We start from the raw sequence: 115,343 nt of genomic DNA, 5'->3' as shown, positions 1-115,343 counted from the left end.
GGATGTTGTTCCATTTGAAAAGAGAAATCGTGTTTTGACAGCACGAACGGGTGGAATGTTTTTTATCAATGTTGCCTTACCCCTTGTAACAGGTGCTCTGCTTGCATATTCTACTGAACTTAGCTACAAGATAAAAGTGCATCAGATATTTTATTGGTTTATATTCGCCATGTTTCTATTGCAGGTGGTAGCTGTTGCCAGGATTAAAGGTGGTGTTACAGAAGGGACAGATTCCCTTAGTCTGACTCACTTGAGAGCTTCAATAAAGGATATCATAAAATATAAACCATTTATAAAATTTCTTGCCGGAGCACTTTTTTTCTATGTTTTCTGGCAAGCGGACTGGACACTTTATTTCTTAGGTCAAGTTAACTATCTTAAGATGAATGAAGCATGGCTAAGCTATGCTGCGATTGGAGCGGCACTTGCCCAGTTTGTAACTATCGGCCTTTGGAGCAGGATAAATGAAAGATTCGGACCAAGATTTGGTGTTATTTTCGGTAATTTAGGACTTGCTTTTTGCCCTATATGTATGATGATTTCTACGAGTCTTCCAGGGAAGGCGGGAATGATAACCTTTCTTGTATTGAATACATTAGCTAATTTAGCCTTTGCTACGATACCATTAAATCTACCGCAATATCTGCTCTCTGTGATACCGGAGAAGAATAAAACCATTAGTATTTCGATTTATACGGTATTTATCACTCTGAGTAATGCAATTATGCCAATGGCAGGAGTTAAAGCCTATCAGCTGCTTGGAAACAACATTCATGCATTCCGAAGGGTTTTCCTGATACTGTTTCTATTTCGTATAGCATCTACCTTTCAATGGTATTTAAGTTATAAAAGCCATAAGAGAGAACTTGAAAATGAAAAACAAATATCCGGAATATAAAACAGTAAACGAAATAACAGCAGATTCTATAGAATTGTACATTCTCAAATAAAACGTTTTCAGTAAAAAATAAGGTGAAGGGGAAAAAATGAATAGTAAAACAAAGAACAGCGTAAGTGAAGAAATACTTGAAAAAATGGCCGATAAGGCTTTTCCTATGGAAAAAATAAAAAGTGCAAAAGAACTCACGGAAGGATACTTTAATACTGCATACCTAATTATCTTTGAAAGCGGATTTGAAGCGATTCTTAAAATTGCACCATTAAAAGAAATTCAAGTTCAAAGTTATGAAACAGACATTATGAAAGCAGAAGTGGAGTGCATGGAACTTGTTCGGCAGAGAACGAAGGTTCCGGTGCCAAAAGTTCTTTTTCATGATTTTACTCACACAATTTATGAAAGTGATTACTTTTTTATGTCCAAATTAGAGGGAGATAGTTTAAACAGCATGAAAGAAACTCTTACGGATGAAGAAAAGGATTCAATTGAACTGAATACCGGTAAGTACAATAAAGAGATAAATTCCATTACCGGTGAGGGCTTTGGATATTATAATAAGGTGGATGGGCATAGACCTTGGTTTGAGGTATTTCGTGGATTTTTAAAAGATTTGTTTGGGGATGCTGAGAGAATTAGCTTGGATATTGGCCTGGACTATACTTCTGTTGAAAGGTTGTTGGAAAAACACAAAGAGTTTTTTAGCGAAGTAACTACTCCAAGACTGGTACACTGGGATCTTTGGGAGGGTAATATTTTTATCAAAGATAAAACGATTACGGGACTCATTGATTTTGAACGTTGTATGTGGGCTGACGTACTTCTGGAAGTAGGATTTCGTTCACATAACCAAAAGCCGGACTTTTTAGAAGGATACGGTAAAAGGACCTTTACAGAAGCTGAAGATGTTAGGATTCTATGGTATGACTTATATTTATTTGTCGCGATGTCAATGGAATGTGATTATAGAGGTTACCCGGATAGAGGTATGTATTACTGGGCAAAGGAGCAAATAGAAAAAACATTTGCAGAATTAAAGTTAAAATAAAATATATTGTGTGCGAGATAAGGAAAAAAATGTTGTTTTTGGAAAAACATAATGGTATAATGCGATAAAATGAATTAATTCTTATAAAGCCTATCGGCATGGAGGGGTTACTATTATGAGGAAGCATCTAATTTTTATTTTCTCCTTTCTTTTTGCCGTCGCACTGAATTTGCTTTGTTTAAGTAAAGGAATCTACATTCTTGCACATAATTTATACTATTTTCCTATCATTGTTGGTGTGTTTTTTTATCATAAAAAAGGTTTGCTGTTAAGCGGGTTGGTCTTGGCGGTTTATTTCGCTACAGCACTTACATATAGAGGCAGTAGTATATATTTTACTATTGTAGTTATACGCGCAGCCTTAATGATTGGATTAGCTCTTCTTATTTATTTCTTATATGATTTCTACATCAAGAATATGGAAGAGAATAGAATAAGGCAAAAAAGGTTTCAGATAATTCTTTCAGCTATCAGAGATGGAATTATAGTGACGGACGGAAAAGGGAATATCGAGTTTATTAATGATAAGGCAAGGACTATCTGTGATCTTACAGATAAAAAGACGAGGAAAAGACCGCTAGGGGATTTGATGAAGGTTTATTCGAAAGATGGAACTCTTATTCACTTAGGTATGCTGAATAATCAGACTGAGACCTGTCTTGAGCCACGCACAGAAAGTGGTTATGTAATACATGAGAATAAAAGCCGCAGAGATGTAGAATTATACATAGCCCCTATCATGAATAGACAAGGGGTGCAAAAAGGTAATACAATAGTTATTCATGATTCGACTGTTCAAAAAGAGGCGGAAGAGAAAATTCAATATCTGACCTACCATGACAAACTTACAGGGATAAGTAATCGAAGACACTTTGAAGAGCAGCTTATTAAGCTTGACGTGCCTGATAATTATCCTATATCAATTATCGTTGCAGATGTCAATGGGTTAAAATTAACCAATGATGCCTTTGGACATATAGTCGGTGACAAGCTTTTGATTGCCGCTGCAAACTCTCTTCAAAAGGTATGCAGACCTGAAGATTTGGTTGCGAGGTGGGGTGGGGATGAATTCATCCTGCTCTTACCGAATACCGATGAACAGTATTCATCTGAAATTATCCAAAAGGTGCTTGATAATAATAAACATGAGATGATAGATAGTATCTTTCTTTCTGTATCTATGGGATATGCGGTTAAATATCATAAAGAGGAAGATCTGGAGAGAATCATAAAGCAAGCAGATGACATGATGTATAAAGAGAAACTTTCTGTCAGCAGAAGTGTTAAGAACAAAACCGTGAACATTATTCTTCAAACACTTTATGTAAAAAACGAAGAAGAAAGAGCTCATGCCATGGGTATAAGCCGTCTTGTCAACCGATTGGAAGGAACTTTGAATTTAACGAAGGCTGAAATTACAGACCTGCGTGTTCTGGGACAAATACATGACATTGGTAAAATAACCATTGATGAATCTGTATTAAATAAAAAAGAAAGTCTTACCGAAGAAGAGTATGAAATGATAAAACGGCATTCGGAGAAAGGGTATCAGATAATAAAAGCATCTCCTGAATTAATGTATCTTGCTGATGAGGTGTTATGCCATCATGAAAGATATGATGGCACCGGTTATCCAAGAGGCTTAAAGAAAAATGATATACCAAAGCTTGCCAGAATACTTACGGTAGCGGATGCTGTTATTGCAATGCTATCAGACAGACCTTATCGGAAAGCACTTTCATTGGAACAAACCATTTCTGAATTAAAGGAGAACTCGGGTACTCAATTTGATCCGGAGATTGCGGAAGTCTTTATACAATTATTACCTACATATAAAATGGATTTTTAATCAAAGTTTCCTGCTTCTTTGCAGGAAACTTTTTTTAAAACCTTGAAATTACCGGTAATTTATCCTATAATATAATAGGCAGAAAGTGTGAATTTATATTTATAATATAGAAATAATTGGAGGCAGAAGATGAATACGGCTAAACAATTGTCAGCAAGGGAACGAATCAATGCTCTTCTTGATGATAACAGTTTTGTGGAAATTGGCGCTTTGGTTACAAAGAGAAATACGGATTTTAATCTGAGTCAGAAGGAAATTTCTTCCGATGGCGTTGTGACCGGTTACGGAATCATAGATGGAAATCCAGTATATGTATATAGCCAGGACAGTTCCGCCGGAAATGGTACAATCGGCGAGATGCATGCGAAAAAAATAATAACACTTTATGATTTAGCACTTAAGGTAGGTGCACCGGTTATTGGATTAATCGATAGCGCCGGGTTAAGATTACAGGAAGCCACCGATGCACTAAACGGCTTGGGAGAAATCTATCTAAAGCAGACAATGGCATCAGGTGTAATACCTCAGATTACCGCAATATTAGGTCCTTGCGGCGGTGGGCTTGCTGTTCTTAGCGCCTTAAGTGATTTTTCTTTTATAGCAGAGGAAAAAGGGAAACTGTTTGTAAACTCACCCAATGCGCTGAATAAAAATTTTACTGCAAAATGTGATACGTCCTCAGCAAAATTTCAAGCAGAAAATGGGAATGTTGATTTTGTTTGCGAAGACGAGAGTGCAGTTATTGAAGCTATCCGTGAGCTTGTGGCATTACTTCCGGCAAGTAATGAAGATGATGCATCATATGATGAATGCTTTGATGACCTGAATCGTTTGATTCCTGCAGAAGTTTTTTCAGATAAGGATACATCAGCTATTTTAAAGGAAGTATCCGATGATAAGTATTTTCTCGAAGCTAAGACAAGCTATGCGAAGGAAATGGTTACCGGGTTCCTTCGCCTGAATGGAATGACAATTGGAGCAATTGCAAACCGAAGAGCAGTTAAGAACGAAGAAGGAGAGATTCTCTTTGAACATAATGGAACCCTTACAACAAAAGGATGCTTAAAAGCTGAAAGATTTGTACGTTTTTGTGATGCATTCCATATACCGGTATTGTCATTGACCGATACGGAAGGGTTTCAGACGGAAGTCATGGAAGAGGCAACGGTAGCGGCTTCTATAGCAAAGCTTACCTATGCATTTTCATCTTCTACTGTTCCTAAGGTAAATTTAATTATCGGAAAGGCTTACGGAAGTGCTTACCTTACAATGAATTCAAAACATTTGGGAGCGGATATGGTATTTGCTCTAGAAAAGGCATCAGTTGGTATGATGGACGAGAATGAGGCAGTAAGCATAATATATGATAATGAACCTGTGGATTTGAAAGAAAAGGCGTTAGAGTACAGAGAGCTCCAGGCAAGCGCTGTATCGGCGGCAAAGCGTGGTTATGTAGATGCTGTCATAGATGAATGCTCTGCAAGAAAGCATTTGATTTATGCCTTTGAAATGCTCTTTACAAAGAGTGTGCCTGCTGGAAATAAAAAAAGAGGTACAGTATAGCCGGCAGATAGAAGCTTTCAGACATGAAATTCGTGCGGTAGCGTATTCTACGTACAGATAGGAGCAAATAAGATATGAGTTTGTTAGGATTTTGTGAGAACACCGGTTTTCTTACTGCGGGTTTCGCATTAAAAATCTCCGATAAAATTCCCGATGAATTTTTGGATATAGTAGTAATTCTTGGACTAGTCTTTCTGGCACTGATTGTAATCATGGGAATCATAAGTATTATTAGATTCTGTATATCACTTACCGGAAACATGTATAGGGTAAATGAAAGCAAGAATCAGACGGCAGAGATAACAGCAGAAAGGCAGATTGGACAAGGCACGGAAAATGCAATAAATGACCCTCAGTTAGTGGCTGTAATAACAGCAGCAATAATGGCATCTATGGAAGATGCGCCGGCAGATGGACTTGTTATACGATCGATTAGAAAAAAATAATTTAAGTTGCCTATTTTAAGGAGGAAATTAAATATGAAGACTTATACAGTTACAGTTAACGGAATAGCCTATGATGTGGCAGTAGAAGAAACTACCGGACGTCCCGTAAGAGAATACAGAACCGTTTCTCCGGCTGCCGCTCCTGTACCAGCACCGGCTGTTTCAGCCGCACCAGCTACTACTCCAGCCGCACCGGCCCCCGCACCAGCTGTCGCAGAAAACACTTCTGCAGTACCGGCTACAGGCGGATCAAAGGGAAGAATTTCTATAGATGCCCCGATGCCAGGTAAGATTTTATCTGTTAAAGCTTCTATCGGACAGAACATCAAAAAGGGTGAAGTGATTCTGATTCTAGAAGCCATGAAGATGGAGAATGAAATTGTATCACCGGAAGATGGTGTTATTGCAAGTATTGATGTAACCTCCGGGGATTCCGTTGAATCCGGTACACCACTTGCTACCTTAAACTAATTGATTGACATAAAGGAGGCATACCGATGAACGAATTGTATAACAATTCGGAACAAATAAAAAGACCGGTTAAAATTACCGAGACAATATTGCGTGATGCTCATCAGTCGCTGATAGCCACCAGAATGACCACTGACCAGATGCTGCCCATAATAGAAAAGATGGATAAGGTAGGATATCATGCGGTAGAGTGCTGGGGAGGCGCTACATTTGATGCGTCTTTAAGATTTTTAAAAGAGGACCCTTGGGTTAGGCTGCGCAAGCTAAGAGATGGTTTTAAGAATACGAAGCTGCAGATGCTGCTGCGAGGACAGAACCTTTTAGGTTACCGTCATTATGCTGATGATGTTGTGGAGTATTTCATTCAGAAATCTATTGCTAACGGTATTGATAATATTCGTATATTTGATGCATTTAATGATATCAGGAACCTGACAACTGCTGTAAAGGCGACAAAGAAGGAAAACGGACATGCTCAGATTGCAATAGCTTACACTTTAGGTGAGGCTTACACTACAAGTTATTTTACAAAACTTGCGAAGGAAATTGAGGCAATGGGAGCGGACTCCTTATGTATAAAGGATATGGCAGGCTTGCTGGTGCCTTATGAAGCCTCTGCTTTAATAAAAGCTCTGAAAGAATCTGTAAATATTCCAATCGATGTTCATACTCATTATACCAGCGGAGTAGCATCAATGACTTATATGAAAGCGATTGAAGCAGGCGCTGATATTATTGATACAGCCATGTCTCCTTTTGCTATGGGCACCAGCCAGCCGGCGACTGAAGTTATGGTTGAAACCTTTAAGGGAACGCCGTATGACACCGGATTGGATCAGCAGTTATTAGCGGAGATTGCTGATTATTTCAGGCCATTAAGAGATTGTGCTATGGAAGAAGGAATCTTAAATCCCAAAGTTATGGGCGTTGAGATTAAAACACTCTTATATCAAGTGCCTGGAGGAATGTTATCAAACCTAATGTCTCAGTTAAAGGAACAAAAAGCTGAGGATAAGTACTATGAAGTTTTGGAAGAAATACCGAGAGTGAGAAAAGACCTTGGTGAGCCGCCTCTGGTAACTCCTTCCAGTCAGATTGTGGGAACCCAGGCAGTGTTAAACGTCATTGCAGGCGAGCGTTATAAGATGGTTACAAAGGAAACGAAAGCAATTCTCTCCGGTGAATATGGCAAAACAGTAAGGCCTTTTGATGAAGAAGTCAGAAATAAAGTAATTGGTGATATTAAACCGATTGAATGCAGACCTGCTGATTTGCTGGAACCGGAACTTCCGGCTATGGAAGAAGCGGTAAAAGACTGGAAAGAGCAGGAGGAAGATGTGCTGTCCTATGCACTGTTCCCTCAGGTTGCCTTGGAATATTTTAAATACCGCCGTACACAGGAAACAGGTGTTGATCCTTTTCTGGCTGATTATGAGAATAAGGCATACCCGGTCTAGATTTAAATTGTTTTATATAAATAATTGAAGACAAGCAGGTCTAATAAAACAGTGAATGTTTTCTTAAGGCCTGCTTGTGTTTTAATAAGATTATAATGGATTTTTAAGATATGAAAGCTTTTATGCCTCTCTCAATTCTGATATAATTCTGGTTAAATGAAAGGTTTCGAAGGGAGTATTTCGATGGGAATAGTATATGAAGCAGACAGAATAGCTATTAGAGAGTTGGAACTAGAAGATACGGAACTTTTTGCAATTTGGTGGAATAACGGAGAGCTGATGAAAGATGTCGGATTTCGAACTGGTATGGGAATTACTGCGGCTTCTTTGGAGGAGGATTTTGCAACAGAAATAGCAGATAAAGACCCATTCAGAAAGCGAAGACGGTATGTAGTTGTTGACAAGAAGAAACATCTTCCCTTGGGAGAACTTGTTTATGGTAATCTGGATATGGAAAAAAGGAGTTGTGGGATTGGACTCAAGATTTGTGAGATTAGTCAGCAGGGAAAAGGTTTGGGTTACGAAACTTTAATTGCCTTTATGAAGTATTTAGACAATAAGTTTACTCTAAAGGTCTATGAAATTGATACTTTAGCAGATAACATAAGAGCATATTCCTTATATAAAAAAGTAGGATTTCATGATGTTAAAACGGTGGAGAAATTTTGGGCGGACCAGGATGGAATTTTTCATGACTTGATATTTATGGAACTTAAAAGAGAAGAGTTCTTTAATGTACATTGAATACAGAAAATTACTAAGAGTATCTTACACTCTTACAAAAATGTCATCAGATAAGGAAAATAAAAGCATGAAATATTCTTAACAAGGTTGACGTTTTTATATACAGGTTATAATATGGTGAAAGAGAATGCATCAAGTACTTTCTATAGGTAATAACAAAAAAGTATCTGATGTAAAAACGAAAGAAATGGAGCAGAATATGGAAGCTGTAAAGCCATATAAAAAAGGAAGTGATTATTCCTATAGTTTGGGAGCCTTTCCAACCTATGAACTAATTGCAGGAAAAAAGGAAAGAGTTAGAGGTGTTTATATTCATTCCGGTTATACGGATAAGGAAAGTATTCAAAAAATCTGCAGGGAGAACAATATTTCGGTACTTTCTGATGATAAACTCTTTTCAAAGGTCAGTGATAAAGAAAACTGCTATGTTTTAGGCGTGTTTGATAAATATACCGATACCTTAAAAGAGGATACCTCCCATATTGTTCTTGTAAATCCAAGTAATATGGGGAATCTGGGTACTATACTTCGTACTGCCCTGGGCCTTGGAATTAAGGATATCGCATTAATAACTCCTTGTGCAGATATATTTAACCCTAAGGTAATCAGAGCCTCTATGGGTGGGCTATTTAAGTTAAGGGTTCAGTTGTTTGATTCTTTTGAAGAGTATCGAGCAAAATATAAGAAGCAGGAAGTATTCACATTTATGCTAAACGGTGAGAATACCTTGGAGATACAAAATTGCCCTCGGAGTGAACTTTTTTCTTTGGTCTTCGGTAATGAGGCAACAGGACTTGATGATTCCTACTTAAAGGCTGGTACCAGTGTCTGCATTCCGCAATCTCCTGAGGTGGATTCTTTGAATATCACTATAGCAGTAGGTATAGGAGCCTTTTTATTTACTCATGCTGGGAAATGAAAACCAAAGAGACAGATAGAATAATAATGGCAGAAGAGAAATCTAAAAAAAACTAAAAGCGATTAAAAGAAAGGATGCCGCTATAGTATTCGTATTATGCGACGGGCAATGGAAATTAATATGGCAAAAACAGAAATCAGATTGGCTACTTTAGAAGATGCGAAAGAAATCTATGCTATTTATGAACCTTATATCTTAAATACAGTAATTTCCTTTGAATACGATAAAGTTCCTCTTGAAATATTCCAGGAAAGAATCAGAAAAATATCTTTTCAATATCCTTGGCTGGTATATACCATTGATGGAGAAATTGCTGGATATGCTTACTGCTCTTTACACAGAGAAAGAGCTGCATACGCTTGGGACTGTGAATGTTCCGTATATATAAAAGATTCCCAGCATAAGAAGGGAATTGGGACAGCACTCTATAAGGCTCTCTTTGAATTAGTTCAGGCGCAGGGAGTTTATAATATTTATTCTCTTATTTGTGTACCGAATGAAGGCAGTGTAGCACTACATAAGAAGTTTGGATTTACGGAAGTTGGTACTTATTATAGAACTGCCTATAAATTTAACGAATGGCGTGATTTACTAGTAATGGAGAAACATCTTAGAGAGACAGAAGGGGCTCCGGGTAAATTAATACCGGTAAATGAATTAGAGAAGGATTTTGTAAAAGAAGTTCTAAAAAAATATGTTTAAGCAATAGGAACAAAAATTCCTTGACAAAGGTATAGTAATTAGGTATACTAGCACCTGTAAAGAAAAAAACTTTACACACAGGAGCTTTTATGGATAATACAGATATCAGCCAAAAGCTGCAGGAAAAAGTTCATCTATCACTCCTATTTGATTTTTATGGAGAATTATTAAAAAATCACAATAAGCAGATATTTGAGGATTACATCCTTAATGACCTCTCTCTGGGTGAAATTGCCGAAGAACAGGGTATCAGCCGGCAAGGGGTATATGATATTGTTAAGAGATGTTCCAAACAGCTTGCGGATTGTGAAGAAAAACTTGGTCTGATTCATAAGTTTAAAGCGACCAGAGAGATGGCAGAGAAGATACGTACTCTTGCTGCAGAACTGAAAGTAGAACACAAGGAAGAAACGATACAAAGCATTCTCACCTTGTCCCAGAATATAATTGATGCATTATAGATAATCTTAAACTTATTAATATACAACGATTGCAGGAGGTTCCCGGATGGCATTTGAAAGCCTTTCTGAAAAATTACAAAATGTATTTAAGAACCTTAGAGGCAAAGGACGCTTAAGTGAAGCAGATGTTGCCACCGCGTTAAAAGAAGTTAAGATGGCATTGTTGGAAGCCGATGTTAATTTTAAGGTGGTTAAGAACTTTATTAAGACCGTTCAGGAGCGTGCCGTTGGACAGGATGTTATGTCAAGTCTTACTCCTGGACAGATGGTAATTAAGATAGTGAATGAAGAGATGGTAAATCTCATGGGTTCTGAAACAACTGAGATTTCCTTTAAACCGGGTAATGAAATAACAGTCATTATGATGTGCGGCCTACAGGGTGCTGGTAAAACCACCACCACAGCAAAACTTGCCGGTAAATTTAAAGCAAAAGGTAAACGGCCGCTTTTAGTTGCCTGTGATATCTATCGTCCGGCAGCTATCGAACAGTTAAAGATTAACGGTGATAAGCAGGGTGTGCCTGTTTTCTCTATGGGGGATAAGCACAAACCCGTTAATATTGCAAAGGCAGCTCTGGAGCATGCGAAAAGCAATAATATGAATGTGGTAATCATAGATACCGCAGGACGTCTTCACATTGATGAAGATATGATGAATGAGCTTATTGAAATCAAAGAGAATATTCAGGTTCACCAGAGTATTCTGGTTGTGGATTCCATGACAGGTCAGGATGCTGTTAACGTAGCGGAACATTTCCAAAATAAGATTGGTATAGACGGTGTCGTTCTTACAAAGCTTGACGGTGATACCAGAGGCGGTGCAGCACTCTCAATCAGAGCAGTAACCGGTCGCCCTATTCTCTATGTGGGTATGGGAGAGAAACTCTCAGATCTGGAACAGTTTTATCCGGATCGTATGGCATCCAGAATCCTTGGAATGGGAGATATCCTGACATTAATTGATAAAGCTCAGGCAGACTTCGATGAGGAAAAGGCTAAACAGCTGGAGAAGAAATTAAAAAAAGCAGAATTCGATTTTAACGATTATCTGGACCAGTTACAGCAGATTAAAAAAATGGGCGGTATTAATGATATTCTAAAGATGATGCCCGGTGTCGGCGGCCCCCTTAAGGATGTTGAGATAGAAGACGATGCTTTTAAGGGAGTGGAATCAATCATCTATTCCATGACAAAGGCTGAAAGAGCTAATCCTGATATACTGAATCCTTCCAGAAAGAAAAGAATTGCAAATGGTGCCGGTGTTGATATCAGCGAAGTTAATAAAATGGTAAAACAGCATGAACAGATGAAAAAGATGATGAAGCAGATGTCCGGTATGATGGGCTCTAAAGGGATGAAGAAAGGTAAGTTTAAGATGCCTTTTGGCTTCTAAGCGGAACTTGTTCTCACTTTTATAAATAGTTTCTTCAAACAGGAGACTGAAACACAGATAGCCTGTGATATGTATGAGATTTGATTGTCAGGTTATATTAAAATATAACTTTTCAATATATTTTAGAAACATTCAATTGTTTCTAGCATCAGATTTATGGCGGTACAATCACCGCCTTTATCAGAAATTTGAAAAGTAATTTCTGATAAGCTATATTATAAACACAAGATTTTAAGGAGGTGAAATCATGGCAGTTAAGATCAGATTAAGAAGAATGGGTCAGAAAAAGGCTCCTTTTTATAGAATCGTAGTTTCAGATTCCAGGTCTCCTAGAGACGGAAGATTTATCGAAGAACTCGGTACTTATGATCCTACAAAAGAACCCAATGCTTTTAAGGTAAACGAGGAAGCAGCAAAGAAGTGGTTACAGAACGGTGCCCAGCCTACTGAAACAGTTGGCAATTTATTTAAAAAAGCAGGAATTACAAAATAATTTTCTGTTTGACATTTTTAAGGAATGATGGCATCTTGCCGTAAATTCCGGTTTATGGTAGATAAGTCATATTCCATTGGAGGTGTAGGGTAATGAAAGAATTAGTTAAAGTAATTGCTACATCACTCGTTGATCACCCAGAAGAAGTTGTTGTAACAGAAAAGGAAACCGACCAGTCCATTATTGTGGAGTTAAAGGTTGCACCTGAGGACATGGGGAAGGTCATCGGCAAGCAAGGCCGAATTGCAAAATCCATTCGTACCGTTGTAAAAGCAGCAGCTGCAAAGGATGATAAAAAGGTAGTTGTTGAAATACTTCAATAATGAAAATGAACCTTTTAAAGGACCCTGTCTGGAATAGGTGAATGGAAAGAAATACTTCCGGAAAATAATTTTCCGGAACATTCTTTCTGTATGCCTAACATGTCATGGGTTCTTATTTTGATTATAACAGGAGTGTGGAAAATACAATTTATAATTCCACTTTTAATTTGAGTACGCAGCAGGTTAAATCAGCCTGCAGGGCAAGTTACGCGGAGGACTTAATGGAAAATTATTTAAGAGTAGGTATCATTACAGCAACCCACGGAATCAAAGGGGAAGTCAAAGTATATCCAACAACAGATGATATGGGACGTTTTAAGAAATTAAAACAAGTGTATTTAGACACTGGAAAAGAATATTTGGAACTTGAGATTTCAGGGGTTAAATTTTTTAAACAATGGGCTATTCTGAAGTTCAAGGGAATTGATAATATAAATGATATTGAAAAATACAAGGGACATGATCTTTTGGTAACAAGAGAAAATGCAGTTGAATTAGAGGAAAATGAATTTTTTATCTGCGATATATTGGATTCTCAGGTCGTTACAGATGAAGGAGAAGAGCTTGGTATCTTAACCGATGTTATGGCTACCGGTGCTAATGATGTCTATGTAGTAACAAGAAAGGATGGAAGTGAAGTTCTGCTACCTTCCATTAAAGAATGTATACTGGAAGTGGATCCTGAAAACAAGAAAATACTCGTGCATTTAATGCCCGGTTTGATTTAGACCGAAAATAAAGTATAAATTGTGTCAAGGTATAACTTGCAAAGGAATGGAACTTAAGGGAGCGGTAACAGCATGAATTTTCACGTAATGACATTATTTCCTGAGATGATAACACAGGGATTATCTGCCAGTATTACCGGCAGGGCTTTGGATAAAGGAATACTAAAACTAAATACTGTAGATATCAGAGATTTTTCTGAAAATAAGCATAATCGTGTGGATGATTACCCTTATGGAGGCGGTGCCGGAATGGTTATGGCTCCGGGACCGGTGGTAAGAGCTTATCGGTCAATAAAAGAACAGGTAACAGAAAATTCAGACAGTAAATCTCTCAGAGTAATTTATCTCACTCCCCAGGGGAAAGTTTTTAACCAATCTATGGCGGAGGAACTGGCAGCAGAGGAAGATTTGATATTCCTATGCGGGCATTACGAAGGTATTGATGAGAGAGCCTTAGATATGATAGTGACAGATAATGTATCCATCGGTGATTATGTATTAACCGGAGGAGAACTTCCTGCCATGGTTATGATGGATGCTATCAGCAGACTGGTGCCAGGAGTTTTAAACAATGAAACCTCCGCTGAATTTGAAACATTTCAGGACAATCTGCTGGAATATCCTCAATATACCAGGCCAGAGGAGTTCGAAGGGAAGAAAGTACCTGAAGTACTTTTATCCGGTCATCATGGGAAAATAGATGAGTGGAGAAGGGAACAATCCCTTATAAGAACTGTTAAAAACAGGCCGGATTTATTAGAAAATGCGATTTTAACAGAGAAGGATAAAAAATATTTGCTTCAAATTACAAAAAATTTGTAGAATGGACATAAACACCTATTGACTATTGCAATAGTTATGGTATGCTTATAGTAGGTGCATCGGTTATATGAGGGGAGTACATGATAAAGTTAAACTGTACTTACTGGTGCACCATTTCTATTGTATAGGTTGGTATTATATCTTCTTAATATAAATTCTTTACTAGTAATAAATTTAAGCTTGCTTTTTATGGTAATGCATGTTATAGTAAGATGTTGTGAGATGGGATGGTCCTCTGATACAACGCCCTTTGACAGATTTGTACAAGCAGATGTTTTATGTGGCAAGGTATTAAGAACGTCTAATTTAAAGGAGGTCACAAAAATGAATAATATTATTAAAGAAATCGAAGCTGCTCAGCTTAAGAGTGAAATTGCTGATTTCAACGTAGGCGATACTGTAAAAGTATACGCTAAAGTAAAAGAAGGTAACCGTGAAAGAACACAGGTTTTCGAAGGAACTGTTTTAAAGAGACAAAACGGTGGCGCCAGAGAAACATTTACCGTAAGAAAATCTTCTAACGGTATTGGTGTTGAAAAGACTTGGCCCCTGCACTCCCCCAGTGTTGAGAAGATTGAAGTTATCAGACACGGTAAGGTTAGAAGAGCTAAGTTAAATTATTTACGTAGTAGAGTAGGTAAGAAGGCTAAAGTTAAAGAAATCGTAAAATAATAGCACATAACCAAAAAAGGGAAGGGACAACTACTTATAGTATTGTCCCTTTTATTGTCTGTTTATGTTTTTTCACATATAATGGAGCAGGCAGCAGGTTACATGCAGCCAGGATAGCGCGTAAACAACCGTTTTCATCTACGGATTCAGAAATATTCAATTATTCCAAGAATATTTACGGAAGGGGTTAAAATGAGGTATGATTTTGAAAAAGAGGATAAAGGTCCAGTTATAAAAAAAGTCGTTATATCCTTAATCATATGGTTTATTGAAATTGCAGTGGTTGTTGGACTAGCTTATTTTGTGGCGAATTATGCTCTGGAGAAAACGGTAGCTACAGGTCAGTCCATGGAAAATACACTGATGGATCATGATAAAATACTTATAAATAAATTTGCTTATGTCTTTCATAAACCCAAACGTTTTGATGTTATTGTATTTAAGCAGTCTGATAAAGAACATAGCTATTTAAATATCAAAAGAGTTATTGGGCTTCCCGGTGAAACCGTCCAGATAAAGAACGGTAAAATTTATATTAACAATGAACTGCTAAAAGAGCAGATAGCAATAGATGATATTGAGAATGCAGGTTTAGCGGAAGATGAAATTAAATTAGACGAGAATGAATACTTCGTGCTGGGGGATAACCGTAATAATAGTGAGGACAGCAGATTTGCCAATATAGGGAATATAGTTTCCGGAGATATCATCGGAAAAGCCTGGATTAGAGAAAATGGTTTTTCCTTTATAAATAAATTAAACATCAGGAAGGAGGAATAAGTATGCATTTTCAATGGTATCCAGGTCATATGTCAAAAGCAAAACGAATGATGCAGGAGGACATGAAACTAATTGACGTAGTCATTGAGTTAGTAGATGCTCGTATTCCACTCAGCAGCAAAAATCCGGATATTAATCAGATGGCCGGGAGCAAATCCAGGGTTATCCTTTTGAATAAAAGTGATTTGGCGGACGATAATCAGAACCTTAAATGGAAAGAATACTTTGAAAAACAGGGTTATATCGCCGTCCTGGTTAATTCTAAAAAGGGAGATGGAGTCCGCAAAGTAAATGATGCGGTAGTGGAAGCCTGTAAAGCTAAGATTGAAAGAGACAGGAAGAAAGGTATTCTAAACCGTCCTTTGCGTGCAATGGTAGTAGGTATACCCAATGTAGGAAAATCGACCTTTATTAACAGCATTTCTGGTAAAGCAGCTGCGAAAACCGGCAATAAACCTGGTGTTACAAAAGGAAAGCAATGGATTAAGCTAAATAAATCTATAGAACTCCTTGATACCCCAGGTATACTGTGGCCAAAATTTGAGGATCAAAAGGTAGGCTTACATCTGGCTCTTATTGGTTCGATAAAGGAAGAAATTTTAAACAGCTATGATTTAGGGATTGCCTTGATAGGTTTCTTGACAAAGAATTATAAAGGGGCATTGGAGCAACGCTATGGTATTATAGAAACAGAGAGCGTTGACGAGAATTTAAGTGCAATCGCCAAGAAACGCGGATGCCTGTTAAAGGGCGGAGAATTGGATCTTGAAAGAGCGGCTAGTTTTCTGGTAGATGATTTACGAAATGCCAAACTTGGTAAAATAACATTGCAGTTTCCGGCAGAATCGACTGCCGATACTAACATACAGGAAGAGAAAATAGATTCTGATGTTATAATGAATCAAGAATAATAAGAAAGTTTTTTAACAGATAGCCAATAACGAAGTAACATAAAAGGTATACGAAAGGAAAACACCGGATGTATACTTTTTATACATATGGAAGTTTAATATGAGGAATATGACATGGAGATGAGCATAAAGGCGATTAAAGGTGAATTTCTTCTGGCGAAAGAGGAAGATGTAGCCGATATAATTATTAAATACCAGGATGACACCAGAGCAGGAGTTAAGAGCCTGATTGAGAAAGCAAAGAAGCAGCAAAGCGCTAAGGATTCTGAGAGGCAAAGAATATATGAAATGACTTCTTATGAAAGAACTTATGGTGAATATTCCTATATCTGCGGTATTGATGAAGTGGGCAGGGGACCATTAGCAGGTCCGGTAATGGCGGCAGCTGTTATTTTACCAAAGAATTGCGATATTTTATACATCAACGATTCCAAACAATTGTCAGAGAAGATGAGAGAAAAGCTCTTTGATGAGATAATGGAAAAAGCTTTAGCAGTGGGAGTAGGCTCCATACCGCCTGCAAGGATAGATGAAATAAATATCTTGCAGGCGACTTATGAAGCGATGCGCCAAGCTATCGGAAATTTAAAGATTACACCGGATATCCTGCTGAATGATGCAGTCACTATTCCACAGGTAAATATAAAGCAGGTTCCTATTATCAAAGGGGATGCTAAAAGTGTATCCATTGCAGCCGCCAGTATTATTGCTAAGGTAACGAGGGACCGGATTATGATGGCTTATGATAAGATATTTCCGGCATATGGTTTTGCTTCGAATAAAGGTTATGGTTCAGAAGAGCATGTAAAAGCTTTAAAGTTATACGGACCGACGCTGCTACATAGAAGAAGTTTTATTAAGAATTTTTTGGACTGATGTTTAGATCTTTACGGTCAGGAGGTGTGATTCGGTGGGAAAAAAAGAAAATGCTGCTGATAAACTTTTAGACAGCCAAAACTTTAAGGCTAAAACAGCTGTTGCCCTCGGTTATAACACAGAGGATGCTGCGCCTAGAATCATAGCTACCGGAAAGGGTTATCTTGCAGACAAGATTGTAAAAGGAGCCAAAGAGAATCAAATACCCGTACACGAAGACAGCAGGTTAGCTGCCAGTTTATCGAAACTCGATCTTGGTGATTATATTCCGCCTGAACTTTACCAGATTGTCTCAGATATCATGATTTTTGTAGATGATATGGACCGAATTAAGGCAAAGTTTGATAAATAGTATAAAGAAGTGTATAGATTCAGTTAAGGAGAATATGTATAATAAAAGAACCATAGGAAATGAAAAGGAACAAAAGGCGGCAGCATATCTTACTTCTATTGGTTATGAGGTGCTGGCTGCCAATTTTTATACCAGGTTTGGAGAAATCGATCTGATTGCAAAAGAGCAGGAGGTACTTGTTTTTATTGAAGTAAAATACCGTAAAGATTTACAAAGCGGTTCTCCTTTCGAATCGGTGGATGGCAGAAAAATTAAAAATATTTGCAGAGCTGCCAGATATTATATGTATAGTAATGGTATACCTGAGGATGTTCCCTGTCGTTTTGATGTGATTGGTATCGTGGATGAGGAAATAATACTGATACGTAACGCCTTTGACACTCAATTTTGAATGATAGAAAAGAATAATTGATACAATATTGTTCTGTATAATTTATAGTACGAACTTGAGGCATTTGGAAAGGAGTTTGGAATTGTTTAAAGACAACGAAAATGTAATACTGCATACGGATAGAAAGACCCCTTTTTTAACTTTTTCAGCCTTATCTGATATCCCTTTTATTAAACATGGCTTTACCACAAGGCTTGGAGGTGTCAGTGAGGGATATTATGAATCTTTAAATCTATCATACTCTGTAGGCGATGAGAAAGAAAAAGTAGATGAAAATTATATAAGAATCTGTGAAAGCCTGGAGATTCCCTATAAAGACGTAGTAGCGACTCATCAGGTACATAAGACCAACGTAAGACTTATAAAAGAACAAGACAAAGGGAAGGGGCTTTACCTGCCAAGAGATTATGAAGAAATTGATGGTTTAATAACCAATGAAAAGTGTATACCTCTTGCGACCTTTTATGCAGATTGCGTTCCCCTTTATTTTATAGATACCAGAAAGAAAGCCATTGGGTTAAGTCATTCCGGGTGGAGAGGTACAGTAGGCAGAATGGGCTTAAAGACAGTAGAAGCAATGCAGAAAGCTTTTGGCTCTGATCCGGATGATATTACCGCTCTGATTGGACCGTCCATTTGTAGAGACTGTTATGAAGTCAGTGAAGAAGTGGCAGAAGAGTTTAGAAAGGAATTTTCGAAGGAACTCAGTGATGATTATAAAGAAATCCTCACTAAAAATCCAGCCGGCAGATACCAGCTGGATTTGTGGGAAGCAAATCGTATTGTTCTTAAATCGGCAGGACTTAAAGAAAGTAACATTCATGTTAGCGGATTATGTACCTGCTGTCATAATGACTTACTATACTCTCATCGTGCATCAAAAGGAAAACGAGGAACATTAGCCGCCTTTTTAATGATAAACTAACCGTTCTTCTTACATTTCGCCCTGTAGTCAGCCAGTTGATCTTTTATCAGCTCGCTGGATTTCATGATACCGTCAACGGAACTGTCGTGGTTGAGGGTATCTATGATAAGGGAGAGATATTTACTGATATCTACGTTCGTATAATAGGGTTTTTCCATCAGCTCCGAGGGTGTATGTATAAGGTTGCTGGTATAAACTCTGTCTATCACGCCATTCTCATAGGCTTCATCAAATTTTGCAAAACCGCTGGTAAAAAGACCGAAGGTTGCAGCAACATATACTTTCTTCGCTTTTCTAGCCTTTAATTCAGCTGCTACTTCCAAAACACTTTCACCGGAGGCAATCATATCATCTACAATATAAACCGCTTTACCTTCTACATTTCCTCCAAGGAACTCATGGTCAATTATAGGGTTTTTACCATCATTAATAACGCTGTAATCTCTTCTTTTATAAAACATTCCCATATCAACGCTTAAAATATTGGAGTAGTAGACTGCTCGTGACATACCTCCTACATCAGGGCTAATAACCATAAAGTCTTCCTTTTCAATGGAAAGGCCATCCTCTGTTTTAAGCAATGCCTGTAAGAATTGATAAGAAGTATAGAAATTATCAAAGCCTTCTAAGGGAATTGCATTCTGAACGCGGGCATCATGGGCATCAAAGGTTATGATATTTTTTACACCCATCTCTGCTAACTCTTGTAAAGCGGTAGCGCAATCAAGAGACTCTAAGATAGTTCTCTTATCCTGACGGCTCTCATATAGAAAGGGAAGTATAACAGTAATCCTTCTTGCTTTTCCATTGCAGGCGTCGATCAGGCGCTTTAAATCCTGAAAATGGTCATCCGGTGACATGCAGTTTGGGGTGTCATAGAGGTTATAGCTTAGAGAATGGTTGCTGATATCTGCTAGAATATATAAGTCACTTCCGTGTATGCTTTCTTTCAGTAAACCCTTAGCCTCCCCGGAGCTAAAACGTGGTACAACTGCATTAACCAGGTAGCTGTCTTTATAATACCCTGTAAAAGAGTGGTGGTTTAAAAAGGATTCTTCCTTTAGTTTTCTGGAAGCAGAAATGTGCTTGTCAACTTTTTCTGCCATGGTACGAAAACCCTCTAAAGATAATATTTTCAATGGAGCTATAGGGGCTTTCACCGTATTTTCAGTCATTACTTGTCCTCCTAATTGTTAAAGTAACAGGATTTCCTTAATCTATTTATTTATAGCATGGGATAAATGGTAAGTCAACCTTCTATTCGCTCTGAAGCCATAGGGTCATGCCGGCTCCATATGTCTCATTGGGTCTTTGAATAAACCCTAATTTCGTGTAAAACTCTTCTTTACCCTTCGCGGCAACCAGTATTACCATAACCTGGTCCCCCTGGGAGAGGGTGTTTTTAATATAATCCAGCATATCCTTCATAATTAGTCTGCCGATTCCTAACCCCTGGTAATTCTCATTTACTACTACATCAGCAAGATAAGCCACATATCCTCCGTCACTGATAAGACGTGCCATGCCGACAGTTTGTCCGTCTAAAACAGCCGCAGTAAGGTAGTAGGTATTTTTGAGTCCTCTTTCAGCTTGTGTTTCAGGAAGTTCTTTCCAGTTAACACTTTTCCTTAATGAATTATATTCCTTCACGGTTAAGCTGTGCTTTAATTCAAGATTCATAATTGATATATTATAGCTTGTAGGTGCATTGCCTATGAAAGCCATTCTCCTATTCTTTTTTGGAAGATGTCCAGAAATATTATGCGCTTTTTATAACAGCAATGTCAAGATACAGGGGCCTTTTCTCAAAAATTATTTGATAATTATTCCTATAGCTGATATACTATCTAAGTAAAAGCAGGAGAGAATATACTTAAGAATCAATTCTGCGTATTGTGAAAGCAGTAATTTGTAAAGTGAAGAGAGGATTTTTATAAAATGAGTAAACCGATTGTTGCAATAGTCGGCAGGCCGAATGTCGGCAAATCGACTTTGTTTAATGCCCTTGCAGGCGAGAGAATAGCTATTGTTCAGGACTTTCCAGGTGTCACCAGAGATAGAATCTATGCAGATGTTACCTGGCTTGATAAGCAGTTCACTATGATTGATACAGGCGGAATTGAGCCGGAGAGCAATGATGTTCTGCTTTCTTATATGAGACAACAAGCAGAAATAGCCATTCAAACGGCTGATGTTATCGTTTTCCTTGTAGATGTTAGACAGGGTTTGGTTGACGATGATTTTAAGGTTGCAGATATGTTAAGACGTTCCACAAAACCAATTGTTCTTGTTGTAAATAAAGTAGATAATTTTGATAAATTGATGCCGGACGTATATGAATTCTATAACCTTGGCATTGGTGATCCCCACCCGGTATCTGCATCTTCAAAACTGGGGCTTGGAGATATGCTTGATGAGGTAATCGGACACTTTAACCCTGCAGACCTGAAAGAAGAAGAGGATGAACGACCCCGTATTGCTATTGTCGGAAAGCCCAATGTAGGGAAATCTTCTATTATTAATAAGTTAATCGGTGAAGAAAGAGTGATTGTATCAAGTATTGCAGGTACCACCAGAGATGCCATAGATACTACTGTCAAATACCATGGCAAGGAATTTATCTTTATAGATACTGCAGGCTTAAGAAGAAAAAGTAAAATAAAAGAAGAGATTGAACGCTTTAGTATTGTTCGTACGGTATCAGCCGTTGAGCGTGCGGATATTGTCGTTCTGGTAATTGACGCTATGGAAGGCGTAACAGAGCAGGATGCTAAAATCGCAGGAATTGCCCATGAAAGAGGAAAGGGTATTATTATTGCGGTAAATAAATGGGATGCAATTGAAAAAGATGATAAAACAATTTATAAGCATACCAAGGAAATAAAAGAAGTGCTTTCTTATATGCCTTATGCAGAAATGATATTTATATCCGCATTAACAGGACAGAGACTTAATAAATTGTTTGATTTGATTGAGCAGGTTATCCAGAATCAGAACTTAAGAATTGCTACCGGAGTCTTAAACGAGATTATGGCAGAAGCAGTAGCCCTTCAGCAGCCGCCCTCCGATAAAGGTAAGCGTTTGAAATTATACTATATTACACAGGTTTCCATTAAGCCACCGACTTTTGTTATTTTTGTTAACGACAAGGAATTGATGCATTTTTCCTACACCAGATACATTGAAAATAAAATCAGGGAAGCCTTTGGATTTTCAGGAACATCACTTAAATTCTTTATAAGGGAGCGAAAGGAAAAAGAATAGTATGCTGCGTAACATTATTATATGTTTAATTTTGGGATATTTGTGCGGCTGTTTTTCAACTGCTTATTTTGTAGGAAGAGCAAATAATATTGATATCAGAAAATATGGAAGCGGAAATGCCGGGACTACGAATGCAATGCGTTTACTTGGAGTAAAGGCAGGAATTTTGACCTTTTTAGGAGATGCTTTAAAAGCACTTATTCCTATTTTGATAATAACTTTTGTAGCTTTAAAAAATGAACCCTATGTTCATCTGGTGGCACTTTATGCTGGTCTTGGCGTTGTTATCGGACACAATTTCCCTTTTTGGTTACATTTTAAGGGAGGAAAAGGCATTGCGGCTACCGGCGGAGTAATTCTTGCTTTTGATTGGAGAATCGGATTAGCAGCATTTGTTGTATTTGTGGTTTCCGTCGCTATAACCAGATATGTTTCCGTCGGTTCATTATTGATATCTCTGTTGTTTCCCATCGGAGTATTAGTTTTCTATCCGGGGGACCTACATATGCTTCTGATAAGTTTCCTATTTACGGTACTGGCTTTTATCAGACATAGGACCAATATCCAGAGGCTTATGAATGGAACTGAGAATAAGATTGGGCAAAAGGCAAAAATAGAAAAATAAGGGAGAAGTGTCAATGGCGAAAATTAGCATATTAGGTGCAGGTGCATGGGGAACAGCAATTGCTATCTTACTTGGAAATAATGGGCATGAGGTAGTATTGTGGTCAGCCCTGCAAGCAGAAGTAGAACAATTGATAAATGACCGGGAATTAAAGGATAAACTTCCTGGAATTAAACTTCCCAGTAGTGTAAGCGTCAGCGGTGATATAAAAGCCTCCTGTGTAAATAAGGATTTAATTGTATTCGCAGTAGCATCACCTTTTGTTCGTGCAACAGCAAAGAATGTGAGCAGTTTTATCGCTAAAAATCAGATTATCGTAAATGTAGGAAAAGGAATCGAGGAAAACACCCTTGAAACATTAACGGATATCATTAAAGATGAGATTCCACAGGCAGATGTAGCGGTACTATCAGGGCCAAGCCATGCGGAAGAAGTTAGCCGCGGGATTCCTACCACCTGCGTTGTAGGAGCGGATTCTAAGGATACGGCACACTTTATTCAGGATGTTTTTATGAGTGAACGTTTCCGTGTATATACAAGTCCTGATGTTATCGGTATCGAACTTGGAGGTTCTATTAAGAATGTAATAGCTTTGGCAGCAGGTATTGCCGATGGACTTGGCTTTGGAGATAATACCAAAGCAGCCCTTATGACAAGAGGAATTGCAGAAATCAGCCGTTTAGGTATTGCTATGGGTGGCAAGATGGAAACCTTTGCTGGTCTTTCCGGTGTAGGAGATTTAATTGTAACCTGTACCAGTAAGCACAGCAGAAATCGTAATGCTGGATTTTTAATTGGACAAGGATATACGATGGAAGAAGCCATGAAGGAAGTGAAACAGATAGTAGAAGGTGTTTATTCTGCAAAAGCTGCACTGGCGTTGGCTAAAAAGTATGAAGTTGAAATGCCGATTGTAGAGCAGGTAAATCAGGTTCTATTTGAAAATAAATCAGCACTGGAAGCGGTATCGGACTTACTTCTTCGTGATAAGAGAAGAGAGTACTCTGAGCTTCAGTGGGAGAAATAAAATTCGGTTTTTATATTCATAAGTATATTATAAAATTAAATATAAATGAAGTACAGACGGTATAACCGGAAAGCTGCAATATAAACTTTCCGGTTATACCGTTTTTTGTTTTTATCTTTTTTTGGAACTACCTTATAGGTACTCTCGTCTAATCATTGTAAAGGCTTAAGAAAGGAGAAACTTACATAATCTCTTTCGGTACCAAAGAGGTTAGTGTCTTAAACCTAAGATAAAAAAATTTGAATCCCATGAATGAAACATATCAAAGATTAATTACTATAAATTTCAGCTTAAGGAAAGGCAGGTATTTTTATGAGAAAAATACAATTAATTAAGACAGTAATGTTAGGGCTATGTTTATCTACTTTATATACCGGAGTGACCTATGCTAATACCATTGACAATAAAGCGGCGGAGGTAACTATTAAGGATATTGCACCAGGAACTGATCTTTCAAAACTGCAAAGTGATATCGATCAATATGTATTTACAGATCATACAGCCGATATTGAAAAACAAGGCTTCCAAGTGACCCAGACAGTGGTAACAAATGGTTATGTTGAAATTGGCATTACCCCTTTTAGTGATGAAAATGCAAATTATCTTTATGATTTATTTGGTAAAGATAATGTCAAAGTAGTAAAAAGTGATGAAGTGAAGGTATTTAAAACGACGGAAGCGGTAGCTCCGGACACTCCTGTCTCTTCTGAAGCTGCGGATAACAGCCTTGTGAAAAGACAGGACGAAGTAAATAAAGTTCTCTTTGAAGATAAATCTTCTGATTTAGAATCCAAAGGAATTTCAATCATGCATACTACGCCTGTTGAGGACTATATTGAAGTTGGAATTCTTCCTTATAATGATGAAAACGTAAAATATATCTATAGCTTAACCGGTGAGGATAAAGTAAAGGTTGTGGAAGGTAAAGAACCGGAATTAATGGCAACTTCCGGTATTGCAACCGATGGCGAAATGACAGCAACCGAAGAAGGTAATGTTAAAACTGTGAGTGCAACAGATACCACAGCAGGAAACAAAGAGAAAGAATCAGAAAATATACTGCCTATAGCAGGCGTTGCAGCAGTTGCCGTATTAATCGGCGGTGCAGTAGTCATCTCCCAGAAAAAGAAAATTGCATAATAAACAATTAAAATAAAGGCTGCCAGAAATAGAAGTTACTAATTTAGCCTAAATTTCTGGCAGCTTTTTTATGAATTATTGTTGAATGAATAGATATCGTGATATCAAGAGAATAGTATTATTTACGGAAGTTCTTAAAATATACTTCTGCAGACCGGTTCATTTCCATACAGAATTCGGACATATATTTTCTTTGGCAAAAGGCCTGAATTGTTTCAGTTATATCTTTCTGTGGATGTCCGGCCTTTTCTTCCCTTCTCTGATACATTGCACGATGTTCTTCCTTTTCCAGATGCTTATAACTGTTTTCAAAAACAATGTAATCTTTATCGAAACGGGCCGGTTTCTTTCTCTCCTTTTGACTTTGACTTGGATAGCCATATACCAGCATGGCAGCCGGAATCGTGTATTCCGGTAAACCAAGTAATTCTCTGACCTCTTCACAATGTTCAATAATATCACCGATATAGCAGGAACCTAAGCCAAGGGACTCTGCGGCTACTACTGTATTTTGTGCGGCTATCAAGGCGTCGGAGGCAGCAAGAAGTATATCACCGGTCCCTGGTGTTCTTGGTTGGCAATTATTATAGGTAAAGGTATCATACCAACGCTGATAATCTGCAAGGAATACCATCACCATCGGAGCTTTTTCTATAAAAGGCTGGTTATCACATAATATGGACAATTCATGTTTCTTATAGGCATCCGTAATATCAATTATGGAATACAGCATCATAGCTCCGGCAGTAGGAGCTTCAAACGCTGCATTAATTATCTCTTCTTTGATTTCTTCTTCTATCATTCTTTCTTCAAAAACACGTACCGATTTTCGGCTCTTAAGTTGATTTATTACTTCATTCATTATAATCCCCCCGATATTTATTACAGTTCTAAGATATCTAAAATATACCATAAGATCAGATGAAATTACCAGTATCTGAATATAAATAAATTGAAAATGCACTGGTTTAAGCTAAAAGAAATAAAAAGCTTAGAAAATCAATTAGTAAAAATTAATCAAAAAAATCATGAATAAGAAACATCCAGCATATGTTTAACTATAACCGAAAGGAGGATGTGTATGTTGGATCAATATTCGTCACTGGATACGTCAAGCCAGATATATGATGTTTATAATGATATTAAGGCTAGGACAGGCGGTGACATATACATAGGTGTGGTGGGACCGGTAAGAACGGGGAAGTCAACTTTCATTAAGCGTTTTATGGATTTGCTGGTAATTCCGAATATTACTGATATCCACAATAAAGAGAGGGCAATTGATGAATTACCGCAGAGTGCTGCCGGTAAGACAATAATGACTACAGAGCCTAAATTCATTCCGAAAGAAGCTGCTCAGATTCAGCTGGGAGAAGATACAAAGGTAAATATCCGTTTGATTGACTGTGTAGGTTTTATGGTTGAAGGTGCAGCGGGACACATTGAAAATGAGCAGGAGCGCCTGGTAAAAACACCTTGGTTTGATTATGAGATTCCATTTACACAGGCAGCAGAACTTGGTACACAAAAAGTTATTAATGACCATTCCACCATTGGAATAGTGGTTACTACGGATGGCAGCTTTGGGGATCTTCAGAGAGACAATTACATCACAGCCGAAGAAAAGACAATTGGAGAGCTTAAGAAACTAAAAAAACCTTTTATCGTATTACTTAATACCAACAGGCCTTATTCAGAAACCAGCCAGAATCTTGCAACTGACATTTCTGAAAAGTATAATGTAAATTGTATACCGGTAAACTGCGAACAACTAAGAAAAGAAGACATCAATCATATCATGTCAAATATCCTCTCGGTATTCCCTGTATCAGAAATCAACTTCTTTATACCCAAATGGGCAGAAATGCTTCCAGATGACCATTGGCTTAAAGTAGATTTAATTGATTCTGTAAAGCAGCTGTTAAAACGTCTTACGTTAATTCGGGATGTCAGAAATGACAATATGGCAACAGACAGCAAATATGTGAACCGTTTCAAGATTGACAAGGTTGAGATGGAAGATGGTTCAGTAAAAGTATTTGTCGAGTTTGATGATTCGTATTATTATAACATACTAAGTGACCTTATCGGAGTCAATATTGCAGACGAATATCAGCTCATCAGTACGATAAGAGAACTGGCAGCAGTAAAGAAGGAGTACGGTAAAGTAGCAGGAGCTTGTGAAGAGGTTCGTCAGAAGGGCTATGGTGTTGTTAATCCTGCCAAAGAGGAGATTCTAATTGAAGAACCTGAAATTATGCGGCATGGAAATAAGTACGGCGTTAAGATTAAAGCAACAGCACCTTCCGTGCATATGATTAAAGCGATGATAGAGACAGAGATCGCCCCTATTGTAGGAAGTGAAGAGCAGGCTAATGACCTGATAAATTATATTCGTAAGAATTCATCGGAGAATCCGGAGGGAATCTGGGAAACAAATATTTATGGAAAGTCCATCCAGCAGCTTGTAGAAGAAGGAATTAATACAAAGATCAGCAAGATGACAGATGAGAGCCAGATAAAACTTCAAGAAACGATGCAAAAGATTATAAATGAAAGCAATGGCGGTATTATTTGTATTATCATATAATAGAAATTGGGCTGTGGTAAAATCCACCAGCCCTTTTTTCGATTTTATTCTACAAAACAAGAATACTTACAAGGAAAATAGTGATTGTACTAGGAATAAAGACCTGCCCAAATGGAAATACTTACAATAATTTAACGGATATTTATCAAAATTAAGGCAAAGTGTTGACAAAACTATTAACGATTGCTATAATAACTTAGAAATATATTTAACATATTTGTAACAACTAAAGAAATGACAACATACATATTAAATTATGATGAGGGATAACTAGCAGGAGGAACCAAATGAACCATAGTACTACCAGATTTTTAAAGATTTCATGCCTTTGTGTAACCGGTACATTATTGTTTGCTTTAAATACCAAGTACACAAGCGCAGAGGCTATCTATGGTGAACAGCCTTTAGCAGGAATATCCGTTACTTTGGACAAGTATTATGATTCAGCCAATGCGGCTGCTTCATCGGAGATTACCATTGCTACTCTGGAATCCAGTGTCGCTGCATATGACTATAATAACCTTGGTATAGCGGATGTAGACAATCACTTAAATATCCGCAAGGCTCCCGGCGAAGATCAGAAGATCATAGGTAAATTACCAAAGAACGCAGGATGTACAATAATAGATGAAGATAAAAACGGATGGGTTAAGATTAAATCCGGTAAAGTTACAGGTTACGTAAAGAAGGAATTCCTTATAACAGGAGATAAAGCAGTATCTCTTGCCAAGAAGGTAGGAAGTCTGGTAGCCACAGTTAATACAGAGACTCTTAATGTAAGAGAAGAAGCAAGCCTTTTAGGAGGCGTAGTTACAAGTGTTCCCAGTGATGAAGACTTGGAAGTTACAGCGGTATCTACTGATTGGGTTAAGGTTAAGATTGATGATGATGAAGGATATGTTGCCAGACAATACGTTGATTTATCCTATCAGTTAGAAAAAGCAGTTACATCAGATGAGCTTTCCTCCGGTACCTCCGGCATCAGAGCACAAATGATTGCTTATGCAAAACAGTTTTTAGGTAATCCTTATGTTTGGGGAGGCACCAGCCTTACAAACGGAACTGACTGTTCAGGATTTACTTTAGGCGTATATGCCAGGTTTGGCTATTCCCTTCCAAGGGTTTCAAGAAGTCAGGCTTGTTCAGGAACCAGTATTAATTCTTCCAGTATCAAACCGGGAGATCTGGTATTTTATGGAAGCGGCAGCTATATCAGCCACGTTGCAATGTACATCGGGAATGGTCAGGTTATTCATGCAAGTAATCCAAGAACCGGTATTAAGATATCAAATATGTTCTATCGTTCACCGATAAAGATTGTAAGAGTTATTAATGATTAATCAGATTCTAATAAGGGCTGCTATAAGCAGCCCTTTTAAAATTATTAAAATTTAGCACAGGAGGATACGTAGGTAATGGAGATTTTATTAGGGATTCTGGTATTATTCCTTATATTTCTGATAAAGGGGATTTATGATAAAAGAGCCTGGTACAAGAACCTAAGACAAAAGATGATCAATGATTGGGGAAAGGTACCGGAAGAAGAGTACACCACTGAGAAGTTCGAATCACTATCGGCTTATTATAATACACAGCTTGACAAGTCAAAAGATGTGGATGATATTACCTGGAACGACATCAATATGGAAGAGATATTTATGCTGATTAATAATACTGGCAGTGCCATCGGAGAAGAGTATCTGTATGCAATGCTTCATAAGCTTGAATTCAGCGGAGAGAAGCTGAAAGAAAGAGAGAAGCTTATGAATTTATTTGCCGACAGGGAGGATCTTCGATTAGAATTACAACTTGCCTTATATAAGATGGGTAAGATTAGTAATGTATCAGTATATGAATATATCAATCGATTAGAAGGTTTGGAAACGAAAAAAATTTGGCCCCATTTACTTATGGGAGCAGGTTTTATTGTATCAGTTATATTGATACCGTTTAATCCGCTTATTGGCGGAATACTAACCGCCTTGATGCTAGGGAATAATGTTTATCAGTATTACAGGGAAAGAGCCAAGATTGAGATCTATTTTACCGTATGCGCATACATTGTAAGATTATTAGAGGGAGTTAATACAATAATAAAACTGAACATACCTGAAATCAATGATTATGCTGTTAAACTTAAAAAATCAAAAGGTGTATTTCAGAAGTTTATCCGAGGCTCCTTTTTGCTGATACCAAAGAATGCCGGAGGGGATTTACTTGGAGTATTTTTAGATTATTTAAATTTGATTTTCCATATTGATTTAATCAAATTCTATTCTATGCTGGATTGTTTTAAAGCAAACCGAGAGGCTTTGAATATGATATATGAAACCGTAGGACTCCTTGACAGTTGTATCGCTGCGGCTTCCTTTCGTAAGATGATTCCTTTCTATTCCATACCTGATCTTAATAATACCGTGAAGCCTTTTTTGGAAGTGGAAGATATCTATAATCCTATGATAGATGAGCCTGTGCTAAACTCCATCCATACCAAAAACTCTGTTTTAATAACCGGCTCTAATGCATCCGGTAAATCAACCTTTATTAAGACTTTAGCAGTAAATGCAATTCTTTCCCAGACAATTTATACTTCCTTAAGCAGCAGCTATAAAGCCAGTTTTTTCAAGGTGCTCTCTTCTATGGCATTAAAGGATAATCTTCTTGGAAAGGAAAGTTATTATATTGTTGAGATAAAATCCTTAAAGCGAATTATAGACCGCACAGAAGAACATATACCTACACTGTGTTTTGTTGATGAGGTTCTACGAGGAACCAATACATTGGAGCGTATTGCTGCATCCAGCCAGATACTTAAGTTTCTGAGCGAAATCAATACAATCTGCTTTGCTGCCACTCATGATATTGAATTGACTCATATTCTGGAGAATTTCTATTCTAATTATCATTTTAAAGAACAGATAGTAGAAAATAACGTTTTATTTGATTATAAGCTGATTGAGGGAAGAGCTGTGTCAAAGAATGCAATTAAACTGTTAGAAGTTATGGGATATCCGAGTATTGTAACAGAATCGGCTTCTGATAATGCAGAATACTTTTTGAAAGAAGGCAAATGGAATATACTTAAATCATAGTATTGAAGGAAAACACCGTCTTAAAATAGCCGGTGTTTTTTGTTAAAAAAGTATTGACAAAAATTGAAAGAAAAGTTATACTTACAAAAATAATACATATAATTCATATATGATAAGTATGAATACATAATCCGAGGGGTGAAATAGTGGGAAGCGAGGAGCTGCAGACAGTTAGAAAAAACACTGTAAATGAGAGTGATATTCAAAGGATAGTGGAATTTATCCAATCTGTACAGTTTGGTTCCGTTGTAGTTGTAATCCAGGATGGGAAGATAGTACAGATTGAGAAGAACGAAAAATTGAGGATGAAATAATTTAAGTTGACCGGACAGCCGGAGACTTAAGATAACGGAAGTTCGCTTATCTTGAGTCTTTTTTTATTTCTGCACCCATGGAAATCTATAATCCGGCTGTAATTTTAGCGGCTTACGAAGAAAAGGAGGTAACATTTATTAATATTGATTACCGAATGAAACGAAAGGAGAAAAGAATGTCCGCATCAGAACAGAAAATAAAAGAATATTTAAGAGCGAACCAAAGAATTATATTAGCAACCACAGACGGGGAGGGTAGTCCCGATGTTCGGATTTTGGGTGGTTATGGTATGGAGGAATATACGGTTTATTTTTCTACTACAAAGAACAGCAGCAAAAATAATCAATTAAATGAAAATAAAAATACAGCAGTTTTATTTCAGCATGACAATCAGTATATATCCAGGTATTTTAATGTAACCCTTTATGGAGTAGCTGTATTATTGGATAAGAACAGTGAATATGAAAAAGGTAAGGATATTATAGTGAATAAAAATCCTAATATAAAGATAACGAAAGAAACACATAATATCTATAAAATTATCCCCCAGAAATTAAAAGTTCTTGATTTTGGAGAGCCCACTGCGGAAGATAGAGTTACCATTCTTTCGTTTACAAATTAGTTTAAGAGGTTGACCGGAAAACCGGAGGCCATGACAGTATATACACTGTTCATGCGCCTTCTTTTTTTATATAAGTTTCATTAAGCCCATTAGAAAGGAAGGAAGAAAGGTGGCAGAATTTATTGAACGTGCTAAATTTACGTGCGCTTTGGGAGGAGCTTTGACTACCATAGCAGGAATTAACAGAGTAATCCCCATTGTCCATGCAGCAGGTGGTTGTGCAGCAGCACTATCCGGCACTTATAACCTGGCTGCCGGTTATCGGGGAACCGGTTACTGCGGTGGAACTATGATTCCAACTACGAATATCTCGGAAAATAATATTGTTTTCGGAGGGGAAGAACGGCTGGAGGAACAGATAGAGAACTCGCTTGAGATTCTGGATGCAGATCTCTACATTGTTATAACAGGATGTCAGGTAGAAATTATAGGAGACGACGCTGTTGGTGTGGCAAGACGGTTTAAGGACAGGAATGTAATCGGAGCCAGTACACCGGGATTTTTAGGCAATACCTTTAAAGGTTATGATGCTGTGATAAAGGCAATCATTAAGGAGGTAGTAACACCGGCAGAAAATAAGAGCTTGAATACAGTAAACATACTGGGAGTCGTTCCGGGCCATGATGTATTTTACCGGGGAAATCTAGATGAAATAAAACGATTACTGGGTTTACTGGGTATAAGAGCTAATACTTTTTTTGGAACCGGAGAATCTATTGCTGACATTCGAAGATATGGGGAAGCTGCCTTGACTATCGTATTCTCTAACCAAGCCGGTATAGAGTCTGCAGAACTGTTTACAGAGCTGCATGATATCCCCTCCATCCGTACAGACCTACCCATTGGACCCGAAGCGACGGAAAGTTTTCTTTACCAGATAGGCGAAGTACTGGGTATTGAAAAAGAATATATAGAAGCTGTGACGGAGAAGGAAAAAAGAAAATATTATTCCTTTCTGGAACGGATTGTAGACATCTATTCCGATATTGATTTCCAGCGTTATGTTATTGTAGCAGCTGACAGTTATTATGCCTATCCCTTGACCAGGTTTCTTGCAAATGATTTAGGCTGGATACCTTTTATAACTGCTATTAATGATATTACAGACGAAGGAGAACAAGAGAATTACAAAAAGAAGTTTGAAGGTATCACCTCAGTAACGAAACCTAGAGTCACATTTAATCAGAATGCAGGAGAACTGATAAAGGAAGTCAGAGGCAGTTGGCCATTTAACCATAATCAGAAATACTATGATACTTTCGGGCCGGCCTTTGTGGTTGGGAGCAGTATTGAAAGAGGTCTGGCGGAAAAGCTGGGAGCAGGATTTTTATCCGTAGCCTTTCCGGTAAGTAACAGGGTGGTTTTAAGCAAGGGTTATGTGGGTTTTCAAGGAGGATTGACCTTATTGGAAGATTTAATTACAGAACTGGTTTCTGCCAGATAGGAAAGGAAGGAGTTTTATGGGAAATTATGCAGATAGTTTAACCTATAATTATTTAGGAGCTGATGCTCCCCCTACCAGAGAGGAACGAATTGGAGCCTGTCATGCCTTTTGCGGCTCTTGCAGTGAACTGGCAGGAGGAATGAAGACCGGCTGTGCCCAGCTTCAGAACAGAAAATTCTCTCAAAGCGGCGGATGTCAGCTGAATCTGGCAGTGGGTATTGTAAGCAGCTTTACCAATGCAGTTATGATTATTCATTCCCCCTTAGGGTGCTGTTCTAATTTCGTTGGGAATACCGGGCTAAGGAAGACTATGAGAGCTTCAAAGGGAAAGCCCAATGAGGAATTCGTCTGGCTGCATACAAATATGGATGAATTAGATGTGGTACAGGGAGGAATCGATAAGCTTAGAAAGGCAGTATTATACGCGGAAAGAGAATATCATCCGGATGCTATTATCATAGCAAATGGCTGTGTGCCGGGAATAATAGGTGATAATATAGACTCTTTGGTAGGTGAATTAAAGGATCAGATAACTGCTAAGATTGTTCCGGTACACTGTGAAGGCTTTAAGAGTAAGTATGTGGCTTCCGGTTATGACTCTGCTTATCATGGCGTCCTGAAACATCTGATAGATCCGCTAAAGAAAGAAATTAGTGCGATTCCCGGAGCGGATGAGGAGAAAGACATAAAAGACAGATATCGTATCAGCAGGACGGTTAATATCTTTAACGTGGGTTCCAATTCCAACGGTGATGAGGTGGAGCTTTCCAGATTACTGTCTGCTATTGGCCTTATTCCAAAAGTTCTTCCCCTCCATGCTTCGGTTGATGATCTGAAACATATTGGTGAAGCTGCCTTGAATGTGAGTATCTGTGCAACCCATGATGATTATCTTCTGGGACATTTAAAGGAAAGGTTCGGAACGGATTATCTCATTGACACTCTGCCTATCGGTATCCGAAACACCAACCAATGGATCAGAAAAATTGCTGCTTATTTTCATTTGGAAGCAGAAGCTGAAAAGTTGATTGCATTTGAAAATGCAGAATTAAATAAGGCATTGGATTTATATAAACCAGTACTTGCAGGTAAGAAAGTCTTTGTGGGAGGCGGAGAAACCCGTATACTTACAACTGCGGAATTTTTCTATTCTCTTGGTATGGAGCTGGTCGGAGTGAAGGCTCACAATGTAGATCGTTTCGTAGATGATATGATAGACGATATGCAGGCGCCGGAGCTCTTAATTGAGGTAGGCGCAGGTCAGCCTGCGGAAGAGCTGAATTTACTTCGTAAATTGAAACCGGATTTGTACATAGGACATTTAAATGCCAATGGATGGGTAAGTAAGCTAGGTATTCCTAACTTCCCGTTATTCGGACAGAGTTTAAATTACATGGGGTATTCCGGCGCTTTTGAATTAGCAAGAAAAGCAGTAAAAATATTAAAAAATACTAATTTTGTGAGAAATGTATCTGCTAATATTTCCCTGCCGCTCTCAAAAGAGTGGTACAACAGAGATCCCAAGGAAAATATTAAGGAAGCGGTTAACTTTTAACTTAAAACATTGTAACCATTATGTGAAAGTGAATAGTAACATGATATTAAAATAGGTATTCACTTCCAACGATTAGATGCGCGTGCATTAACAAAAATAAAGGGATTAATGCACGCAGAGGGAGCCAATATGGGAAGAATTGTAGAAAACTTAACAGATTTAATAGGAGACACCCCGATCCTAAAACCGCTGGCATTCTCCAAGTTAGCTAGAATTCAGGCTGACAGTCTGTTACTTAAACTGGAGTATTTTAATCCCCTTGGAAGCGTAAAAGACAGGATTGCCTACTCCATGATAAATGACGCAGAGGAGCAGGGAATATTGAGTTCTGACTCGGTACTAATAGAACCTTCCAGTGGAAATACCGGTGTTGGGCTTGCTTTTGTAGCTGCGGCGAAAGGTTATAAACTTATTATTACTATACCTGATTCCATGAGTATTGAACGGCGAACCCTTTTGACTGCGCTAGGAGCTGATCTGGTATTAACGCCGGGAAGTCAAGGGATGAAAGGAGCTATTAGAAAGGCAGAAGAACTTCATATCCAAACGCCGAATAGTGTAATCTTACAGCAGTTTGACAATGCAGCCAATCCCAAAATACATAGAATCACTACCGGACCGGAAATTTGGGAAGCAACTAAGGGTAAGATAGACATTCTGGTAGCCGGGGTGGGAACCGGAGGAACGATAACCGGAGCAGGAGCCTACCTAAAGGAAAAGAATCCTGGTATTAAAGTTGTTGCGGTGGAACCGGATGCCTCACCGGTACTTTCCGGGGGAAACCCAGCACCTCACAAGATTCAAGGTATTGGAGCAGGGTTTGTTCCCAGGGTGTTGGATACAGACATTATAGATGAAATCTACCGGGTTCGGAACGAGGAAGCAATCGATACAGCAAGAGCCTTGGCAAGAGAAGAGGGATTGTTAGTCGGAATCTCTTCCGGAGCAGCAGCCTTTGCAGCTGCTTTTATAGCAAAAAGGCCAGAAAATAAAGGTAAAACAGTACTGGCTATTCTGCCGGATACAGGTGAACGTTATCTTTCAACAGAACTATTTCAAAATATTCCCAATGAAAAGAGCCGTATCTGGTATTGATTTTATATTCGGAATAAACCATATAGTTAAATGGATAGGTTAACAGTAAGCCTATCCGGATTGGAGAGTTTATGATTTATCGCATTGCAATTGGAACCAGTGATAGGGTGAATATTACGGAACATTTTGGTAAATGCAATCGTTTTCATATTCTTGATATCAGTCAGGAGAATGACAGCATTACTTTTGTAGAAGAGCGTACCACCAGTCATAACGAAACCTGCACAAGCCATGAGGAAGCAGTAATTCTGGATAAAATCAATGCCTTAAAAGATTGCCAGCTAGTCTTGGTAAAGCAGATTGGAGGATGGTCAGAGAAGCAGTTGGTTCATAATGGAATTGTTCCTTTGCAGCAGCAAGGTTCTATTAATCAGGCTTTGATAAAAATTAAACATTTCTATAAAAAACATCAATTTAGGGAGGCTATATAAAGTACGGAATCTTAATAAAGGGAGGGATTTCAACATATGTCTGATAAACTAAAGGGAGAAATATCAAGGAAATTGTACTTTGACTATCGTACACTAGTACCGAGCATAGGTTTATTGATTGCATTACTTACAGAGATTTTGATTCCAAATCACAAAGATATAAAATACAGAGATCTTACAAATCTAAGAAGCGTACTTCTTGCAGCTTTAAGCATATCCCTTCTATTATGCCTCCTTTCATTGATTATTAAAAGGGTAAGGAATCGGTATGCTTACCAGGGATGGTTTATAGGAGGAACAGGAATATTTATTACTTTTATCAATATTCTCACAGCGAAGGCTCATATCCTGCCGCAGTTGTATTTTCCAACATTAAGCAGAATATTTAACGTCTATATTGAAGACAGAAGTTTTTTACTGACTTGTATAGTGAGCTCTTTTACCCTTCTGATAGAAGGCCTCCTAGTCGGGACTATTTTAGGTGTAATAACAGGAATATTGGTTGGCTGGAGCAAAAGCTGGAGTTACTGGATATATCCTGTAATCAGGATTTTAGGACCAATCCCCTCTTCAACCTGGATACCCCTTGCACTAATTATTTTTTCAGCACCGAAGGGAGCGGCTATCTTTTTAATTGCTTTTGGGGTTTGGTTCCAGATAACGATACTAACTAGTTCAGGGATACAGGCAACAAAGAAATCTTATTTTGAAGTATCCTCCACACTGGGAGCAAGTAATCTGCAAAACCTTTTCTTTATAGCAATACCGGATGCTCTGCCATCTATCTTTCTAGGCTTTTTTAACGCTACCTGCAGCTCCTTTGTAGCGCTGATGGCGGCAGAAATGATGGGAGTGAAGTCGGGGCTTGGCTGGTATATTAACTGGCAGAAGGAAATGATAGCTTACCCCAATGTATATGCAGGATTAATAATTATAGCCGGTTTTTGTTACCTTTTTATCACGCTTCAATTTAAAGTAAGGGATAAATTTTTAAAATGGCAGAAGGGAGTAATTAAATGGTAGCGGAGCCAGTGAAAGAATTAACAACCGGGAATATCAAAGCACTGGGGGTATCAAAAGAGTTTATAAACACAGACGGCACAAAAACGATGGCTTTGAAAGAGCTTGATACAGAGATTAAGCCGGGAGAGTTTGTCTGCCTGATTGGTCCTTCCGGGTGCGGGAAATCGACCTTTTTGAGATTGGTCGCCGGTTTGTCCGACCCTTCCAGAGGTGAAATTCTGTTGGATGATACACCCATTGCTGGACCTGGGTATGAACGAGGACTCGTATTTCAAGATCCGACTCTTTTTCCTTGGCTTACAATATATGAAAATGTTGCCTATGGTCTTAAAATCCGGCATATTTACAAAGAACATAAAAATGAAGTAGAGGAATTTATTCGCCTTGTAGGCTTGGAGGGTTTTGAAAAATCTTATCCCCATCAACTGTCAGGAGGGATGGCACAGCGAGTTAGTCTTGCCAGAGCTCTGGTCAATCATCCCAAGGTGCTTCTTCTTGATGAACCTCTAGGAGCATTGGATGCTTTCACCAGAATGAATATGCAGGATGAGATACTTCGTATCTGGAAGGAGAGAGGAACCACCATGATTATGGTAACCCATGATGTGGATGAGGCAATTTATCTGAGCGACCGGGTATTTATTATGACACCAAGACCGGCCAAGGTGGAGGAAATTATTACTGTGGAAATCGGCAGGAATGAAAATTATGGAAGGCAGAGAAACAGTGTAGACTTCTTGAATTACCGATCAAGAATATTGCAGATATTGGATTTTACCGGAAAAGCACAGACACCGGAATTCTATTTGTAAACAGATTGTTAAGGGTAATAGACCCATGAGAGAGAGGTAAAAATGAAAAAGTATAAGAAACATACCATATTACTAAGTATGATATTGGTAGCAGCATTATTTATAAATGGCTGCTCCAATAAGGGGGGAAGTAAAGAGACAGATATAAAAACAGAAGCGATAACAACAGAAGCCGCGAAAGATGAGCCGATAAAAATTCTTTATGGGGCAGGTTTGTGTGGTATTCCCATACATATTGCCAAGCAGCTTCAATTTTTCGAAGAAGAAGGTTTGAAAGAAAATGTAGATTATACATATGTAACCAGCAGTACTTCCGGAGTTGAGATGCTTTCTACCAAGCAGGCTGATGTATCCTTTGGCTTAGTGGCAGCAATGTTAGCACCTTTGGATAACGGACTGGAAGCCAAGACTGTTCTTGGTATTCATACCGGTTGTATTCAGGTGCTGGCAGGAGCAAAGTCCGGCATCACAGATGTAAAGGGGTTAAAAGGCAAAAAAATTGGAATAGAAGCATTGGCTTCCTCTCCGCATATTGTGACCCAGCGAGCTCTGGCTAATGTGGGTATAGGTTCAACGGGGGAAAACATGCAAGTAGAATTTGTAGTATTTCCCAAGGCGGATCTTCCGATTGCATTAAAAGAAGGGAAGGTAGATGCAATTGCTATAGGTGATCCTCAGGCCTCCATTCTGGTAAAGGACGGCGATGGTATTTCATTATTTAATTCTGCAACCTCCGACCTTCTAAAGGATGAATACTGCTGCGCTCTTTGGGCCAGAAATGAGATTATAGACAAGGAGCCTGATAAACTTGCTAAAATTGTTACAGCAATCCAGAAGGCATCCGTCTGGATTGATCAGAACAAGGATCTGGCAGCTGAAATTCAGTTGGATAATAAATGGGTGGTTGGAGAATTGGATGTCGATCAGCATACGCTAAAGGATTATAAATATCTTCCATCTGTCAGCGGGGTTCAGGCAGCGCTGACCAGAAATATAAAGGACATGAAGGCATTAGGCCTGATTCGTAAGGATACAGATGCGGATACTCTCGCCAAAAACAGTTTTGCCAGACTTGACGGAGTAGAGGATGAAATAACCGGAAAAGTAACACCGCCTATCGATCCCAATTCTCAATTAAAGTAGTAGAAGGGAGAATCGTTTATGAAGAACCGGATTGTTACCGCCGCTATTAATTTAATGTCCGGCCTGTTATTTCTTATTGGACCGTATACTATCTTTAAGGTATGCCCTACAGAAGAGATGGTTATGACCTGCCACTGGTCTGTACGGGCAGAGGCAGGCATAGGAATACTCCTGATAATATCTGCTATTCTATATGTCCTTTCCGAAGTAAAAACAACGAGGCTTCTTTTAAGCATTCAAACAGCAGGTATTTATATTGTTGGTATTCTCATCCCTTCGATATTGATCGGTGGGTGTAAAAATAAAGATATGCCTTGCAAAAGCTTAACTTTTCCTTCTTTTTACTTTATTTCAGTTCTAGGATTGGTTTATCTGATAGGAAACATCCTTTATCTGTTTCCTAAGAAGGGTGTTTAATTTGAAAGGTAAGAATAGAATGAGCAGAAAAAATACCGGTAATCTTCACTTTTTACATATTATTCTTCAGAACCTGAAACATAAAGCCGGAAGAACATTGTTATTATCTGTTTTTTTGATGCTTTTAACTTTTACGATTTTCAGCTTTTCCAGTGTGCTTTATAGCATGAAGCAAGGACTTGACAATACAGTCGAAAGAGCTGGAGCGGATATTCTTCTGGTGCCGAAGGAATATATCAGTTCTGTTAAAGATGCACTTTTTTTAGGAATACCCAGTACAGTATACTTTGACAGCTCATTGGTCGAAAAGGCTGCCAGTGAAAAAGGAGTTGCACAAGTCAGTGCCCAACTGTTCCTTGCAACCATTTATAACAGTCCCTGCTGTGATGAAGCTGTCCAGATAATTGCTTATCATCCGGAGAGTGATTTTCTGGTACAGCCATGGATTGAAAAAGAACTAAAAGAAGATATCCCAGACGGGGAAATTGTAGTGGGCAGTAAGCTGTCCTACAAAAAAGGGGATACGGCTACCTTCTTTGGTAAAAAATTTCATGTGGCTGGTAAATTGGAGGAAACGGGAATGGGGTATGACAGTACTGTGTTTTTGAATTTTCATACTGCAAATCAGCTTTTAGCTGAACCGGTGGTAAAGAATTATCTTTCCTTAGGAAATAAAAAGAATGTAGTATCCCTTATAACCATCAGAATAGATAAAAATGAGAATGTTGATAAAGTAGCTAGGGCATTACAGAATAAATTGGAGAAAGAAAATGTAAGTGTTGAAACCTCCGGTAAGCTGATGGAAGATACCAAAAATACGGTTAAGCAATATTCGGCTTACTTTTTTATAATTGGAGGTATGCTTTTGGGTTTCACCTTTTTATCACTGATAAGTATCTTTACCATAACTCTTAATGAAAGAAAAAAAGAGTATGGAATAGTAAGAAGTCTTGGCGGAAGTTCTTTGCAGATACTTTTTCTTACCATAGGAGAGGCGGCAGCAATTGGTTTTATAGGCAGTGCCTCAGGGAGTTTCCTGGCAGTATTAATACTAACACTTTTTCGCAATCTGATTATTCTGCATCTTAAGCTTCCCTATTTTCGCCAAAGTATCTTGGGAATGCTTTTACTCTCGGGATTTTGCTTAATATTGTCCGTTTTTACCGGAGTAGCTGCCTCATTAGTTGGTACTGCTTTAATCCGAAAGAAAGAGGCTTATACCCTGATAAAGGAGAATGAATAATGCTGGAAGTAAGAAAAATATCAAAATATTACAAGTATTCTGTTAATGCTTACCCTGCGCTGAATCAGGTGGAACTTACTATTAATGAACAGGATTTTGCCGCAGTAACCGGACCTTCCGGTAGCGGCAAGAGTACACTGTTTCATACGATAGCCGGGTTGTTAAAACCATCAGAAGGATCTGTGGTATTGAATGGAATTGAAATTGTATCCGGTGCAAAGTCCCCTATCAGAACAAAAGAAATAAGTTTTATTATGCAGGGGCAGAATCTGCTATCGAACTTTACAATAGAAGACAATCTTTATTTTCCTCTATATTTGGCAGGATTAAGAGGAAATTATTATCAGAGGGCAGTTGAGGTGCTTACAATGGTCGGATTGGAAAATGTCCTGTTTTCTTACCCTTCCAGACTCTCAGGAGGCGAACTGCGAAGGATTGCCATAGCCAGAGCGTTAATGTTAAAGCCGAAATTATTGCTGGCGGATGAACCTACCAGTAATCTGGATACTGAAAATGCTTTCAAAGTAATGGAATTGTTTCAGAATATCAATGAAGAAGGAACTGCTGTATTAATAAGCACCCATGATGAAAAAGTTCTGCCCTTTTGCAAAAGTATCTACCATATGGAAAAAGGAAAATTAGTTTTAATGTAAAACTATAAAACAAAGAATGGATTAGGGCTATAAGAAAACAAGCCGGACTGCAGGTCAGGCTTGTTTTTAATTGTACAAAAGCAATTAAAATAAGAAAAATAAAAATGATTACGATTTTAGAATTATTTTATAAATACTATATTGCAATATAGAATAGATAGTGATAATATATATTCAACAATACAAGAAGATTGTGATACCAATTTATTATTTAAATTCTAATGATTAATAAACGTATCGAACAAGCGGAAAGGAGTTGACATATGAATGCACAATTTAAAAAAGGCGTGCTGGAATTATGCGTGCTTTCAAAATTATCAGAAGCAGATCAATATGGTTATGAATTAACGGAAGCGATATCAAAACAGATGATTATTTCTACAGGAACTTTATATCTAATCTTAAAGCGTTTAAAAGATGATGCTCTTGTTGAAACCTACTTAGTGGAGTCCGGAGAGGGCCCTGCCAGAAAATATTATCATCTGACAGAAAAAGGCAGATTACAGCAGACAGCTCAGAAAAAAGAATGGCTTGATTTTACAAAAATAGTACAGGATATTATAGGATAGGAGGCTGGATATGAATAAAAGTGAATATTTGAGTAATTTAAAAGAAGCATTAAAAGATACCGACGAAAGTACGATGGAAGAAATCGTATCCGATTATGAAGAACATTTTCAGGTCGGAATGGAATATGGGAAAAGTGAAGAACAGATTTGTGAAGAGCTGGGTTCCATTGAAGACCTGGTAGAAGAAATCAAAGAAGTATATCATACAAGTGATACGGAAGAGAAAAAGTCTGAGAGTGATAAGACAAGTAAGAATAATAAAGGTAAAGAATGGTATTCCGCTATTTATAATCTGGACGGAGAAAAGATTGGAGAAGCTATTAACAGTGCTCTGGATACCGCTGGTGATGCAATCAGTAAAATCGATGTCAATGAGATAAGCCGGACAGTTAAGAACACCTTGGATCAGGCAACGACTTCTATCAATAACTTTGCAAGTAACCATTTTAAAAATCAATGGAAAGATACATTTGACAGCCGGAAGAAGGACGATGGGTTTAATGAGAATGTATCGAGAAGTTTCGATGACTCAGTAGATTTTACAGAAACACCTGTGAATAATGTTAGTTTCGAAACTGATACGGATGGAGAAACGATAACTGAGGTTTCCAATGAAACGGAAAAGACAGATAATAGTTCTGATGAGACAGAAGCAGCAGAAAACATTGAAACCACAGAACAGACAGAAACAGTAAATGAGAGTAAGGATTCAGATTCCCACGATGCTGTCACTGGGTTAAATCTTATTATAGATGGAATACATGCCGATATAGAGGTACGAAAATCCCCCAACAGTAAAATTAATATAAAATACGAAAATAATGGAGACGACAGACAAAGGCAGATGTTTGAATTCTATAGCTATAAAGAAGGAAATACTGTATATGCTGGGATTCGCAGGGTGGGAAAAGCTGTATTTCTATTCAACTTTAAGCTCTATTCCACAACCATATATGTAGAGGTACCAGATAATATGAACAACCTCAGTATCAAAACAGCCAGCGGAAATATTGAGCTATCCGATGTTTTGGCAGATCATATTCTGGCTACAACAGCAAGCGGCGACATTGAGGCTGACAATATTGAAGCTAAGTTTCTTTCACTAAAAAGTGCCAGCGGCGATATCGACACCAGAAATATTACAGCTGAGGTTATTGATAATGGTTCTTCCAGCGGAGATTTGGATGCTGTCAATACAAAAGCAGGAGAATGCAAAATAAGCACTACCAGCGGTGATATTGATGTGAACAATACAACCTTAAATAATTTAGATATCAGCAGTGTCAGCGGTGATATAAAAATATCCAGATTATCCGGTAAGGGATTAAGAGCCAGCAGCACCAGCGGTGATATTTCTCTGGATGTAAATGTTAGAAAATGTTATCTGATGTCAAAGAGTGGTGATATCTCAGCGAATTGCATTGGAGATGTTATTTTGGAATCCAATAGTACGAGTGGTGATACGAAGGTTAAACTTGGAAATAATAACAATGGCTATTCGTTAAAAGCTAGAACCGTTTCCGGAGATTTATATATTGATTATGACAAGTCTCATCAGAGAGACTTAAAATCCGGAACCTATACCCATGGGAACCAGGGAAGTGAACTTACATTAAGTTCAATAAGCGGAGATATACATTTATATGACTAATCTAGAATTGTAAATTAATAACTATAAGAAAAGCAGCTTTTTGACTTATAAGTCAGAAAGCTTTTTTTCTTTTTTGAAATAAATATTATGATATGGGATAGGCTAAAATTTTCAAGAAATATTAAGATGAAATTATGGTCAGAAAATGTTATAATATTTTTTATTGGACAAGAAATAAAAAAACATATAGTAAATTTTAGAAAAACGAAGTTGTCAGATTAATTCCTGAGATAATTTCTATCCTGAGAAATAAGTATATCAGATGAAAAATACGGAATTATACTTTTTTCATAACAGGATAGAATGAGTGAAAATTGTAAATAGTCCGAAGAAAAAGTAAGTGTATTAGAGGAGAGTAGGTCATTATGCTAAAAATCGAGCGCATCAGCGTTATGAATCTTGAAAATGCCATGAGAGGTGCCAGAAATCCCATGAACAGCTGGGAAAAAAGTGACAGTTATTATAATGATAAAGGTGAGTACATATTAGGTGAGAATGACCTGGGTCTCGCAGTCAGACTATGCAAGTCCGGCACAGATCATAGAAAGTTTATGCGCCAAATATTTGTATCGATGGACATAACAGCTCCGATTTACTGGTGGAAGGAATTTGACACTTATAAAGTTGGTACAACCGCTAACTCAACCAGTACCATGCATAAGATTCACAGCAAAAGTTTTGCAATGGAGGATTTTTCAACGGATCAGTTAACGGAGGATACAAGAGCTTTCTTTGAAACTTTACTTAGCCACTTGGAAAAACTAAGACTGTTATTTCTGGAGACAGGGGACAAGGAATACTGGTACAGTATTATACAGTTGCTTCCTTCCGGATATAATCAGATGAGAACCTGTACTTTTAATTATGAGAATCTCATTAATATTTATAATGCCAGAAAAAACCACAAATTAAAGGAATGGCATGATTTCTGTGACTATGTAAAAGAGCTTCCTTACAGTGAGGAATTACTGACATGGGAAAAGAGGGCACAATGAAAGTAACAATATATACAGATGGTTCTGCCAGAGGAAATCCGGACGGACCGGGAGGATATGGAACTATAATCAGCTATGTGGACCCTTCAGGGACAGAACATATCCGTGAATATTCAAAAGGGTATAAAAAGACTACCAACAATCGAATGGAACTGATGGCGGCAGTTGCCGGGCTGGAGGCATTGACACGTCCCTGTGAAGTTACCCTGTATTCGGATTCTCAATACCTTGTAAAGGCTTTTAATGAACATTGGCTGGAGGGCTGGATCAAGAAGGGCTGGAAGAGAGGCAAGAATGAACCGGTTAAAAATGTTGACCTCTGGCAGAGACTTTTAAAAGCCATGGAACAGCATAAGGTTACATTTGTATGGGTAAAAGGGCATGATGGACATCCGCAGAATGAACGCTGTGATAAACTGGCGACCAGTGCTGCAGATGGTACGGACCTGGCAGAAGACGTTTTTTAGAGGACCTTATTGGTGTAATGAGGCCTTTTAAGTCTTTTATTGCTTTGAGGTTTTATTGTATTATAAGATGAATGTGAAATGAAATATATATTTATGTATTAACAGGAAGGAACATAAGATATGGCTGAATTAACTCCCTTGATGCAGCAATATGTTGAGATAAAAGAACAGTATAAAGATTGCATCCTTTTTTATCGCCTCGGTGATTTTTATGAGATGTTTTTTGAGGATGCGGTAACTTGTGCAAAGGAACTAGAAATTACTCTAACCGGTAAGAATCTGGGACAGGATGAGCGTGCTCCTATGTGTGGTGTGCCTTATCATGCGGTAGAGAATTATTTAAGCAGATTGATTGCGAAGGGTTATCGTGTAGCTATCTGCGAACAGGTAGAAGACCCAAAGGCTGCAAAAGGAATTGTTAAAAGAGAGGTAATCCGAATTGTAACTCCGGGTACAAATTTAAATACACAGACCCTGGAAGAAGGAAAAAACAACTTCCTAATGGGTATTGTACATACGGTTAATGCATATGGAATTGCAACGGTGGATATTACTACCGGCGATTTCTTTGTAACGGAAGTTGATACTGAAAGAAAACTCTTGGATGAGGTTAACAAGTATTCACCTTCGGAAATTATCTGTAACAGCACGTTTTTAGTAAGCGGCATAGATATTTCCGATCTAAGGAACAGGTTAAATATCTCTATTTCTGATTTAGAACCCTGGTATTTTGAAGAAGAAGCTTGCAGGAAAGCTCTAATGGACCATTTTCAGGTAGCCTCCTTAAATGGTCTTGGGCTGAAGGATTATTCCATCGGTGTGGTTGCATCCGGTGCTGTTATGCTCTATCTCTATGAAACTCAAAAGAATTCCCTATCCCATTTAACCCGAATTCTGCCTTATTCAACCAGCAGATATATGATTCTTGACAGTTCCACCAGAAGAAATCTAGAGCTTGTGGAGACTTTAAGAGAAAAGCAAAAGAGAGGTTCACTGCTCTGGGTATTAGATAAGACTAAGACTGCAATGGGGGCAAGACTTCTAAGAAGTTATATTGAGCAGCCTCTGATTGAGAAAGCCGATATTACAGATAGACTGGATGCCATAGAAGAGCTGAATAATTCGGCTATTACCAGAGAAGAAATCAGAGAATATCTAAATGCTGTTTATGATCTGGAGAGGCTTATCAGCCGTATCAGCTATAAGAGTGCCGGCCCAAGGGATTTGATTGCGTTTAAGAATTCCCTTGCTATGATTCCTAATATTAAACTGCTGCTTGAGAACTCTAATTGTACTCTTTTACAAGAAATCGAAGGGGACCTCGATCCCTTAAGGGATCTATATAATCTGATTGAAGCCGGAATAGAAGAAGAACCTCCTATTACAGTAAGAGAGGGCGGCATCATAAAGGATGGCTATCATGAAGAAGTAGACAGGCTCCGGAAGGCTAAAACAGAAGGTAAGAACTGGCTGGCGGATCTTGAAACCAAGGAAAGGGATAGTACCGGAATAAAGAATCTGAAGATAAAGTTCAACAGAGTATTCGGCTATTATTTGGAGGTAACAAATTCCTACCAGAACTTGGTACCGGATAACTGGATCAGAAAACAAACCCTTGCCAATGCAGAGAGATATACTACCTCAGAGCTGAAGGAATTAGAAGATGTTATATTAGGAGCCGAAGATAAACTTTTTTCCTTGGAATATGAGCTGTTTTGCAATATCAGAGACACTATCTCCATAGAGGTACAGCGTATACAAAAGACTGCCAGAGCAATTGCTAAAATCGATGTATTTGCTTCTCTTGCTTATGTTTCGGAAAGAAACCGCTTTATGCGACCGGTAATCAATGAGGAAGGGACGATTGATATCAAAGACGGCAGACATCCTGTAGTGGAGCAAATGATTTCAGGGGATATGTTTGTTGCCAATGATACCTATTTAAACAATAAAGAAAAAAGAATTTCCATTATTACCGGACCTAATATGGCAGGTAAATCCACATATATGAGGCAGACAGCTTTAATAGTTCTCATGGCACAGATAGGCTGCTATATACCGGCGGCCTCCGGTAACATCGGTATCGTGGACAGGATTTTTACCAGAGTTGGAGCTTCCGATGATTTAGCTTCCGGGCAGAGTACGTTTATGGTGGAAATGACAGAAGTAGCTAATATACTTCGTAATGCAACCAAGAACAGTCTGCTAATCTTAGATGAAATTGGTAGAGGAACCAGTACCTTTGATGGGCTTGGTATTGCCTGGGCAGTGGTAGAGCATATTGCCAATCCAAAACTTCTTGGAGCTAAGACTTTATTTGCCACTCATTATCATGAATTAACAGAATTGGAAGGCAAGATTGATAGCGTTAATAATTACTGCATTGCTGTAAAAGAGCAGGGTGAAGACATTATCTTTCTTCGGAAAATTATTCCCGGCGGAGCTGACAAGAGCTATGGAATACAGGTTGCCAAACTGGCGGGTGTCCCAGATGGGGTACTAAAACGTGCTAGAGATATTGTAGAAGAATTAAGCTTAAACGATATAGCCGATAAGGCGAAATCCATGAAGGCTGTTACGGTACCTGATGAGGCAGCAGAGGCAGCTTATATCATGGAAACATCAGTTGCTGCGACCAGGGAGAGAGGGGTAAGAAAGACAAAAGAAATTGAAAATCAGCTTTCTCTTTTTGATTACCAGTTTTCTATGCCTTCGTATATGGAGGAAGTTCGTGAATTGAATTTAAATGCCATGACACCCATGGATGCTATGAATTATTTATACCAGTTACAGCAAAAGGTTAGAAAAGAAGGTTAAATCCGACCAAAATCTAAGAATTACAGTGTTTGGGATCTTATTTCTTAGATAGAAAGGATGGTGAATAATATGCCGAGTATAACATTATTGGATGATGCAACTATAAATAAAATTGCAGCAGGAGAGGTTATTGAACGCCCCTCAGCTGTTGTAAAAGAGCTTACGGAGAACTCTATTGATGCGGGAGCCACTGTGATTACAGTGGAAATTAAAGAAGGCGGAATTAGCTTTATCCGAATCACAGACAATGGTTCCGGCATTGACGAAAGTGATATGCCTTATGTATTTTTGCGCCATTCAACCAGCAAAATAAAGAATGCCGATGATTTACTGAGGATTAAAAGTCTTGGTTTTCGCGGTGAAGCACTTTCCAGTATTGCAGCTGTTTCGCAGATTGAGCTTGTAACGAAAAATACAGAGAGCTTTACCGGAGTCCGTTATCTGATTGAGGGTGGTGTAGAAAAGGGAATGGAACATATCGGCTGCCCTTCCGGTACGACCTTTATTGTAAAGAATCTCTTTTTTAATACACCAGCCAGAAGAAAATTCTTAAAATCCCCTCAAACAGAGGCAGGCTATATACAGGATTTTATGGAAAGAATCGCAATATCCCATCCTGAAATTTCTTTTAAATTTATTATTAACGGACAGATTAAGCTCCATACTTCAGGAAACAATAACCAGAAAGATGTTATTTATCATATATACGGAAGGGATATCACCTCACATCTTGTATCGGTAAAAGCGGAAGATGAGAGCTTTTCTCTGTCCGGTTTTATTGCAAAACCGGCTATTTCCAGAGGAAACAGGAACTATGAGAATTATTTCATTAATGGCAGGTTTGTAAAAAATCCTATAATGTATAAAGCCATAGAAGAAGCCTTCAAGCCATATATTATGCTTCACCGATATCCCTTTACTGCCTTGATGTTAACCATTGATACCGAATTAATTGATGTAAATGTTCATCCAGCCAAGCTGGAGGTACGTTTTAAGAACGGGGAAGAACTCTACAGCTTTTTATACAAAAGTTTGAAGGATACTCTGGAAGGCAGAGACTTGATTACAGAAGTCTATCTCACCAAGGAAGAAGACAAGCAAAAGATTCATCAGAAACTTCCGGAGCCATTTGAAGTCAGGAGAGGTCAGGGAGAGGGATTATCTGCTTTTAAGCAGCAAGTGACATCACAGGATAAAAAGATGTTCTTCGATGAGAAAGAGGCAGAAGCTGTCAAAACAACAGAAATCGGCCGTCTTAAGAATTATGTGGATGCTGCTCCTTCTTTTGTTAAGGAAGCTGTTGACCGAGTTAAGTCGTCCGGAATAGGAGAGAGTGAGGTACTCCTAGAGGATACAGTACCTCCGAAGTATGTTTACGAAGCTGCAAGAAATGCAGTAGAGGCAGTCTCCTTGTCTAACCAAGATAGTATGGCAGTTAACAGAGACTTTGATAAAGAAACCGGGAAATCAGGCGATGAGGAAAGGGCTGTCAGGAAATCTGACACTGAGATTGAATACCAGGAAGAAAAGGATGCAATAGATAATGAAACTGGTGAAATCTATGAGCAGCTGGCTTTCCTCTCCAGAGAAGCTGTAACAGAACATAAAATCATAGGACAACTATTTAATACCTATTGGATTATTGAATACGGCGATAAGATGTTTATAATAGACCAGCATGCAGCTCATGAAAAAGTTCTCTATGAGCGCATTATAAAACGCTTTAAAGAAAAGGAACATTTTTCACAACAGTTAATGCCGCCTATTATCCTCTCTTTAAACATCAGGGAAAGAGAAGCACTGGTTCGGAATCTGGATTTCTTAACTGAAGCAGGCTTTGAATTTGAAGAGTTTGGGGGTAAGGAATACGCAGTTCGAGCTGTTCCGGGAGATTTGTATAATCTGGTGCATTATGATGTATTAATTGAAATTATAGACGGTCTTACAGAGGAAGGCACAAATAATACCCCGGAAATTATACTGGATAAAATAGCTTCAATGTCTTGCAAAGCCGCAGTTAAGGGGAGCCATAAGCTATCTGTAGAAGAAGCCCGTGCTTTAATCGAACAATTGCTGACTCTTGAAAATCCATACAATTGCCCCCATGGCAGACCGGTTATTATCTCAATGAGTAAATATGAGGTAGAGAGGAAATTTAAGCGCATCGTCTGAAAAATAGGAAGTATATAAGTGAGTGAAATTATTGAAAATGAAAGGCTGCCGGTAGAAGATATGAAAAAACCTTTGATAATATTGACCGGACCAACTGCCGTGGGAAAAACTGCACTTTCGGTAAAGCTTGCCAAAGCAATCGGCGGCGAAATAATCAGTGCAGATTCTATGCAGGTGTACCGTCATATGGATATTGGGACTGCTAAGATCAAACAGGAAGAAATGCAAGGGGTAAAGCATTATCTCATAGATGAATTGGAGCCGGAGGAGGATTTTAATGTAGTCCGGTTTCAGGAGTTAACGCATAAGTATATGGATGAAATCTATGCGAAAGGTAAGATTCCTATTCTGGTTGGAGGAACGGGGTTCTATATACAGGCAGTTCTTTACGGAATTGATTTTAAAGAAGCAGAAGAAAATTCCGATATTCGAGAGCAGCTTTTGGCTCTGGGGTTGGAAAAGGGGGCTGATTACCTCCATGACCGGTTAAAAGAAGTTGACCCCAAAGCAGCAGAGACAATACACCCCAATAATATGAAACGGGTTATCCGAGCGCTGGAATACCATACACAGACAGGAGAGCGGATATCTGACCATAATGATGAACAAAGACAGAAAGAGTCTCCCTATAATTTTTGCTATTTTGTATTAAATACAGACAGAAAGATTCTTTATGAACGGATTAATCAGAGAGTGGAAGTCATGATAAAAGAAGGCCTGACGGAGGAAGTTAAGTTACTTTTAGAGAGAGGCTTAAGAGCTGATATGGTATCCATGCAAGGCCTTGGCTATAAAGAAATCATAGGTTACCTTAACGGGGAATATTCCCTGGAGCAGGCAGTTTATGATATAAAACAGGAAACCAGACATTTTGCTAAGCGGCAGATAACTTGGTTTAAAAGGGAAAAGGAAGTTACATGGATTTTAAAAGAAGATTATATATCAGATGAAGAAATCCTTGAAGCATTGCTTGGGTACATGAAAGAGAAGGACATTGTATAATTCAATATACAATAGTTCATGCCTTTGAAATCTTGGGTACAATCTCTAAGTACATTAAGAAAGAAATAAAAGTACGGTGTATTAATTTAGAAAGGTAATGGAAAAAATAATGAAACAGCAGTTGGAACAAATGTATAAGGCTCTATCCATTCATCCGGAAATACTGGAACTGGGAAGAGAAGTTGAGAGTAAATTAAAGGAACGATTCGAAGAAATTGATAAAGTTGCAGAATATAACCAGCTAAAGGTCATTAAAGCATTTCAGGATAATCGTGTCAGTGATATTCATTTTGCTGCGACTACCGGTTATGGCTATAACGACCTTGGCAGGGATACGATAGAACAGGTATATGCATCTGTATTTCATGCAGAGGCAGCTCTTGTAAGGCCTCAGCTCATCAGCGGAACACATGCGCTTAGTACCGCTTTATCCGGTAATTTAAGACCTGGTGATGAGATACTTTCACCCGTTGGAAAGCCCTATGATACATTAGAAGGAGTTATCGGAATCGGTGAAAGCGGTGAGAAAAAGGAACGGTTAACAGGCTCTTTGCGTGAGTATGGAATTACTTATGCCCAGGTGGATTTGTTAGAAAACGGAGATTTTGATTTTGAAGGTATAAGAAATGCGATTAATGAGAAGACAAGGTTAGTAACCATTCAACGCTCCAAAGGCTATGCTACAAGACCGACACTGTCCGTTGGCAGAATTGGCGAATTAATTACCTTCGTGAAATCCATTAAACCCGATGTAATCTGCATGGTAGATAACTGTTACGGTGAATTTGTAGAAACCATTGAACCCACAGACGTAGGAGCTGACCTGGTAGTGGGCTCCCTGATTAAGAATCCCGGTGGTGGGCTTGCACCAATCGGAGGCTACATAGCCGGTAAAGAAGAGTATGTTGACAATGCAGCCTTCAGGCTTACCGCTCCCGGTCTTGGAAAAGAAGTCGGCGCAACCTTGGGGGTAAACAGTCAGCTCTTCCAGGGATTATTCCTCTCACCCCAGGTAGTATCAGGAGCCCTAAAGGGAGCAATTTTTGCTGCCAACATCTATGAAAAACTTGGCTTTACAGTAGTACCAAACGGTACAGAATCAAGACATGATATCATACAGGCAGTAACCCTTGGAACCAAGGAAGGGGTAATTGCCTTCTGCCGCGGCATCCAGGCTGCCGCACCGGTGGACAGTTACGTAATCCCGGAACCCTGGGCAATGCCGGGCTATAGCTGTGATGTAATCATGGCAGCAGGAGCCTTCATCCAGGGAGCCAGCATAGAACTCAGCGCAGACGCCCCCATAAAACCTCCCTACAACGTATACTTCCAAGGCGGCCTGACCTGGTATCACGCCAAGTTCGGTATATTAATGTCCGCCCAGAAGCTTTATGAGGAAGGTCTGATTTCACTGTAAATTTAACCGATATATGAAGTGTTGCTCTGATTTATGTTGAATTAAGATAAATCTATCAAATCAGTACTTTTTGCCTGTATTTCAATTGTCTGGATTTCAAATAGCAGCATTTTTAATTTTGTTATTGTTATATCACAAAGTACGGTGGAATATAAACATATTCGTTTATATTCTCCTCTGCTTTTTTGAGTTCTAATATCTGGTAGTGAATAGAAAGCAAACCCTATACAAGGCAATACAAGACAATTGTAGAGAGAAACAGATGACCGGGGGTTGGTTTTGGAGTTTTGTCTCGAGAGGTCTCTAATGATACTTAAGCGGCAGAAAAGGCAACTAGGAAAAACAGTGCCATGCCTGAGCTCTGTAAACTTACGCATCCATACTGTTACAGCGAGTTTGGCGCTGTTTTGACTGCCAGTTGCCTTTTCTGCCGCTTTAGTAGAATAGAGAACCTCGAGCAACAAAACGGAAAAACCAACCCCCGGTCATCGTCCGTCCCCACAACGCCCCTTCTTTTCCTACATAAAGTACTTTCGGCAAGCTGCCCCCTGTTTTTATTCTATTGGTGTATACAAAACCAGGAATATATGTTAGAATATAGGGGAATTTTTAGTGGGGGGTACAAGTTCAATGTCCAGAATAAATGCGAAAAACACAGGTGTCTTATTAATAGTTCTGCTGGCTGGAGTAGTCCTGGGAGGATTCTTGGGATATCTTGCAAAAGATGTTCCTTATCTGACGTGGCTGAATTATGGACAGCGTTTTGGCATTGGCAGTACTGGAGAGAATGGGGTTGTACAACTTAATTTGGGTGTTATGGTAATAAGCTTTGGCTTATCCATTAAAATAACCATTGGTGGTATTATTGGTATTATTTTGGCAATACTTATATACCGAAAGCTTTAATATCCTGCTTTTCCCGGAGAGAGAAGTCAGGAGGACAAATGAATGAAAAGTGTTACACATTAAAGGAAATGCCTTTAACAGAAAGGCCTTATGAAAAATGCGAAAAATCAGGCCCGGGGGTACTCTCTGATGCCGAACTTCTTGCTGTTATTATGCGAACCGGAACGGCAGGAGAACGGGCGGTAGATGTTGCAATCCGGGTACTTTCCTTTTCTAAGGCATATCCGGGACTTATCGGATTAAACCACATGAACTTAAAGGATTTGCAATCTATTAAGGGAATTGGCAGAGTAAAAGCAATACAGTTATTATGTGTTACAGAACTGACAAAACGGATGGCTAAGGCCACAAAAGACGGGATGAAAGCCTTTACGACTCCCGAAACGGTTGCAGACTACTATATGCAGGAAATGAGACATCTGCAAAGGGAAATGGTCTATCTGGTCATGATGGATGCCAAGAGCAGAATACTAAAAGATATGATTATATCCACCGGTACGGTTAGCAGCTCCCTGCTTTCACCTCGGGAGATTTTCTTAAATGCTCTTAAGTATGAAGCTGTTAATATCATACTTCTGCACAATCATCCCAGCGGAGATCCGAATCCCAGCAGAGAAGATATCAAAACAACACAAAGAATGAAAGAAGCTGGAAATTTAGTAGGAATCCGGCTTATGGATCATATTATTATTGGTGATAATAAGTATATAAGCCTTGCAGAGCAGGGATACATTTAGAAAGGGAAACATTGCGAAAGCTCTTGCAATGAGATAAAAAAAATGGCAGGAAAGACTTACGGAATTGATTTGGGAACTAGTACCATTAAAATATATCATAAGAATGAAGGTGTTGTGGTAGACGAAAAGAATATCATAGCAGTGGAAGGAAAGAAAAGAGTAATAGCCGCCGGCAATGAAGCATTTGATATGCACGGAAAAGCACCGGCAAACATATCGGTCACTTATCCGGTGAAAAACGGTGTTATCGCTGATATCAATAACATGCTGGAACTGGTTAACTATATGTTTAACAGGCTTTATAAAAGAGGGGGCATGAAAGCTTCAGCCATCTTAATAGCTACCCCGACAGATATTACAGAGGTAGAACGCCGTGCTTTTTATGACCTGATAGCAAGTTCCAAGGCAAAAGCCAAAAGTATTAAAATAGTAGAAAAGCCGATTGCAGATGCAGTTGGCATCGGTCTTGATGTGAATAATGCCAAGGGTGTAATGGTGGTGGATATTGGAGCGGACACGACTGAAGTTTCAATCATGTCGCTGGGAGGGATTGTTATCAGCAAGCTGATTCCCATTGGGGGCAACCGATTGGATGAATCCATTAAATCCACTATGAAAAAAAGTTATAATCTGGTAATCGGTGATAAAACGGCAGAGAATATTAAAAAGGAACTTGCCACAGCTTCTCCGATGGAGGAACGCAGTATAAAAGCATGTGGAAGAAATGTGGTAACAGGTCTTCCGACGGAAGTAGATATCAGCTCCTCTTTTGTATATGATGCCATTATTGAATATATTTATGCTATTATTGATGCTATAAGAATTATTCTTGAGAGGACGCCGCCTGAAATTTCTTCTGATATTATTGATTCCGGTATTTATATTACCGGAGGATCTTCTGCTATCAAAGGACTTGACAGTCTGTTAGCTAAAGAAACAGGCCTTAAGATAAATATCTGCAGTGATCCTGCCAATACCGTTGTAAATGGACTTGGTAAAATTATAGAAGACCACCATCTAAAAGACCTGGCAAGTCCCCTTAAAGAAAACACCATTAAGGTGTGAGGGCTGCCATATTAATTAAAGGAAAGGGAAGGAAACCCGTATGAGAAGGAGAACAGGTTTTTCGATTAATCCAAAGCATCTCTTTATCGGTGGTATTATTTTATGTCTCATTCTGATGTTTGTATCCTTTCGTTACAGTGGGGTTCTTTCACCTGTAAAAGGTGCTGTCGGAGATGTTGTAATGCCAATGCAGAAAGGAATTAATTCTGTAGGTAAGATGGTGGCTGCACAGGGAGACAAATTTGTAAAACTTAACACCTTGTTAAATGAAAATGAAGATTTAAAAAAACAACTATCCGAAGTTTCTTATGAAAACAAGATACTGCTTCAGGATAAATATGAGTTGGATCGGTTTCGTGATTTATACAAACTGGATCAAAAATATGCGGATTATCCCAAAGTTGGAGCCAGAGTTATCAGTACGGATCCCAACGGCTGGTATAATACATTTACAATCGACAAAGGCATCAATGATGGAATTGCGGTAGATATGAATGTAATTGCCGGAAACGGTCTGGTAGGAATTGTTGTGGAGGTACATCAGAATTATTCCATTGTTCGTTCAATAATAGATGATTCCAGTAATGTCTACGGGATGTTTATTAAAACCTCTGACACTTGTGTTGTAAACGGCAGCATGGAGTCCTATAACAAAGGCGTTCTGGATGTTTCTTTAATTGCGAAAGATGCTAAAATATCAGATGGTTATGAAGTGGTAACCTCTTCCATCAGCACAAAATATCTGCAGGGAATTTTAATTGGCTATGTCTCTGATATTGCAGTGGAACCTAATAATTTAACAAAAACAGCTCATCTGATTCCTGCGGTGGATTTTAGCAGGTTGGATGAAGTACTTATTATAACTGAATTAAAAGAACAGTTAAAGAAATAGTACAGTTATGAAAACAGTACAGGAAAGGCAAGGTGAACCATACTTTCAGTGAAAAGATTTATTATTGTTATTGCAGAAATATTAATTTGCTTTTTATTGCAGACTACTATATTCCAATGGTTTTCCTTAGCAAGAGTCGTTCCTAATCTACTCTTAATCCTAACTGCCACAGCAGGGTTCTCTAAGGGAAGGAAAGAAGGTTTATTGACAGGTTTTTTATGCGGCCTGCTGATAGAATTGTGTTATAGTTCCATTATTGGACTTTACGCTTTTATCTACATGACTATTGGATATTTAAACGGTTATTGCCACAGGATCTTCGTAAAAGAAAATCTGACGATTCCGCTGATATTGGTCGGACTTAGCGATTTGGTATACTTTTTTCTCTATTACGTTTTCGAATATTTACTTAGAGGCAAATTAAATATTGGATTTTATTTCATCCATAAAGGGCTTCCTGAATTGATTTATACAGTCATAGTATCTGTTTTTCTGTATAAATTGCTGAACATAATCAATGACAAAACGGAGAAAAAGGAAGAAGAGGAGGGGTTCTAGTTGTTCGATATCATATTAGAAAAATTAAAGCAAGTATTCACCTCCAGGTTATTTCCGGTCACTCTGATCTTTTTAACATTAATAGGGGTATTAATAAGTCGGATATATACACTCCAGATTATACAAGGTGATGAATTTGCAAAGATTTCTCAGGTCAGAGAGACAAAGGAAAGAGAGATAAAGAGTACTAGGGGAAATATATACGATGTCAATGGAAAACTTCTTGCCTACAATGAAATCAGTTACTCCGTGGTGCTGGAGAATATCTCAAAGATAGCCACAAATGATGAATTAAATAAAATGCTTTTTAATTTGATTACAATTCTTGAGAAATATGGGAATACCATTGAGAATCAATTTGGTATTACTTTAGATAAACAAGGTGTTCCGCAATTTACAATAAGCGGTAACGCTGAAAAACGATTTAAAATGAATGCTTACGGAAAATCCTCCGTCGACAAGCTGACAGACGAACAGTTAAATGCTACTGCACAGGAGGTATTTGATTTCTTAAGGCATGGTGATAAGAGTGTGGCTATGTTTAATATTTCAGATAGCTACAGCATGAAAGATGCTCTTAAAATTATGACTTTGCGTTATGCAATCTTTAGTAATTTCCCCCCTTACAATCAGATAATTATCTCCTCCAAGGTAAATCCTGAAACGGTAGCGGCTATTTACGAAAACAGCGATATTCTGCCGGGAGTTGAGATTAAACAGCAGTCGTACCGCGTATATAATGACAGTATCTACAATTCACATATTATTGGGTATACCGGACTTGTTTCGGACGCAGAACTACAAAGCATGGGGTCTGATACCAGTTATAACACTTCCGATATGATTGGAAAGCTTGGAGTAGAAAAGGTGTTTGAAACCTTTTTGGCAGGGAAAAAAGGCATCGAAACCGTTTCAGTGAATTCCGCCGGCAAATACTTATCAACGATTAAAAGGACAGAGCCGGTGGCAGGAGAGGATGTCTATCTGACCATAGACAGCGACCTCCAAAAAGCTTATTATAAGATTATAGAGCGTGTTTTAGCAGGTATATTATTGTCTAAGATCAATAATAGCACAGATGCCGGAACAAGAGGAGAATCTGCGAAAGATATCAAAATACCGATTTATGATGTCTATTATGCACTCATAAACAACAGTGTGATAGATGTGACCGCTTTTAAAGCAAATGATGCGACAGACCTTGAAAAGTCGGTTTATCAGAAATATATCGGTAAGAGGGATACGGTGCTGGAGGAATTAAAATCAAAACTTGGCAGTAATTCCGATGCTCTTGATTTTACGGTTTCTGAATCTATGGCTGATTATCTGGACTATGTTTATACGAAACTAAAAAATGAAGGTATTCTATTGACGAAAAAATCCGATGTCACAGACACCTCTTCTGTATTGACACCAGTGGATCCAAATGATGAAGTGTATATAAATTATACACAGGATAAGATTAGCCTCAGTAAGTTCCTTCAGTATGCAATCTCAAAAAATTGGATTAATATTGACAAATTCCTTAATAAGAAAGCAAAAGGAGAATCCTATTACAGCACCGATGAAATATACAGTAAGCTTTTAGCTCATATTATGGATAGTCTTTCCGATGATGTAACTTTCCAAAAGATGGTATATAAAGAACTGGTATATTCCTATCAATTAAGCGGAAAAGAAATTTGTCTTTTATTATTTGATCAAGGTGTGATAAAATACAATAAGGAAGATATTTCTAAATTAGAAAACGGTACACTTTCACCTTACACTTTTATTACAGATAAAATACGTAATATAGAGATAACTCCTGCTCAGCTGGCATTGGATCCTTGCAGCGCATCGGTAGTTGTAACGGATGATAAAACCGGTGAAGTCAGAGCTATTGTGTCTTATCCAAGTTATGACAATAATTATTTTGCCAATAAAATTGATTATAATTATTACACAAAAGTGAACTCTGATCTCTCACAACCGACTATTTCCAGAGCTACAAAGCAAAAAACAGCTCCGGGATCTACTTACAAGATGGTTACATCCGTTGCCGCTCTTGAAGAAGGAGCATTGCAGCCGGGAGAAACTGTTTTGGATAAGGTTGTATTTAACAAAATAACTTATCAGCCGCCCAAAGACTGGTCAACCTCCAGTCATGGCAATATAGATGTAACTACGGCTCTTGAGGTATCCTGTGACTATTTCTTTTATGAAATGGGATGGCGCTTAAATAATAATGGTAATGATGCTGCCAAAACAAAGATTGGTCTTCATAAACTTGCCAAGTATGCAAAGTTGTTAGGACTGAATAAAAAATCAGGAATAGAGTTGGAGGAGGCTGATCCGGAAAGCTCGGATATGGATACTGTCCGCTCTTCCATCGGTCAGGGAACAAATAACTACACCCCTATTCAGCTGGCAAGATATATTACAACCATCACTACCAGCGGAACCTCCTATGATTTAACGCTTCTTGACAAGGTAGTGGATAAGGATGGAAAGGTGATAGTAAATAATAAAGCCAAAAGTACGAAGATTAATTCTATAAGCAGTACGGATTGGAACCTATTACATGAAGGCATGTTCAAGGTAGCGAATGGCAGCAGAAGTTCCGTATCTTATTTGTTTAAGAATTTCCCGGTAAAACTGGCTGGAAAGACAGGTACCGCACAGGAGAGTAAATCCCATGGAAATCATGCTTTATTTGTTTCGTACGCTCCTTATTTAAATCCTGAAATATCTATGGCGGTTGTAATACCAAATGGATATACATCCAGTAATGCTGCGATGTTAAGTAAATATCTATATGGTTATTATTTTAAAGAAGACGGTTATAAGAGCCCTGAGGGAAAAGCAATAATGCCGGAATCAGAGTCATCCTATACAGGTTAAGGTTAATCATATCTAAAAATAGCCAGGAGGTTTTATGAACAACAACCCAGTTATCATAAAAGGTAATAAATACGGTATAATCGTAGTGCTGGACAGCGATATGGAATATGAAAGCCTAAGAGAAAAGATTGCAGAAAAGTTCCGTGAATCTGCAAAATTCTTTGATAAAGCTCAAATGGCTTTAAGCTTTGAGGGAAGAAAGCTTACTACCGAACAACAGCGTGATATCTTAAATATTATTGCAGAGGAAACAAAGCTGCATGTTGTGTGTGTGATTGAAGATGATCCGCAAACAGAAGAAAAATTCAAAAAAGCCCTGGATGAAAAATTGATGGAATTATCTAATACGACAGGGCAATTTTACAAAGGGAATTTAAGATCAGGACAAGTACTGGAATCAGAAACCAGTATAATAGTTATAGGAGACATCAACCCAGGTGCCCGTATAGTATCCAAGGGTAATATTATTGTTCTTGGTTCCCTAAAGGGCAGTGTATTTGCCGGAGCCGCCGGCAATACAAATTCCTTCGTGGTGGCGCTTGATTTGAATCCTGTCCAGATACGGATAGCCGATACTATCGCCAGGTCGCCGGACAAGCCTGAGAAAATCTCAGGGAAAGAAACGAAGATTGCCTTTTTAGAAGATGGGAATATCTATATAGAACCTTTGAGTAAAGAGGTTATAAATGATATAAACTTATAATAAGTTTTTGGAGGATAATATAATGGGAGAAGTAATCGTAATAACATCCGGTAAGGGTGGAGTAGGTAAGACAACAACAACGGCAAATGTAGGAACAGGACTTGCCAAACTAGATAAGAAAGTCATTCTGATTGATACAGATATAGGTCTTAGAAACCTGGATGTTGTTATGGGCCTCGAAAACAGAATTGTTTATAATCTGGTGGATGTTATCGAAGGAAATTGCAGAGTGAAGCAGGCTTTGATTAAGGATAAGAGATACCCGAACCTTTATCTTCTGCCTTCCGCACAAACCAGAGATAAAACGGCAGTAACACCGGAACAGATGAAGAAGCTCGCAGATGAATTACGCGATGAATACGATTACATATTAATGGACTGTCCTGCAGGTATCGAACAAGGCTTTAAAAATGCTATTGCAGGTGCGGACAGAGCGTTAGTTGTTACAACTCCCGAGGTATCAGCTGTAAGGGATGCGGATAGAATTATCGGCTTATTAGAAGCTAATGATATGAAACAGACTCATTTGATTGTAAACCGTTTAAGACCTGATATGGTAAAGAGAGGCGACATGATGTCCAGTGATGATGTTGTGGAGATACTTGCTGTAGGCTTAATCGGAGTTGTTCCTGATGATGAAAATATCGTAATTTCAACAAATCAAGGTGAACCATTGGTTGGGACAAATACCCAGGCAGGTCAGGCTTATATGAATATTTGCCGTAGAATTTTAGGGGAGGAAGTGCCGTTTTTAGATTTAAACGGAAAACAGGGATTATTTAACAGGCTGTTAAGTTTACTTAAGAAAAATTAGGGGAGGATATTAATATGGGATTAGCGGATTTTTTTAAAAAGAAAACTTCCAGCGGTGTCGCGAAAGACCGCTTGAAGCTTGTGCTTGTCTCAGACAGGGCAGGATGTTCACCGGAATTAATGGAACAGATAAAGAATGACATTATCGCCGTTATTTCCCGTTATGTAGAAATTGACTTAGAAGGACTTGATATAAAAATCACCCAGACAGAATCCGAGGGCAATAATGGGACAGTTCCGGCATTGTTTGCGAATATCCCAATTAAAGATATGAAGTCCAACAAATAAAGAAAAGTTAGGGTAAAGCGATGTTTCCATTTAAAAAGTACAGTATAAAAAATTATGACTTCAGCCTATTGACCTTGGTATTAGTTCTAAGTGTGCTTGGGATATACCTTGTCAGGATAGCGCAGGAAGGACTGTTTCTCAAACAAATTATGGGGTTGGCATTAGGGTTAATGATTGTGGCAGTGGTTTCAATGATTGATTATCATTTTATAAGCCAATTCTATATTGTACTATACTTTATTAACCTGATACTTCTAGTTGCAGTTAGGCTTTTTGGAGTGGAACATCACAGTTCCAGAAGATGGTTAGACTTTAAAGTGTTTGAATTTCAGCCCTCAGAGCTAACTAAGATTATACTTATCATTTTTATGGCAAGACTATTAATGATATTTAAGGACAAAATGAAGAAATTTTATGTATTGCTCCTCACCGGAGTGCTTATGGGAATACCAACTTTTCTCATTTTAATACAAACAAATTTATCCACCAGTCTTGTTATTCTATTTATTTTTGCTATAATGATATTTGCAGGAGGGTTAAGTTTAAAGGTAATTCTTCCAATTTTATTAACTGTTATTCCGATTATAATAGGAACATTATGGGGGATACAAAATAATTACGATATCTTCTTCTTAACGGATTACCAGCAGAATAGAATAGAAGCTTTTATGAACCCGGAATCAGACCAGTCATCCGCCGCTCTTTATCAACAGGAGAATTCTGTTGAAGTGATTGGCTCAGGAAAACTAACCGGTAAACTTTTCTCAGAGGGAAAGGATGCTATCCAAAGTGACACTTATGTCCCAATATCAGAAAGTGATTTTATCTTTTCGGTTGCAGGTGAAAGCCTTGGATTTATCGGTGGACTGGTTATAATAATGCTATTATCCATTATTATTTTTAAATGTTTAATAATAGCAAGTCATGCTCCTGACAGGTTAGGGCGCCTGATAGCTATTGGTATTTCTGCAATGTTTGTGTTTCAGATGTTTGTCAATATTGGTGTGGCAACCAAACTATTACCGAATACCGGTATTCCACTGCCTTTTGTCAGTTATGGATTAAGTTCCATGATGAGCAGTATGATAGCCATCGGAATCATAATCAATATAAATTTACAGAGAAAATTTAGAAGGGGGTAAAACCACATGAATATTGGCATGATAGCGCATGATGCAAAGAAAAAATTAATGCAGAACTTTTGTATAGCATATCGGGGTATTTTAAATAAGCATGAGTTGTATGCAACCGGTACAACAGGAAGGTTGATCGAGGAGGTAACGAACTTAAATGTTCACAAATACCTTGCCGGTCACCTTGGCGGAGAGCAGCAGATGGGAGCTCAGATTGAGCATAATCAAATGGATCTTGTTATTTTCCTTAGGGATCCGCTGTCTCCTAAATCCCATGAACCGGATGTTAATACGGTTGTACGCTTATGTGATACACATAATATACCATTAGCTACAAATCTGGCATCTGCAGAACTTATGATTAAAGCGTTGGATCGCGGGGATCTTGACTGGCGTGAAATCTTAAGACCTTAAAAATTTTAAACATTGAAATCTAAACTTTATCTGGGAGCATAGTTGTCCTGTCAATTATCTGCAGGCAGGCCCATAATATGTATATATCACATCTGACCTTGGAGGGTTCAAGGCCAAATGTTCCTTAGTAAAAGTTCAACCAATATGACAGATTATTGATTAATTGCCAGTAAACATGTGATATGAATGGAGCTAACATGAGAGAAGATAATTCAATGAAGAAAAAGCTGTTTTGTCTTTTGTTATCTGTAACGCTTCTGACTGGCTGCAGAAGTCAGGATGATTTGTCACTGCCCTTTACTAACAGTGATGGGTTGAATCTGACAGCTAATAACAGTGAAGCAGCTCCTGAATTCTTTGCAGCTGACTTGGCTGTTGTACCGGACGAGCTTAACCATATGGCTGACCCGGAAATTACGGCAGAAGCATCATTAGTTGTAAATGATACGGATAATAAGATAATTTATGCCAATAATGTATATGAGAGGTTGTATCCGGCTAGTTTAACCAAGCTGATAACAGCATTGGTGGTATTAGAAAAAGCTGATTTAAACGATACTGTTACCATTAGTTATAATGCATCTCATATTACAGAAAGCGGAGCGAAGCTTTGCGGTTTCAAAGAAGGCGATACCATCAAATTAGAGGATTTACTTACCGCCTTTTTGGTATACTCCGGAAATGATGCCGGAGTTGCAATTGCTGAGCATGTAGGAGGAACCATCGGAGAGTTTGCTAAGATGATGAATAAGGCAGCAGAAGCTGCAGGAGCTGTACATTCTAATTTTGTAAATCCTCATGGCTTACATGATGATAATCATTATACCACCGCCTATGATTTATATTTGATATTCCATCAATTGGTCACATATGATAAATTTCTTTCTATTATTAATAATTCGGAATATACTGTAACATATAAAGATGCAGGAGGAAGCCCGGTAACGAAAACCTTCGCCACCACCAACCGCTATCTGAAAGGAACAGAAGAATCTCCTGAAGGTATCACGGTTATTGGAGGTAAGACAGGAACAACCAGTAAAGCTGGGAACTGCCTTATATTATACAGTAAAGATAAAAATAACAAAGACTATATCTCCCTTATATTAAAAGCCGACAACAGTGATAGTCTTTTCTCACAAATGACGGATTTATTGAAGATGATAAAGTAACTTGGAAAGCAATTTCTGATAAGTTATATTTTGGTTGTACTTTAGGTGAAAACATACTATAATAAGATTATATTTAGGAATTATTTATAGAAATTCACCTAAATTGAATACACATCTTAAGGAGGAGATTACAATGATACAGATAATTGCAGGCGAAAAAGGCAAAGGCAAAACCAAGATACTTCTGGAAAAGGCCAATCTGGCAGCACGAGAAGTAAAGGGCAATATTATTTATCTGGATAAAAATAATAAGCACATGTATGAACTCAGCAACCGGATACGGCTTATTAATGTGAAGGATTACTGTATTGAAAATTCCAGTGAATTTATTGGTTTTATATGCGGACTGGTATCTCAGGATCATGATCTTGAAGCTGTTTTTTTAGACAGTTTTCTGACTATCGCCTTCATTGAAGGAGAATTGTTAGCTCCCACCTTAACGAAATTAGATAAGATATCAAAGGAATATAACGTAGATTTTATCATAAGCATCTCTATGTCAGAGCATGCGTTTCCGGAAATGATACGTGAAAATATAGCTGTTGCTTTATAATTTAATTATAAAAATAAGAGGCTGGTATATAATACCAGTCTCTTATTTTTGCTTAAATCTGCTTTTTCATTATTCGCTGCGAAGTCTTCCAAAATAACTAAGGGCATATAAGCCTGCAATACCTACTAGAGCATAAATGATTCTAGACATCACTGTCATATCACCAAAAATAACTCTGACAAGGTCAAATCCCAAGAAGCCGATGAGTCCCCAGTTAATGGCGCCGATGATGACAAGTGTCAATGCAATATAATCTAATGTTTTCACTTGATTACCTCCTTCTTGCTTTCTTATTGTTGCCATTTTTGTACAGATTATTCTCGAAATGAAAGAAAGGTAATGAAGTATAATTTAATCTTTTTTAAATAGTTTGGAGTTAATGCAATAGTACCATATACTTATATAGAGTAAAGTTATAAAATAGAGAAAGAAAGCGAATTATAAGTTTATATTTGTTCAAAATTATTAATTAGGGGCTTTTATTCTTCTCCTGTAGAAAGTATAATAGATAAAGAATGAAAAGAGGAGGTTGGCATTTTTGGGCTCTCGTAACAATGTAAGGAAATTCAGAAAAGCCAGAAGCATAAACATTGGAGTTATCATTTTTTTCATTGTTTTTGTTTACGTGCTTATAAATATATATCTGTATTTTACAAAAGATCATCTTACTATCTATGAAGTGAAAGAAGGTACGACAGCAGAGGATTTTGTACTTGATGGAATCGCCTTTCGGGATGAGAAGGTTATCAACACAGATACAGCAGGTTATATTAACTATTATCATAGAGAAGGCGAGCGTGTAGCTAAAAATTCAGTAGTGTATTCTGTAGATGGCGGTAATGAATATTCTGAAGTACTTGCTGCTGATGACAGCGGTAAGTCTATATCCGTTGATGATGCACAGAGCATTAAGAATAATATTACCGATTTTCAAAAAGATTATAACGATGGAAATTTTACCTATGTATATCAATTAAAAGAAGAATTGGCTAATTCTTCAATGCAGATCTATAACGACAGTATGCTGACTAATTTAAGAACACTCTTAGAAGATAAAACGGCTTCTTTAAAAGTAGCGAAGACGGATACTAGCGGTGTAATCGTATATTATACAGATGGATATGAAGATATGGGTGCTGATTCTGCCACAGCGAAGGATTTCGACAAGACTATTTATAAGAAAACGCAGCTTCGTACAAACAAAATGCAGAAGAGAGGCAATCCGGTATATAAAATAGTAACAGATGATAATTGGAGTATTGTATATTTATTGACGAAAGAACAGTATGAAAAAATACAGGACAATGAAACTATTACAATAATTTTTACTGCAGATGATTTGAAGCAAACGGTACCCGTTAAAGTATATCAAAAGGGTAATGATTATTTTGCAAAAGTGACATTGGACAAGTATATGGCTCGTTATATTAATCAGCGTTTTCTATCTACAGAGATTGTTATTAATTCGGCAGAAGGGCTGAAGATACCTGTAAGTGCTATAACGGAAAAGAAATTTTACAAGGTACCGAAATCTTACCTTACTCATGGTGGTGACTCAGACAAAGAAGGATTAATTCGAATTGATTCTTCTTCCACGGATAACGGTGATAAAACCACTTATGAGTTTATAGCTGTTGACTATTATGAAGATGGTGATTATATCTATGTTGATTCAAATTTGTTTAAAAACAGAGATGTGATTAAAGGTCAGAGTGACAGCGATACCTTCATGCTTGAGAAAACAAAAAAATTTAAAGGCGTTTATAATGTTAACAAAGGATATGCAGTGTTTCGTCCTGTTGAGATTCTTTATGAAAATGAAGAGTATTGTATTGTAAAAAAGAATACCCCAAATGGGTTATCCGTATTTGATCATATTGCTTTAGATAGTAGAACAGCAACAGAACAGTCTATTATATACTAAAATAATTCATTATGGGCTGTAATTGGTAAAATGGGAAAGCATAGAAATAGAAAGGGAGTAGTTTTGTGAACGCTGATATTATAAAAGAGAATCTGAAAGAAGTGGAAACTAGAATAAACGCAGCGTGTACCCGGGCTGGCAGGGAAAGGGATGAAATTACGTTGATTGCTGTAAGTAAGACAAAGCCGGTTTCTGATATTGAAACTGTTCTAGGAGAAAACATTTCCGTATTTGGCGAGAATAAAGTACAGGAGTTAACAGAAAAATATGAATTACTGCCGAAGGATATCCGCTGGCATTTGATTGGACATCTCCAAACCAATAAAGTAAAATATATTGTGGATAAGGTAGCCATGATTCACTCGGTTGATTCCTTGAAGCTTGCAGAGCAAATACAAAAAGAAGCCGAGAAGAAAGGGATTATCTGTAATATCTTAATCGAAGTAAATATGGCCAGAGAAGAAAGCAAGTTCGGGGTATATGAAGAGGATGTAGAAGCTCTCATATTGGAAATAGCAAAGCTTCCCAATGTGCATATATGTGGTTTGATGACAATTGCTCCAAATGTTGAAGAAGCCGAGAAAAATAGAAAGTATTTTAGAAAATTGCGACAATTAAATATTGACATAAAAATGAAAAACATTGATAATGTTACTATGGATGAGCTTTCTATGGGCATGACGGGAGATTATGAGATAGCCATTGAAGAAGGCGCAACGATGGTTCGTGTGGGAACCGGGATATTTGGGGAACGTAATTATAGGACAAGCTAGCGGATAGCTATTATTACAAATAGGAGTTGTTGGAATAATCAAGATTATTCAAATAACTCACAATAGGAGGTCGTATGGAGAATATTTTTAAAAGCATTTTAGATTCACTGAAATTAACAGAAGACGATGAATATGATGACGATTACGAGGAGGAGAAAGAGTATAGGCAAGCCGAGAAGATTGAAAAAAAAGCGGTTAGACCTGCTTATCAGCCTGCTTATGAAACAGACATGTCCTCTCAGGTAGTTAGTAATGTTATAAATGAAGCAAGAAGAGAAAAACAGATTAAAGTTGACAGAGAGAAACCTTCCCAGGGAAAGGTAGTGCCCATCAGGACAAGTCCTAAAGGCTTTGAAGTTTGTATTATGAAGCCTGCAACCTTTGAGGATTCCCAGGAAATCTGTGATATGCTGTTATCCGGAAGAGCTGCTGTTATTAATCTGGAAGGCCTTGATGTTGATCTTGCACAAAGGATTATGGATTTTATATCCGGTTCTGTATACTCATTGAATGGCAAGCTGCATCAAATTTCCAGTTTTATCTTTATAATATCACCTGAATCAGTGGATATATCAGGAGATTACTCCGATATACTGCAGAGCAATGGATTTGAAGTACCTACACTAAATAAGGATTTCTAAAATATGGCTCAAATTATATACACAACATTTTATATATTTTTTATGATATTGCAGTTGGTTCTATTATTATATATGTTCTCTTCCTGGTTTAATGGCGGAGAAAGAATTAAGAACCTGTTAGCACTTCTTATGGAACCAATTCTGACACCTGTGAGATTTTTGCTGAAATATTCAATCTTCAGTAATCCTGCGGCTGATTTGTCGCCTTTAATAGGTTTTGTAATAATTTTGTTTTTACAGAATTTTTTTGAGCATTTGCTGCAATAATTGCCATTGTGCTATGACAGATATATTAAAGATATATAATTTGCTTTACTTTAACAATAACAGATACTATGTCATGGCAGTAGACAGTAAGAAGTACAAATGGGGATCAATATGAACACAGAAAAAGACGAACAGCTTTTCAAAAAAAGGCTTCTTGAGTTGGCAAGAACTGCCTATAACAAAAATATTAATACATATACTGATTTTTTAACCTTAAATGAAATCAGTATTTTTTACAGTACAAAACCGGAACTACCGGATGTAAAATATGAGCTTTTCGGCGGTTTTGATGGAGCTGAAAGGAGAATCCTATGCTTTTGCGGAGATTCCTCCGTAAAAGCTTTTTCAGATTATATTGCTTGTTTAAAAATAACACCATTAAATAAGAAATACAGTGATGATTTTAGTCATAGAGATTTTTTGGGCTCCATTATGAACCTTGGAACCACTCGTGGTAAGATAGGTGATATTTTAGTAAAAGATAAAGAAGGTTATATTTATTGTGAATCCAAGCTAAGTTATTACCTCGCTGAAAATCTTGAGAAAATCAAACATACAAATGTCCGATGCGAGGTGATTGCAGGAGATGCGCCAGCTCTTACACCGGAATTTAAAGAGATAAAAGGGAGTGTAGCATCCCCGAGACTGGATGCTGTAATTGCACTGGCATTTCAATCCTCCAGAAGCAGCATTCTTTCTTTGATTTCAGGAGGAAAAGTCTTTGTAGACGGAAGGCTGGTAGAAAGCAACAGCTATCAGCTAAAAGAAAACGAAACAGTCTCAGTCAGAGGATATGGGAAATTCATTTATAATGGACTTGAAAACCAAACGAAAAAAGGACGATATTATGTATCGTTATCAAAATATATTTAAACCAGGGAAAAATAGGGATAAGTTATATCACCTGATTTAGAAGCGTACAAAAGAACGCAGATAGGAGTTAATAATGATTACACCAATTGAAATGCAAAGTAAAACATTTAAAACCGGAATTGGGTATGATAAAAAGGATGTAGATAACTTTCTTTCAGAACTGCAGAAAAGCTATGAAACCATGTATAAAGAGAATATGGAATTAAATGATAAAATAAATACTTTAAATGAAGGAATTAATTATTATAAATCAATTGAAAAAACCCTTCAGAAAGCACTCATAATAGCGGAACAGGCAGCTGAAGATACCAAGAATGCCGCTAAAAAACAAGCGAAAGCTATTGAAGACGAGGCAAATGGTAAGGCATCACTAATTATATCTGAAAGCTATAAAGAAGTTATACGTCTTAAACAGCAAACCTTAAAACTTGTTCAGCAGTACGAAACCTGCAGGACCCAATTCAAGCATTTTGCGGCAGCACAGGCAGAGATATTGGATAGTGAGGCTTTTGCGTTACATATAGAGGACATGGATTCTTTGAAAGATATTCCTAAGATGGAGTCACTTTACCCTGCACCTTCAGAAAAGGAGAAAGCTACCTCAGAACATAAGGATGTATCAGAAGATGAGGCTGCGTTTGAATTCTACAATCTGACAGAGGAATAAAGCATATAGAAGGATATTACAAGGAGACGAAGCTACATGAATAATTCCGAACGCATTACCATAAAAGAGGATAATAAACCAATATATGATATTGTATTAGCAAGAGATTATAATTTATTGCAGGAAGAATTAAAAGCATTGAGTCTTACAGGAAGGAAAGTATGTATTGTTACTGATTCTAACGTCAGCAAATTGCACTTAAGTAATCTGTTAGAGATTGTAAAGGATTATGCCAGGGTGGTTGAGACCTTTACGTTTGAGGCTGGAGAGAAAAGTAAAAATTTATCTGTTGTCAGCCAACTTTATGAGAAACTAATTCAATCAAAATTTGACCGGAATGATATGCTCTTTGCACTAGGTGGAGGAGTGGTTGGTGATCTTACAGGATTTGCAGCTGCAACATACCTTCGGGGGATTCCATTTATACAGATACCTACTACACTGCTGGCATGCGTAGACAGCAGTATCGGTGGAAAGACCGGTGTTGACTTCAAGGCTTATAAGAACATGGTCGGAGCCTTCCATCAGCCCAAGCTGGTATATATAAACCTTTCTCATTTAAATACATTAGAGGAACGTCAGCTGGTAAACGGTATGGGGGAAGTAATCAAACATGGTCTGATTAAAGATTTGAATTATTATCATACACTAAAAGCTGGTTACGAAAGTCTTCTTAATAAAGAACCCTCTGTTATAATGGATGTGGTAGCACACTCCTGCGTGATAAAAAAGGAGGTCGTAGAGGCTGACCCTACCGAAAAAGGGATACGTGCTCTTTTGAACTTTGGACATACAATCGGGCACGCGGTTGAAAGGTGCTTAGATTTTAATCTGCTTCATGGCGAATGTGTGGCTATTGGAATGGTGGCAGCATCCTATCTGTCTTTTATGCGGGGTAACCTTAACCTGCAGGAAGTAGAGGAAATAAAGGAGACCATCTCTTCTTATCATCTTCCTATAGCACTGGAAGATAAGGAAATACCGGCTGAGGATATATTAGAAGCTGTTTATCATGATAAGAAGGTCGATGGTGATTCGATTAAGTTTATTCTTTTGAAAAATAAAGGGGAAGCGGTAATAGATTCAACGGTTACAAGAGAAGAGATAAAAAGGGCAATTGAATATATTCTGCCTCATGATAAAGGTTAAAGAAGTTATTAAATTATATTATAAAGATAAGTATTTTTACAAAAGCAGTTATAATAATAAGACACATTAAATGTGGCGTATTCGGAGGCATTATGCGAAAATTAAGACATTTCCTTTTATTAATTTTATTAATTGCGTTGGATCAGTTCGCAAAGCATTTAGCGGTGACCAATGTGAAAGAAAATCCTTTTATCATTATTCCAAAGGTTTTTCAGTTTACGTACCATGAAAATAACGGAGCAGTGTGGGGGATTTTAAGCGGTAAAATAGTCTTTTTGGTAATTCTGACCTTTATCCTGTTAGGTTTAATGGTATTTTTATATTTAAAGGTCCCACAGGAAAAAAGGTATAATGCTATTCGAATTATATTGGTATTCATTTGTGCCGGAGCAGTAGGAAACTTGATTGACAGAATGTTTAACAAATACGTGGTGGATTTTATCTACTTTGAGCTGATAGATTTTCCTGTATTTAACCTGGCGGATTGCTATATTACCATGTCATCTGTATTGTTAATCATATTAGGCCTTTTCTATTACAAAGATGAGGATTTTGAGTTCTTATCTCCTAAGTCAAAGAAAACCATATCCGCTGATGTAAGTACGATGTCGGATGATAAAGAGGATGATACACAAAATTGAAAACCATAAATGATGAAATTCTGGATTTCTTTGTAGAGGAAGAAGATAAGGGGCTGCGCATTGACCGTTATCTTGCGGATAATCAGGAAGACCTTACACGTTCCTATCTGCAAAAGCTCATAGGCGAAGAGCGGGTATTGGTAAATGAAAAGTCTGTTAAGGCCAATTACAAGGTGAATACCGGAGATACTATAAAATTGATGCTGCCTCCGCCTGTTGATCTTGAGCTTAAGCCGGAGGATATCCCCCTTGATATTATTTACGAAGATAAGGATATTATTGTGGTGAACAAGGGAAAAGGGATGGTAGTGCATCCTGCTGCAGGGCATTACACCAATACCCTTGTAAATGCATTGTTATTTCACTGCAAAGAAGAGCTCTCAGGAATTAATGGGGTTATGAGACCTGGGATTGTACACCGTATTGACATGAACACAACAGGGGTCCTTGTGGTTTGCAAGAACGATAAGGCTCACCAGGCAATTGCAGAGCAGCTGAAGGTTCATTCAATTACACGTAAATACAACGCTATCGTCTATCAGACCTTTAAAGAAGGCCATGGCACCGTAGAAGGCCCTATCGGCAGGCATCCGGTAGATAGAAAAAAGATGGCGATAAATCATAAAAATGGCAAGCATGCGGTGACACATTATCAGTTATTGGAGAATTTAGGCAGCCGCTATGCCCATATTGAATGTACATTAGAAACAGGCAGAACACACCAGATAAGGGTTCATATGGCCAGTATCGGACATCCGTTATTGGGAGATGAACTATATAGCAATAATAAGAGTAATTTCGGACTGGAAGGTCAGGCGCTTCATGCCAGAGTGCTAGGTTTTATTCATCCTTCAACCGGTGAATATGTTGAATTTGAAGCACCGCTTCCTGCTTATTATGAAGAACTTCTAAAGAAATTAAGAAGATGACATTGATAAGGAGTAAGCTTTGAAACGAAAAATAATTGCGTATCTGGAAAGTTGGAGAAGTTCACTACAAAAGAAACCATTTTTATTAACTGGTGCAAAGAGTACCGGGAAAACATATCTTGCCCTTGCTTTTGCACATAACTTTTATGAATCTTATGTATATTGGAATTTTGAAAATTATCCTGTAAATACGGAAAGTCTATTACAGGCAGGCAAAGATGATTTGGCTGCCTTTTTTTCGTGTATTCAAACGGGGAGTAGGGTTATGGACCCTTCTGGCGGTAATGAAGTGTATCAAAAGAATATCGTTATCTTAGACGAGATATTTCTCTGTTCAAAGGTAAAATCCATAATCAGCAAAATAATGGAGCTGTATCCGGATTCCGATATAATGACTGTTTCCAGTATAATTCCTGATGTAAGTGAGGATTGCATGGATTACCGGGAAGAGGATTTTAAGATAGGAAAACTCTATCCGATGGATTTTGAAGAGTTCCTTATGGCAACCGGAAACGAATGGTACATAGAAGTTATTAAGGAAGAATTCAGAAGCAGCAAAAGTATACCGGAGATTGTTCATTCAGAACTGTTAGAACTGTTGGAGGAATATCTTACCGTTGGCGGCCTCCCTCAGGCTGTAAATGAGTATATCACTAGCGGATGCAAAGACAACATCACAGAAATACACAGGAATATATTATACTCCTATCTATTTGAGATTGGAACAAGAAGGAATGATGGATGTGCTTTAAAGGTAAAACAAATACTCTACTCACTGCCCGAACAGCTATCTAAAAAGAATAAAAAATTTCAATATAACCTGATTCGGCAAGGAGCTACTGAAGGATTATTTTTGGAAGGACATACTTACATAAAGAATACTTGGTTTGGAATCTATAATAATAAATTAACGGATGATGAAATTGAAAACAGACAGACAGCACATCAAAAAAATGTAGCTACAAAAATCTATCTTTTCGATGTTGGTCTATATCATTCCCTTAGTAACTTAACTGGCATCGAAAAAGATAAGGAGTTCCGTGAAGGGTTACTTGAAACTTATGTAGCAGAGGCGCTGGCTGCTTCTGGAATTGAATTTGGCTATTGGGAAACAGCCTCGGGATCCTGCTCGCTGTTTTTATTAAATAAAATACCAGAAGAATTACTATTGTATTCTTCCAATCTTGAGGAAGGGTACTCACCTGATGACAATCATCCGAATGGATTTTATCTCTTAGAAGTCCGTGAAAAGTCCGGAAACCGCTCAAAAGTACTGAATTCCTTTCGCGAAAAACATCCTTATAGCCAGCCTGCAATTAGGCTTACTGCGGATAAAACGGATGATGGTAAAAAGCCAGATAATATCCAGGTTCTATCTCTTTACAGCATTTTTTGCCTAAGCGAAATGGCTTAAAGTGCCAATGTTTTTTTCATTGACAAGTTAATTCTATTTAGATAGAATATATATATGGTAAAAACTACTAATGTAGATTGTGATTCAAAATCAATTGATGTGCGTTCCGACAAATGTAGACTATTCTCGAGAACAGATAGAGTATTTTAACAGAATATTCTTTCTGCGTAAATACGAATGTATAAGAAAACCCAGTGATATCATCAATTTCGCACAATATACCTTAATTCTACAAATGTAGTTCGAATGACTATCCTCTTTTTATCCTAGTCTGGATTTTATATAAATCTCTAACTATATTAATGCACTTGAGGTTTTATGTGCGGAACGGAGCAATAATGAGCGAGATACGCCTACATGAAGGAGAATTAAATATTATGGAGCTGTTATGGTCCAATAAAGTGCTTGCGGCCAAGGACATCTCTAAAATAATTAAAGAATACATAGGCTGGGAAAAGAATACAACGTATACAGTTATAAAGAGACTTATCGATAAAGGAGCTATAAAAAGAGAAGATCCGGGATTCTTATGTAAAGCGACAATTTCAAAAAGAACAGTTCAAAATACTGAAACAGTAGCACTTTTGAATAAGTTCTACAATGGTTCGTTAAGCAATTTTTTTACGGAATTTTTAAAGAATCAGAAAATGAATGCAGGAGAATTATTAGAGCTTGAGAGAATTCTCAGTGAACAGAAACTTTAATGTAACTTAGTTACATACGTTATTTTTATATAGTATTAAAATACCTTTATAATTTACACAAAACTTAGGATAATAAACATTAAGATTAGGTTGAAAAAATCCGTGACTAATCTACAGTATGCCAGAAAGGCATGGTTTTAAGTGTTTATTAGAAAGGAGCAGCTAGTGAGTGAACATATTACTTTACATGATACAGAAAGTACAATTAAAATCCTATCACCTCTTGATGGCAGATTATTAGGCTCGGTGAAAGCAATGTCTCAGGAAGAGGTAGATAATGAAGTAGAGAGAGCAAAGAAGGCCTTTCATGAATGGAGAGAAGTTCCTTTAAGCCAAAGAGCTGAAATTATGTATAAGGCAGCAGATCTCTTAATTGCAAATACGAAGAGCTTATCAGAATTACTTATGCTGGAGGTCGGGAAGGACCAAAAAAGTGCAGAATCAGAAGTTACACGTACAGCTGATTTTATTAGATTTACTGCGGATACAGCAAAAAGTATTCATGGCGAGAGTATACAAGGGGATAATTTCTCGGGTTTTAGCAAAGAAAAATTTGCTATGGTTACAAGAGAGCCTGTTGGTGTGGTTTTAGCCATATCACCCTTTAATTATCCAATAAATCTGGCAGCATCAAAGATTGCTCCGGCTTTAGTCTCCGGAAATACAGTTGTATTCAAACCGGCTACCACCGGCAGCCTTTGCGGAACCGCACTGGCGAATATCTTTTTGGAAGCTGGTCTTCCGGAAGGTGCTTTAACCGTTGTAACGGGTAAGGGAAGTGTAATAGGCGATTATATTGTAACTCATCCTGATATAAGTTTTATTAACTTTACAGGCAGCACAGAAGTTGGTCTTGATATCTCCAAAAAGGTGCACATGGTTCCTCTTCTAATGGAGCTTGGAGGAAAAGATGCAGCTATTGTATTAAAGGATGCAGACCTTCCCTTTGCAGCGAAGAATATCGTAGCCGGTGCTTTTTCCTATTCAGGACAGCGTTGTACGGCAGTAAAGCGAATTCTTGTATTAAATGAAGTTGCGGATGAGCTGATCAGGTATCTAAAGAACGAAATTGATAAACTTAAGGTTGGTAATCCCTTGACGATGCCGGCTGAAGTGGTTCCCTTAATAAATGAAAAAGCAGCGGATTTTGTATGGGAGCTTATGGAAGACGCCAAAGCAAAAGGTGCTAAGATGATTGTAGGCGGCAAGAGAGAAGGTAATCTAATCTATCCTACTTTATTTGATGAGGTTACAGAAGAGATGAGAATAGCTTGGGAGGAGCCCTTTGGACCGGTTCTTCCGATTCTGCGTGTGAATACAGTGGAAGAAGCAGTCGCTCTTGCAAATAAATCCGAATATGGTCTGCAATCTTCTGTATTTACGGAGAACATTACGGATGCATTTCATGTAGCAAGTAAATTAGAGGTTGGAACAGTTCATATTAACAATAAAACGGAGAGAGGTCCGGATCATTTTCCTTTCTTAGGTGTTAAAAAATCAGGTATTGGCACTCAAGGTATACGTTATTCCATAGAGGCTATGACCAGAGTAAAAGCAACTGTTATTAACTTGAACAGATAAATTTAACTTAAAATAAAATGGCTGTGAATACTGAGCAATCAGTTTTCACAGCCATTTGTTATTTAAGGAATTAAGCTACAAGATTCTTAACTTCAAGGTATTTCTTGTTATCCGTATATAATTCACCGGTGTAAGGATTCTTTTTCGTTTTCACAGCTTTCATAATCATATAAACTAAAACAGCGATATTAGAAAGCAAGGAAATTAATCCAAAGAAAAATAACGGAGTTTTATTATAGGTAGAGGATACTGCGAATGTTCCATTATCGATAAAAGCAGGAACAGTCTGGGCAAACATGCACCACAGTGCTAGTGTATGAGCACGGTGCTGAAGCCATGCACCTTTTCCAACGGTAAAAGCACAAAGGGTTGGAGCAAGCAGTAAAGCAAAGCCGCAATACCAAGCGTGACCGGGAAGGCAGTTATAGGTATAGGTAAAATTCCAAAGATCATATACGATAATCCAGAACCAAAGCATATCCGGCCAGAGCATATCCTGACTTTTATCACTGGCAGTTTTCTTTCGTATCTTAATACCTAACCATCCGGTAATTGTAATAATATTTAAGATACCTGCTGCTGCATTCATGAAATTCCAAGAGCCGCCAAGCACATACATGGAACCATCTGCAAGTTTACCGCCGCCATAATATTGTAAACCAACTTGAATGTCACGGCTTACGGCTTCTAAGATATTAACAGCAAGAATTAATGGAGGGAAGCATAATGCCCATTTATAGTCAGCAAGTCTCCATTCCTTTCCGGTTTTTTTGTTGGTTCCTTTTAAATGACGAATCAACCAAAATCCAAGGCATCCTGCCGTGGCGGAATAGACCTTTGCCAGGTGGAACCAGTCAGTGTAGGTAGTATCCTTTAAAACTGTAAACCATAGTACTGACAGAACCAGCGGAAGAACCGTAAAGGCAAATAGCCCTACGTACTTAAATCTTCTGGTTACCTCATTCAGCAGAAAGAGGATGACAAATACCAGAAGCCACATACCCCATGAGCCAAGGAAGGTAGCTCCGCTGTCATAATTAAATTGAAACATGATTCAACCTCCAAATATATGTATTTTAGATACTAAAATTATACATAAAAACAGTGATACAAAGCAATAGACAGATGGATAGATTTGTACAAATTTTGTTTATTTTACATTTATACTGCTAGAAAGTTGTTATAAAATATGATAAGGTACTTGTAATGGTTTATGATGTCTACGTAAGAAAGGACAATGAATAATTAATGAATGAAGCAATATTGACTGCAAGATTATTTTCGGGTATTCCGACAGAAGAGCTGGAAACCCTTTTAATATGCTGTAAAGCAAAAGAAGTAAGTTACCAGAAGAATGACTTTATTTTTAATCAGAAGGATAAACCGGAATATATTCATTTATTATTAGAAGGGGAAGTAGCTGTGTGCCAGGATACACCTTCCGGAAGAAGAAATCTTGTAGCTTCTTTTTCTAATGGAGGGGATTTATTTGGTGAGGTATATGCTTTCTTGAAAAAACAGGAATATGATTACTATGCAGTAGCAGTGTCAAATGCCAAGGTTCTGTGGATTCCAAGAGCATTTTTATACGTGAATTGCGATACGCGGTGCAGTTTCCATACGACCCTGACATTGAATATGTTAAATATTCTGGCAGAAAAGGCATACTTTTTGAATCAGAAGCTTCAATTTCTTTCCGGGGAAACTTTAAGGCATAAGATTGCCGCATTTTTATTAAAGCATAACAATGGGGATAATAAAATTCTATTGGGAATGAACAGGGAAGAGATGGCAGATTTCTTAGGTGTTACCAGACCTTCTCTTTCCAGAGAGTTTATGAAGATGAAACAAGAAGGGATTATTGATATCAAAGGAGATTGTGTTACGATAATTCGAGAAGAAGAACTGGAAGATTTATTTGGCTGACAGAAACTAACATATTTCTAAAAAAAGCATTAAAATAATATAAAGTTTTTACGAAAATGAACTAGAATTTTCTGATATTTATGGTATACTAATAAACATTTGAATCTTACATAAAGGATGAGTATACCAATGCGGCTAACATTTCTAACAGAACTAAAGAATGAATTCCAGGATTATAACCTAGGAAAATTAAGCAAGGATTTTATGGCAGGCCTTACAGTAACTGCGGTTGCCCTTCCACTGGCACTTGCTTTTGGTGTGTCCAGCGGTGCTGATGCGGCTTCAGGATTGATTACTGCCATAGTAGCAGGTTTAATTGTAAGTTTCTTCTCAGGCGCATTTTATCAAATTTCAGGACCAACCGGTGCAATGGCGGCAATATTAATGTCAATTATAGCAAAATATCACATGCAAGGAGTCTTTGTTGCAACTCTTATTGCCGGAATATTGCTGGTTATTGCGGGAATCCTGCATCTGGGAAAGATTACTTCTTTTATACCATCACCGGTAATAACCGGATTTACCTCAGGGATAGCTATTATTATAGTTTTGGGGCAATTAGATAATTTCTTTGGTGTGCATTCGGAAGGTGCCACTGCTTTAAGTAAACTTTTAAGCTATTCAAGACTGGGTTTTCAACCTGATATTCAAACACTTTGTGTTGGAATGTTTGTTATTTTGCTGATGATATTTTTTCCAAAGAAATGGAATAATGTAATACCGGCATCATTGCTTGGAATCATTCTAGCTACTGCCTTTAGTATTTTATTGAAGTTGGATGTAAAAGTGGTAGGAGAGATACCAAAAACACTTTTCCCCAGCGAGAGACTTCATCTTTCAGGTATTACCTGGGAGCATATTGAAGGAGTATTTTCACCTGCAGTAAGCATTGCAATGCTTTGTATGATTGAAAGTCTTTTATGCGGAGCGTCAGCCGGAAGGTTGGCAGATAAAGCAATGAATAGCGATCAGGAGCTGATTGCTCAGGGTATCGGAAACATACTGTTGCCTTTCTTTGGAGGAATTCCTGCAACTGCGGCAATTGCAAGAACCAGTGTCGCTATCAAATCGGGAGCAAAGACGAGGTTAACCGGTATCATACATGGAATTGGTCTTCTTATTGCCATGTTCGTGCTAAGTCCGGTTATGTCTAAGATACCATTAGCAGCACTGGCAGGTGTATTAATTGTTACCGCCTGGAGAATGAATGAATGGTCAGCGATAAAGTATATGTTTTCAAAGAAATTCAAAGGTCCGGTAGTAAAGTATATCATTACAATGGTTGCAACGGTTGCGCTGGATCTGACTACAGCAATTCTGATTGGTGTATTATTAGGTCTTTTTATGTTTGTAATAAAAAGTGCGGATATTCAAATATCCATAGAAGAAGTTGATCCCATGCGAATTGGTAAAGATGAAAATACAAACGTAGATAACTGGTGCGTGGTATATATTGCAGGACCAATGTTTTTTATGACAGCTGATGTAATCAAAAGAAAATTAAGCAGTCTTATAGATTATGATGTGGTAATACTCTCATTAAGAGGGGTATCAATGGCCGATATTACATCTGTTGGAGTCATAATGGATTTTTGCAAGCAGGCAAAGACTGGTAAGCATACCGTTCTTTTCTCTTCCATACAACCTTCAGTAATGAAATTATTCAGGCAAGCGGGGCTTGTTGATTCAATAGGGGAGGAAGCCTTTTATTATAGTGTCGATAAGGTATTGTTAGAGCTTTTATAAAACTTACATATTTCTATTTTATCTTTACAAATTCATTTTATTATGGTAAAATGGCTTGTATACGTTTAAAACCGGTGCCAGGAATTTGGACACTCCGACCTAATTCTTAGTACCAGGCGTTAACCATTATAAGGAGGAATTACCATGATTAGTAAAGAGAAAAAGCAGGAAATTATTGCATCATTTGGAAGAACACCTGAGGATACTGGTTCACCAGAAGTTCAGATTGCTCTTTTATCTGCAAGAATTAATGAGCTTACAGAACACTTAAAAGTTAACCAGAAAGATCATCATTCCAGAAGAGGTCTTTTAAAGATGGTTGGTCAGAGAAGAGGTCTTCTTGAGTACTTAAAGAAGACTGATATCGAAGGATATCGTAACTTAATTGAGCGTTTAGGCTTAAGAAAATAATAAAAAGAGCGGCTTATGCCGCTCTTTTTATTTTCCTCGATATAAAATTAATAGTTATTACAAAAAAAGCTCTGTGACATATGACTTACCTCATACACCACAGAGCTTCTTTCTAATAACGCCTGATTTAACCTATATCTCTAGCAGACTTGAAGATGAATGATTTCAGAATAACAGCCTTTTAGATTAATAACTGTGCCATTGTATAGTCTCACAAGTATCTGCTACTTTGATAATTTCTTTAAGATACTTCTTGCCACACTTATACCATTAGCAGAAGCTTGTTGAAGACCTCTGGTTACGGAAGCACCATCACCTATAGCCCGAAGACCGGAAACACTGGTCTCAAAGTCATTATTGACTACTACCTTATTGGAGTAGAATTTTACTTCAACACCATAAAGTAGAGTTTCATCACTTGCAATACCAGGAGTAACCTTATCAAGAGCAAGTAGCATTTCTTTTATATCAACCATGATTCGATGAGGGAATACCAGGGATAAATCTCCCGGAACAGCATCCTTTAGTGTGGGTATCAGGTTATTTCTGCAAAGCCTTTCTTCGGTTGTTCTACGTCCTCTTTGGAAGTCACCGAAGGTCTGTACCAGAATCTTGCCATCACAGAGCATATTACTTAACTGTGCAATATATTTGCCATATTCAATAGGGGTCTTAAAGGGCTTGGTAAAGTTCTTGGATACCAGGATGGCAAAGTTCGTATTGTTTGTCTTGAATTCCTTTGATTTGTAAGCGTGACCGTTTACGACTGCCAGACCATTCTCATAATATTCTGTCGCAACTTCACCGGAAGGATTAGAGCAAAAGGTTCTGACTTTATCATCAAAGGTAGGAGTATAATACACCAGTTTTGCCTCATAAAGGTTCTTATTTAAGAAATCCATAACCTCATCTCTAACTTCAACACGAACACCAATGTCCACAGTACCGACTTTTGTTTCAATCTCATGGGCTTGGCAGATGTGGCTGAACCAATCAGAACCTTCACGACCGATGGCGGATACAATTTCTTCTGCATAAATAGTATTACCGTCAGAGCAGATAATTCCTTCCACTTTTTTATCTTTAATTATGATATCCTGGACCATGGTATTAAATCTCATTTCCACGCCTAAGGAGAGCAGATGTTCCTGCAGTCTTGTATATATTTTATATCCTTCTTCAGTACCCAAATGGCGGATAGGACATTCAATCAACTTAAGATTGGCATTGATAGCCCTTCTTCTGATTTCTCTGATTTCTTCATCTTTATCTAAGCCGTATACATTAGTATCGGCTCCAAATTTCAGATAAATATCATCAGACTCTTTTAATAATTCAATTGTCTTTTCATATCCTAAAATCTCCGGAAGATTTCCTCCTACATCAGGAGAAAGGGAAAGCTTTCCATCTGAAAAGGCTCCGGCTCCGGCAAAGCCTGTGGTGATAGAGCAGGGCTTACAGCCGACACATTGCTTCGTTGTCCTTTTAGGACACATTCTCTTTTCAATGGGGCGTCCTTTTTCAACCATAAGTATTTTAAGGTCTTGGTTTTTACTTTTAAGTTCATAGGCACAAAAAATACCGGAAGGACCGGCACCAATAATTATAACATCATATTTCTGCATTAAAACACTCCTTTGTAAGGTAAAAGTTTCAAATTGCCAGAGCAATTCTATCACATATACCAGGAGAGTGCAAGTAAATTATTCTGTTAACAGGAAGATAATTCGATAGGAATATCTTGCTAATTAATATGCTTTGCGGTAAAATTAGCACAATAAGACAGCAAAGGGGAAATATATGAAGAAGCTAATTTTAGTTACATCACCTCCGGCCTGCGGAAAAACCTATGTCTCAAAAGAGCTTAGTAAAGCACTAAGTCATGTAGTATATCTGGATAAAGATACTCTGATTTGCCTTTCCAAGCAGATCTTTAAAGTAGCAGGAGAAGAGTACAACCGTAGTTCTGATTTTTTTGAAAAAAACATCAGGGATTATGAATATGAGGCAATTGTTGCATTAGCACTGGAAGCTTTGGATTATGATGATATCGTTCTTATTAATGCACCTTTCACCAGAGAAATTAGGGACAGGGCTTATATAGATGGCCTTAAGGATAAGCTAAAAGAGAAAAATGCAAAGCTTGTTGTCATATGGGTGGATACCTCAATTGAAGTCTGCAAGCAACGAATGATAGAAAGAAATTCTGATAGGGATACCTGGAAGCTTACCCATTGGGATGAGTATATAGCAGGCTGTAATTTTAATATTCCTACGGAATTAGATGATCCTAACGTTTTGGATGATTTGCTGATATTCCATAACTCGTCTCAGGCTGAGTTTAATCAGTCCTTGAAGGATTGTGTAAAAACACTGGAAGAAGAGTAATTTATTAAGAACATAAATCTAGAACTAGAACATGTGAGAGCTGTTGTATGTTGAAATATTAACATACAGCAGCTTTTCTGTGACATGAATTTTACAAGAAAATCCAAATGTTCCAAAAATAACAATAAATAACAATGTATAATACAAATAATTTGTAAAATAGGTAAAATATATGCACATAATGTAATAGTATAAATTATTATATGACAAAATATCGAATTTGTAGTATAATTTATAAAAGTCACTAAGGAGGATTGTCTATGGGATTTCGAAAAATAACATCTCAGCTTTTAACTGTTCTATTACTGGTAATTTTGGTATCCATGCTATCACTGTCCTTTATCAGCTATTCGCAAAGTCAGAGTATTATACAAGGGCAGACAAGTTCCATTATGAATTCAGAATTAGATAAGCAGATGAATCTCATCGAAACGAAACTCCTGCGAATATCCTCCATGGCAGCAGATTTGGGCAATAGTGTTGAAACAACCTATGGCAGTACAGCTTTAAGCCAATATGAAGAGATGTTATCTGCTCTGGTAAAAGAAGATAAGCTTGTTTTGGGCAGCGGCATCTGGTTTGAACCTTATATATTTGATGAAAAGGAAAAATACATAGGTCCATATGTCTATAAAGACGGTGATAAAACGGCTGTTACTTATGACTATAGCAATGCACAATACGATTATTTTTCTTATGATTGGTACAAGAATGCAAAAAACAGCAAGAATTCGGTATTTTCAGAGTTATATTATGATGATACCTTAAAGCTTACTATGATGACCTGTACGGCTCCCATGTACACAAAAGACAATAAGTTTATAGGTGCTGTTACGGTAGACATGCAGGTTGATGATATCCAAAATCTTATTAATTCCATTACCATAGGAAAAAGCGGTTCCGTTTTTCTTCTTAGCAAAGACGGGTTATTTATAACCGGTACGGATAAAGATAAGATTCTAAAAGAAAACATTAAAGATACAGATAATGCAACTCTTAAAAAGCTTGGAGAAGACATTCTGAAAAAGCAACAGGGCGAAGGCAGCTTTACCCAGGATAGCAAGAAATACCTGACATATTATCGAACGGTTCCTGAGGTTAACTGGCATATTGTAGCTAAAATACCGGAAACTGAGACCAGAAAGCCATTAAGGGACTTAAGTTCAATGCTTATTATCAGCCTATTAGTATCTCTTGCCCTTTCAGCTCTGCTGATTATTCTTCAGGTGAATGCAATAACGAATAAGATTAAAAAAGCCAATACCTTCACCAGGGGGCTTGCAGGAGGAGATTTTACCTTGGAACCTCTTAAAGTTAAGGGGAGAAATGAATTAAGCCAGTTGGAAGTCTCTTTAAATAAAATGTTAACGGATAATAAAGCGGTTATCCATGCTATCGCTGAAGGCGGGGAAGGAATGTCTAAGGCAGGTGAGACGCTGGAAGCAGTAACCCGAAAACTGATGGAACAATTCCAGAATATCAATACATCTATTAAAGATATCAATGAAGTTATGATGAACTCCAGTGCTTCAACAGAGGAAGTAAATGCTTCAGTAGAAGAAGTCCATTCTTCCATAGATGTCCTTAATCAAGAAACACAAACCGGTAAGGAAATGGCAGAAAACATTTATGAGAAAGCGATGGAAGCTGAAAGAGTAACTCGGATTTCCTTTGAAAAAGCCCAGGAATTAATTTCTTCCAATGAGAAAAAACTTCTTGTAAGCCTTGAAAACGCCAAAATAGTTGAAACAATTAGCAGCATGGCGGAACAGATTGCAGAGATTGCAGATCAGGTTAACCTGCTTTCCTTAAATGCTTCCATTGAAGCCGCACGTGCGGGCGAATACGGAAGAGGTTTTGCTGTGGTTGCAAAAGAAATAGGAACACTTGCTGCTATGACCTCCAGGACTGTTGAAGATATAAAGAATACAATCTATCAAGTTACATCAGCTTATAATAACCTTACGGATAATTCACGAGAACTGTTAGAATTTATGAAAGGAACCGTGACCGAGGATTATAATGCATTTGTGGAGACTGCAAAGGCATATGGTATTGAGGCCAGTGCAATCGGTATGAATATTGCGACTATCTCCCAGATGACAGATGGGATAGATAGAATCAGTTCTGAAGTTGCCAAAGCGATAGCTGAGATTGCTCAGGGAGCACAAATTACAGCAGAAAGCAGTAGTGCAATACTTGGGAATATTGACAGTTTATCAGCGATTGTAGATGAAGTAGCAGAGCTGACCCAGAAGGAAAATGAAATATCTGACAATCTGAACCGTACTGTTGCAAACTTTAAAATAAACAGTTAAAATAGGCAGGGTAGCAAAAGTCAGATTTTAAAAGTAACCATTCAGAATGTGAATTAATAAAAATGTAATTATTAAAAACGAGAGGTTTTATATTGATTATAGAAAATAGTAATTTTATTTTAGAGCATATCGCCTCTTCCGGACAATGCTTTCGTATGAATAAAACCGGTGATACTCAGTATAGTGTTATTGCTAAAGGCAGATATCTGTCTTTGAATCAATTAAACGAAAATGAGGTGAAGTTATCCTGTACAGAGGAAGAATTTCAGGAGTTTTGGAGCGAATACTTTGATTTGTCTTATGATTATGAGAGTATTGTAAAGAATCTATTGGCCGGAGAGGATGAATTCTTAAAGAAAGCAGCCGCCTATGGATATGGCCTAAGAATATTAAAGCAAGATATCTTTGAAGCGTTAATTACCTTTATTATATCTCAAAGAAAAAGTATACCGGCGATTAAAGGTTGCGTAGAGCAGATATGCCAAAGATTCGGTGAAAAACGGGTAGACATGGTTTCAGGTACTGTTTATTATACATTTCCAACACCGGTTAAATTGGCGGAAGCTGCTAAAGAAGAGCTAAGGGAGGCAGGGCTCGGCTATAGGGACGAGTATGTAAGAAAAACAGCCCTTGCTGTTGTAAAAGGGGAAATTGCTTTGCAGAACCTGAAAGCATTAAGTTATGAAGAGGTGTTAGGGGAATTTATGAAATTACCCGGGGTGGGAATTAAAGTTGCTAATTGTGCAGCTCTTTATGGACTTCATAGAATTGATGCCTTTCCAATTGATGTATGGATTGAAAGGATATTAAAAGAGGTCTATGAAAACAAGTTTGATGTAAATACTTATAAAGGATATGCCGGTATCGTACAGCAGTATATGTTTTACTACATACGGTCTTTAAGCTAAATTTATATCATGAATGTCAGAAGTCTTTGTTCTTCTTTTACAGATGTTTTTATCTGTTGGAAAGGACAAAGACTTTTTTTGTTACCGATGGGATACTGTATTTGCTTCGCAACTGAATGATTCTTAAAAATCCTGTCCATAATTAGGAAAGACAGGAGGTTTTTTCGTGGAAAATCAATTAAAAAACAATAGTTCAGAAATCTATAAGATTGGACTGGATATCGGTTCCACAACTATTAAAATAGCTGTATTGGATAGCAGGAACCGAGTACTTTATAAAGAATACAAAAGACATCTCTCGGATTTAAAGAATACGTTAATTTCCGTTATCACTTTGTGCAGGAAGCATATGGGCGATATACCCTGTAAGTTGATTATAACCGGGTCCGGCGGATTATCAATGGCTAAATGGTTACAGCTTCCTTTTGAACAAGAGGTTATAGCCTGTACAAAAGCAGTTGAAACTTATCATCCCATGGCAGATACCGTAATTGAGCTTGGCGGTGAAGATGCAAAAGTTACGTATTTAAAGCCGGTAACAGAACAGCGTATGAACAATAGCTGCGCTGGAGGAACTGGATCTTTTATTGACCAGATGGCAGCTCTTTTTCATACGGATGCCTCGGGTCTTAATGAATATGCCAAATCAGCAAGAACTATATACCCAATTGCTTCTAGGTGTGGTGTATTTGCCAAAACAGATATACAACCTTTATTAAATGACGGAGCCAGGAAAGAAGATATTGCCGCCTCCATTTTTCAGGCAGTGGTAAATCAGACCACCACAGGCCTATCCTGGGGAAAAGCAATTCAGGGGAGAGTCGTATTTTTGGGCGGCCCTCTCTACTTTCTATCCGAACTAAGAAAGCGTTTTGTGGAAACCCTTAATACCACTGAGGTTATTCTGCCTTCTGACGGGTTATTTTATCCTGCAATCGGAAGTGCTTTATTAACGCAGGAAGTAAAATATAGTAATATTGATATGATAACACTGAAAGAACTGTCAGAACGAATAGTTAGTCTAACTGCCGGAAAGGAAACAAAAACGCTGGCGCCACTATTCACTACTCTGGCTGAATATAAGGAATTTAAAAAAAGACACGATAGATACGATTGCAAACGAATGCCAATTGCAGAATATACAGGTGATGTATTTCTAGGGCTGGATGCAGGTTCCACTACCTTAAAAGCTGTTTTGCTTGGAACAAACGGAGAACTGCTATACGAACATTATGAAAAATCAGCAGGTGATCCGGTGGAGAAAACAGCAAAAGTCTTACGGGAGATTTATGAACTGCTTACAGATGATATCCGTATAGCAAGATGCTGTGTCACAGGTTACGGAGAAGAATTAATTAAGAGAGCATTTCACATGGACATGAGTGAAATTGAAACTATAGCTCATCTACGGGGAGCTAAATTCTTTGAACCGGAAGTTGATTTTCTCCTTGATATAGGCGGTCAGGATATGAAATGTCTTCGCCTCAAAGAGAAAAACGTGGACAGTATTCTATTAAATGAAGCCTGCTCCTCCGGCTGCGGTTCTTTTTTGGAAAGTTTTGCTGAATCTCTGCAGATGTCAGTCGAGGAATTTGCTAAACTGGGACTGTTTTCCCTGGCGCCTGTTGATCTTGGAACAAAGTGTACGGTATTTATGAATTCCAAGGTAAAACAGGCACAAAAGGAAGGAGCGGAGATTTCGGACCTTTCTGCCGGACTTTCCTATTCAGTTATTAAAAATGCAATTTATAAGGTTATAAAAATTAGAGATGAAAAAGATTTGGGTGATCATATTGTGGTTCAAGGGGGAACTTTTCTGAATGATTCAGTGCTTCGCTGCTTTGAACTTATTACGGGAAGGAATGTAATAAGACCGAATATAGCAGGGCTTATGGGAGCGTTTGGTGCTGCACTTTTAGCAAAAGACAGTTATGAACAAGGCAGGAAAAGCAGTCTTAAGAGTAAGGATATGGTAGAGAATTATCATATCAAAGTGGATAATAAACGCTGTGATAATTGTACGAATCACTGTTTATTAACCATTAATCAATTAGGCGAGGGTGAACTCTTTATTACCGGCAACCGCTGTGAAAGAGGTCTTGGCAGCAAAGTAAGTAAATCGGATGTCCCCAACCTATACGCTTATAAATATAAAAAGCTATTTTCCTATAAACCTCTATCGGAAGAAACTGCTCTGAGAGGGACTATTGGTATTCCAAGGGCACTTTCTGTCTATGAGAATTATCCTTTTTGGTTTACCCTTCTCTCAGAGCTTGGTTTTCGAGTAATACTTTCATCAGCTTCCTCTAAGGATATCTACCAGAAGGGAATGGATAGTATACCGGCAGATTCTGTTTGTTATCCGGCAAAACTAAGCCATGGGCATATTGTAGATTTAATTGAAAAAGGTATTAACACCATCTTTTACCCTTCCGTAGTGTATGAGAAAAAGGAATATGAAGAAGCGGATAATTGCTTTAACTGTCCTATCGTAATATCTTATGGAGAAGTTCTACGTAATAACATTGAAGCTGCCAAAGGAATTACCTTCATAGCACCTTTTCTAAACATGAATAACGATACCCTTCTAGCCCAGAATATTGTAAAAGCCTTTGATTCTTATATGGTAACTTTAAAAGAAGCCAAAGAAGCCGTCAAGAAAGCCAGAACAGAGTTTGAAGCTTTCAAAGAGGGATTAAGAAGAAAAGGGGAAGAAACAATCGAGTATCTGAAAAAAGAAGGGAAACAAGGGATTGTGCTGTGCGGTAAACCCTATCATGTAGACCCGGAGATACATCACGGTATTCCGGAAATGATTCAAGGTTATGGTATAGCAGTACTGACAGAAGATAGTATCTCACATCTGGCAGGATTAAGCTCCAGACTTCGTGTAGTAGATCAATGGGCTTATAATTCCAGACTGTATCGTGCGGCGGAAGTATCCGGAAGAGAAAAGTGCCTGGAATTTATACAGCTGAATTCCTTTGGCTGCGGTTTGGATTCGGTTACATCGGATCAATTAATTGAGATACTTCATTCTTTTAACCGGCAATATACCTTAATAAAAATTGATGAAGGGATGAATTTAGGTGCGGCAAGAATCAGAATCCGTTCATTGATAGCAGCAACTGAACAGAGAAAGACAAAACAGGAAAAGGAAAACTTCTTAGATTATGGTTATAAATCCAGGCAGTTTACGAAAGAAAACCGTAAAAAGCATACAATCCTTGCACCACAGATGGCACCAATCCATTTTGAACTTGTAAAGGAAGCTGCCAGGACAAGCGGATATCAGCTTGAAATACTTCCTGATACAGATGATGGTGCCATTGAAGAGGGCTTGAAATATGTCAATAATGATGCTTGTTATCCGGCGATTCTGCTAATCGGTCAGATCGTTCATGCCCTAAAATCAGGCAAGTATGATATAAACAATACCTCTGTAATCTTAAGTCAGACAGGTGGCGGCTGCCGTGCAACCAATTATATGTCCTTTTTAAAACTTGGGCTTAAGCAGGCGGGTTACGAAGATATTCCCATAATTTCCTTGAACGTGGCGGGGCTTGGAGCGCAACCGGGATTTAAGTTATCACCAATCTTTGTAAAAAGACTGATGATGGCTATCATATACGGAGATTTGTTTATGCGGCTATTGTATGGGACCAGACCTTATGAAGCAGTAAAAGGAACTTCCATTAAGATTTATAACAGATGGAAAGAGGTTATAAAAGAAAATATCAGAAGTACCGGAAAAAGGCAGTTTGACAAGAATGTGACTGAGATTATACAGGATTTTGACAAAATAGAAGTTATGGATATTAAAAAACCAAAGGTAGCCATAGTGGGAGAGATCCTTGCCAAGTATCATCCGATGGCAAATGGAGATATCATTAAAACTCTGGAAGAAGGCGGAGCAGAGGTAATACTTCCTGATTTCCTGGACTTCTTCTTCTATTCCCTTTATAATGCCAGATTTAAATATCAATATCTTGGCGGAAAGAAATCTACTATGGACTTTTGCAGTATGGGTATTCATTATCTCTCCTATTACCGAAAGACTATCATAGAGGAGCTTAATAAAAGTAAACACTTCCAGTCACCTTCCTCTATTGAGAAGTTAGCAGAAAAGGCAAAGGAAGTGCTGTCTTTAGGGAATCAGACCGGAGAAGGCTGGCTTATTACGGCAGAGATGATACACAACCTGGAAAATGGTATACAAAATATTTTATGTGTACAACCCTTGGCCTGCCTGCCCAATCATATAACCGGCAGAGGTATGTTTAAAACTATCAAAGAAAGATATCCGAGGGCTAACATTATGCCAATTGATTATGATCCTGGTATCTCACAAGTGAATCAGATTAACCGTGTTAAGTTAATGCTCTCTGTAGCTTTAAAGACAGAGTCATAACAAATCCGTCAATATTGTTTCCGCTGACAGTAAAAGGAATTCCATCGGCTATTTCTACTATTGTAGAATTGTCATCTTTTGCCTTTACTGAGAAAATCTCATAAAGATTTTCTTTATCACGGAAACGAAAAGCTTTTTCCTTGGAGGAGTATTCTTCGATGGTTTTAAGATATTCCTCCATGGTGATATCCAATGCCTCCATAATAACCGAATGGGGGTAGCCTACATAACGAAAATGGCCCGGTTGATATTCTACACCTGTAATTTCTTCCTTTGCTTTTGGATAACGTTCAATAAAGCCATGTTTAGATGCCAGTTTTCGAAATTCCTTGCAAATTCCTTTCTTCGGGAAACCCTTGGATTGTCTCTCAATTTCGTTAGCACTAAGGTCTACGGCAAGACCGGTGAAATGTTCTTTATCCTGTTCAGATGAAACAGGAAGTGTAGGTTTTTCGTATCCTTTTACTGGTATAATTTCATTTCCGCATTCCAGCTCATTCATTAAATGAGACAATTCCTTTGCTGCCAAGTAATCCAGCAGGATTTCCTGATTCCAAAAGTCTATGTTCACAAGTGCGGTATCGTTAGCCGCATATTTTTCTTCAATGGGATGTTCTCCGTTAACCAAGATGAGATTCCCTTTATGTATATTACTATTCTCAAGTTTAATTTTCTTCATAATATATACCTCATTTCTATTCCAAAGGAATACTACCATTACAACCATATTATAGCAGACAGAGGGCTCTGTGTGTTTTAAGGAGCTATTATGAATACTTAAGATAATCTTATGAAAACGTAAGGAGGGATTAAGAAGTTTAAAGATCTGGCATTGGTGGTTCTAAAATTTATTGATTATGGGGACGGACGATGGCAGCTGAATCCATTCAGATATTTTCAGGTTCGAGGTTTCGAATTCCACTAAAATGCCAACTGTTATTCCTGGCAGGATAAATGACGCCAAACTCGCTTCTGATTTTTGGGTTGTGTGACATTGTGAGCTCAAACATGGCGTAATTTATCCTAGTCATAACAGCTGGCATTTAAGTGTCATACGAAACCCCTCAATAGAAAATACCTGAATGGATTCAGCTGCCATCTGTGTATCGCTATTGAATTTTAATATTAGCATTTAGACTGAAGGGAAAAGTTTAAAAATATGAATGTAAGACTGAACAGCAAAGGTTTATTAATATGACTATAAGGCTAAATGGCAATGGCACGCAGTTAACAAGCTAGAAAAGAAGAAGCAAAGAAAAATGAAATTCAATATGGATGAAAGGATGAAAAAGTACCAGGACGATTTAGAATCAATCATAAACCAATTACAGAATGCCAAAGCTGAACTTGACAACCCTTTTAGACAAGAGGAGGAACTAACAAATAAACTTGCCAGATTAAATGAATTAAATTCGTTATTAAATCTTGATGGAAGCAAACCTTCTACTAATGTTATAAATAAGGTTACTGCTTTATCAGAAAAGTTAAGCGGTGAAACCCAATCTATAAAAGATATAAGGAATCTATTTAAGGAGGGTGCTAAGGATACTGATAATGATATAGATGAACTTATAAAAACTATTATGAAAGGATTTGCGAGTACAAAATAACAAACTCGAATATTTGTTAGATTTTTAAGACTATATACATACATCTTATAGTAGATTAGGAATATAAAAGCATTTATTATTAAAGAACTAAGTAAAGCCTGTCTTTCAGGAGATTCATCCCTTCCTTTTTTAACCTCCAAACTGATAATTTTATTTTACATCAGTTTGGAGGTTACATAAGGTTTGGGACACACCCTATTAATTGGAGGATTAGTAAAATTATGTATATTAATTTATTTAGTGTTTCCCTCAAACGAAACCTCAAACTTATTAAATTCCTTTCCATCTGCATCAAATGTTAGTTTTACTGAATTTAGATAATCTTCATAATTATTGTATAAAGATTTGTGGTATATACCAATAACATCATCATTCATCCAAAGATAAACTTTAACTTCTACAACCGGAGGATTATCTGGAACTGAAACGTCATTCCTAAAATTGAATGTTAAAATTAATTTTTTATTATCAATTAAATCGCTTTTATATTCTACATAATCATCTAAATTATTTAATAATGTAATTGAATCTACATTTTTATCAATAATCACTTCATCCTTTTTACTACATGCAGTGCAACATAAGGTAATAATTACCAATATAATCAAATAATAATTTTTCATAAAACAACCCTTTCAACAATTAATAAAAAAAAAGATACTTAGTAACCATAATGGTTCAATTTAAAACCAGTTTAATCCATTAAATTTATTATAAAACCATCTCAAGTAATTATATCCTCTTTTACTATACTATATTTACCAATTTTACACTATGCCTGTAAGACTGAACAGCAAAAGTTTAATAATATGACTATAAGGCTAAACGGCAAAGGTTTAATAATATGATTGTAAGACTGAAAGGCAATGGTTAAAAAATATGACTTTAAGACAGAACTGCAAGGTTTAATAATGTGACTACAAGGCAGAACTATAAGGAATTCATAATATGTGCACTGAATAAACTGGACAAGAATAAAGGCTGTGTGTATGATAATTATAGAAGGGTATGGTCTTAAACAGATAATATTAAGAGCATTGAAGAGGCGAAGTTATGAAAACACTTATATTTAACGGCTCACCAAGAAAGAATGGTGATACGGTAACTCTATTAAAGGAATTTACGGAGAAGCTTGAGGGAGAATATAGGGTGGTGGATGCTTATTATTGTAATATTGCACCTTGTACGGACTGCAGATATTGTAAGACAAATGCCGGTTGTTCGAAAGAGGATGAGATGCAGCAGGTGTACGAATATATACAGGAATGTGATAACATTCTGATTGCATCACCTATTTATTTTTCTGAGCTAACAGGGCAGTTGTTAGCGGTTATGAGCAGACTTCAGACCTATTGGTGTGCCAGGTTTTTCAGAAAGGAAATACCGATTATCAAGAAAAAGAAGGGTGGAATTATCTTGGTGGGAGGCGGAGACGGATCTATGAGTAAAGCAATCGATACGGCAGAGAGTCTGTTTCGCAAGATGAACGCGGTGTCTGTCGGGACAGCATATTCTCATAATACGGAGAACATTTCTCCAATTAAAGATGAAAATGCAGTTAAAAACATGAATATAATTCTGGAGCAATTTAATTGCAAATCCTTTGGCCATGGCATATAATACACCTTGAATAGAAATTGGTTACATAGGTTTTGGCAGAAATTATCTGATAATAGAGGATTTGCTGCTCCAAACAAATTAGTATACATAACTGATTAAAGAATAAATAGAATCGGAGGAGTGACCTTGAAAAGGGTACTTGTTTTAACAACCGGCGGAACCATATTGAGTTTTCAGACAGCAGATGGGTTAAAGCCAGGTAATAATGATGTTACAGAGCTTTTGAATGAAAAGTTATTAAAGCTTTCAGGAGAATACGAGATAGATATCGAAGCGGTGTTCTATAAGGACAGCAGTAATATTGTCCCGGAAGACTGGTACATCGTGAAAGACTCCATACAAAGAAGTATAGACAGGTACGACGGCATTGTAATTCTTCATGGCACGGATACCATGTCCTATAGTGCGGCTATGCTGTCCTTTTTATTTGCAGGAGTGAATAAAGCGATTATTTTGACAGGTTCACAAATTCCGCTATCCGGTAAGAACAGTGATGGTGGGAAGAATCTGAGGGATGCGGTAATTGCAGCAGCAGATCCAAGGCTAAAAGGTGTATTTGTCGTATTTCATGATAAGGTTATAAACGGTACTCGGGCTTATAAACGAAGCTCAATTAATAAGGATGCTTATATAAGCTGTAATTACCCTTATGTCGGTGTGATTAAGGATAATCGATTATTTATAACCCAGGAATACAGTTATATGAGGGAGAAGGAATTGGAAGCTGCGTGCTCTGTTCCGAAATTGAAGAATAAGAAGATACCTAAGATATTTGTGCTTAAAATGGTTCCGGGAATTGAAGCATCCCTTATTGACTATATTTTAAATGAAGGCTATCAAGGCGTTATCATAGAGGGATATGGCCTTGGAGGAATGCCTGTGGACAATAAGGAGCTAATGGCGAAAATAGATCTGATGGCTGGAAAGAAAATACCGGTTATTATGGCTACCCAATGTGTTTATGACGGAGTCAATCTGGATACTTATGAAGTTGGTATGACAGCTAAGAAGAACGGAATCCTTTCCGCTTATGATATGACTACGGAAGCGGTATATACTAAGCTTATGTGGGGGCTTGGTAGTACAGATTCCTATGAAGAATTGGTGACACTATTACAGACGAACCTCTGCGGAGAACTTGCGGTAAAGCAATAATATCAGATTCTTTTAAAATAAGGGATATCCGAAAGAAACATGCAATAAAATAATGTTAAAGATATCTTTAGGAAACCCATGCATGAAAAATCGAATATTATCCATCATTAGTTCACTTATTGTGCTTGCCGTCTTCGGTATAGCACAGTATGATGCAGTATTAAAGCAGCTTACATATGACAGACTGGCAGCGAAGGACATAATAGCATCTAGTTTAAAGGATAGGACAGAGCAGCAGAAAACAGGGACAGAGGACGAACAGAATAGTGAATTAAACAACGGCGATGAAGCAAAATCCAAGGCGGACCCAGACACAGAAGAAATCAAAAAGATGAGTTTATCTGCGAAAGCTGCCGCTTTAATTGATGCCAGTAATGGAAGAGTTCTCTATGAAAAGAATGGCGAACAAGAACTCCCCATGGCCAGCACTACGAAGATTATGACTTGTATAGTAGCTTTGGAGAATGCGAATCTGGATGATGTAGTAACAATCTCGAGATATGCGTCTTCTATGCCGGATGTACAGTTAAATATCGTTGCCGGTGAGAAATTCTACTTAAGAGATTTACTTTACTCACTAATGCTGGAATCTCATAATGATACGGCAGTTGCCATTGCAGAACATGTAGGAGGTTCTGTGGAGTGTTTTGCTATGATGATGAACGCAAAAGCAAAGGAGTTAGGCTGTGAGCATACAAACTTTGTAACACCAAATGGTCTGGATGCAGATGAACACTATACCACAGCCGTAGAGCTATCCCGTATAGCCGCCTATGCAATTAAAAATCAAGAGTTTTTAAAAATAATTAATACACCTTCCTGGCAATTCACAGAGATAAATAAGGGAAGAAGCTTTACCGTAAATAATAAAGACAGATTTTTATCCCTATACGATGGTGCCATTGGTATAAAAACCGGTTTTACCGGGAAAGCTGGCTATTGTTTTGTCGGTGCAGTGCAAAAAAACAATAAGACCTTTATATCTACAGTTCTAGGTTCCGGCTGGCCCCCTCATAAGACCTACAAATGGACGGATACCAAAGCATTAATGGATTATGGAGTGAAGAACTACGAAATGAAGCAGGTCTTTTATGCTGATAAGAAATTCGATCCCATTGCCGTATTAAAAGGCAAAGAGAAATATGTACCGCTTTATTATGAGGGAGATATTTCACTCTTAATGAGAAAAGGTGAAAAGGTGCATGTGGAATATACCATTCCGTCCTGGATCAAAGCTCCGGTTATGTGTGATACGGAAGTAGGGACCGCGAAATATTATATTGGAGATACCTTGATTGGTGAGGTCCCTATTCTAACAAAGACGTCAGTTGAGAAGATAGATTTTAAATATTGCTTCCAAAAAATCCTTGATATATGGCAGCATATGGAATGAATACAGTATCAAAAAATACTAAATCTTAATTCTGACAAATTTATTTCTTTTTTCTAACATTTTTCTGAAACTTTTCTCCCTTTTGAATCGTCTAATAATTAAATGCACTATTTGAGAACGGTCAGAAGGGGGAATTCCTATGAAAAAGCAGTACAGTCTAAATAAAAAATGTAAATATCACATCTTAAAAATCGGTTTTCTTTATGCTGTTCTATCCCTGCTTTTTTCTATTTGGGAAATCTATTATATCTTAACCGGTGGTGAAAGAGTGAGTAAACTCCTTGTGCCTTTTTTCGGCCTTCTTCTCTGCCTTGTATCCGGAATCCTTCTAATGTTAAAAGACAGACGTAAATATATCAGGAGCAGACGTAAGCCCCAAAACAGTGAGGAACAAGTACTTTCTGCGAAGGAATATTACGTATAGACGAAAGTTCTACTTTATTCAATCTCATTATCCAATTCAGTTTTATAATTATATCAAAATATTTATAGTCGTACACAGATGGCAGCTGATTTTATTCAGGCATTTTATATTGAGGGATTTCGTATGACACTTAAATAGCAGCAGTTATGACTAGATTAAATTACACCATGTCTGAGCTCACAGCGTTACATAACAATTAAGCTGAAAGCGAGTTTGGTGTAATTTAGTCTTTTAGGAATGACTGTTGCTATTTTAGTGGAATTCGAAAATCCGAACAATAAAATGTATGAATAAAATCAGCTGCCATCGTCCGCTTCCAGTCATTTTACAATCATACAAAGTTAAATTGTTACTTTTTCTTTGTATTTCCTGCGGATTTTGCTTAACAAAGCATTTTGTTATATGATATAATATAAGGATGCAAAGTAAGGACAAGAAAAAGGAGACTGATAATGATACGGTTATCCAGAATGGGAATCAGAAATTTGGCATCCAGTGAAACCGCCTATGCAAGAGGCTTGCAGGATTATAAGCAAAACTGTATTGTAAATGCAACCTGGTCAGGTCATAAGAACTTTTATCGTATTACTGTGAAGGACACCTTTGAATATCAGGTAGTTATCCCTGTATTTGAAGATGGATCTTTTGATTATAAATGTAATTGTCCGGAGCATGTAAAGGACAACGGAGCCTGCCGCCATGTGGTAGCTGCTCTCTTTTTCGTGCTGAATTATGTGGAGCGCTCCATGATGGAAGAACCGGAAAGCCCGGAGGAAAAGCAGGTATATCAGATACTTGGATATTTTACCAATCAGGAAGAAGTCATAACAAAAGGTGAGACTTTTCATATAAAACCTACTCTTTCTATTCCGAGTATTATTCGTAGTGATGTAGGTGCTGCACTTTTATCCCTGAGGGTGGGAAATCACCATTATTATAAAGTTCAGACAGTTAAGAAGTTTCTATCAGATATGAATAACAAAGAAGCTATCGTCATTGGCAAAGAGTTCAAGTTTGTTCCCGGAGAGAGTAAATTCGATAAACACTCTCAGAAGATACTGGACTATATCATGGAGATTTATGAAATTCAGGAAGGAATCGATAAGTTATTTTATTCCAAACTGTTTTCTAAAACCAATGTAATTTTAACAAAGAATATGTTACTTCGTATTCTAACCCTTCTGGAAGGGATGGAATTTACCCTTGAACTTTATGGTAAGACCTATGATGATATCATATACAGGCAGGATAATCCTGTTTTGAACTATGATTTATCCTTAGAGGAAGACGCAATTACCATGGATTATGCAGAAAACAGCGGAGTAATCCCTGTTATGCAGTCCGGGGAGCTGCTATTTTTTAAGGACTGTCTCTACAAACCTACCAAGCGATTCTTAAATAATTATCTTCCTTTTTATAACAATCTTGGGGTTGATAAAGAAGCTTTAATCTTTAGAGGGCAAAATAAGAGCAAATTCCTGGAGTCGGTACTTCCAAGAATTACAGAGACTTTGAAATTGAATGTACCGAAGGAAATCAAGGATCGTTTTATTGTTGCAGATCTGGAACCGGTGGTGTATCTGGATAGAAGCAAGAATAATGTTCACGCGGAACTTAAGTTTCGTTATGGTTCTTATGAATTCAATGCTTTTGAAAATGCTCCCATGGACAATTTTATCATTGTCAGACAGCCGGAGAAGGAAGAACATTGCCTCGAATTTCTGGAGAAGCTTGGATTTCAGCCAAAACAGCATGGCTTTTTCATGCGTAATGATGATGAAATCTATCAGTTCTTAACAGATTCGATAAAAGAACTGGCAGCATTTTGTGAGCTTTATTATTCAGAGGCCTTTAAGAAAATCAGCATCAAAGCTCCTGGTAATGTGAAGGCGGGATTAAGGGTTGGAAATGGTCTTAATCTTTTGGAAATGGATTTAGATTATGAAGGAATACCTGGTGAAGAATTAAAGGAAATGTTTCGTTCTTTTCGTATGAAAAAGAAGTATTATCGCTTAAAGGACGGAAGTTTTATCAATCTGGAAGATGATAATATCTCCGGTGTTTGGGATGTACTGAATAATCTGGGGGTCGCAGGTGATATGAACGGAGATACCGTGAATATTCCCAAAAACGCGGCAGTCTACTTGAATAATATTATGGATACCACCAAGTTTCAGGTGCTAAAAGATGAAAGCTTTAACCGCTTGGTGGAGGCTATTGTTAATCCAAACAGTATTGAGTATGAAATACCAAAGGGGATTCAAGCTGAACTTAGAGGTTACCAGGTAATTGGATACAAATGGCTTATGACTTTGTCCACTAATCAGCTGGGTGGAATATTGGCGGATGATATGGGTCTTGGTAAGACTCTTCAGACAATCGTTTATATTGCTGCCATAAAGGAAGCTAATCCCAGTGAAAAGTTCCTGATAGTATGTCCTTCTTCCCTGACCTATAACTGGCAGGATGAGATTGAGAATTTTGCACCTATGCTTCATACTGCGGTTGTTACCGGTAATCCAAAGGAAAGACAGGAACTTATTGAGAATACGGAAGGTGTGGATGTGCTAATTACTTCTTATCCCTTGATTAGAAGGGATATCAGTTTTTATCAGAAACATCTCTTTCATACGGTGTTTATTGATGAAGCACAGTATATTAAGAATGCAGATTCCCTGAATGCAAAATCGGTGAAGTTACTGGAAGCTAAACATCGTTTTGCTCTTACAGGTACCCCGATTGAGAACTCCCTGTCTGAGCTTTGGTCCATTTTTGATTTTATTATGCCGGAGTATCTCTTTAGCCATGCCCGGTTTGTAAATCAATATGAAAAACCAATCATGAGAGAAGAACAGGGAGTGCTGGAAGACCTGAATAAACGAATTCTACCCTTTATTCTAAGAAGAATGAAAAAGGATGTACTCTTGGAATTACCGGATAAGGTTGAGTCAAAGATGTTAACGGATATGCTGGAGGAACAGCGTAAGATATATATGGCTTATGTGGAGAACGCCAAAAATGAAATCAATATGGAAATCCAGGAAAAGGGTCTGCAAAAGAGCAAGCTAAAGATATTAGCAGCCCTGACAAGACTAAGACAGATATGCTGCCATCCGGGTACTTTTCTTGAGAACTATGGCGGCGGAAGCGGAAAGCTTGAACTGTTGATGGAGATTATTACGGATTGTCTGGCAAATGGGCATAGGATACTCGTCTTTTCACAGTTTACCTCCATGCTCTCCCTCATTGAAACAGAATTAGAAAAGAGTAAGATCACCAGTTTCTATCTGGAAGGATCTACGAAGGTTAAGGAACGTAATGAATATGTAAAACGCTTTAATCAAGGAGAAGGAGAAGTATTTTTAATCTCTTTAAAAGCCGGAGGAACCGGACTTAACCTGACCGGAGCAGATACGGTTATCCATTACGATCCCTGGTGGAATCCAGCGGTGGAAGACCAGGCCACCGACAGAGCATACCGTATCGGGCAGATGAATTCCGTTCACGTAATAAAGCTTATTACAAAAGGTACCATTGAAGAAAAGATCTATAAATTACAGCTTAAGAAGAAGAACCTGTCAGATTCCGTAATACAATCCCAGGAGGTCTTCATTAATTCGCTGACAAAAGAAGAATTGGAAGATATCTTTAGTTAAATGAAATCTGTTTTATCATAGTATGTTTTATATATTTCATGATATATTTGTATCGACTTAATTATTGGGCAGAATTTTTAAAGGCTATAAATTATGTTCTTAATGGAGAAAAGATGATGCCATAAAGTTTTAAAGCAATGACACTAAGATGTTGTGTATTTATATCAGAATTTAAGCAATAAATCATTGATCTCTACCATAGCGCTAAGAGAAAGTGCCCGGCAATTTAACAAGCAGTCCATTCGAAACGTGGTAGTAAGTAATTTAACATATGTTAGAATCGGTATGAGATGGAACTATATATATGTTTTTATCGACCTCTTTAATAGAGAAATGTACGTTATAGTGCCGGGCCTAATAAAACACAGATCTACTTGTAAAACAAGTTTTTCCAATCATAAAGGGTAACCTGAAAATATCCACATTTTCCATACGGATAAATGCAATGAGTTCAAACACCAGATTATAGTGAATATATTAAAACTTTTGAAATCACTCGATATATGAGCCACAAAGGATGCCCATTTGATAATGCTATATCAGAAGTAACATGTAAGATTATAAAGATCGAGATGTGTGTAACCTGACATTTTAAAGCTTTATGAATTAAGTACAATATGGTTAATTGTGTAAATTGGTTTAACAATCATCTGGAATTTACAAAAAAAACCTTTACATAATATGGATATTGCGATATACTATCATTGTAGTTAATAATAATTTATCTAAAGAGGAAATGATATGAACTATTTAAAAAAAGGAATATCAATATTTTTGGGGTTAATTTTATTTTTTACTGTTCCTGTGAATAATATCTTTGCTGCAGCAGATAATAATTTACTATTGAAGCCTTATGTTGATGAGCTAGCTAAAATCAACAAAGAATTTGGTACCAATTATACTTTTCCAACGGAAGAAAATCTTTTAAAAAACGGTTCTAGCATTCAAGAAATGACTAATTTTTATCAAAATATGAGCATGGATGAGTTTGATGCTTATATTAGAGGCTTATATAATACAGATAACAGTATAATAAAATCTGTCCAAAATACAATTATAGCTGAAAATAATTTTACGGAATCAAATATTGTTTCATCTACTTCGTCTTCAACTTCAACAAGTACACAAAAATATTTTTATGGAGGACAGTACAACTCTAATTACCTTAAAATAACTTCTACTATTTCAAATGTTAATGGGACAACATATATTTATAGTAGTGTAGATCAATATGGGCAATATCATGGTTCTTATCCATATTATGATCCCTCAGTTGGCCTTACACAAACATTTAGTACTGATAGAACTAAGGTTAGCTGTACTTTCAAATGTGTTAAGTATCTTTCAGCATATGTACAAGATGGAGTTATATATAATATAAGTTGCACCTTTGGAGCCGGACAAGGTGATATATATGCTTCTTCACCAATATCTTAAATCCTAAACTAGTACTTATTTATTTTTAATTTTAGATATCATATACTTAGTAAAGAGTGGAATTCTTTGATTCCACTCTTTTACAGTATATTAAGCTATTATTATTAAATATTTCGAGTATCTAATGGAGCACTATATAAAAATTTATTCTGCTTCTAGTTATATAACTTTCATTCAATTTAAAAATAAAATTTGGACTAGTGTCAACATTGTGATATGCTCCCTTCTAGGTAGACAAGTAAAATAATAAAACTTGTTTTACTTAGGAGGGAGCACTTTATATGTCTAAAATTACACCGGAAGATAAAGTTTATTATTGCCAACAATATTTAGTTGGAAGTATGTCTCAAGGACAAATAGCTAGAATTACAGGATTAGTCCCAGAATCCATTCATATGTGGATAAAAAACTACGAATCATTAGGTAGCGATGCTTTTGTGCGAAGAGGAAACAAACATTATTCTAAAGAATTAAAGGCACAAGCCGTGGAAGACTATCTTGCAGGCAAAAACTCTCAGTATGATATTTGTAAAACATATGGAATAAAGTCAACTACCCAGTTACAAAAGTGGATTTTGAAGTATAATAGTCATGAGAAGTTGAAAGCTTCTGGAACAGGATGAGCCCCTATCATGACTAAAGGCAGAAAAACCACATTTGATGAAAGAGTTGATATTGTACAGTATTGTATTGCACACGAACATAATTATTCTGAGACAGCAGAGAAATATCAGGTTTCCTATCAGCAAGCGAGAAATTATACTGTTAAATACGAAAAACACGGAGTCGATGGTTTGCAAGACAATCGCGGCCATCGAATATCAGAAGAAGAAATGAGTGAATTAGAAAGGCTGCGTGCGGAAAATAAGATTTTACAAGCCGAAAAGCAACATGCAGAAATGGAGGTATCTTTCTTAAAAAAAATCGCAGAGATAGAAAGGAGGCAGGGCTAAGCCTGGTTCGTCACGAATACATATACCAGGCCATTAAAGAAGAAAATGAAGAGCATAACTATCCAATAGCAGAACTTTGTAAACTAGGGCAGATTTCCAGAGCCGCTTACTATAAATGGCTGAATAGGAAAATGCCAGAAAAAGAAATAGAAAATCATAAAATTGCACAAGTGATAGAAAACATCCATGACGAAAGCCCTGATAAAGGGTATCGAAGAATCAGAGATGATTTAGAACGCTATCATGATATAAATGTAAATGATAAGCGTGTGCTTCGTATATGTCGTAAAAAGGACATAAAATCAACGATAAAATACTCCAACCACGGATGTACAAGACAAGCTACTAATCCTCAACATAGCTGAAAATGTTTTAAACAGAGAATTTACGGCAGATGCACCGAATGAAAAATGGCTTACTGATGTAACAGAATTCAAGTATTACATAGGGATAGAAGTACATAAAATATATCTTAGTGCTATTTTGGATTTGTTTGACCGGAGAGTTGTATCTTTTGTCATTGGAGACTCAAACAATAACGCCCTGGTTTTTAATACTATGGATCAGGCCGTAAAATCTAATCCAAATGCATATCCGTTATTTCATAGTGATAGAGGATTCCAATATACAAACAGGGTATTCCATGGAAAACTAGGAGATGCAGGGATGATTCAAAGTATGTCCAGGGTTGCTAAATGTATTGATAATGGTCCAATGGAAGGTTTTTGGGGAATTATAAAAAGAGAAAGATACTACGGAAAACGTTATAAAGATAGAGAAACCCTCTTGAAAATGATTGAGGATTACATAGATTACTATAATAATAAACGCTTGCAGAGAAAGCTTGGTGTGCTAACTCCAATGGAAAAGCATGAATTATATTTGCTAAGTTGCATAAAACTGCCAGTAGGCGATACCTACTGGCAGAAAAAGATTTTTATTTTTTCAATTGTCTACTTGACGGGAAGCAATTCATTGATACTAGTCCAAATTTATTAAAGACTTACTATTTTATTTTATAATTATTTGATGTGCTATAATTTGTACCGACTTTAATTTTTGATGATAAATCTATTAATTCATTCTTATCTTTATTATAAGCATAAATTGAATAGGCACCATTTTCTAAGACCTCATAACTTATATTATTATTATCGTTATAATTTAGTTTAACTAGTTCTTTGTTTTTATGATCTAGTAAATAAAAGTTATATTCAATCCCATATTCATAAAGATCTTCACTCTCAATTGTCAATATCGAATTAGTGTCCACTACAATACCTGATTCATATTGATGATATACTAAATCATTTAATATCGTATTTTCCTCATTATTGTAAGTATATTTTGTATTGATATTATGTTCTTTTTCACGACTAATTTTATTATTTAAGTTGTGATCACTACTTGAAAAAAATAATAATATCATAAAAAAAACTATAAATATAATTAATCCGTATTTTTTTTTGTTCACCAGCATCGCTCCTTATAAAACAAAAATATATTAATATGTTTATCGCAAGTAATTATAAGTTTAAATGAAATACTAAAAAAGTATTGATATTTAAATAATATTATGCATAAATAACTACCGATTGTCAATATTTACATTAAATTTAACATTATTATTCTGTAGGATTGCAATAGTTTGTGATACCAGCCCCTCTTGCTTCAAAATTTTATTATCCAGTTACGTTAGGCAAGAACATTTTTTACAGTTTTGCCGTGATTTCCGCGCCATGTTATTACGGTTTGCTGTAAATATACCCATTATTAAAACCGTCAGTTCGGTTTCATCTGTCGTTATCTTCTTTTCATAGTAGTTGTACTTCTCGTGATTTGTAGGAATACACGCGTTACTGATATAAAGTATTTTGGGATATTAATGAATGTACTATGCAATTGTGCTGCCAAAAATCAAAATGGATTTAGATATAGAGTAAATTAATATAGTGTGAATGGAAAGCTATAGAGCTTTTTCGGCTTAACTGTTTCCATATGTTATTTAATATTCCAAAATAATGTAATATATCTGTTGACTTTTAAGAAATGATATGATATTATTCAAACCATAATAAAACATATAATTCATATAAGAATAGTATGAATTAAATACATCGGCATTTTCTTTTTATGAAAATATGATGTAAAGGCACCTGATGAATCCAGAAAAATGCAGCAGAATATCAGATTCAAAAGAAATCATATTAAGGGAGGACATTTATGAAAGTATTTTTCAAAAAAGCAGCTATAGGAGTTATTACATTGGCACTTGCAATTACTACCGTATTTAATACGGCAGCAGCTGCACAAGCAAATCAACCCTATACATGGAGCAAGGCAGCAGGAGGTACTACCGGGGATTACATTGCTGATTCCTATGACAACATATCTTCAGGGCACGTGTTTGAGTCAGTTACACAAGAACGTTTACTGGATATTTTAAGCAGTAAAGGAAATTATTATATTGTTTTTGGCAGCGCCAAACTAAAAACCAGCCAGACAATACTTAGTACAATAAATAAAGAGGCTAAAAAGGATGGTATAACTAAGATATATTATTTTGATCCTTATCTTGATGGGTATCAGCTTGACATTACCAAAAGCGATACAGTATTTAAAACAGCAAACGGAACTTCGGTAAATGAACTTTGGAACAGGATAACCGCTCTTTTGCCGTCAGAAGAACCGATAAAGAGTTACAATTCAACAGATACGCTGCTGTTTTCCTATAACAGTGAGAGTACTGCCAAGATTAATGCTTATTACAGTTTTAAAGATTCGGATACCTATAATGAAAAAGCTGCTACCGCTGGTGTTGCACAGGTTTTTAGAGGAGGAAATGCTTCCGGTAATGTAGTAGCTTCCAGTACAAGAACAGATTTTGACTTCTTTAAGAGAGTATTTAATGCCTCTGCCACATATTTCAATTATAATAATGGTGTTACAGATCCTTTAGGAAATAGAACAGGGGCAGCCTCCACTGAAATCTTCACAGATGGAGATAAAAGCGGTTTTGCTCTGCACCAAGTGAATTTTGCAGAGTTAATTGACTTGTTAAATTCGCCTGGGGACCATCTTATATTCTTTGGCGCTTCCTGGTGCCATAACACACAGGCCATTATTGGAAGTGTTGCCAGAAAAGCAAAAGAATACGGTTATGATAAAATTTATGTATATGATACAACCTTGGGAAATCAGTTAACTTTCGGTACCGGTGCAGATATCAATAAAGTAACAGCATCCTCAAGTGCTTTCAATTCCCGTAATAGTGTAAATACTGAAAACGGTAATGGTAATATCAGCTATCTATACGGAGAACTTGCAAAGTATTTTGGAAACTTTACAACAGAAAATAACTCCAAGCAGAATAACAGTATTAGCTATTATCCGAATGGTGATTTAAACGGTACTCTTACTTCTACAGCTCCCTGGGCTGATGGAGACAACAAGAATGCCATCCGGCTTCAGTTACCATTCCTGATTAGCTATAACAAGGATAAAGCCGAACCGGTTACAAAACAATGGCTTCATAAAAATACTGCAAATGATGGAACCTATACCGAATATATGCTTGAACTTGCCTGGGTCTTAAAAGCACCTAATGCAGTAGCAGCAGAAGGCACCATTGACGGACTTCGTAAAGTGGATTTTGCACAAGAAGCAGTAGCAGCTCTGGATAATGTATTAAAACCTGATAAGTATGGAGTGACCCTTTCTAAAACCGGAAAGTACACTTTTAAGGCGGCTAAGGTTGGGTATAAAAATCATAAAGCTTTCACTGTAAAAGTGACAAATGCAGGCGGTCCTACCGGAAAGCTGAAAATAACCTTAACCGGCTCCGGAAGCAAGTATTTTAAGCTTTCAAATACAACGATTAAAGCATAACATTAAACGGAAGTGATTCTTTTACCGTTAAACCAGTTGACGGACTGAAGGCAGGAACTTATAAGGCAATTGTAAAGGTTACCGGCAGTAATAAGATATCTGCATCTTTCACTGTGAGTTTTACAGTAAAACGATAGAAATAAACGGGAAGCTGTAAATGGATTAACAACATAACCTGTAAAGGCGGCGAGATGTAAGGTGTTAAATAATATCAGGGAATGCATTTGCGTTTCCTGATATTTGCATATGGTCTCAGGTTAATGGCTTATAATGACAGATTGCAAAGACTTGGAAAGGAATTATCGGAATGAATATAGATTGGTTGTCAGTGGCAGCTTTCGTAATAGTATTAATATTCTTTATAATTATATATAAATTGCAGAAAAAAGAAGTGAGTTTTACTGGTATTATCTTAGGGGCATTAGCGGCAGGTGTTGTAATTGGAATAATCTTTTCCGGGCACACTTCATGGGTTATGCCTATTGGTAAAATCTATGTCAGTACATTAAATGCGATTGTAAGTCCTTTAATCATTGTATCAATCCTTAGCAGTATAACCTCATTGGGTTCTATGAAACAGTTAAAAGGGATAGGTCTGCGCTCCATCTTATGGCTGCTTATGACTACATTACTTGCAATATTATTGTCCATGGGATTGGGATTGACCTTTGGCGTGGGAAGAAATTCTTATCTATCACTGGAGGGTATTGATGCACAGAATTTTCAGAGTAAGGTCGTGCCCTTTACTCAGGTTCTTATCGGATTTTTCCCTCGCAATGTTATCAGTGATATTGCCGAGGAGAATACAATTCCTATGATACTCTTTGCTGTATTGATAGCTGTTTCTTATATAATGGCCGCCAATGAAAATCATGAGAAGGTAGAAATATTTAAGAAGTTTATCGAAGCTGTAAAGGAAATAATATTTAAAGCAGTAGATTTTATTATTAGCCTTACTCCTTATGCAGTTCTGACATTGATTGCTACCGCAACAGGGAATGGTATCAGCCGGGCAGGTATTATATGGTCCCTTCTGGTGCTGCTCATTGTATCCTTTATTGCCTTTGCTTTTGATATGTGGGTCATTAATGCTGTATTAGTAAAGGTATTCGCAAAGTTAAGTCCTTTTCGGTTCTTCCGTAAGATATTACCCGCACAGATTGTTGGCTTCTCAACACAATCCAGTGCGGGAACATTACCCATATCCACTGAAATCCTGGTAGATAAAATCGGTATAGCACCTAAAGTTGCGAATTTTACAGCTCCTCTTGGAACTACTATTGGAATGCCCGGATGTGCCGGAATATGGCCGGTACTCATCGCAATCTATGGAATTAACGGTCTGGGAATTCATTATGGTATAAAAGATTATATTCTTTTAGCGGTTGTCAGCTTGTTTGTTTCGCTTGGAACAGCAGGGGTACCAGGTACTGCCACTATCACCACGGCAAGTGTTCTCACTGCTATGGGGTTGCCCCTGGAGCTTATTGTCCTTAGTATTCCGATTTCAGCCATTGCCGATACCGGACGTACTGCCACCAATATCACCGGTGCAATGGTAGCAGCTGCAATTGTGGGCCGGAAAGAAAACAGTCTGAATGATAAAATCTTCAATGATATTGAAATTAATGATTCTGTGGAGACAGAGGTTATTCAGGATTCTTTGGAGGAGGTACCAGTGGGAGCCGGTTGCCGCTTATAAGTCAATGGCAGAATAATGAAAGTAAAATGTCGGCTTATTAGCGTTGGAGAATGAAAGGAGAACGAAATCAAATGGTGAATGATTTTAAGGTTAGGAGATTGTATAGGAATAGAATATATAAAGCTGTTTTTTCTGTATTACTGATACTGGGTTTGGTACTAGTAGTGCCGGGTAGCTTTCATAAGTTCATTGCAGCTCCTTTGGAAGACTGTGATTTGGACGGATATGACGATTCCACAGGAGTTCCGGTGCCCTGGCCCGGTTATGATGAAACCAAAGGGGATACACCGGATGGACCGGCTGGAAGTAAAACTCCGGCAGTTACTACTACCCCTGCAGTTACTCCAACCCCTGTGACGGCTGCCAATGATACAAAAGACAGTAATGCTGCCGGCAGTGCATCGACAAAAACCGGCAGTGGGAATTCTAAAATCACGGACAGTACAAAGTCTGATAATAGCAGTAAATCCCAAAGCTCAAAAAATGATTCCGGGAAAGCAAGTACTTCAGAGATAGCAAGTACATCCGGTGAGAAGTCAAATAGTACAACAGCTGCTGGCTCCAGTAAAAATACTGCTAAAGTTACGGAAAAGGCATCAGGAAAGTCTAATAATACCTCACAAAGTGTTTCTGAAGCATCAGCTATTGATAAAATAAACAATTCGGCTCAAAGCAACACTCAAAAAGAAGATAGCAGTAAAACAGAGAATGCGGTACCGGAAGTAGATGGAAATCAGAAATCAGTATCCCAAAATACTGAAGAACAACCTCAGGTTACCGCTGAAAGCTCTACAGAAGGTTCTGATACTGCAGAAGAGATAACAGAAGCTATTAATACAAAAGGTTCGCTGAATATCACAGAAGCAGCGGGAAGCATAATACATGCCGGAAGTTCTATCATCATATCCGGTTCAGGCTTTTATAAGGATTTAAAGAATCTGGAGATTGTTATACAATCGGAACCCAGACAATTAGGAGTTGTTGAGTCTACTCAAGATGGTTCCTTTAAAGCACAGTTTGATATCCCAAAAGATTTAGCAGAAGGTACGCATCACATAGTCGTTCTTTATCAAGGGAAAGAAATTACAAGGCAGGAGATTGCGATTGGTCCTAAAGCTGCTGATAGCTTTTGGCAAGCACTTACTGTAGGCTTTACCAGTGATAATCAAGGTCTAATTCCTGGAATTCTGATTCTAACTGGCCTTTTAGTACTGGGAGCAGTTGTTCTGGGAGGTAATTTGGTTGCAGGTACAGTTAATAAAAGAGAAGAGTCTATATAAAATATCGGGATAGCCTAAAGATTAGCTTGGATTTCCTAATAGATACACGAAAACGAAATGTCCAAGGTTACATACCAGAGATAATAATAGTACCTTACTATAAAAATAAGACCATAGGTTTCAGCATACTGAAATCTATGGTCTTATTTTGTATTGATTATTAAGGTTCTTCTGATTCCTCTTCCTCAAAATGGTCGTTATAATATTCTTCCATTAGACGGTCTAAGTATTTATCATCCATTTCACCGAATTTAGCAACAACCATAGCTTTCATTTTTTCCATCTGCTGAAGGAATTTCACTTCTTCTGCAGCAGATGGGTCAGCAAAGCTATCTATCTTTTCTTTCGTAAGATTGGCATCTAAATACTCTTGGATAGCATCTGTAATGGAATTCTCATCACTGATTTCCTTTTCTACCTGTTTGCTTCTTTGATAGGTGGTAATTCCGATAACAAGAAAAGCAATCAGCACTGCACCCATTACAATATAGGAAAGTGCTCCGGAGAAGATGCTGATAACACCAAAAGCATTCAGTAAAAGTAATACGAGGCCGGCAATTGAAACAATGATAAAAGAAGAAGCAGAGGAGCTTAAATCTTTATATTGCTCTTCCTTTTTAACGTAAGTGGAGGATTCAACTACCGGAGGTCTTGCACTTTCAAAGATTCCCTGAACTTCTTCTTTTTCAAAGAGTTCTTCTGTAACCTCATCCATGTCATAGTCCTCATCAGCTTCATCGATGATTTCTGTTTCTTCATCAGTAGTCTCTGAGGAGGATTCATTCCCTTCATAAGTAGCATCTTCATAAGCAGCATCTGCATAAACTTCTTCCAGGGCTTCGTCATCTTTGGATAATTCATTTCTAAAATTTTCTGAATCGGAAGAGAAGGCCCCTTTAACGGCAGCAGCTTTTAAGGTCTTTTCGGCTTCTACGGCATAAAATGCATCATAGAGCTTCTTCACCTGCTTCTGATCCTTTTTGTCAATGAGGACCACGAAAGTCGCGTCTTCTTCTTTGAAAGAATAAGAAGCATTTTTAATATTGGAGTATTCAAGAAACTCCACGAATTTCTTTGCAAAAGCTTCTTTCTTTGTGTCTAAGAATTCTACTTGTGCTTCCGTCTTTTCCAGGCTGTCAACTAAGGGAATACCACAGGTCGGACAGGTGGTGATTCCATCTACATATTCTGATTTACATTCAGGACACCAGGGCATAGACATTACCTCCTAAAGGTTTTTTTATTAAAGGCTTTTAATACATTAAGCTTCAATTTTGTAAGCATGATATGCTTTCTTGCCCTTACGGATAAGAAGCATTCCGTCAGAATCCATATCGCCGACTGTAAATACTTTATCGAATTCTGTTACCTTAACTTCATTTACTGTTACACCGCCTTGTTGAATATTTCTTCTGGCATCGGATCTGGAAGCAGCAAGACCGCCGTCAACCATAAGAGTAATCAGATCTATTCCCTGAGTAAACTGCTCTTCACTGTAGTAGGTGGTAGGGATATCTTCGGACTTCATACCGCCGCCAAATAAGGCTTTGGAGGCTTCTCTGGCTTTTGTAGCTTCTTCTTCACCATGTACAAGCTTTGTAATCTCGTAAGCAAGGACATCCTTTGCATAATTGATTTCAGCATCCTGCAGGGCACCAAGTCTTCTTACTTCATCCATCGGAAGGAAGGTAAGCAGTCCAAGGCATTCTTCCACTTTGACATCTTCGATATTTCTCCAATATTGGTAGAATTCATAAGGCGTGGTCTTGTTCGGATCCAGCCATACAGCGCCTTTCATGGATTTGCCCATCTTAATGCCTTCACTGGTGGTTAAGAGCTTAAAGGTAAGACCATATGCTGGTTTTTGCTCTTTTCTGCGGATCAAATCAACACCGCCGAGGATATTGGACCACTGGTCATTACCGCCAAGCTGCATGGAGCAGCCGTACAGTTGGTTAAGCTTTAAGAAGTCATAGGATTGCATTATCATGTAATTGAATTCAAAGAAGGTAAGACCCTTTTCCATTCGTTGCTTATAGCACTCAGCAGTGAGCATCTTATTAACGGAAAAATGTACGCCGACTTCTCTTAAGAACTCTACATAGTTAAGATTCAACAGCCAGTCCGCATTATTTGCAATAATAGCTTTATCATTATCAAAATCAATAAAATGGGAAAGCTGTTTGTAGAAACAATCAGCATTATGCTGGATGGTTTCCTTTGTCATGATAGTTCTCATATCGGACTTACCGGAAGGGTCACCAATCATTGTTGTACCGCCGCCAAGCAGGGCAATAGGTCTGTGACCGGCACGCTGCATATGCATCATAGCCATAACTGTTAAAAAGTGTCCTGCTGTCAAACTGTCAGCTGTAGCATCAAAGCCTATATAAAAGGTTACTTTTTCCTTCCCTAATAATTCTTTTATTTCTTGTTCGTGGGTTGTTTGTTCAATAAATCCACGTTCCAATAAAATATCATAAACATTCTCTGACATTTTTATTGTCCTCCTTTAAGTAGTTAGAAACATTATATATGAAAAAAGAGAGTTTTTCAATATTTTTGGCGCTGTTGTTTTCGCCATTCTCCGGGAGCTGTACCGGTGGATTTTTTAAAAGCCTTGTAAAACAGGGAAAGATCGCTATATCCTACTAGATTTGCAATAGAAGCAAGGGTATAATCCGTACTGTTTAATAACTCCTTCGCCCGGTCTAATCTGATTTGCTGTATATACTGCCACGGAGTTATACCTGTATATTGCTTCATTTTTCGAGTGATATAATCCGCAGTAAAGTTAAACTTCTGTGACAAGCTGCTGCAAACAAGAGGTTTATTATAATTTAGAGCAAGATACTCCATGACTTTATCTATAAAGCCTCTCAAACCTTCAGACTGTGGATTAGAAGTAGCAAGATGCTTCAGTATAGTAAGGAACAAGGCTTCTTTCCCTAAAATATCGTATGCTCTTGATTTTAAGAGAGTATCCAGCTGGTCCAGGAAAGGTTTCAGATACCGAAGATCAAAGTTACCGCGAACAGGAATTTTAAAGCTGGAAGAATCCCAGGCAGAGGGTATTATATCCAAGGAATTATCCTGTAAAACCCCCAAGGCATTAAAATGAAGATAAAAATACACCGGTGCAGGGCTTCCTATTTTACCTTCCTGTTTTAAACCTGGGATTTGAATATACCATTCGCCGGCACTGACACTGATATCCAAATCATTTTCGGTAAAGTAAAGTGTATTTTCAAGCATAATAATTAACACAAAGTAATCACATACCCGTGTGATATGTTTCTCGCCGTCTTCAAAAAAGCGATAGCTTCCCGTAGTACATTCCGGCCAAGGGGGGATGGAGAAGTGAAGTTCATTTATCATAAATTACCTCTGTTCGTTTTTTGCATAATATGAGCATGCTGGTGCAATTGATAATTATGATTATACCAGATAAAATCATAACTGTACATGTGCATATAAAATACACTAATTCAGAATTTGAATATAATTTGGAGGTAAAGCTATGGCAGAAGGTCTAAAAAAACTTAAATTATCACCTTTTAGTACCAGTGAGATTCACCCTGAAGGATGGCTGTTAAACCAGCTGAAAATACAGGCAACTGGACTATCAGGTAATCTTGATAAATTCTGGCCGGATATCAGAGACAGTAAATGGATAGGGGGTACAGCCGAAGGCTGGGAGAGAGTTCCTTATTGGTTAGATGGTTTTATTCCCTTGGCCTGGCTTCTGGATGACGAAGATATGAAAGCCAGAGCTACGAAATACATTGATAGTATCATAAGTCAACAGGAGGAAGACGGCTGGCTTTGTCCTGTTGAGAAAGAACACCGTAATACCTATGACATGTGGGCTCTGCTGCTGATTCTAAAAGTGCTTGTAGTATATCAGGATGCTTCAGGAGATGAGCGTATTGAAACAGTTGTATACAAAGCCTTGAAAGCCTTTGATTTACATATTGATGGAAATACCTTATTTAATTGGGGAAGCAGCAGATGGTTTGAGGGACTTATTCCGATCTTCTGGCTTTATGAAAGAACAGAGGAACCTTGGCTTCTGAATTTGGCCTCTAAGCTTCACACTCAGGGCTTTGACTGGCAAGCATTATTTAAACACTGGCCATATAAGAGACCCGACGTAAAAGGCCGTTGGAGTTTCATGAGTCATGTAGTTAATAATGCCATGATGTTAAAATCCGGGGGCTTGCTTTGGAGAATGACAGGAAAAGAAGAGGATCTAAACAGTGCTGATAGTATGCTCAGGCTTCTTGATGAATATCATGGCATGGTTACCGGAGTATTTACCGGAGATGAATGTTTAAATGGAACAAGTCCGGTACAGGGAACGGAATTATGTTCAGTGGCAGAGCTTATGTATTCCTTGGAGATACTCCTTTCAATATCCGGAAAAAGTTATTGGGCGGACAGACTGGAGAAGGTTACTTTTAATGCTTTGCCGGCAACCTTCAGCCCGGATATGTGGACTCACCAATATGACCAGCAGGTAAATCAAGTACAGTGCAGTTATCAGGAAAACCCAGTATTTAGCACCAATGGAGGCCATTCGCATACCTTTGGACTGGAACCAAACTTTGGATGTTGTACGGCGAATTTAAGCCAGCCCTGGCCAAAATTTGCTCTATCAACCATGTTTAGAACGGACAATGGCATAGCAGCAGCAGCCTATGCTCCCTGCTCTCTAAAAACTGAAATTCAGAGTTCTAAGGTACAGATAACCATGAATACCAACTATCCGTTCAGGGATAAAATAGAATTCAGAATTATAACTGACCGTATGGTGGAGTTTACAATTAATTTAAGAATTCCTGAATGGACAAAGGAGCCGCTTCTTCAAATTGGAGAGGAGAGGATTATGCCAAAGCCCGGAGATTTTTATGAACTAAAATACCTATGGTCTGGTGATACAAAATTCACCCTTACGCTGCCGATGCCTGTTGAGATAATATCCCGACCGGAAAATCTTTATGCAGTGCAAAGAGGACCACTTATTTATTCCTTGCCTGTTGGAGAGAAATGGGTACAGATAAACAAAGAGATGCCAGTGCATGAGTTTCCTCACTGCGACTATGAAATATATCCTACAACACCATGGAATTATGGTCTTTGTGTAGAGAAGGAAAAACCGGAGGAATACATTCACTTTGAAGAACAACCTATTGGAGAAGTACCATTTTCTCCGGAAGGGGCACCGATAATTGCAACTGTAAAAGGAAGACAGATAGAATGGCCCCTATTAAACGGCTCAGCAGCTCCTGTTCCCCTAGCTCTTAAGACATCAGGTGAAATAGAAGAATTAAAGCTTATCCCATATGGGTGTACCAATTTAAGGCTGACAGAAATTCCAATTATCTAAAAGGCCTCTATTAAGTGGATAAGAGAAATTAAGAAAGCACTATGTTCCTGTGATTTTAGGAAACATAGTGCTTTCTAGAATTATAAGCTAAATATGAATTGATACTTTATAGGTTTGTTATTTGGTGTGTTTGCCTCTATTTATTATAACAGGCAAACGGTTAAGTATTACATAGAGCATTGCCGCATGAACGGGGAGCATAATAATGTTCTTTACCAATCTGTCTGCGAAAAGAATGATAAAGCC

General features: G+C 37.6%; 110 protein-coding genes (2 of these 110 running past the window's edge). 97 read left to right on the top strand and 13 right to left on the bottom strand.

All coding sequences use genetic code 11. The features are described from left to right. The 23 genes from bsdcttw_RS14345 to pgeF form a co-directional block, all read left to right on the top strand. On the top strand, positions 1–898 hold the 3' portion of the coding sequence (locus tag bsdcttw_RS14345; protein ID WP_185255536.1) for an MFS transporter. Its footprint begins 437 nt before the window's first position; only the last 898 of its 1,335 coding nucleotides appear in the window; its start codon lies beyond the left edge, outside the window; the stop codon is at positions 896–898. Between the two features lie 88 nt (positions 899–986). Then, positions 987–1,943: a phosphotransferase family protein gene (locus bsdcttw_RS14340; RefSeq protein WP_185255535.1), complete on the top strand. Its 957-nt coding sequence runs from the start codon at positions 987–989 to the stop codon at positions 1,941–1,943. Between the two features lie 115 nt (positions 1,944–2,058). Beyond that, complete coding sequence (locus tag bsdcttw_RS14335; protein WP_185255534.1) at positions 2,059–3,792, top strand: diguanylate cyclase domain-containing protein; 1,734 nt, start codon at positions 2,059–2,061, stop codon at positions 3,790–3,792. A gap of 129 nt (positions 3,793–3,921) precedes the next feature. Then, positions 3,922–5,355 (top strand): acyl-CoA carboxylase subunit beta, encoded by a 1,434-nt coding sequence (locus bsdcttw_RS14330; RefSeq protein ID WP_185255533.1) that lies wholly within the window; start codon positions 3,922–3,924, stop codon positions 5,353–5,355. A gap of 74 nt (positions 5,356–5,429) precedes the next feature. Then, a complete protein-coding gene (locus bsdcttw_RS14325) occupies positions 5,430–5,801 on the top strand; it encodes an OadG family protein (RefSeq protein ID WP_185255532.1) in 372 nt (123 codons plus the stop codon). Between the two features lie 33 nt (positions 5,802–5,834). Continuing rightward, positions 5,835–6,272: an acetyl-CoA carboxylase biotin carboxyl carrier protein subunit gene (locus bsdcttw_RS14320; protein WP_185255531.1), complete on the top strand. Its 438-nt coding sequence runs from the start codon at positions 5,835–5,837 to the stop codon at positions 6,270–6,272. 26 nt (positions 6,273–6,298) lie between these two features. Further along, entirely contained in the window at positions 6,299–7,729 is a 1,431-nt protein-coding gene (locus bsdcttw_RS14315; protein WP_185255530.1) for an oxaloacetate decarboxylase subunit alpha, read from the top strand. Between the two features lie 183 nt (positions 7,730–7,912). Beyond that, entirely contained in the window at positions 7,913–8,473 is a 561-nt protein-coding gene (locus bsdcttw_RS14310; protein ID WP_185255529.1) for a GNAT family N-acetyltransferase, read from the top strand. Between the two features lie 127 nt (positions 8,474–8,600). After that, complete coding sequence (locus bsdcttw_RS14305; RefSeq protein WP_225903666.1) at positions 8,601–9,392, top strand: TrmH family RNA methyltransferase; 792 nt, start codon at positions 8,601–8,603, stop codon at positions 9,390–9,392. A 120-nt stretch (positions 9,393–9,512) separates the two neighbouring features. Next, positions 9,513–10,094: a GNAT family N-acetyltransferase gene (locus tag bsdcttw_RS14300; protein ID WP_207726412.1), complete on the top strand. Its 582-nt coding sequence runs from the start codon at positions 9,513–9,515 to the stop codon at positions 10,092–10,094. Between the two features lie 89 nt (positions 10,095–10,183). Then, a complete protein-coding gene (gene ylxM, locus bsdcttw_RS14295) occupies positions 10,184–10,555 on the top strand; it encodes a YlxM family DNA-binding protein (RefSeq protein ID WP_185255527.1) in 372 nt (123 codons plus the stop codon). Positions 10,556–10,601: 46 nt separating this feature from the next. Beyond that, on the top strand, positions 10,602–11,948 hold the full coding sequence (gene ffh, locus bsdcttw_RS14290; RefSeq protein ID WP_185255526.1) for a signal recognition particle protein: 1,347 nt from the start codon (positions 10,602–10,604) through the stop codon (positions 11,946–11,948). 247 nt (positions 11,949–12,195) lie between these two features. Next, positions 12,196–12,441: a 30S ribosomal protein S16 gene (gene rpsP / locus bsdcttw_RS14285; protein ID WP_185255525.1), complete on the top strand. Its 246-nt coding sequence runs from the start codon at positions 12,196–12,198 to the stop codon at positions 12,439–12,441. Positions 12,442–12,533: 92 nt separating this feature from the next. Beyond that, positions 12,534–12,764 (top strand): KH domain-containing protein, encoded by a 231-nt coding sequence (locus bsdcttw_RS14280; protein WP_033166400.1) that lies wholly within the window; start codon positions 12,534–12,536, stop codon positions 12,762–12,764. A gap of 221 nt (positions 12,765–12,985) precedes the next feature. After that, positions 12,986–13,492, top strand: coding sequence for a ribosome maturation factor RimM (gene rimM / locus bsdcttw_RS14275; protein WP_185255524.1), 507 nt, complete (start codon positions 12,986–12,988; stop codon positions 13,490–13,492). Between the two features lie 72 nt (positions 13,493–13,564). Further along, on the top strand, positions 13,565–14,314 hold the full coding sequence (gene trmD, locus bsdcttw_RS14270; protein WP_185255523.1) for a tRNA (guanosine(37)-N1)-methyltransferase TrmD: 750 nt from the start codon (positions 13,565–13,567) through the stop codon (positions 14,312–14,314). A 324-nt stretch (positions 14,315–14,638) separates the two neighbouring features. After that, the gene (rplS, locus tag bsdcttw_RS14265) at positions 14,639–14,986 is read left to right on the top strand and encodes a 50S ribosomal protein L19 (RefSeq protein ID WP_185255522.1); all 348 of its coding nucleotides are present in this window, start codon (positions 14,639–14,641) and stop codon (positions 14,984–14,986) included. A 192-nt stretch (positions 14,987–15,178) separates the two neighbouring features. Then, positions 15,179–15,766: a signal peptidase I gene (lepB, locus tag bsdcttw_RS14260; protein WP_185255521.1), complete on the top strand. Its 588-nt coding sequence runs from the start codon at positions 15,179–15,181 to the stop codon at positions 15,764–15,766. A gap of 2 nt (positions 15,767–15,768) precedes the next feature. Further along, positions 15,769–16,677 (top strand): ribosome biogenesis GTPase YlqF, encoded by a 909-nt coding sequence (ylqF, locus tag bsdcttw_RS14255; RefSeq protein ID WP_185255520.1) that lies wholly within the window; start codon positions 15,769–15,771, stop codon positions 16,675–16,677. Between the two features lie 114 nt (positions 16,678–16,791). After that, positions 16,792–17,553 carry a ribonuclease HII gene (locus bsdcttw_RS14250; RefSeq protein ID WP_185255519.1) on the top strand — a complete coding sequence of 254 codons (762 nt, stop codon included), beginning with the start codon at positions 16,792–16,794 and terminating at the stop codon, positions 17,551–17,553. Positions 17,554–17,587: 34 nt separating this feature from the next. After that, the gene (locus tag bsdcttw_RS14245; RefSeq protein ID WP_185255518.1) at positions 17,588–17,905 is read left to right on the top strand and encodes an EscU/YscU/HrcU family type III secretion system export apparatus switch protein; all 318 of its coding nucleotides are present in this window, start codon (positions 17,588–17,590) and stop codon (positions 17,903–17,905) included. 34 nt (positions 17,906–17,939) lie between these two features. Beyond that, positions 17,940–18,296, top strand: coding sequence for a YraN family protein (locus bsdcttw_RS14240; protein WP_185255517.1), 357 nt, complete (start codon positions 17,940–17,942; stop codon positions 18,294–18,296). Between the two features lie 82 nt (positions 18,297–18,378). Then, complete coding sequence (gene pgeF, locus bsdcttw_RS14235; protein WP_225903665.1) at positions 18,379–19,221, top strand: peptidoglycan editing factor PgeF; 843 nt, start codon at positions 18,379–18,381, stop codon at positions 19,219–19,221. On the opposite strand, the gene bsdcttw_RS14230 is transcribed toward pgeF, so the two are convergent. Beyond that, the gene (locus bsdcttw_RS14230; RefSeq protein ID WP_185255515.1) at positions 19,218–20,396 is read right to left on the bottom strand and encodes a ribose-phosphate pyrophosphokinase; all 1,179 of its coding nucleotides are present in this window, start codon (positions 20,394–20,396) and stop codon (positions 19,218–19,220) included. The genes pgeF and bsdcttw_RS14230 overlap by 4 nt on opposite strands. An 82-nt stretch (positions 20,397–20,478) precedes the next feature. Further along, on the bottom strand, positions 20,479–20,946 hold the full coding sequence (locus bsdcttw_RS14225; protein ID WP_185255514.1) for a GNAT family N-acetyltransferase: 468 nt from the start codon (positions 20,944–20,946) through the stop codon (positions 20,479–20,481). 213 nt (positions 20,947–21,159) lie between these two features. Here bsdcttw_RS14225 and der point away from each other — a divergent pair, with 213 nt between their 5' ends. The 4 genes from der to bsdcttw_RS14205 all read left to right on the top strand — a co-directional run bounded on the left by der (position 21,160) and on the right by bsdcttw_RS14205 (position 25,277). Beyond that, on the top strand, positions 21,160–22,485 hold the full coding sequence (gene der, locus bsdcttw_RS14220) for a ribosome biogenesis GTPase Der (protein ID WP_185255513.1): 1,326 nt from the start codon (positions 21,160–21,162) through the stop codon (positions 22,483–22,485). 1 nt (position 22,486) lies between these two features. After that, a complete protein-coding gene (plsY, locus tag bsdcttw_RS14215) occupies positions 22,487–23,110 on the top strand; it encodes a glycerol-3-phosphate 1-O-acyltransferase PlsY (RefSeq protein WP_185255512.1) in 624 nt (207 codons plus the stop codon). 13 nt (positions 23,111–23,123) lie between these two features. Continuing rightward, positions 23,124–24,137: an NAD(P)H-dependent glycerol-3-phosphate dehydrogenase gene (locus bsdcttw_RS14210; RefSeq protein WP_185255511.1), complete on the top strand. Its 1,014-nt coding sequence runs from the start codon at positions 23,124–23,126 to the stop codon at positions 24,135–24,137. A 312-nt stretch (positions 24,138–24,449) separates the two neighbouring features. Further along, positions 24,450–25,277: a hypothetical protein gene (locus bsdcttw_RS14205; protein ID WP_185255510.1), complete on the top strand. Its 828-nt coding sequence runs from the start codon at positions 24,450–24,452 to the stop codon at positions 25,275–25,277. A 118-nt stretch (positions 25,278–25,395) separates the two neighbouring features. On the opposite strand, the gene bsdcttw_RS14200 is transcribed toward bsdcttw_RS14205, so the two are convergent. Further along, on the bottom strand, positions 25,396–26,139 hold the full coding sequence (locus tag bsdcttw_RS14200) for a nitroreductase family protein (RefSeq protein ID WP_185255509.1): 744 nt from the start codon (positions 26,137–26,139) through the stop codon (positions 25,396–25,398). Positions 26,140–26,358: 219 nt separating this feature from the next. On the opposite strand from bsdcttw_RS14200, the gene spoIVA reads away from it, so the two are divergent. From spoIVA to bsdcttw_RS14020, 36 genes are all read left to right on the top strand, one after another. Next, positions 26,359–27,867, top strand: a complete 1,509-nt coding sequence (spoIVA, locus tag bsdcttw_RS14195; RefSeq protein ID WP_185255508.1) for a stage IV sporulation protein A — start codon at positions 26,359–26,361, stop codon at positions 27,865–27,867. Positions 27,868–28,154: 287 nt separating this feature from the next. After that, positions 28,155–29,207, top strand: a complete 1,053-nt coding sequence (locus bsdcttw_RS14190) for a C40 family peptidase (protein WP_185255507.1) — start codon at positions 28,155–28,157, stop codon at positions 29,205–29,207. Between the two features lie 75 nt (positions 29,208–29,282). Further along, the gene (locus tag bsdcttw_RS14185) at positions 29,283–30,959 is read left to right on the top strand and encodes a MutS-related protein (RefSeq protein ID WP_185255506.1); all 1,677 of its coding nucleotides are present in this window, start codon (positions 29,283–29,285) and stop codon (positions 30,957–30,959) included. Between the two features lie 146 nt (positions 30,960–31,105). Then, entirely contained in the window at positions 31,106–31,273 is a 168-nt protein-coding gene (locus bsdcttw_RS14180) for a YezD family protein (RefSeq protein ID WP_225903664.1), read from the top strand. A gap of 176 nt (positions 31,274–31,449) precedes the next feature. Continuing rightward, a complete protein-coding gene (locus bsdcttw_RS14175; RefSeq protein WP_207726411.1) occupies positions 31,450–31,896 on the top strand; it encodes a pyridoxamine 5'-phosphate oxidase family protein in 447 nt (148 codons plus the stop codon). A gap of 109 nt (positions 31,897–32,005) precedes the next feature. Further along, complete coding sequence (locus bsdcttw_RS14170; RefSeq protein ID WP_185255504.1) at positions 32,006–33,340, top strand: nitrogenase component 1; 1,335 nt, start codon at positions 32,006–32,008, stop codon at positions 33,338–33,340. A gap of 16 nt (positions 33,341–33,356) precedes the next feature. After that, positions 33,357–34,895 carry a nitrogenase component 1 gene (locus bsdcttw_RS14165; protein WP_185255503.1) on the top strand — a complete coding sequence of 513 codons (1,539 nt, stop codon included), beginning with the start codon at positions 33,357–33,359 and terminating at the stop codon, positions 34,893–34,895. A 129-nt stretch (positions 34,896–35,024) separates the two neighbouring features. Further along, complete coding sequence (gene cysK, locus bsdcttw_RS14160; RefSeq protein ID WP_185255502.1) at positions 35,025–35,990, top strand: cysteine synthase A; 966 nt, start codon at positions 35,025–35,027, stop codon at positions 35,988–35,990. Between the two features lie 71 nt (positions 35,991–36,061). Beyond that, complete coding sequence (locus bsdcttw_RS14155; protein ID WP_185255501.1) at positions 36,062–36,421, top strand: NifB/NifX family molybdenum-iron cluster-binding protein; 360 nt, start codon at positions 36,062–36,064, stop codon at positions 36,419–36,421. 36 nt (positions 36,422–36,457) lie between these two features. Continuing rightward, positions 36,458–37,444, top strand: a complete 987-nt coding sequence (locus tag bsdcttw_RS14150) for an ABC transporter permease (RefSeq protein WP_185255500.1) — start codon at positions 36,458–36,460, stop codon at positions 37,442–37,444. Next, positions 37,438–38,256 (top strand): ABC transporter ATP-binding protein, encoded by an 819-nt coding sequence (locus tag bsdcttw_RS14145; protein WP_185255499.1) that lies wholly within the window; start codon positions 37,438–37,440, stop codon positions 38,254–38,256. The genes bsdcttw_RS14150 and bsdcttw_RS14145 overlap by 7 nt, the downstream gene beginning before the upstream one ends. Positions 38,257–38,298: 42 nt before the next feature. Further along, a complete protein-coding gene (locus bsdcttw_RS14140) occupies positions 38,299–39,399 on the top strand; it encodes an ABC transporter substrate-binding protein (RefSeq protein WP_185255498.1) in 1,101 nt (366 codons plus the stop codon). Between the two features lie 18 nt (positions 39,400–39,417). Continuing rightward, positions 39,418–39,816, top strand: a complete 399-nt coding sequence (locus bsdcttw_RS14135; protein ID WP_185255497.1) for a DUF4418 family protein — start codon at positions 39,418–39,420, stop codon at positions 39,814–39,816. 1 nt (position 39,817) lies between these two features. Continuing rightward, positions 39,818–41,059, top strand: a complete 1,242-nt coding sequence (locus tag bsdcttw_RS14130) for an ABC transporter permease (RefSeq protein ID WP_207726410.1) — start codon at positions 39,818–39,820, stop codon at positions 41,057–41,059. Then, complete coding sequence (locus tag bsdcttw_RS14125; protein ID WP_185255495.1) at positions 41,059–41,712, top strand: ABC transporter ATP-binding protein; 654 nt, start codon at positions 41,059–41,061, stop codon at positions 41,710–41,712. Before bsdcttw_RS14130 ends, bsdcttw_RS14125 begins: the two co-directional genes overlap by 1 nt. 263 nt (positions 41,713–41,975) lie before the next feature. Beyond that, a complete protein-coding gene (locus bsdcttw_RS14120; protein WP_185255494.1) occupies positions 41,976–42,281 on the top strand; it encodes a PadR family transcriptional regulator in 306 nt (101 codons plus the stop codon). A gap of 10 nt (positions 42,282–42,291) precedes the next feature. Further along, complete coding sequence (locus tag bsdcttw_RS14115; RefSeq protein WP_185255493.1) at positions 42,292–43,932, top strand: DUF4097 family beta strand repeat-containing protein; 1,641 nt, start codon at positions 42,292–42,294, stop codon at positions 43,930–43,932. A gap of 365 nt (positions 43,933–44,297) precedes the next feature. Then, entirely contained in the window at positions 44,298–44,927 is a 630-nt protein-coding gene (locus bsdcttw_RS14110) for a hypothetical protein (protein WP_185255492.1), read from the top strand. Then, positions 44,924–45,394, top strand: coding sequence for a ribonuclease HI (rnhA, locus tag bsdcttw_RS14105; RefSeq protein ID WP_185255491.1), 471 nt, complete (start codon positions 44,924–44,926; stop codon positions 45,392–45,394). Before bsdcttw_RS14110 ends, rnhA begins: the two co-directional genes overlap by 4 nt. Positions 45,395–45,514: 120 nt before the next feature. Then, positions 45,515–48,211, top strand: coding sequence for a DNA mismatch repair protein MutS (mutS, locus tag bsdcttw_RS14100; RefSeq protein WP_185255490.1), 2,697 nt, complete (start codon positions 45,515–45,517; stop codon positions 48,209–48,211). 69 nt (positions 48,212–48,280) lie between these two features. Then, positions 48,281–50,383 carry a DNA mismatch repair endonuclease MutL gene (gene mutL / locus bsdcttw_RS14095; protein WP_185255489.1) on the top strand — a complete coding sequence of 701 codons (2,103 nt, stop codon included), beginning with the start codon at positions 48,281–48,283 and terminating at the stop codon, positions 50,381–50,383. Positions 50,384–50,443: 60 nt separating this feature from the next. Then, positions 50,444–51,385: a tRNA (adenosine(37)-N6)-dimethylallyltransferase MiaA gene (miaA, locus tag bsdcttw_RS14090; protein WP_185259818.1), complete on the top strand. Its 942-nt coding sequence runs from the start codon at positions 50,444–50,446 to the stop codon at positions 51,383–51,385. 109 nt (positions 51,386–51,494) lie between these two features. Next, entirely contained in the window at positions 51,495–52,802 is a 1,308-nt protein-coding gene (locus bsdcttw_RS14085) for a methionine gamma-lyase family protein (protein ID WP_330602194.1), read from the top strand. Positions 52,803–53,432: 630 nt separating this feature from the next. Next, positions 53,433–53,708: a DUF4321 domain-containing protein gene (locus bsdcttw_RS14080; protein WP_185255488.1), complete on the top strand. Its 276-nt coding sequence runs from the start codon at positions 53,433–53,435 to the stop codon at positions 53,706–53,708. A gap of 38 nt (positions 53,709–53,746) precedes the next feature. After that, entirely contained in the window at positions 53,747–54,445 is a 699-nt protein-coding gene (gene radC / locus bsdcttw_RS14075) for a RadC family protein (RefSeq protein ID WP_185255487.1), read from the top strand. Between the two features lie 42 nt (positions 54,446–54,487). Continuing rightward, on the top strand, positions 54,488–55,510 hold the full coding sequence (gene mreB / locus bsdcttw_RS14070) for a rod shape-determining protein (protein WP_185255486.1): 1,023 nt from the start codon (positions 54,488–54,490) through the stop codon (positions 55,508–55,510). A 40-nt stretch (positions 55,511–55,550) separates the two neighbouring features. Further along, the gene (mreC, locus tag bsdcttw_RS14065; RefSeq protein ID WP_185255485.1) at positions 55,551–56,402 is read left to right on the top strand and encodes a rod shape-determining protein MreC; all 852 of its coding nucleotides are present in this window, start codon (positions 55,551–55,553) and stop codon (positions 56,400–56,402) included. A 48-nt stretch (positions 56,403–56,450) separates the two neighbouring features. Next, on the top strand, positions 56,451–56,960 hold the full coding sequence (mreD, locus tag bsdcttw_RS14060) for a rod shape-determining protein MreD (RefSeq protein ID WP_185255484.1): 510 nt from the start codon (positions 56,451–56,453) through the stop codon (positions 56,958–56,960). Next, on the top strand, positions 56,961–59,843 hold the full coding sequence (locus tag bsdcttw_RS14055; protein WP_185255483.1) for a penicillin-binding transpeptidase domain-containing protein: 2,883 nt from the start codon (positions 56,961–56,963) through the stop codon (positions 59,841–59,843). 34 nt (positions 59,844–59,877) lie between these two features. Next, complete coding sequence (minC, locus tag bsdcttw_RS14050) at positions 59,878–60,546, top strand: septum site-determining protein MinC (RefSeq protein WP_185255482.1); 669 nt, start codon at positions 59,878–59,880, stop codon at positions 60,544–60,546. A gap of 22 nt (positions 60,547–60,568) precedes the next feature. Next, positions 60,569–61,360, top strand: coding sequence for a septum site-determining protein MinD (gene minD, locus bsdcttw_RS14045; protein WP_185255481.1), 792 nt, complete (start codon positions 60,569–60,571; stop codon positions 61,358–61,360). A gap of 14 nt (positions 61,361–61,374) precedes the next feature. Beyond that, the gene (gene minE, locus bsdcttw_RS14040; protein ID WP_073587722.1) at positions 61,375–61,647 is read left to right on the top strand and encodes a cell division topological specificity factor MinE; all 273 of its coding nucleotides are present in this window, start codon (positions 61,375–61,377) and stop codon (positions 61,645–61,647) included. Positions 61,648–61,667: 20 nt separating this feature from the next. Continuing rightward, positions 61,668–62,789 carry an FtsW/RodA/SpoVE family cell cycle protein gene (locus bsdcttw_RS14035; protein WP_185255480.1) on the top strand — a complete coding sequence of 374 codons (1,122 nt, stop codon included), beginning with the start codon at positions 61,668–61,670 and terminating at the stop codon, positions 62,787–62,789. A 6-nt stretch (positions 62,790–62,795) separates the two neighbouring features. Further along, positions 62,796–63,194 carry a methylglyoxal synthase gene (locus tag bsdcttw_RS14030; RefSeq protein WP_185255479.1) on the top strand — a complete coding sequence of 133 codons (399 nt, stop codon included), beginning with the start codon at positions 62,796–62,798 and terminating at the stop codon, positions 63,192–63,194. 197 nt (positions 63,195–63,391) lie between these two features. Then, entirely contained in the window at positions 63,392–64,366 is a 975-nt protein-coding gene (locus bsdcttw_RS14025; RefSeq protein WP_185255478.1) for a D-alanyl-D-alanine carboxypeptidase family protein, read from the top strand. Between the two features lie 133 nt (positions 64,367–64,499). After that, positions 64,500–64,919: a twitching motility protein PilT gene (locus tag bsdcttw_RS14020; RefSeq protein ID WP_185255477.1), complete on the top strand. Its 420-nt coding sequence runs from the start codon at positions 64,500–64,502 to the stop codon at positions 64,917–64,919. 69 nt (positions 64,920–64,988) lie between these two features. Here bsdcttw_RS14020 and bsdcttw_RS14015 read toward each other — a convergent pair whose 3' ends face one another. Further along, positions 64,989–65,186 (bottom strand): DUF378 domain-containing protein, encoded by a 198-nt coding sequence (locus tag bsdcttw_RS14015; RefSeq protein ID WP_073272054.1) that lies wholly within the window; start codon positions 65,184–65,186, stop codon positions 64,989–64,991. Between the two features lie 271 nt (positions 65,187–65,457). Between bsdcttw_RS14015 and bsdcttw_RS14010 the strand changes: the two genes are divergently transcribed. The 12 genes from bsdcttw_RS14010 to bsdcttw_RS13955 all read left to right on the top strand — a co-directional run bounded on the left by bsdcttw_RS14010 (position 65,458) and on the right by bsdcttw_RS13955 (position 76,482). After that, positions 65,458–66,843, top strand: coding sequence for an HlyD family efflux transporter periplasmic adaptor subunit (locus tag bsdcttw_RS14010; RefSeq protein ID WP_185255476.1), 1,386 nt, complete (start codon positions 65,458–65,460; stop codon positions 66,841–66,843). 77 nt (positions 66,844–66,920) lie between these two features. Further along, positions 66,921–67,616 carry a YggS family pyridoxal phosphate-dependent enzyme gene (locus tag bsdcttw_RS14005; protein WP_185259816.1) on the top strand — a complete coding sequence of 232 codons (696 nt, stop codon included), beginning with the start codon at positions 66,921–66,923 and terminating at the stop codon, positions 67,614–67,616. Between the two features lie 74 nt (positions 67,617–67,690). Then, positions 67,691–68,257, top strand: coding sequence for a cell division protein SepF (locus bsdcttw_RS14000; protein ID WP_185255475.1), 567 nt, complete (start codon positions 67,691–67,693; stop codon positions 68,255–68,257). Between the two features lie 3 nt (positions 68,258–68,260). Continuing rightward, positions 68,261–68,524, top strand: a complete 264-nt coding sequence (locus tag bsdcttw_RS25530) for a YggT family protein (RefSeq protein ID WP_185255474.1) — start codon at positions 68,261–68,263, stop codon at positions 68,522–68,524. Positions 68,525–68,635: 111 nt separating this feature from the next. Beyond that, complete coding sequence (locus bsdcttw_RS13990; protein ID WP_185255473.1) at positions 68,636–69,397, top strand: YlmH/Sll1252 family protein; 762 nt, start codon at positions 68,636–68,638, stop codon at positions 69,395–69,397. A gap of 73 nt (positions 69,398–69,470) precedes the next feature. Continuing rightward, complete coding sequence (locus tag bsdcttw_RS13985) at positions 69,471–70,064, top strand: DivIVA domain-containing protein (RefSeq protein ID WP_185255472.1); 594 nt, start codon at positions 69,471–69,473, stop codon at positions 70,062–70,064. A gap of 36 nt (positions 70,065–70,100) precedes the next feature. After that, entirely contained in the window at positions 70,101–71,213 is a 1,113-nt protein-coding gene (gene aroB, locus bsdcttw_RS13980) for a 3-dehydroquinate synthase (RefSeq protein WP_185255471.1), read from the top strand. Between the two features lie 92 nt (positions 71,214–71,305). Beyond that, positions 71,306–71,854 (top strand): signal peptidase II, encoded by a 549-nt coding sequence (lspA, locus tag bsdcttw_RS13975; protein ID WP_185255470.1) that lies wholly within the window; start codon positions 71,306–71,308, stop codon positions 71,852–71,854. A gap of 5 nt (positions 71,855–71,859) precedes the next feature. Next, positions 71,860–72,783 carry an RluA family pseudouridine synthase gene (locus bsdcttw_RS13970; protein ID WP_185259815.1) on the top strand — a complete coding sequence of 308 codons (924 nt, stop codon included), beginning with the start codon at positions 71,860–71,862 and terminating at the stop codon, positions 72,781–72,783. Positions 72,784–72,802: 19 nt separating this feature from the next. Further along, positions 72,803–74,197, top strand: a complete 1,395-nt coding sequence (locus bsdcttw_RS13965; protein WP_185255469.1) for an AAA family ATPase — start codon at positions 72,803–72,805, stop codon at positions 74,195–74,197. Positions 74,198–74,535: 338 nt separating this feature from the next. Beyond that, positions 74,536–74,901 carry a BlaI/MecI/CopY family transcriptional regulator gene (locus bsdcttw_RS13960; protein WP_225903663.1) on the top strand — a complete coding sequence of 122 codons (366 nt, stop codon included), beginning with the start codon at positions 74,536–74,538 and terminating at the stop codon, positions 74,899–74,901. A gap of 165 nt (positions 74,902–75,066) precedes the next feature. Then, on the top strand, positions 75,067–76,482 hold the full coding sequence (locus bsdcttw_RS13955) for an NADP-dependent glyceraldehyde-3-phosphate dehydrogenase (RefSeq protein WP_225903662.1): 1,416 nt from the start codon (positions 75,067–75,069) through the stop codon (positions 76,480–76,482). Between the two features lie 70 nt (positions 76,483–76,552). Here the strand turns inward: bsdcttw_RS13955 and bsdcttw_RS13950 are convergent, their stop codons facing one another. Continuing rightward, a complete protein-coding gene (locus bsdcttw_RS13950) occupies positions 76,553–77,533 on the bottom strand; it encodes a DUF5692 family protein (RefSeq protein ID WP_185255466.1) in 981 nt (326 codons plus the stop codon). A gap of 197 nt (positions 77,534–77,730) precedes the next feature. On the opposite strand from bsdcttw_RS13950, the gene bsdcttw_RS13945 reads away from it, so the two are divergent. The 3 genes from bsdcttw_RS13945 to rpsO all read left to right on the top strand — a co-directional run bounded on the left by bsdcttw_RS13945 (position 77,731) and on the right by rpsO (position 80,565). After that, entirely contained in the window at positions 77,731–78,408 is a 678-nt protein-coding gene (locus tag bsdcttw_RS13945) for a Crp/Fnr family transcriptional regulator (RefSeq protein ID WP_185255465.1), read from the top strand. Between the two features lie 129 nt (positions 78,409–78,537). Then, complete coding sequence (locus bsdcttw_RS13940) at positions 78,538–80,154, top strand: SulP family inorganic anion transporter (protein ID WP_185255464.1); 1,617 nt, start codon at positions 78,538–78,540, stop codon at positions 80,152–80,154. A gap of 144 nt (positions 80,155–80,298) precedes the next feature. After that, positions 80,299–80,565, top strand: coding sequence for a 30S ribosomal protein S15 (gene rpsO, locus bsdcttw_RS13935; protein ID WP_185255463.1), 267 nt, complete (start codon positions 80,299–80,301; stop codon positions 80,563–80,565). A gap of 224 nt (positions 80,566–80,789) precedes the next feature. Here rpsO and bsdcttw_RS13930 read toward each other — a convergent pair whose 3' ends face one another. Then, on the bottom strand, positions 80,790–82,190 hold the full coding sequence (locus tag bsdcttw_RS13930) for an NAD(P)/FAD-dependent oxidoreductase (RefSeq protein ID WP_185255462.1): 1,401 nt from the start codon (positions 82,188–82,190) through the stop codon (positions 80,790–80,792). 175 nt (positions 82,191–82,365) lie between these two features. On the opposite strand from bsdcttw_RS13930, the gene bsdcttw_RS13925 reads away from it, so the two are divergent. The 4 genes from bsdcttw_RS13925 (at position 82,366) to bsdcttw_RS13910 (ending at position 90,590) form a co-directional block, all read left to right on the top strand. After that, positions 82,366–82,953, top strand: a complete 588-nt coding sequence (locus bsdcttw_RS13925) for an AAA family ATPase (protein ID WP_185255461.1) — start codon at positions 82,366–82,368, stop codon at positions 82,951–82,953. A gap of 260 nt (positions 82,954–83,213) precedes the next feature. After that, positions 83,214–85,271, top strand: a complete 2,058-nt coding sequence (locus tag bsdcttw_RS13920; protein WP_185255460.1) for a methyl-accepting chemotaxis protein — start codon at positions 83,214–83,216, stop codon at positions 85,269–85,271. A gap of 92 nt (positions 85,272–85,363) precedes the next feature. Further along, positions 85,364–86,179: a DNA-3-methyladenine glycosylase family protein gene (locus tag bsdcttw_RS13915; RefSeq protein WP_225903661.1), complete on the top strand. Its 816-nt coding sequence runs from the start codon at positions 85,364–85,366 to the stop codon at positions 86,177–86,179. Between the two features lie 166 nt (positions 86,180–86,345). Continuing rightward, complete coding sequence (locus tag bsdcttw_RS13910) at positions 86,346–90,590, top strand: 2-hydroxyacyl-CoA dehydratase (RefSeq protein WP_225903660.1); 4,245 nt, start codon at positions 86,346–86,348, stop codon at positions 90,588–90,590. On the opposite strand, the gene bsdcttw_RS25070 is transcribed toward bsdcttw_RS13910, so the two are convergent. After that, positions 90,550–91,269: a D-alanyl-D-alanine carboxypeptidase family protein gene (locus bsdcttw_RS25070; RefSeq protein WP_225903659.1), complete on the bottom strand. Its 720-nt coding sequence runs from the start codon at positions 91,267–91,269 to the stop codon at positions 90,550–90,552. The genes bsdcttw_RS13910 and bsdcttw_RS25070 overlap by 41 nt on opposite strands. A gap of 580 nt (positions 91,270–91,849) precedes the next feature. On the opposite strand from bsdcttw_RS25070, the gene bsdcttw_RS13900 reads away from it, so the two are divergent. Further along, positions 91,850–92,200: a hypothetical protein gene (locus tag bsdcttw_RS13900; RefSeq protein ID WP_207726409.1), complete on the top strand. Its 351-nt coding sequence runs from the start codon at positions 91,850–91,852 to the stop codon at positions 92,198–92,200. A gap of 233 nt (positions 92,201–92,433) precedes the next feature. On the opposite strand, the gene bsdcttw_RS13895 is transcribed toward bsdcttw_RS13900, so the two are convergent. Next, positions 92,434–92,823, bottom strand: coding sequence for a hypothetical protein (locus bsdcttw_RS13895; RefSeq protein WP_185255458.1), 390 nt, complete (start codon positions 92,821–92,823; stop codon positions 92,434–92,436). A 430-nt stretch (positions 92,824–93,253) separates the two neighbouring features. Here bsdcttw_RS13895 and bsdcttw_RS13890 point away from each other — a divergent pair, with 430 nt between their 5' ends. The 10 genes from bsdcttw_RS13890 to bsdcttw_RS13845 all read left to right on the top strand — a co-directional run bounded on the left by bsdcttw_RS13890 (position 93,254) and on the right by bsdcttw_RS13845 (position 103,837). Further along, complete coding sequence (locus tag bsdcttw_RS13890; protein WP_185255457.1) at positions 93,254–93,820, top strand: flavodoxin family protein; 567 nt, start codon at positions 93,254–93,256, stop codon at positions 93,818–93,820. 126 nt (positions 93,821–93,946) lie between these two features. Then, entirely contained in the window at positions 93,947–94,975 is a 1,029-nt protein-coding gene (locus bsdcttw_RS13885; RefSeq protein ID WP_185255456.1) for an asparaginase, read from the top strand. A gap of 82 nt (positions 94,976–95,057) precedes the next feature. Continuing rightward, complete coding sequence (locus tag bsdcttw_RS13880) at positions 95,058–96,368, top strand: D-alanyl-D-alanine carboxypeptidase family protein (protein WP_225903658.1); 1,311 nt, start codon at positions 95,058–95,060, stop codon at positions 96,366–96,368. A gap of 139 nt (positions 96,369–96,507) precedes the next feature. Beyond that, complete coding sequence (locus bsdcttw_RS13875; protein ID WP_185255455.1) at positions 96,508–96,792, top strand: hypothetical protein; 285 nt, start codon at positions 96,508–96,510, stop codon at positions 96,790–96,792. Between the two features lie 452 nt (positions 96,793–97,244). Further along, on the top strand, positions 97,245–100,448 hold the full coding sequence (locus tag bsdcttw_RS13870; RefSeq protein ID WP_185255454.1) for a DEAD/DEAH box helicase: 3,204 nt from the start codon (positions 97,245–97,247) through the stop codon (positions 100,446–100,448). Positions 100,449–101,189: 741 nt separating this feature from the next. Beyond that, the gene (locus tag bsdcttw_RS13865; protein WP_185255453.1) at positions 101,190–101,885 is read left to right on the top strand and encodes a hypothetical protein; all 696 of its coding nucleotides are present in this window, start codon (positions 101,190–101,192) and stop codon (positions 101,883–101,885) included. Positions 101,886–102,166: 281 nt separating this feature from the next. Beyond that, the gene (locus tag bsdcttw_RS13860) at positions 102,167–102,508 is read left to right on the top strand and encodes a transposase (protein WP_185255452.1); all 342 of its coding nucleotides are present in this window, start codon (positions 102,167–102,169) and stop codon (positions 102,506–102,508) included. Between the two features lie 9 nt (positions 102,509–102,517). Continuing rightward, a complete protein-coding gene (locus bsdcttw_RS13855) occupies positions 102,518–102,838 on the top strand; it encodes a helix-turn-helix domain-containing protein (protein WP_185255451.1) in 321 nt (106 codons plus the stop codon). Positions 102,839–102,969: 131 nt separating this feature from the next. Continuing rightward, positions 102,970–103,203, top strand: a complete 234-nt coding sequence (locus bsdcttw_RS13850) for an IS3 family transposase (protein WP_185255450.1) — start codon at positions 102,970–102,972, stop codon at positions 103,201–103,203. After that, entirely contained in the window at positions 103,187–103,837 is a 651-nt protein-coding gene (locus bsdcttw_RS13845) for an IS3 family transposase (protein WP_225903870.1), read from the top strand. The genes bsdcttw_RS13850 and bsdcttw_RS13845 overlap by 17 nt, the downstream gene beginning before the upstream one ends. Positions 103,838–103,844: 7 nt before the next feature. On the opposite strand, the gene bsdcttw_RS13840 is transcribed toward bsdcttw_RS13845, so the two are convergent. Next, a complete protein-coding gene (locus bsdcttw_RS13840; RefSeq protein ID WP_185255449.1) occupies positions 103,845–104,312 on the bottom strand; it encodes a hypothetical protein in 468 nt (155 codons plus the stop codon). A gap of 749 nt (positions 104,313–105,061) precedes the next feature. Between bsdcttw_RS13840 and bsdcttw_RS13835 the strand changes: the two genes are divergently transcribed. From bsdcttw_RS13835 to bsdcttw_RS13825, 3 genes are all read left to right on the top strand, one after another. Beyond that, the gene (locus bsdcttw_RS13835) at positions 105,062–106,726 is read left to right on the top strand and encodes a hypothetical protein (protein WP_185255448.1); all 1,665 of its coding nucleotides are present in this window, start codon (positions 105,062–105,064) and stop codon (positions 106,724–106,726) included. 307 nt (positions 106,727–107,033) lie between these two features. Next, positions 107,034–108,428: a dicarboxylate/amino acid:cation symporter gene (locus bsdcttw_RS13830; protein WP_185255447.1), complete on the top strand. Its 1,395-nt coding sequence runs from the start codon at positions 107,034–107,036 to the stop codon at positions 108,426–108,428. Positions 108,429–108,499: 71 nt separating this feature from the next. Continuing rightward, complete coding sequence (locus bsdcttw_RS13825) at positions 108,500–109,708, top strand: hypothetical protein (RefSeq protein WP_207726408.1); 1,209 nt, start codon at positions 108,500–108,502, stop codon at positions 109,706–109,708. A gap of 160 nt (positions 109,709–109,868) precedes the next feature. On the opposite strand, the gene bsdcttw_RS13820 is transcribed toward bsdcttw_RS13825, so the two are convergent. The 3 genes from bsdcttw_RS13820 to bsdcttw_RS13810 are packed head-to-tail and all read right to left on the bottom strand — an operon-like array spanning position 109,869 to position 113,086. Then, a complete protein-coding gene (locus bsdcttw_RS13820; RefSeq protein ID WP_185255445.1) occupies positions 109,869–110,924 on the bottom strand; it encodes a Bax inhibitor-1/YccA family protein in 1,056 nt (351 codons plus the stop codon). Between the two features lie 45 nt (positions 110,925–110,969). Beyond that, positions 110,970–112,205 (bottom strand): tyrosine--tRNA ligase, encoded by a 1,236-nt coding sequence (tyrS, locus tag bsdcttw_RS13815; RefSeq protein WP_185255444.1) that lies wholly within the window; start codon positions 112,203–112,205, stop codon positions 110,970–110,972. A 56-nt stretch (positions 112,206–112,261) separates the two neighbouring features. After that, complete coding sequence (locus tag bsdcttw_RS13810) at positions 112,262–113,086, bottom strand: helix-turn-helix domain-containing protein (protein WP_185255443.1); 825 nt, start codon at positions 113,084–113,086, stop codon at positions 112,262–112,264. A gap of 142 nt (positions 113,087–113,228) precedes the next feature. Between bsdcttw_RS13810 and bsdcttw_RS13805 the strand changes: the two genes are divergently transcribed. Further along, positions 113,229–115,097: a beta-L-arabinofuranosidase domain-containing protein gene (locus bsdcttw_RS13805; protein WP_185255442.1), complete on the top strand. Its 1,869-nt coding sequence runs from the start codon at positions 113,229–113,231 to the stop codon at positions 115,095–115,097. A 117-nt stretch (positions 115,098–115,214) separates the two neighbouring features. Here bsdcttw_RS13805 and bsdcttw_RS13800 read toward each other — a convergent pair whose 3' ends face one another. Next, positions 115,215–115,343 carry the end of a folate family ECF transporter S component gene (locus bsdcttw_RS13800; RefSeq protein ID WP_185255441.1) on the bottom strand. 423 nt of this gene lie beyond the right edge of the window, so only the last 129 of its 552 coding nucleotides appear in the window; its start codon lies off the right edge, out of view; it ends in the stop codon at positions 115,215–115,217.

This window comes from Anaerocolumna chitinilytica, assembly GCF_014218355.1.
Classification (GTDB): Bacteria; Bacillota; Clostridia; order Lachnospirales; family Lachnospiraceae; genus Anaerocolumna; species Anaerocolumna chitinilytica.
The sequence above is the reverse complement of the archived record's forward strand: the minus strand, read 5'-3'. Positions and strand labels throughout refer to the sequence as shown.

Excerpts from the sequence above, each read along its gene's own strand:
- bsdcttw_RS13925 (WP_185255461.1), top strand. The coding sequence starts at position 82,366 with ATGAAGAAGCTAATTTTAGTTACATCACCTCCGGCCTGCGGAAAAACC.
- der (WP_185255513.1), top strand. The coding sequence starts at position 21,160 with ATGAGTAAACCGATTGTTGCAATAGTCGGCAGGCCGAATGTCGGCAAA.
- bsdcttw_RS13990 (WP_185255473.1), top strand. The coding sequence starts at position 68,636 with ATGAACACAGAAAAAGACGAACAGCTTTTCAAAAAAAGGCTTCTTGAG.
- bsdcttw_RS14135 (WP_185255497.1), top strand. The coding sequence starts at position 39,418 with ATGAAGAACCGGATTGTTACCGCCGCTATTAATTTAATGTCCGGCCTG.
- bsdcttw_RS13860 (WP_185255452.1), top strand. The coding sequence starts at position 102,167 with ATGTCTAAAATTACACCGGAAGATAAAGTTTATTATTGCCAACAATAT.
- bsdcttw_RS14230 (WP_185255515.1), bottom strand. The coding sequence starts at position 20,396 with ATGACTGAAAATACGGTGAAAGCCCCTATAGCTCCATTGAAAATATTA.
- bsdcttw_RS14115 (WP_185255493.1), top strand. The coding sequence starts at position 42,292 with ATGAATAAAAGTGAATATTTGAGTAATTTAAAAGAAGCATTAAAAGAT.
- bsdcttw_RS14325 (WP_185255532.1), top strand. The coding sequence starts at position 5,430 with ATGAGTTTGTTAGGATTTTGTGAGAACACCGGTTTTCTTACTGCGGGT.
- rnhA (WP_185255491.1), top strand. The coding sequence starts at position 44,924 with ATGAAAGTAACAATATATACAGATGGTTCTGCCAGAGGAAATCCGGAC.
- rpsO (WP_185255463.1), top strand. The coding sequence starts at position 80,299 with ATGATTAGTAAAGAGAAAAAGCAGGAAATTATTGCATCATTTGGAAGA.
- ylxM (WP_185255527.1), top strand. The coding sequence starts at position 10,184 with ATGGATAATACAGATATCAGCCAAAAGCTGCAGGAAAAAGTTCATCTA.
- bsdcttw_RS13865 (WP_185255453.1), top strand. The coding sequence starts at position 101,190 with ATGAACTATTTAAAAAAAGGAATATCAATATTTTTGGGGTTAATTTTA.
- bsdcttw_RS14030 (WP_185255479.1), top strand. The coding sequence starts at position 62,796 with ATGAATATTGGCATGATAGCGCATGATGCAAAGAAAAAATTAATGCAG.
- radC (WP_185255487.1), top strand. The coding sequence starts at position 53,747 with ATGAATGAAAAGTGTTACACATTAAAGGAAATGCCTTTAACAGAAAGG.
- aroB (WP_185255471.1), top strand. The coding sequence starts at position 70,101 with ATGAATAATTCCGAACGCATTACCATAAAAGAGGATAATAAACCAATA.
- minC (WP_185255482.1), top strand. The coding sequence starts at position 59,878 with ATGAACAACAACCCAGTTATCATAAAAGGTAATAAATACGGTATAATC.
- bsdcttw_RS13940 (WP_185255464.1), top strand. The coding sequence starts at position 78,538 with ATGCGGCTAACATTTCTAACAGAACTAAAGAATGAATTCCAGGATTAT.
- spoIVA (WP_185255508.1), top strand. The coding sequence starts at position 26,359 with ATGTTGGATCAATATTCGTCACTGGATACGTCAAGCCAGATATATGAT.
- bsdcttw_RS14320 (WP_185255531.1), top strand. The coding sequence starts at position 5,835 with ATGAAGACTTATACAGTTACAGTTAACGGAATAGCCTATGATGTGGCA.
- bsdcttw_RS13950 (WP_185255466.1), bottom strand. The coding sequence starts at position 77,533 with ATGTTTCAATTTAATTATGACAGCGGAGCTACCTTCCTTGGCTCATGG.
- bsdcttw_RS13895 (WP_185255458.1), bottom strand. The coding sequence starts at position 92,823 with ATGAAAAATTATTATTTGATTATATTGGTAATTATTACCTTATGTTGC.
- bsdcttw_RS14240 (WP_185255517.1), top strand. The coding sequence starts at position 17,940 with ATGTATAATAAAAGAACCATAGGAAATGAAAAGGAACAAAAGGCGGCA.
- bsdcttw_RS25070 (WP_225903659.1), bottom strand. The coding sequence starts at position 91,269 with ATGAAGAAAATTAAACTTGAGAATAGTAATATACATAAAGGGAATCTC.
- bsdcttw_RS14025 (WP_185255478.1), top strand. The coding sequence starts at position 63,392 with ATGAGAGAAGATAATTCAATGAAGAAAAAGCTGTTTTGTCTTTTGTTA.
- bsdcttw_RS14120 (WP_185255494.1), top strand. The coding sequence starts at position 41,976 with ATGAATGCACAATTTAAAAAAGGCGTGCTGGAATTATGCGTGCTTTCA.
- bsdcttw_RS13835 (WP_185255448.1), top strand. The coding sequence starts at position 105,062 with ATGAAAGTATTTTTCAAAAAAGCAGCTATAGGAGTTATTACATTGGCA.
- plsY (WP_185255512.1), top strand. The coding sequence starts at position 22,487 with ATGCTGCGTAACATTATTATATGTTTAATTTTGGGATATTTGTGCGGC.
- bsdcttw_RS13870 (WP_185255454.1), top strand. The coding sequence starts at position 97,245 with ATGATACGGTTATCCAGAATGGGAATCAGAAATTTGGCATCCAGTGAA.
- bsdcttw_RS13890 (WP_185255457.1), top strand. The coding sequence starts at position 93,254 with ATGAAAACACTTATATTTAACGGCTCACCAAGAAAGAATGGTGATACG.
- bsdcttw_RS14250 (WP_185255519.1), top strand. The coding sequence starts at position 16,792 with ATGGAGATGAGCATAAAGGCGATTAAAGGTGAATTTCTTCTGGCGAAA.
- mreC (WP_185255485.1), top strand. The coding sequence starts at position 55,551 with ATGAGAAGGAGAACAGGTTTTTCGATTAATCCAAAGCATCTCTTTATC.
- mreB (WP_185255486.1), top strand. The coding sequence starts at position 54,488 with ATGGCAGGAAAGACTTACGGAATTGATTTGGGAACTAGTACCATTAAA.
- bsdcttw_RS13930 (WP_185255462.1), bottom strand. The coding sequence starts at position 82,190 with ATGCAGAAATATGATGTTATAATTATTGGTGCCGGTCCTTCCGGTATT.
- bsdcttw_RS13825 (WP_207726408.1), top strand. The coding sequence starts at position 108,500 with ATGGTGAATGATTTTAAGGTTAGGAGATTGTATAGGAATAGAATATAT.
- bsdcttw_RS13805 (WP_185255442.1), top strand. The coding sequence starts at position 113,229 with ATGGCAGAAGGTCTAAAAAAACTTAAATTATCACCTTTTAGTACCAGT.
- bsdcttw_RS14085 (WP_330602194.1), top strand. The coding sequence starts at position 51,495 with ATGAAACAGCAGTTGGAACAAATGTATAAGGCTCTATCCATTCATCCG.
- bsdcttw_RS14340 (WP_185255535.1), top strand. The coding sequence starts at position 987 with ATGAATAGTAAAACAAAGAACAGCGTAAGTGAAGAAATACTTGAAAAA.
- mutS (WP_185255490.1), top strand. The coding sequence starts at position 45,515 with ATGGCTGAATTAACTCCCTTGATGCAGCAATATGTTGAGATAAAAGAA.
- bsdcttw_RS14205 (WP_185255510.1), top strand. The coding sequence starts at position 24,450 with ATGAGAAAAATACAATTAATTAAGACAGTAATGTTAGGGCTATGTTTA.
- bsdcttw_RS13920 (WP_185255460.1), top strand. The coding sequence starts at position 83,214 with ATGGGATTTCGAAAAATAACATCTCAGCTTTTAACTGTTCTATTACTG.
- rplS (WP_185255522.1), top strand. The coding sequence starts at position 14,639 with ATGAATAATATTATTAAAGAAATCGAAGCTGCTCAGCTTAAGAGTGAA.
- bsdcttw_RS13875 (WP_185255455.1), top strand. The coding sequence starts at position 96,508 with ATGAAAAAGCAGTACAGTCTAAATAAAAAATGTAAATATCACATCTTA.
- minD (WP_185255481.1), top strand. The coding sequence starts at position 60,569 with ATGGGAGAAGTAATCGTAATAACATCCGGTAAGGGTGGAGTAGGTAAG.
- bsdcttw_RS14125 (WP_185255495.1), top strand. The coding sequence starts at position 41,059 with ATGCTGGAAGTAAGAAAAATATCAAAATATTACAAGTATTCTGTTAAT.
- bsdcttw_RS14190 (WP_185255507.1), top strand. The coding sequence starts at position 28,155 with ATGAACCATAGTACTACCAGATTTTTAAAGATTTCATGCCTTTGTGTA.
- bsdcttw_RS14175 (WP_207726411.1), top strand. The coding sequence starts at position 31,450 with ATGTCCGCATCAGAACAGAAAATAAAAGAATATTTAAGAGCGAACCAA.
- bsdcttw_RS13960 (WP_225903663.1), top strand. The coding sequence starts at position 74,536 with ATGAGCGAGATACGCCTACATGAAGGAGAATTAAATATTATGGAGCTG.
- bsdcttw_RS14305 (WP_225903666.1), top strand. The coding sequence starts at position 8,601 with ATGCATCAAGTACTTTCTATAGGTAATAACAAAAAAGTATCTGATGTA.
- bsdcttw_RS13820 (WP_185255445.1), bottom strand. The coding sequence starts at position 110,924 with ATGCCCTGGTGTCCTGAATGTAAATCAGAATATGTAGATGGAATCACC.
- ffh (WP_185255526.1), top strand. The coding sequence starts at position 10,602 with ATGGCATTTGAAAGCCTTTCTGAAAAATTACAAAATGTATTTAAGAAC.
- bsdcttw_RS14020 (WP_185255477.1), top strand. The coding sequence starts at position 64,500 with ATGATACAGATAATTGCAGGCGAAAAAGGCAAAGGCAAAACCAAGATA.
- bsdcttw_RS13850 (WP_185255450.1), top strand. The coding sequence starts at position 102,970 with ATGCCAGAAAAAGAAATAGAAAATCATAAAATTGCACAAGTGATAGAA.
- bsdcttw_RS13900 (WP_207726409.1), top strand. The coding sequence starts at position 91,850 with ATGAAATTCAATATGGATGAAAGGATGAAAAAGTACCAGGACGATTTA.
- bsdcttw_RS14300 (WP_207726412.1), top strand. The coding sequence starts at position 9,513 with ATGGCAAAAACAGAAATCAGATTGGCTACTTTAGAAGATGCGAAAGAA.
- tyrS (WP_185255444.1), bottom strand. The coding sequence starts at position 112,205 with ATGTCAGAGAATGTTTATGATATTTTATTGGAACGTGGATTTATTGAA.
- lspA (WP_185255470.1), top strand. The coding sequence starts at position 71,306 with ATGCGAAAATTAAGACATTTCCTTTTATTAATTTTATTAATTGCGTTG.
- bsdcttw_RS14225 (WP_185255514.1), bottom strand. The coding sequence starts at position 20,946 with ATGGCTTTCATAGGCAATGCACCTACAAGCTATAATATATCAATTATG.
- bsdcttw_RS14315 (WP_185255530.1), top strand. The coding sequence starts at position 6,299 with ATGAACGAATTGTATAACAATTCGGAACAAATAAAAAGACCGGTTAAA.
- lepB (WP_185255521.1), top strand. The coding sequence starts at position 15,179 with ATGAGGTATGATTTTGAAAAAGAGGATAAAGGTCCAGTTATAAAAAAA.
- bsdcttw_RS13810 (WP_185255443.1), bottom strand. The coding sequence starts at position 113,086 with ATGATAAATGAACTTCACTTCTCCATCCCCCCTTGGCCGGAATGTACT.
- bsdcttw_RS14155 (WP_185255501.1), top strand. The coding sequence starts at position 36,062 with ATGATTTATCGCATTGCAATTGGAACCAGTGATAGGGTGAATATTACG.
- bsdcttw_RS14165 (WP_185255503.1), top strand. The coding sequence starts at position 33,357 with ATGGGAAATTATGCAGATAGTTTAACCTATAATTATTTAGGAGCTGAT.
- rpsP (WP_185255525.1), top strand. The coding sequence starts at position 12,196 with ATGGCAGTTAAGATCAGATTAAGAAGAATGGGTCAGAAAAAGGCTCCT.
- bsdcttw_RS14035 (WP_185255480.1), top strand. The coding sequence starts at position 61,668 with ATGTTTCCATTTAAAAAGTACAGTATAAAAAATTATGACTTCAGCCTA.
- bsdcttw_RS13855 (WP_185255451.1), top strand. The coding sequence starts at position 102,518 with ATGACTAAAGGCAGAAAAACCACATTTGATGAAAGAGTTGATATTGTA.
- cysK (WP_185255502.1), top strand. The coding sequence starts at position 35,025 with ATGGGAAGAATTGTAGAAAACTTAACAGATTTAATAGGAGACACCCCG.
- trmD (WP_185255523.1), top strand. The coding sequence starts at position 13,565 with ATGAATTTTCACGTAATGACATTATTTCCTGAGATGATAACACAGGGA.
- rimM (WP_185255524.1), top strand. The coding sequence starts at position 12,986 with ATGGAAAATTATTTAAGAGTAGGTATCATTACAGCAACCCACGGAATC.
- bsdcttw_RS14200 (WP_185255509.1), bottom strand. The coding sequence starts at position 26,139 with ATGAATGAAGTAATAAATCAACTTAAGAGCCGAAAATCGGTACGTGTT.
- bsdcttw_RS14080 (WP_185255488.1), top strand. The coding sequence starts at position 53,433 with ATGTCCAGAATAAATGCGAAAAACACAGGTGTCTTATTAATAGTTCTG.
- miaA (WP_185259818.1), top strand. The coding sequence starts at position 50,444 with ATGAAAAAACCTTTGATAATATTGACCGGACCAACTGCCGTGGGAAAA.
- bsdcttw_RS14310 (WP_185255529.1), top strand. The coding sequence starts at position 7,913 with ATGGGAATAGTATATGAAGCAGACAGAATAGCTATTAGAGAGTTGGAA.
- bsdcttw_RS14335 (WP_185255534.1), top strand. The coding sequence starts at position 2,059 with ATGAGGAAGCATCTAATTTTTATTTTCTCCTTTCTTTTTGCCGTCGCA.
- bsdcttw_RS14145 (WP_185255499.1), top strand. The coding sequence starts at position 37,438 with ATGGTAGCGGAGCCAGTGAAAGAATTAACAACCGGGAATATCAAAGCA.
- bsdcttw_RS14330 (WP_185255533.1), top strand. The coding sequence starts at position 3,922 with ATGAATACGGCTAAACAATTGTCAGCAAGGGAACGAATCAATGCTCTT.
- bsdcttw_RS14185 (WP_185255506.1), top strand. The coding sequence starts at position 29,283 with ATGGAGATTTTATTAGGGATTCTGGTATTATTCCTTATATTTCTGATA.
- bsdcttw_RS14110 (WP_185255492.1), top strand. The coding sequence starts at position 44,298 with ATGCTAAAAATCGAGCGCATCAGCGTTATGAATCTTGAAAATGCCATG.
- bsdcttw_RS13830 (WP_185255447.1), top strand. The coding sequence starts at position 107,034 with ATGAATATAGATTGGTTGTCAGTGGCAGCTTTCGTAATAGTATTAATA.
- minE (WP_073587722.1), top strand. The coding sequence starts at position 61,375 with ATGGGATTAGCGGATTTTTTTAAAAAGAAAACTTCCAGCGGTGTCGCG.
- bsdcttw_RS14280 (WP_033166400.1), top strand. The coding sequence starts at position 12,534 with ATGAAAGAATTAGTTAAAGTAATTGCTACATCACTCGTTGATCACCCA.
- bsdcttw_RS25530 (WP_185255474.1), top strand. The coding sequence starts at position 68,261 with ATGGCTCAAATTATATACACAACATTTTATATATTTTTTATGATATTG.
- bsdcttw_RS14140 (WP_185255498.1), top strand. The coding sequence starts at position 38,299 with ATGAAAAAGTATAAGAAACATACCATATTACTAAGTATGATATTGGTA.
- bsdcttw_RS14150 (WP_185255500.1), top strand. The coding sequence starts at position 36,458 with ATGTCTGATAAACTAAAGGGAGAAATATCAAGGAAATTGTACTTTGAC.
- bsdcttw_RS13880 (WP_225903658.1), top strand. The coding sequence starts at position 95,058 with ATGAAAAATCGAATATTATCCATCATTAGTTCACTTATTGTGCTTGCC.
- ylqF (WP_185255520.1), top strand. The coding sequence starts at position 15,769 with ATGCATTTTCAATGGTATCCAGGTCATATGTCAAAAGCAAAACGAATG.
- mutL (WP_185255489.1), top strand. The coding sequence starts at position 48,281 with ATGCCGAGTATAACATTATTGGATGATGCAACTATAAATAAAATTGCA.
- bsdcttw_RS14210 (WP_185255511.1), top strand. The coding sequence starts at position 23,124 with ATGGCGAAAATTAGCATATTAGGTGCAGGTGCATGGGGAACAGCAATT.
- bsdcttw_RS13945 (WP_185255465.1), top strand. The coding sequence starts at position 77,731 with ATGAATGAAGCAATATTGACTGCAAGATTATTTTCGGGTATTCCGACA.
- bsdcttw_RS14000 (WP_185255475.1), top strand. The coding sequence starts at position 67,691 with ATGGAGAATATTTTTAAAAGCATTTTAGATTCACTGAAATTAACAGAA.
- bsdcttw_RS13985 (WP_185255472.1), top strand. The coding sequence starts at position 69,471 with ATGATTACACCAATTGAAATGCAAAGTAAAACATTTAAAACCGGAATT.